At 70.5% G+C, this 113,959-nt stretch carries 102 protein-coding genes and 8 pseudogenes (1 of these 110 only partly in view); 48 read left to right on the top strand and 62 right to left on the bottom strand.

Annotation, left to right across the window (positions count from 1 at the left end):
* From EG812_RS18840 to EG812_RS18830, 3 genes are all read right to left on the bottom strand, one after another.
* A protein-coding gene (locus EG812_RS18840; RefSeq protein WP_126712316.1) for a hypothetical protein crosses the window boundary here: on the bottom strand, positions 1 to 5 show its beginning. 745 nt of this gene lie to the left of the window's left edge; the window shows 5 of its 750 coding nt (coding positions 1–5); its start codon is at positions 3 to 5; its stop codon lies beyond the left edge, outside the window.
* A 160-nt stretch (positions 6 to 165) separates the two neighbouring features.
* Positions 166 to 534: a hypothetical protein gene (locus EG812_RS18835; protein ID WP_013732541.1), complete on the bottom strand. Its 369-nt coding sequence runs from the start codon at positions 532 to 534 to the stop codon at positions 166 to 168.
* A 157-nt stretch (positions 535 to 691) separates the two neighbouring features.
* Positions 692 to 1,816, bottom strand: a complete 1,125-nt coding sequence (locus EG812_RS18830) for an acyltransferase family protein (protein WP_126712314.1) — start codon at positions 1,814 to 1,816, stop codon at positions 692 to 694.
* A gap of 233 nt (positions 1,817 to 2,049) precedes the next feature.
* Between EG812_RS18830 and EG812_RS18825 the strand changes: the two genes are divergently transcribed.
* Positions 2,050 to 3,183, top strand: coding sequence for a glycosyltransferase family 2 protein (locus EG812_RS18825; RefSeq protein ID WP_126712313.1), 1,134 nt, complete (start codon positions 2,050 to 2,052; stop codon positions 3,181 to 3,183).
* Positions 3,180 to 4,229: a pseudaminic acid synthase gene (gene pseI / locus EG812_RS18820; RefSeq protein ID WP_126712312.1), complete on the top strand. Its 1,050-nt coding sequence runs from the start codon at positions 3,180 to 3,182 to the stop codon at positions 4,227 to 4,229. Before EG812_RS18825 ends, pseI begins: the two co-directional genes overlap by 4 nt.
* A gap of 301 nt (positions 4,230 to 4,530) precedes the next feature.
* Here pseI and EG812_RS18815 read toward each other — a convergent pair whose 3' ends face one another.
* The 4 genes from EG812_RS18815 to EG812_RS18800 all read right to left on the bottom strand — a co-directional run bounded on the left by EG812_RS18815 (position 4,531) and on the right by EG812_RS18800 (position 7,330).
* On the bottom strand, positions 4,531 to 4,953 hold the full coding sequence (locus EG812_RS18815; protein ID WP_233579545.1) for a hypothetical protein: 423 nt from the start codon (positions 4,951 to 4,953) through the stop codon (positions 4,531 to 4,533).
* A 133-nt stretch (positions 4,954 to 5,086) separates the two neighbouring features.
* Entirely contained in the window at positions 5,087 to 5,845 is a 759-nt protein-coding gene (locus EG812_RS18810; RefSeq protein WP_043720187.1) for an SDR family NAD(P)-dependent oxidoreductase, read from the bottom strand.
* Positions 5,838 to 7,082: an AMP-binding protein gene (locus EG812_RS18805; protein WP_126712311.1), complete on the bottom strand. Its 1,245-nt coding sequence runs from the start codon at positions 7,080 to 7,082 to the stop codon at positions 5,838 to 5,840. Before EG812_RS18805 ends, EG812_RS18810 begins: the two co-directional genes overlap by 8 nt.
* Positions 7,079 to 7,330 carry a phosphopantetheine-binding protein gene (locus EG812_RS18800; protein ID WP_043720184.1) on the bottom strand — a complete coding sequence of 84 codons (252 nt, stop codon included), beginning with the start codon at positions 7,328 to 7,330 and terminating at the stop codon, positions 7,079 to 7,081. The genes EG812_RS18805 and EG812_RS18800 overlap by 4 nt, the downstream gene beginning before the upstream one ends.
* 77 nt (positions 7,331 to 7,407) lie before the next feature.
* Here EG812_RS18800 and EG812_RS18795 point away from each other — a divergent pair, with 77 nt between their 5' ends.
* The 9 genes from EG812_RS18795 (at position 7,408) to EG812_RS18755 (ending at position 16,862) form a co-directional block, all read left to right on the top strand.
* Positions 7,408 to 7,917, top strand: a complete 510-nt coding sequence (locus EG812_RS18795; protein WP_013732533.1) for a GNAT family N-acetyltransferase — start codon at positions 7,408 to 7,410, stop codon at positions 7,915 to 7,917.
* Positions 7,918 to 8,094: 177 nt separating this feature from the next.
* Complete coding sequence (gene pseB / locus EG812_RS18790; RefSeq protein ID WP_126712310.1) at positions 8,095 to 9,105, top strand: UDP-N-acetylglucosamine 4,6-dehydratase (inverting); 1,011 nt, start codon at positions 8,095 to 8,097, stop codon at positions 9,103 to 9,105.
* A complete protein-coding gene (locus EG812_RS18785; RefSeq protein WP_126712309.1) occupies positions 9,102 to 10,259 on the top strand; it encodes a DegT/DnrJ/EryC1/StrS family aminotransferase in 1,158 nt (385 codons plus the stop codon). Before pseB ends, EG812_RS18785 begins: the two co-directional genes overlap by 4 nt.
* 9 nt (positions 10,260 to 10,268) lie before the next feature.
* Positions 10,269 to 11,108: a hypothetical protein gene (locus tag EG812_RS18780; RefSeq protein ID WP_126712308.1), complete on the top strand. Its 840-nt coding sequence runs from the start codon at positions 10,269 to 10,271 to the stop codon at positions 11,106 to 11,108.
* A complete protein-coding gene (locus EG812_RS18775; protein WP_013732529.1) occupies positions 11,105 to 12,928 on the top strand; it encodes a class I SAM-dependent methyltransferase in 1,824 nt (607 codons plus the stop codon). The genes EG812_RS18780 and EG812_RS18775 overlap by 4 nt, the downstream gene beginning before the upstream one ends.
* Positions 12,921 to 13,655: a cytidylyltransferase domain-containing protein gene (locus EG812_RS18770; RefSeq protein WP_013732528.1), complete on the top strand. Its 735-nt coding sequence runs from the start codon at positions 12,921 to 12,923 to the stop codon at positions 13,653 to 13,655. Before EG812_RS18775 ends, EG812_RS18770 begins: the two co-directional genes overlap by 8 nt.
* The gene (locus tag EG812_RS18765; protein WP_043720179.1) at positions 13,652 to 14,701 is read left to right on the top strand and encodes a PseG/SpsG family protein; all 1,050 of its coding nucleotides are present in this window, start codon (positions 13,652 to 13,654) and stop codon (positions 14,699 to 14,701) included. Before EG812_RS18770 ends, EG812_RS18765 begins: the two co-directional genes overlap by 4 nt.
* A gap of 20 nt (positions 14,702 to 14,721) precedes the next feature.
* On the top strand, positions 14,722 to 15,357 hold the full coding sequence (locus tag EG812_RS18760; RefSeq protein ID WP_013732526.1) for an alpha-ketoglutarate-dependent dioxygenase AlkB: 636 nt from the start codon (positions 14,722 to 14,724) through the stop codon (positions 15,355 to 15,357).
* A 161-nt stretch (positions 15,358 to 15,518) separates the two neighbouring features.
* Complete coding sequence (locus EG812_RS18755) at positions 15,519 to 16,862, top strand: uracil-xanthine permease family protein (RefSeq protein ID WP_126712307.1); 1,344 nt, start codon at positions 15,519 to 15,521, stop codon at positions 16,860 to 16,862.
* Between the two features lie 88 nt (positions 16,863 to 16,950).
* Here EG812_RS18755 and EG812_RS18750 read toward each other — a convergent pair.
* The 7 pseudogenes from EG812_RS18750 to EG812_RS30295 form a co-directional block, all read right to left on the bottom strand.
* Positions 16,951 to 18,324 (bottom strand): annotated as a pseudogene (locus tag EG812_RS18750) (RICIN domain-containing protein); the annotation flags it as partial.
* A 209-nt stretch (positions 18,325 to 18,533) separates the two neighbouring features.
* Positions 18,534 to 20,615: pseudogene (locus EG812_RS30115) on the bottom strand (DNA gyrase subunit A); the annotation flags it as partial.
* Positions 20,616 to 21,008: 393 nt separating this feature from the next.
* Positions 21,009 to 21,617: pseudogene (locus tag EG812_RS30110) on the bottom strand (LAGLIDADG family homing endonuclease); the annotation flags it as partial.
* Between the two features lie 66 nt (positions 21,618 to 21,683).
* Positions 21,684 to 22,304, bottom strand: a pseudogene (locus tag EG812_RS30310) (DNA gyrase subunit A); the annotation flags it as partial.
* Between the two features lie 31 nt (positions 22,305 to 22,335).
* Positions 22,336 to 22,974: pseudogene (locus tag EG812_RS30305) on the bottom strand (toprim domain-containing protein); the annotation flags it as partial.
* A 6-nt stretch (positions 22,975 to 22,980) separates the two neighbouring features.
* A pseudogene (locus tag EG812_RS30300) lies at positions 22,981 to 24,453 on the bottom strand (Hint domain-containing protein); the annotation flags it as partial.
* A pseudogene (locus tag EG812_RS30295) lies at positions 24,427 to 25,946 on the bottom strand (ATP-binding protein); the annotation flags it as partial. The pseudogenes EG812_RS30300 and EG812_RS30295, both read right to left, overlap by 27 nt.
* 235 nt (positions 25,947 to 26,181) lie before the next feature.
* On the opposite strand from EG812_RS30295, the gene EG812_RS18735 reads away from it, so the two are divergent.
* Entirely contained in the window at positions 26,182 to 27,441 is a 1,260-nt protein-coding gene (locus EG812_RS18735; RefSeq protein ID WP_013732521.1) for an SGNH/GDSL hydrolase family protein, read from the top strand.
* A gap of 51 nt (positions 27,442 to 27,492) precedes the next feature.
* Here EG812_RS18735 and EG812_RS18730 read toward each other — a convergent pair whose 3' ends face one another.
* Complete coding sequence (locus tag EG812_RS18730) at positions 27,493 to 27,927, bottom strand: RrF2 family transcriptional regulator (protein WP_126712305.1); 435 nt, start codon at positions 27,925 to 27,927, stop codon at positions 27,493 to 27,495.
* Positions 27,928 to 28,073: 146 nt separating this feature from the next.
* On the opposite strand from EG812_RS18730, the gene EG812_RS18725 reads away from it, so the two are divergent.
* The 4 genes from EG812_RS18725 (at position 28,074) to EG812_RS18710 (ending at position 31,428) form a co-directional block, all read left to right on the top strand.
* Positions 28,074 to 29,285 carry a globin domain-containing protein gene (locus EG812_RS18725; protein WP_126712304.1) on the top strand — a complete coding sequence of 404 codons (1,212 nt, stop codon included), beginning with the start codon at positions 28,074 to 28,076 and terminating at the stop codon, positions 29,283 to 29,285.
* 89 nt (positions 29,286 to 29,374) lie between these two features.
* The gene (locus EG812_RS18720; protein WP_013732518.1) at positions 29,375 to 30,226 is read left to right on the top strand and encodes an alpha/beta hydrolase family protein; all 852 of its coding nucleotides are present in this window, start codon (positions 29,375 to 29,377) and stop codon (positions 30,224 to 30,226) included.
* An 82-nt stretch (positions 30,227 to 30,308) separates the two neighbouring features.
* Positions 30,309 to 30,938, top strand: coding sequence for a hypothetical protein (locus EG812_RS18715; protein WP_013732517.1), 630 nt, complete (start codon positions 30,309 to 30,311; stop codon positions 30,936 to 30,938).
* Positions 30,939 to 31,047: 109 nt separating this feature from the next.
* On the top strand, positions 31,048 to 31,428 hold the full coding sequence (locus EG812_RS18710; RefSeq protein WP_126712303.1) for a hypothetical protein: 381 nt from the start codon (positions 31,048 to 31,050) through the stop codon (positions 31,426 to 31,428).
* Between the two features lie 77 nt (positions 31,429 to 31,505).
* Here EG812_RS18710 and EG812_RS18705 read toward each other — a convergent pair whose 3' ends face one another.
* Positions 31,506 to 32,408, bottom strand: coding sequence for a DUF72 domain-containing protein (locus EG812_RS18705; protein WP_013732515.1), 903 nt, complete (start codon positions 32,406 to 32,408; stop codon positions 31,506 to 31,508).
* A gap of 130 nt (positions 32,409 to 32,538) precedes the next feature.
* On the opposite strand from EG812_RS18705, the gene EG812_RS18700 reads away from it, so the two are divergent.
* Positions 32,539 to 33,585: an NAD(P)-dependent alcohol dehydrogenase gene (locus EG812_RS18700; RefSeq protein WP_013732514.1), complete on the top strand. Its 1,047-nt coding sequence runs from the start codon at positions 32,539 to 32,541 to the stop codon at positions 33,583 to 33,585.
* A 32-nt stretch (positions 33,586 to 33,617) separates the two neighbouring features.
* Complete coding sequence (locus EG812_RS18695; RefSeq protein ID WP_013732513.1) at positions 33,618 to 34,133, top strand: 2'-5' RNA ligase family protein; 516 nt, start codon at positions 33,618 to 33,620, stop codon at positions 34,131 to 34,133.
* Between the two features lie 140 nt (positions 34,134 to 34,273).
* Here EG812_RS18695 and EG812_RS18690 read toward each other — a convergent pair whose 3' ends face one another.
* From EG812_RS18690 to EG812_RS18675, 4 genes are read right to left on the bottom strand one after another with little or no spacing between them, the layout of a single operon-like run.
* The gene (locus EG812_RS18690; protein ID WP_126712359.1) at positions 34,274 to 35,239 is read right to left on the bottom strand and encodes a siderophore-interacting protein; all 966 of its coding nucleotides are present in this window, start codon (positions 35,237 to 35,239) and stop codon (positions 34,274 to 34,276) included.
* 33 nt (positions 35,240 to 35,272) lie between these two features.
* Entirely contained in the window at positions 35,273 to 37,381 is a 2,109-nt protein-coding gene (locus EG812_RS18685) for an iron ABC transporter permease (protein ID WP_233579544.1), read from the bottom strand.
* Positions 37,378 to 38,364 (bottom strand): ABC transporter substrate-binding protein, encoded by a 987-nt coding sequence (locus tag EG812_RS18680; protein ID WP_013732510.1) that lies wholly within the window; start codon positions 38,362 to 38,364, stop codon positions 37,378 to 37,380. The genes EG812_RS18685 and EG812_RS18680 overlap by 4 nt, the downstream gene beginning before the upstream one ends.
* A gap of 33 nt (positions 38,365 to 38,397) precedes the next feature.
* Complete coding sequence (locus tag EG812_RS18675; RefSeq protein ID WP_126712302.1) at positions 38,398 to 39,231, bottom strand: ABC transporter ATP-binding protein; 834 nt, start codon at positions 39,229 to 39,231, stop codon at positions 38,398 to 38,400.
* A gap of 292 nt (positions 39,232 to 39,523) precedes the next feature.
* Here EG812_RS18675 and EG812_RS18670 point away from each other — a divergent pair, with 292 nt between their 5' ends.
* The 4 genes from EG812_RS18670 to EG812_RS18655 all read left to right on the top strand — a co-directional run bounded on the left by EG812_RS18670 (position 39,524) and on the right by EG812_RS18655 (position 45,292).
* On the top strand, positions 39,524 to 41,209 hold the full coding sequence (locus tag EG812_RS18670; RefSeq protein WP_126712301.1) for a hypothetical protein: 1,686 nt from the start codon (positions 39,524 to 39,526) through the stop codon (positions 41,207 to 41,209).
* A 134-nt stretch (positions 41,210 to 41,343) separates the two neighbouring features.
* Complete coding sequence (locus tag EG812_RS18665; RefSeq protein ID WP_126712300.1) at positions 41,344 to 44,112, top strand: AAA family ATPase; 2,769 nt, start codon at positions 41,344 to 41,346, stop codon at positions 44,110 to 44,112.
* Between the two features lie 112 nt (positions 44,113 to 44,224).
* Positions 44,225 to 44,737, top strand: a complete 513-nt coding sequence (locus EG812_RS18660; protein WP_126712299.1) for a hypothetical protein — start codon at positions 44,225 to 44,227, stop codon at positions 44,735 to 44,737.
* A 21-nt stretch (positions 44,738 to 44,758) separates the two neighbouring features.
* Positions 44,759 to 45,292 (top strand): DUF3558 family protein, encoded by a 534-nt coding sequence (locus tag EG812_RS18655; RefSeq protein ID WP_013732505.1) that lies wholly within the window; start codon positions 44,759 to 44,761, stop codon positions 45,290 to 45,292.
* A gap of 15 nt (positions 45,293 to 45,307) precedes the next feature.
* Here the strand turns inward: EG812_RS18655 and EG812_RS18650 are convergent, their stop codons facing one another.
* A complete protein-coding gene (locus EG812_RS18650) occupies positions 45,308 to 46,504 on the bottom strand; it encodes an FUSC family protein (protein WP_126712298.1) in 1,197 nt (398 codons plus the stop codon).
* A gap of 245 nt (positions 46,505 to 46,749) precedes the next feature.
* On the opposite strand from EG812_RS18650, the gene EG812_RS18645 reads away from it, so the two are divergent.
* The 4 genes from EG812_RS18645 (at position 46,750) to EG812_RS18630 (ending at position 51,353) form a co-directional block, all read left to right on the top strand.
* Complete coding sequence (locus tag EG812_RS18645; RefSeq protein WP_126712297.1) at positions 46,750 to 48,849, top strand: cellulase family glycosylhydrolase; 2,100 nt, start codon at positions 46,750 to 46,752, stop codon at positions 48,847 to 48,849.
* A 94-nt stretch (positions 48,850 to 48,943) separates the two neighbouring features.
* A complete protein-coding gene (locus EG812_RS18640; protein ID WP_013732502.1) occupies positions 48,944 to 49,324 on the top strand; it encodes a YccF domain-containing protein in 381 nt (126 codons plus the stop codon).
* A gap of 95 nt (positions 49,325 to 49,419) precedes the next feature.
* Positions 49,420 to 50,157, top strand: a complete 738-nt coding sequence (locus tag EG812_RS18635) for a polysaccharide deacetylase family protein (RefSeq protein WP_126712357.1) — start codon at positions 49,420 to 49,422, stop codon at positions 50,155 to 50,157.
* A 68-nt stretch (positions 50,158 to 50,225) separates the two neighbouring features.
* On the top strand, positions 50,226 to 51,353 hold the full coding sequence (locus tag EG812_RS18630) for a UDP-N-acetylglucosamine--LPS N-acetylglucosamine transferase (RefSeq protein ID WP_013732500.1): 1,128 nt from the start codon (positions 50,226 to 50,228) through the stop codon (positions 51,351 to 51,353).
* Positions 51,354 to 51,496: 143 nt separating this feature from the next.
* Here EG812_RS18630 and EG812_RS18625 read toward each other — a convergent pair whose 3' ends face one another.
* Positions 51,497 to 53,842: a flippase-like domain-containing protein gene (locus EG812_RS18625; RefSeq protein ID WP_013732498.1), complete on the bottom strand. Its 2,346-nt coding sequence runs from the start codon at positions 53,840 to 53,842 to the stop codon at positions 51,497 to 51,499.
* A 126-nt stretch (positions 53,843 to 53,968) separates the two neighbouring features.
* Here EG812_RS18625 and EG812_RS18620 point away from each other — a divergent pair, with 126 nt between their 5' ends.
* On the top strand, positions 53,969 to 54,574 hold the full coding sequence (locus EG812_RS18620) for a DedA family protein (protein ID WP_126712296.1): 606 nt from the start codon (positions 53,969 to 53,971) through the stop codon (positions 54,572 to 54,574).
* Positions 54,575 to 54,599: 25 nt separating this feature from the next.
* On the opposite strand, the gene EG812_RS18615 is transcribed toward EG812_RS18620, so the two are convergent.
* From EG812_RS18615 to EG812_RS18570, 10 genes are all read right to left on the bottom strand, one after another.
* A complete protein-coding gene (locus EG812_RS18615) occupies positions 54,600 to 55,220 on the bottom strand; it encodes a vitamin K epoxide reductase family protein (RefSeq protein WP_126712295.1) in 621 nt (206 codons plus the stop codon).
* Positions 55,217 to 55,873, bottom strand: coding sequence for a DsbA family protein (locus EG812_RS18610; RefSeq protein ID WP_043720167.1), 657 nt, complete (start codon positions 55,871 to 55,873; stop codon positions 55,217 to 55,219). Before EG812_RS18610 ends, EG812_RS18615 begins: the two co-directional genes overlap by 4 nt.
* A 114-nt stretch (positions 55,874 to 55,987) precedes the next feature.
* Positions 55,988 to 56,902 carry a cation diffusion facilitator family transporter gene (locus EG812_RS18605; RefSeq protein WP_013732494.1) on the bottom strand — a complete coding sequence of 305 codons (915 nt, stop codon included), beginning with the start codon at positions 56,900 to 56,902 and terminating at the stop codon, positions 55,988 to 55,990.
* Positions 56,903 to 57,052: 150 nt separating this feature from the next.
* Entirely contained in the window at positions 57,053 to 57,376 is a 324-nt protein-coding gene (locus EG812_RS18600; RefSeq protein ID WP_269764244.1) for a DMT family transporter, read from the bottom strand.
* 78 nt (positions 57,377 to 57,454) lie between these two features.
* On the bottom strand, positions 57,455 to 58,828 hold the full coding sequence (locus EG812_RS18595; RefSeq protein WP_126712294.1) for an FAD-dependent monooxygenase family protein: 1,374 nt from the start codon (positions 58,826 to 58,828) through the stop codon (positions 57,455 to 57,457).
* 174 nt (positions 58,829 to 59,002) lie between these two features.
* Positions 59,003 to 59,899 carry a bile acid:sodium symporter family protein gene (locus EG812_RS18590; protein ID WP_126712293.1) on the bottom strand — a complete coding sequence of 299 codons (897 nt, stop codon included), beginning with the start codon at positions 59,897 to 59,899 and terminating at the stop codon, positions 59,003 to 59,005.
* Between the two features lie 68 nt (positions 59,900 to 59,967).
* Positions 59,968 to 60,708, bottom strand: coding sequence for a cellulose binding domain-containing protein (locus EG812_RS18585; RefSeq protein ID WP_233579542.1), 741 nt, complete (start codon positions 60,706 to 60,708; stop codon positions 59,968 to 59,970).
* Between the two features lie 247 nt (positions 60,709 to 60,955).
* Entirely contained in the window at positions 60,956 to 61,558 is a 603-nt protein-coding gene (locus tag EG812_RS18580; protein ID WP_043723555.1) for a LutC/YkgG family protein, read from the bottom strand.
* On the bottom strand, positions 61,555 to 62,964 hold the full coding sequence (locus EG812_RS18575) for a lactate utilization protein B (protein WP_043723550.1): 1,410 nt from the start codon (positions 62,962 to 62,964) through the stop codon (positions 61,555 to 61,557). The genes EG812_RS18580 and EG812_RS18575 overlap by 4 nt, the downstream gene beginning before the upstream one ends.
* 17 nt (positions 62,965 to 62,981) lie before the next feature.
* The gene (locus EG812_RS18570; RefSeq protein ID WP_013732487.1) at positions 62,982 to 63,749 is read right to left on the bottom strand and encodes a (Fe-S)-binding protein; all 768 of its coding nucleotides are present in this window, start codon (positions 63,747 to 63,749) and stop codon (positions 62,982 to 62,984) included.
* A gap of 184 nt (positions 63,750 to 63,933) precedes the next feature.
* Between EG812_RS18570 and EG812_RS18565 the strand changes: the two genes are divergently transcribed.
* Complete coding sequence (locus tag EG812_RS18565; protein WP_043720163.1) at positions 63,934 to 64,500, top strand: nucleosidase; 567 nt, start codon at positions 63,934 to 63,936, stop codon at positions 64,498 to 64,500.
* Positions 64,501 to 64,537: 37 nt separating this feature from the next.
* On the opposite strand, the gene EG812_RS18560 is transcribed toward EG812_RS18565, so the two are convergent.
* From EG812_RS18560 to EG812_RS18540, 5 genes are all read right to left on the bottom strand, one after another.
* Positions 64,538 to 66,121 (bottom strand): GGDEF domain-containing protein, encoded by a 1,584-nt coding sequence (locus EG812_RS18560; RefSeq protein ID WP_013732485.1) that lies wholly within the window; start codon positions 66,119 to 66,121, stop codon positions 64,538 to 64,540.
* Positions 66,122 to 66,230: 109 nt separating this feature from the next.
* Entirely contained in the window at positions 66,231 to 66,758 is a 528-nt protein-coding gene (locus EG812_RS18555) for a hypothetical protein (RefSeq protein WP_013732484.1), read from the bottom strand.
* 116 nt (positions 66,759 to 66,874) lie between these two features.
* Complete coding sequence (locus EG812_RS18550) at positions 66,875 to 67,285, bottom strand: VOC family protein (protein ID WP_013732483.1); 411 nt, start codon at positions 67,283 to 67,285, stop codon at positions 66,875 to 66,877.
* 58 nt (positions 67,286 to 67,343) lie between these two features.
* Complete coding sequence (locus tag EG812_RS18545) at positions 67,344 to 69,728, bottom strand: ATP-binding cassette domain-containing protein (RefSeq protein WP_013732482.1); 2,385 nt, start codon at positions 69,726 to 69,728, stop codon at positions 67,344 to 67,346.
* Positions 69,729 to 69,765: 37 nt separating this feature from the next.
* The gene (locus tag EG812_RS18540) at positions 69,766 to 70,212 is read right to left on the bottom strand and encodes a helix-turn-helix transcriptional regulator (protein WP_126712292.1); all 447 of its coding nucleotides are present in this window, start codon (positions 70,210 to 70,212) and stop codon (positions 69,766 to 69,768) included.
* Positions 70,213 to 70,488: 276 nt separating this feature from the next.
* On the opposite strand from EG812_RS18540, the gene EG812_RS18535 reads away from it, so the two are divergent.
* Positions 70,489 to 75,951 (top strand): ATP-binding protein, encoded by a 5,463-nt coding sequence (locus EG812_RS18535; protein WP_126712291.1) that lies wholly within the window; start codon positions 70,489 to 70,491, stop codon positions 75,949 to 75,951.
* Positions 75,952 to 76,047: 96 nt separating this feature from the next.
* Entirely contained in the window at positions 76,048 to 76,611 is a 564-nt protein-coding gene (locus tag EG812_RS18530; protein WP_013732479.1) for a GNAT family N-acetyltransferase, read from the top strand.
* 58 nt (positions 76,612 to 76,669) lie between these two features.
* On the opposite strand, the gene EG812_RS18525 is transcribed toward EG812_RS18530, so the two are convergent.
* Entirely contained in the window at positions 76,670 to 76,936 is a 267-nt protein-coding gene (locus EG812_RS18525; RefSeq protein WP_013732478.1) for a metal-sensitive transcriptional regulator, read from the bottom strand.
* 167 nt (positions 76,937 to 77,103) lie between these two features.
* On the opposite strand from EG812_RS18525, the gene EG812_RS18520 reads away from it, so the two are divergent.
* The 4 genes from EG812_RS18520 (at position 77,104) to EG812_RS18505 (ending at position 81,381) form a co-directional block, all read left to right on the top strand.
* Positions 77,104 to 77,694 carry a rhodanese-like domain-containing protein gene (locus EG812_RS18520; protein WP_126712290.1) on the top strand — a complete coding sequence of 197 codons (591 nt, stop codon included), beginning with the start codon at positions 77,104 to 77,106 and terminating at the stop codon, positions 77,692 to 77,694.
* A complete protein-coding gene (locus EG812_RS18515; RefSeq protein ID WP_126712289.1) occupies positions 77,691 to 79,454 on the top strand; it encodes a SulP family inorganic anion transporter in 1,764 nt (587 codons plus the stop codon). The genes EG812_RS18520 and EG812_RS18515 overlap by 4 nt, the downstream gene beginning before the upstream one ends.
* A complete protein-coding gene (locus EG812_RS29685) occupies positions 79,451 to 79,876 on the top strand; it encodes a carbonic anhydrase (RefSeq protein ID WP_233579541.1) in 426 nt (141 codons plus the stop codon). The genes EG812_RS18515 and EG812_RS29685 overlap by 4 nt, the downstream gene beginning before the upstream one ends.
* 122 nt (positions 79,877 to 79,998) lie before the next feature.
* The gene (locus tag EG812_RS18505; protein WP_126712288.1) at positions 79,999 to 81,381 is read left to right on the top strand and encodes a rhodanese-like domain-containing protein; all 1,383 of its coding nucleotides are present in this window, start codon (positions 79,999 to 80,001) and stop codon (positions 81,379 to 81,381) included.
* Between the two features lie 27 nt (positions 81,382 to 81,408).
* Here EG812_RS18505 and EG812_RS18500 read toward each other — a convergent pair whose 3' ends face one another.
* Entirely contained in the window at positions 81,409 to 81,930 is a 522-nt protein-coding gene (locus EG812_RS18500) for a hypothetical protein (RefSeq protein WP_043720160.1), read from the bottom strand.
* Between the two features lie 75 nt (positions 81,931 to 82,005).
* Positions 82,006 to 82,128 carry a 50S ribosomal protein L36 gene (locus tag EG812_RS18495; RefSeq protein ID WP_013732472.1) on the bottom strand — a complete coding sequence of 41 codons (123 nt, stop codon included), beginning with the start codon at positions 82,126 to 82,128 and terminating at the stop codon, positions 82,006 to 82,008.
* 132 nt (positions 82,129 to 82,260) lie between these two features.
* On the opposite strand from EG812_RS18495, the gene EG812_RS18490 reads away from it, so the two are divergent.
* Positions 82,261 to 82,677: a cold shock domain-containing protein gene (locus EG812_RS18490; protein ID WP_233579540.1), complete on the top strand. Its 417-nt coding sequence runs from the start codon at positions 82,261 to 82,263 to the stop codon at positions 82,675 to 82,677.
* Positions 82,678 to 82,681: 4 nt separating this feature from the next.
* On the opposite strand, the gene EG812_RS18485 is transcribed toward EG812_RS18490, so the two are convergent.
* The 12 genes from EG812_RS18485 to map all read right to left on the bottom strand — a co-directional run bounded on the left by EG812_RS18485 (position 82,682) and on the right by map (position 93,918).
* Positions 82,682 to 83,227, bottom strand: coding sequence for a GrpB family protein (locus EG812_RS18485; RefSeq protein WP_126712286.1), 546 nt, complete (start codon positions 83,225 to 83,227; stop codon positions 82,682 to 82,684).
* A gap of 57 nt (positions 83,228 to 83,284) precedes the next feature.
* Positions 83,285 to 84,931, bottom strand: a complete 1,647-nt coding sequence (locus tag EG812_RS18480) for an ammonium transporter (RefSeq protein WP_233579539.1) — start codon at positions 84,929 to 84,931, stop codon at positions 83,285 to 83,287.
* Positions 84,932 to 84,958: 27 nt separating this feature from the next.
* Positions 84,959 to 85,984: an urea transporter gene (gene yut, locus EG812_RS18475; protein ID WP_043723534.1), complete on the bottom strand. Its 1,026-nt coding sequence runs from the start codon at positions 85,982 to 85,984 to the stop codon at positions 84,959 to 84,961.
* 17 nt (positions 85,985 to 86,001) lie between these two features.
* Entirely contained in the window at positions 86,002 to 86,922 is a 921-nt protein-coding gene (locus tag EG812_RS18470; RefSeq protein ID WP_013732467.1) for an urease accessory protein UreD, read from the bottom strand.
* Positions 86,919 to 87,548 (bottom strand): urease accessory protein UreG, encoded by a 630-nt coding sequence (gene ureG / locus EG812_RS18465; RefSeq protein WP_043720154.1) that lies wholly within the window; start codon positions 87,546 to 87,548, stop codon positions 86,919 to 86,921. The genes EG812_RS18470 and ureG overlap by 4 nt, the downstream gene beginning before the upstream one ends.
* Positions 87,549 to 87,581: 33 nt before the next feature.
* On the bottom strand, positions 87,582 to 88,259 hold the full coding sequence (locus EG812_RS18460; RefSeq protein WP_232510760.1) for an urease accessory protein UreF: 678 nt from the start codon (positions 88,257 to 88,259) through the stop codon (positions 87,582 to 87,584).
* 20 nt (positions 88,260 to 88,279) lie between these two features.
* Positions 88,280 to 88,843: an urease accessory protein UreE gene (locus EG812_RS18455; protein ID WP_013732464.1), complete on the bottom strand. Its 564-nt coding sequence runs from the start codon at positions 88,841 to 88,843 to the stop codon at positions 88,280 to 88,282.
* Between the two features lie 47 nt (positions 88,844 to 88,890).
* The gene (locus EG812_RS18450) at positions 88,891 to 90,609 is read right to left on the bottom strand and encodes an urease subunit alpha (protein ID WP_013732463.1); all 1,719 of its coding nucleotides are present in this window, start codon (positions 90,607 to 90,609) and stop codon (positions 88,891 to 88,893) included.
* Positions 90,610 to 90,647: 38 nt separating this feature from the next.
* Entirely contained in the window at positions 90,648 to 91,106 is a 459-nt protein-coding gene (locus EG812_RS18445; RefSeq protein WP_013732462.1) for an urease subunit beta, read from the bottom strand.
* A 32-nt stretch (positions 91,107 to 91,138) separates the two neighbouring features.
* Complete coding sequence (locus EG812_RS18440) at positions 91,139 to 91,441, bottom strand: urease subunit gamma (RefSeq protein ID WP_013732461.1); 303 nt, start codon at positions 91,439 to 91,441, stop codon at positions 91,139 to 91,141.
* A gap of 187 nt (positions 91,442 to 91,628) precedes the next feature.
* Positions 91,629 to 93,086 (bottom strand): sugar porter family MFS transporter, encoded by a 1,458-nt coding sequence (locus tag EG812_RS18435; RefSeq protein ID WP_126712285.1) that lies wholly within the window; start codon positions 93,084 to 93,086, stop codon positions 91,629 to 91,631.
* A 52-nt stretch (positions 93,087 to 93,138) separates the two neighbouring features.
* A complete protein-coding gene (gene map / locus EG812_RS18430; RefSeq protein ID WP_013732459.1) occupies positions 93,139 to 93,918 on the bottom strand; it encodes a type I methionyl aminopeptidase in 780 nt (259 codons plus the stop codon).
* Between the two features lie 72 nt (positions 93,919 to 93,990).
* Here map and EG812_RS18425 point away from each other — a divergent pair, with 72 nt between their 5' ends.
* Both EG812_RS18425 and EG812_RS18420 read left to right on the top strand, forming a co-directional pair.
* The gene (locus tag EG812_RS18425; RefSeq protein WP_013732458.1) at positions 93,991 to 94,257 is read left to right on the top strand and encodes a helix-turn-helix domain-containing protein; all 267 of its coding nucleotides are present in this window, start codon (positions 93,991 to 93,993) and stop codon (positions 94,255 to 94,257) included.
* A 69-nt stretch (positions 94,258 to 94,326) separates the two neighbouring features.
* Positions 94,327 to 94,926: a hypothetical protein gene (locus EG812_RS18420; RefSeq protein ID WP_126712284.1), complete on the top strand. Its 600-nt coding sequence runs from the start codon at positions 94,327 to 94,329 to the stop codon at positions 94,924 to 94,926.
* A gap of 81 nt (positions 94,927 to 95,007) precedes the next feature.
* Here the strand turns inward: EG812_RS18420 and EG812_RS18415 are convergent, their stop codons facing one another.
* The 4 genes from EG812_RS18415 to EG812_RS18400 all read right to left on the bottom strand — a co-directional run bounded on the left by EG812_RS18415 (position 95,008) and on the right by EG812_RS18400 (position 98,220).
* Positions 95,008 to 95,205, bottom strand: a complete 198-nt coding sequence (locus tag EG812_RS18415) for a helix-hairpin-helix domain-containing protein (RefSeq protein WP_013732456.1) — start codon at positions 95,203 to 95,205, stop codon at positions 95,008 to 95,010.
* A gap of 36 nt (positions 95,206 to 95,241) precedes the next feature.
* Positions 95,242 to 96,144: an LLM class flavin-dependent oxidoreductase gene (locus tag EG812_RS18410; RefSeq protein ID WP_126712283.1), complete on the bottom strand. Its 903-nt coding sequence runs from the start codon at positions 96,142 to 96,144 to the stop codon at positions 95,242 to 95,244.
* On the bottom strand, positions 96,141 to 97,049 hold the full coding sequence (locus EG812_RS18405) for an NADP-dependent oxidoreductase (protein ID WP_126712282.1): 909 nt from the start codon (positions 97,047 to 97,049) through the stop codon (positions 96,141 to 96,143). The genes EG812_RS18410 and EG812_RS18405 overlap by 4 nt, the downstream gene beginning before the upstream one ends.
* A 106-nt stretch (positions 97,050 to 97,155) precedes the next feature.
* Positions 97,156 to 98,220 (bottom strand): bifunctional NAD(P)H-dependent oxidoreductase/GNAT family N-acetyltransferase, encoded by a 1,065-nt coding sequence (locus tag EG812_RS18400; protein WP_043720149.1) that lies wholly within the window; start codon positions 98,218 to 98,220, stop codon positions 97,156 to 97,158.
* A gap of 31 nt (positions 98,221 to 98,251) precedes the next feature.
* Here EG812_RS18400 and EG812_RS18395 point away from each other — a divergent pair, with 31 nt between their 5' ends.
* Positions 98,252 to 98,722, top strand: coding sequence for a MarR family winged helix-turn-helix transcriptional regulator (locus tag EG812_RS18395; protein WP_126712281.1), 471 nt, complete (start codon positions 98,252 to 98,254; stop codon positions 98,720 to 98,722).
* Between the two features lie 494 nt (positions 98,723 to 99,216).
* Here the strand turns inward: EG812_RS18395 and EG812_RS29975 are convergent, their stop codons facing one another.
* Positions 99,217 to 99,339: a hypothetical protein gene (locus EG812_RS29975; protein ID WP_286047785.1), complete on the bottom strand. Its 123-nt coding sequence runs from the start codon at positions 99,337 to 99,339 to the stop codon at positions 99,217 to 99,219.
* A gap of 228 nt (positions 99,340 to 99,567) precedes the next feature.
* Here EG812_RS29975 and EG812_RS18390 point away from each other — a divergent pair, with 228 nt between their 5' ends.
* A complete protein-coding gene (locus EG812_RS18390) occupies positions 99,568 to 100,392 on the top strand; it encodes an HAD family hydrolase (RefSeq protein WP_126712280.1) in 825 nt (274 codons plus the stop codon).
* Positions 100,393 to 100,464: 72 nt separating this feature from the next.
* On the opposite strand, the gene EG812_RS18385 is transcribed toward EG812_RS18390, so the two are convergent.
* Positions 100,465 to 101,553: a hypothetical protein gene (locus EG812_RS18385; RefSeq protein WP_013732450.1), complete on the bottom strand. Its 1,089-nt coding sequence runs from the start codon at positions 101,551 to 101,553 to the stop codon at positions 100,465 to 100,467.
* Positions 101,554 to 101,690: 137 nt separating this feature from the next.
* Between EG812_RS18385 and EG812_RS18380 the strand changes: the two genes are divergently transcribed.
* The 6 genes from EG812_RS18380 to EG812_RS18355 all read left to right on the top strand — a co-directional run bounded on the left by EG812_RS18380 (position 101,691) and on the right by EG812_RS18355 (position 107,074).
* The gene (locus tag EG812_RS18380) at positions 101,691 to 102,221 is read left to right on the top strand and encodes an SMI1/KNR4 family protein (RefSeq protein ID WP_126712279.1); all 531 of its coding nucleotides are present in this window, start codon (positions 101,691 to 101,693) and stop codon (positions 102,219 to 102,221) included.
* Between the two features lie 316 nt (positions 102,222 to 102,537).
* Positions 102,538 to 104,658, top strand: a complete 2,121-nt coding sequence (locus tag EG812_RS18375) for a hypothetical protein (RefSeq protein WP_126712278.1) — start codon at positions 102,538 to 102,540, stop codon at positions 104,656 to 104,658.
* A gap of 55 nt (positions 104,659 to 104,713) precedes the next feature.
* The gene (locus EG812_RS18370; protein ID WP_126712277.1) at positions 104,714 to 105,004 is read left to right on the top strand and encodes a hypothetical protein; all 291 of its coding nucleotides are present in this window, start codon (positions 104,714 to 104,716) and stop codon (positions 105,002 to 105,004) included.
* Positions 105,005 to 105,108: 104 nt separating this feature from the next.
* Positions 105,109 to 105,480: a hypothetical protein gene (locus tag EG812_RS18365; protein ID WP_199743899.1), complete on the top strand. Its 372-nt coding sequence runs from the start codon at positions 105,109 to 105,111 to the stop codon at positions 105,478 to 105,480.
* A gap of 60 nt (positions 105,481 to 105,540) precedes the next feature.
* Positions 105,541 to 106,323, top strand: coding sequence for a class I SAM-dependent methyltransferase (locus tag EG812_RS18360; RefSeq protein WP_126712275.1), 783 nt, complete (start codon positions 105,541 to 105,543; stop codon positions 106,321 to 106,323).
* A 55-nt stretch (positions 106,324 to 106,378) separates the two neighbouring features.
* Positions 106,379 to 107,074 (top strand): Ntn hydrolase family protein, encoded by a 696-nt coding sequence (locus EG812_RS18355; protein WP_013732447.1) that lies wholly within the window; start codon positions 106,379 to 106,381, stop codon positions 107,072 to 107,074.
* A 321-nt stretch (positions 107,075 to 107,395) separates the two neighbouring features.
* Here the strand turns inward: EG812_RS18355 and EG812_RS18350 are convergent, their stop codons facing one another.
* Entirely contained in the window at positions 107,396 to 108,601 is a 1,206-nt protein-coding gene (locus tag EG812_RS18350; RefSeq protein WP_233579537.1) for a M14 family zinc carboxypeptidase, read from the bottom strand.
* Between the two features lie 576 nt (positions 108,602 to 109,177).
* On the opposite strand from EG812_RS18350, the gene EG812_RS29680 reads away from it, so the two are divergent.
* On the top strand, positions 109,178 to 110,341 hold the full coding sequence (locus EG812_RS29680) for a polysaccharide deacetylase family protein (protein ID WP_126712274.1): 1,164 nt from the start codon (positions 109,178 to 109,180) through the stop codon (positions 110,339 to 110,341).
* 215 nt (positions 110,342 to 110,556) lie between these two features.
* Here the strand turns inward: EG812_RS29680 and EG812_RS18340 are convergent, their stop codons facing one another.
* Positions 110,557 to 110,853, bottom strand: a complete 297-nt coding sequence (locus EG812_RS18340) for a hypothetical protein (RefSeq protein ID WP_126712273.1) — start codon at positions 110,851 to 110,853, stop codon at positions 110,557 to 110,559.
* 581 nt (positions 110,854 to 111,434) lie between these two features.
* Between EG812_RS18340 and EG812_RS18330 the strand changes: the two genes are divergently transcribed.
* Together EG812_RS18330 and EG812_RS18325 are read left to right on the top strand one after the other, a co-directional pair.
* The gene (locus tag EG812_RS18330) at positions 111,435 to 112,562 is read left to right on the top strand and encodes a helix-turn-helix domain-containing protein (protein ID WP_126712271.1); all 1,128 of its coding nucleotides are present in this window, start codon (positions 111,435 to 111,437) and stop codon (positions 112,560 to 112,562) included.
* A complete protein-coding gene (locus EG812_RS18325; RefSeq protein ID WP_126712270.1) occupies positions 112,559 to 113,140 on the top strand; it encodes an HD domain-containing protein in 582 nt (193 codons plus the stop codon). Before EG812_RS18330 ends, EG812_RS18325 begins: the two co-directional genes overlap by 4 nt.
* 104 nt (positions 113,141 to 113,244) lie before the next feature.
* Here EG812_RS18325 and EG812_RS18320 read toward each other — a convergent pair whose 3' ends face one another.
* Both EG812_RS18320 and EG812_RS30100 read right to left on the bottom strand, forming a co-directional pair.
* Positions 113,245 to 113,541 carry a hypothetical protein gene (locus tag EG812_RS18320; protein WP_126712269.1) on the bottom strand — a complete coding sequence of 99 codons (297 nt, stop codon included), beginning with the start codon at positions 113,539 to 113,541 and terminating at the stop codon, positions 113,245 to 113,247.
* Positions 113,538 to 113,909 (bottom strand): annotated as a pseudogene (locus EG812_RS30100) (hypothetical protein). Before EG812_RS30100 ends, EG812_RS18320 begins: the two are co-directional and overlap by 4 nt.
* Positions 113,910 to 113,959 lie beyond the last annotated feature (50 nt).

Below are 113,959 nucleotides of genomic sequence, written 5' to 3'. Positions count from 1 at the left end.
TCCATGTCGATACCTCACGGAAGCGGATGTGGCGGCCCGGGGTGCCGCCGGTGGCGGGTCGCCGGGTAGCGGCGGATCGTCAGGGTGGTGGAGCGCGGCAGGACACCCACGGTGGGGGCCCGATCGCAGAGGGCCGTCCGGGTCAACCGACGGTATGGGCGGGAATCAGGCGCCGGGCGGGGCGCGGCCGCACCGCAGACCCGAGGTGTCCACCGCAGGAGGCTGATCGTCGGCAGCCGCGCCAGCCAGGTCGACGCCCTGGTCGGTCCGCGCCGACGGCACCGGTGCCGTCGCGGCGCCAGCGCCGGGGCGGTCGTCGTCGCCACTCGCCAGTCCATCGGCTGTCGGCGGGATCGCGGCGCACCGGTCGGATGCCAACGCCTCGGTCGGCGGGGCGAAGCTGACCATGCTGGGCTGCCCGGCAGGGCCCGCCGCTGGGCCGAGATCACCGGGATGGGCGGCGGGTGCGGGCATTGTCCAGGCGCCGACGGCGAACGCGGCGGCGACAGCGAATCCGGTCAGCAGCCGTGCCACCCGACGCGCCAACCACCACAGAGGAGGACGAGTGGGGACGATCGGAAGCACGCTGCCACGCTACCGTCAGGTCCCGCGGGCCGCACTGCCGCCGGGCGTGTCGCAGCGAAGAACCTGATTCGGGTCACCCGGAGCGCCGCGCGTCAGCGGAGTGAGCTCACCGTCCAGGATGGACAGCGGGAGGGGACCGGCGCGGGGCCAGGCGACGCATCATCGGTTGTTCGACGAAGCGGTGCACCAGTGCGGCGAGCCCCAGCGTGAGCGCCAGGAAGCCGATCACGGCGGCCGGGCCCCACCAGCCGGGCAGGCCGGTCCCCCAGTCCCCGGTGATCCGGAGAATCGTCATGATCACGAACACGTGCACCAGGTAGAAGGCGAACGAGACCTCGCCGAGCCAGACCATCGGGCGCGACCGCAGCGGGGAGCGCCGCCCCCGCACGTCGGCGTCCGCCGCCGCGGCGATGACCAGGACGTACGCCGCCGCCAGCAGCGCCGCCCAGAACTCGGCCCGGATCCACTCGGCGGCGGCCACCCAGGTGCCCACGAAGATCAGGCTCGCCAGGGGCAGGCCGGGACCCCGCCACCGCCCGCGCAGCATGAGTTCGGCGGCGGCCACGCCCATCCAGAACTCCAGCGAGCGGACCAGGGGGAACACCTGGGTGAACCACCATCGGCTCTGCTCCGGCACCAGGGTCTGGGCGGGCCACAACGCCAGAATCAGCAGCGGTACGGCGATCACCACGGCCCACAGCTGCCAGGGCCGGGCCCGGCGTACCAGTGGCAGGACCAGCGGCAGGCACAGGTAGAAGAACAGCTCGCAGGAGAGCGACCAGCTCACGTTGTTGACGCTGTAGAAGTACCCGGGACGGGGATCCCAGGCCTGGATCAGGAACAGGTTCTCCAGCGCCGCGACGGGGTTGATCGGATCGGCGAACCAGACGGCGGCCCCCATGGCCAACGCCCAGAGCAGGACGTGGTTCGGATAGATCTTGGCGAACCGGCGCCGCCAGAACCGCCGCCGGGAGTCGCCGGGTCGGGCCGACCAGACCAGCACGAAGCCGCTGAGAATGAAGAAGAACTGCACTCCGGACAGGCCCAGAGTGAAGACCTTGCCGACGACCGCCTGGTAATCCGGCTCGGCGATGATCCGCATGGTGCCGGCGTGAAAGCCGAAGACCAGCAGCGCGGCTATCCACCGCAGCCCGGTCAACGACGGTAGCCGGCTGGCCAGGGCCCGGTCGGTCGCGGAGCCCGGCGGTGCCGCCACCGGTGCGCTGGTCATGCGGGCACCTCCGGCGTCGGCGGCACGCGTCTCTCCTCCCCAGGGCCGGTTGGCCCGTTCCGATCGGCTGCCGGGGCCATCCGGCGTCGCCCGTCGGGCACCCTACCCGCTGACTGATCGATCCACTCGTCGGGTGATCGGTGACCGTACGCTGTCACGCTGTTCAATCGCTTCACCGCTGCCGGCCATGTCTGGTTCCCGTCCTGTCCATCCGGGCGGTCGAGGGTGTCGGCGTGGTCAATCAGCCGACGCAAGCGCCGCTGCTGAGCATCGTCGTGCCGGTCTACGGCGTCGAGGCGTACCTGCGTCAGTGCCTCGACTCGATTCGCGAGGACGTGCCCGCGAACGAGACGGCGGCGGTGGAGCTGATCGCGGTCGACGACGCCTCGCCGGACGGGTGTGGACAACTGCTGCGCGAGTACGCCGCCGACCACCCCGGCTTGCGGGTGCTGCACCTGGAGAGGAACGGCGGTCTCGGGCCGGCGCGCAACGCGGGCCTGGACGTGGCCACCGGCGAGTACGTCTGGTTCGTCGACAGTGACGACTGGCTGCCGCCGGGCACCATCGCGGCCATGCTCGACCGGCTGCGTACGGACCGGCCCGACGTGATGATGATCGACCATCTCCGGGTGCACGAGTGCGGACGTCGCGACATCGACGCCAGCAGTCACCTGCTGCGCGGGACACCCGGCGTGGTGCGGCTGGTCGACCGGCCGCAACTGCTGCGGGTGCAACACACCGCCTGGAACAAGGTGGTACGCCGGGCGTTCATGGCTGAGCTGGGGCTGCGCTTCCACCCCGGCTGGTACGAGGACATTCCGTTCAGCCATCCACTGCTGATCGGCGCGGATCGGATCTCGGTGCTGGACCGGATCTGTTACCTGTACCGGCAGGGCCGCCAGGGTGCGATCACCTCGACCCGCAGCGGCCGGCACTTCGACGCCTTCGACCAGTACGACCGGCTCTTCGCCTGGCTGCGGCAGCACCACCCCGACGGGCGTTGGCATGCGGAACTGTTCGACCTCATGGTCAACCACTTCCTGGTGGTGGTCGGCAACGACGACCGGCTGCACCCGCACCTGCGACGACGCTTCTTCCGCCGGGTCGCCGCGCACTACCGCCGGCACCTACCCGGCGGCGGCTACCCCCGGCCCGGCGGGGTGGCCGGGCTCAAGCACCGGCTGGTCGACCGGAACAACTACCTGGCCTACGTGGCACTGCGCCGCGCCCACCGGCTGGCCGGCAGGCTACGCAGCCCGTCGGCCCCACCGCCCGCGACGACCAGCCCCGACGCCGAACACGACGCGGGGTCCGACCCCACCCGACCTCGCACACTGGTGCGGACACATGGAAACGGAACGCGATGACCACGCTCAAGATCGGGCCGCATCTGGTCGGCACCGGCGAACGTCCCTTCGTGGTGGCGGAGATGTCCGGCAACCACAACGGTGACCTGGACCGGGCACTGGCCATCGTGGACGCCGTCGCCGCCAGCGGTGCGCACGCGTTGAAGCTCCAGACGTACCGGCCGGACACCATCACCATCGACGTCGACGCCCCGGCCTTCCGCATTTCCGGCGGCCACGAGTTGTGGGGCGGGCAGAACCTGTACCGGCTCTACGAGCGGGCCCACACCCCGTACGAGTGGCACGGTCCGATCTTCGAGCGGGCCCGCGAGCGGGGCCTGACGGTATTCTCCTCCCCCTTCGACGCCACGGCTGTCGAGTTGCTGGAGAGGTTGGACGCGCCCGCGTACAAGATCGCCTCCTCGGAGTTGGTCGACCTGCCGTTGATCCGGCTCGTCGCCGCCACCGGCAAACCCGTGATCATCTCCACCGGAATGGCCACCCTGGCCGAGATCGACGCGGCGGTCCGTACGGCCCGGTCCGCCGGTGCGAGCGGGATCGTGCTGCTGGCCTGCACCGCCGCCTACCCGGCACCACCCGCCGACAGCAACCTGCGCCGCATCCCGGTGCTCGCCGAGGCGTTCGGCGTACCGGTCGGCCTCTCCGACCACACCCCCGGCATCGGCGTGCCCGTCGCGTCGGTGGCCCTCGGCGCCTGCTTCATCGAGAAGCACATCACGCTGGACCGGGCCGACGGTGGCGTGGACTCCGACTTCTCCCTGAACCCCGCGGAACTGTCGGCCCTGGTGGTCGAGGCGGAACGGGCCCACGCGGCACTCGGCGGCACCGCCATCGGCCCGACCCCGGCCGAACGGGAAGGGCTACGCTTCCGCCGCTCGCTCTACGTGGTCGCGGACGTCCGCGCCGGCGACGAGGTCACCCCCGCCAACGTCCGCTCGATCCGACCGGCCGGCGGACTGTCCCCAGTGGAGATCGACCGCGTCCTGGGCCGCCACTTCACCGCCGACGTCACACGCGGCACCCCGCTCAGCTGGGACCTGATCTGACGATCAGGCGAGCCACCGGGCCGCCGACCTCAAGCTGGCCAACGGGGTCCTGACCGTCACTGACACGACTCGGTGAACAGCCACCGAGACGACACGCAACCTCACCGCCATAACTTCCCTGCTCGCGAGCTATTGCGTCGGTTGAAGCAGAGCAAAGGGCGGGTAGGGGACATGGGTGGGTGGTGGATCGTTGTCGCGGACGGTGATCGCGGCGGAGGAAATCGATTGTTACTTGCGGTAGTGGGCTGCGGCTGCTGCGTGGTCCGCGTCGCCACGCGGGCGTCGCGACCCGGGGTCGCCGTCAGGTAGGGGTACCGTCCGCGGTGTCGCGGGGCCGGTCGGTGGCGACGAAGGCGACGGTGACGACCAGGTCGGCGAGGGTCAGCGTGCGCCACAGCCAGTCGATGCGGGGCGGCACCTCGAGTCCGTGCCGCTGCCACCAGATGGCCATCGGGACGTCGGTGAGCTTGGCCAGGCATTCGGCGCGGGTCCAGCGGGCCCAGAATTCGCCGGTGCCGAAGCGCCGCGCGAGCGCCGTCGGCACCGGTGCGCCGACTCGCTCGGCGTCGATCGCCACCCGCCATCGCGGCACCGGCGGGGCGTACCAGCCGAGGCAGCGGCCGTCGTCCAGATAACTGCGGGTGGTCGCGTCGGCCGACTCGGCCGGGGTGGCGAGGCGCAGGTGTCGGTGGGCGACCGCGAGCAGCGATACCACCGACGGCACCGCAGAGACCGGAGACATCCCGGCCCGCGTGCCCACCGACGGCGTGACAGCCGCGGGCGCGGATGAGCCTGCGTCGGCGGTGGGCGGGGCGGAAGGCAGGAGACCGCCGGTGTGGCCGTGGCGGTGGGCGGGGTCAGATCGAGGCAGCACCGTCGACCACGAGGACCTGGCCGTTGATGTTGGTCTGCTCGCGCAGCAGCATCCGTACCACCGGGAGCACCTCGTCCGGCTCGGTCAGGTGGCCGGTCGGGGTGCGGCGGACGATCTGGTCCAGTTGGGTCCGGCCCAGCACCGCCGACATCTCCGAGGCGAAGAAGCCGGGCGCGACGGCGTTGACCAGGACCCGTCCGCCCAACTCCCGGGCCAGGGAGCGGGTGGCCGCGTCCATGCCGCCCTTGGTGGCCGAGTACGCGACCAGGCCGGGGAAGCCGCGCTGCCCGCAGATCGAGGTGATGTTGACGATCCGGCCGCGTCGGCCCTGCGCCAGCATTCGGCGTACGACCAGGCGGGTCAGTTGCAGCGGCGCGGTCAGGTTCGTCTCGACGATCCCCGCCAGGTCGGCGGTGGCGGTGTGTACGTGCAGCGAGTCCTGCCCGACGGCGGCATTGTTGACCAGGCCGTCGATCGGGCCGAGGTGTTGCTCGGCGGCCCGGACGAACGCCTGCACGGCGGCGAGGTCGGTGACGTCGACCGAGCCGACGTGCGTCCGACCCGGATGGGTGTCGGCGAGCTTCGCCAACTCCGGAGTGACGGTACGGGCGAAGGCGGCCACCCGCAGACCGGCGTCGAGCAGGTCGGTGACGATGGCGAGGCCGAGCCCGCGCGAACCACCGGAGACGAGCACCACGGTGGACGGCGGGACCGCCGGGGCGGACATGGTGGGGTCAGACATCGCTTTTCAGGGTCTCCTTGACAGGGATCTCGGGCAGCAGACGGATCCGGCGGGGCACGGCGTACTCCGGTAGCCGGTCGGCGCACCAGCGCACCAGCGCCGCCTCGTCGGGCGGCCCGACAGTGGCGGTGGGTACCACCTCGGCGACGACGAGGTGGCCGAGCAGTGGCGCGCGCCGGGCACCGACCCGGGCCCAGGCCACCTGCGGATGGGCGGTCAGCACGTCCCGTACCGCGCCGGCGGAGACCTTGCTGCCGCCCACGTTGATCTCGTCGGAGTCGAGTCGACCGGTGATCAGGACCCGGCCGTCGACGACCTGCACCCGATCGCCGGTACGGATCGGGCCGGCCAGGCCGACGCCGTGATACGGCGAGGTGACCACCAGTTCCCCGTCGCGGACGCCGAGGGTGGGGCGTCCCGGCGCCGGCCGGTCCAGCCACTCGACCGGGAACCCGGCCCGACCGTCGTGCACCACGATCGCCGCGCCGACCTCGGAGGAGGCGTAGATCCAGGAGATCCGGGTGGTGGGGAAGACTTCGCGGAGCCGGTCCAGGATCGCCTGGTCGACCGGTTCACCACCGAGGGTGAGCTGGCGCAGCGGCACCCGGGCGAGGGCGGCGGGGTCGCGGTGCAGGGCCCGACGCCAGAAGGTCGGGGTGCCGGAGGCCGCGTCCACCCCGTGCGTCGCGGCCAGCGCCGGCCAGTCGTCGAACTGCTCCGGCTCCACCACCACCAGGTGCTGCCCCGGCTGGGTCAGTGACAGCGTCACCACCTGCCACCAGGCGTAGCTGCCCGGCGCGTACGGGCACAGCCAGGTGCGGTCGGGTTGGCGGCCACGGACGGTGGTCAGTGACTCCAGGGTGTGCCCGACCCGCTTGGGGCGGCCGGTGGTGCCGGAGGTCAGCAGCCACAGTCGGCCGGCTTCGCCGGCACGCGGGCGCGACGGCGTGAGGTCCGCGCCGCCGGTGTCGGTGACGGTGAACCCGGCCTCGGACAGTTCGGTGCGCAGCACGCTGTCGGCCCGGCTGGCCGTGGTGATCAGCAGTTCGGTGCCGTGCACCGCGTGGTGGCGGGCGGCGGCGAGGGCGTACCGGGCACGGTGCGCGAGCAGCGCCACCGGGGCGGGCAGGCGCAGCTCCGGCAGGTCCCGCCAGGACAACGCGGTGCCGTCGACCACGACCCGGTTGTCCAGACCGGCCGGGGGCGGTGCGGCCGGGCGCGCGGTGTCGACGCTCACGGCCGCGCCAGGTCGGCGAGGAAGTCCAGGACGTCGCCGACGGTGGCGATCCGGCGCAGTCCCGCCGCGTCGAAGTTCAACTCCTCGTCGGTCTCGTCCTCCACCCGCAAGGCCAACTCGGAGAAGTCCAACGACCGGAAGCCGATCTCCCGCAGATCCGCGCCGTCGTCATCGGGCAGCACCTTGCCCTGATTGGCCAGCACCTGTCCCATGAGGTCGCGAATTCGCGCACGACTCAATTCCGTCATGCGGCGGAGTGTACAGCCAGATCGTTGGTGACTAGGGTTCCCGGGGGCCCGGAAATGGATCAGAAAGCGAGCGGGACATGCTGCGTGACGCCACCGAGGAAGACGTTAACCTGATGTTGTCCTGGCGTAATCAGGAAATCAACCGACTGGCCAGCAAGACGCACCATGTCATCAGCGCCGACGAGCACGCCCGCTGGTGGGCCGCCGCCCGGACCGACCCCACCCGACGGGTGCTGATCTACCTGCGCGACGGGCTTCCCTGCGGGGTGGTGAACTTCTTCGACCTGCGGTTCGACCCTCCGCGTACCGGCTCCTGGGGCTTCTACCTGGATGCTGACGCGCTGGCCGAGCGGGGTGAGACGCTGCCCGCCTGGATCGACGTCATGCGCGCGGCGGTGGACCACGCCTTCGATGTGCTGAATCTGGACCGGCTCGACGGCGAGGTGCTCGCGCACAACACCGCCGTACGACAGATGAACCGACGGTTTCGATTCGTCGAAGGCACCGGACGGATCGAGATTCACGACGGTCGGGAAATCACCGTCATTCCCATTTCTCTCGATCGCGCCGCTCGCCGCAGGCGCTGATTTACCGTACCGTCCATCAACTGTTCACGAACCGTTTTCCCTCGGGGGGCCATTCACCGGTTGAGTGGGTCCGGTTAACCGCAGGGCGCACCCGCGTTAACCGAACGCCCCTAGCGTCCCACCCGGCCGACGGGGCTCGCCGCCCCACGGATCATCGACGAACACGGGAGCACCACATTGAGCGAGCTGAGTGGATCGTCCATCCTCGTCACCGGGGGTACGGGTTCCTTCGGCAGGACCTTCCTACGGCATCTCCTCGCCGAGGCCGACCCGGCGCGGGTGGTGGTCTTCTCCCGCGACGAGCTCAAGCAGTACGAGCTGCGCCAGCAGCTCGGTGACGACCCCCGACTGCGCTGGTTCATCGGCGACATCCGGGACCGGCACCGGCTGACCCGGGCGATGCACGGCGTCGACCATGTGGTGCACGCCGCCGCCCTCAAGCAGGTCGACACGGCCGAGTACAACCCGTCGGAGTTCATCGCCACAAACATCACCGGTTCCCAGCACGTCGTGGACGCGGCGATCGAGGCCGGGGTACGCAAGGTCATCGCGCTCTCCACCGACAAGGCGTCCAGCCCGATCAACCTGTACGGCGCGACCAAGCTGGTCGGCGACAAGCTGTTCATCTCCGCCAACCACTACGCCGCGCACCACCCGACCCGGTTCGCCGTGGTGCGTTACGGCAACGTGGTGGGCAGCCGGGGTTCGGTGGTGCCGCTGTTCCGCCGGCTCGCCGCCGAGGGCAGGAGCCTGCCGATCACGGACAAGCGGATGACCCGCTTCTGGATCACGCTGGACCAGGCCGTGCAGTTCGTCATGGACTCGTTCGACCAGATGCAGGGCGGCGAGCTGTTCGTGCCGCGCATCCCGAGCATGCGCATCCTCGACCTGGTCGAGGCGGTCGCCCCGGACGCCACCACCCACGAGATCGGCATCCGGCCCGGCGAGAAGCTGCACGAGGAGATGATCGCGCCGGACGACAGCCGCCGGACGCTGATCGCCAAGGACCGGTTCATCGTCCAGCCGACCATCGCCACCTGGGGCTACCAGCCGCCGGTCGAGTGTGAGCCGGTGCCGGACGGTTTCGCGTACCAGTCGGACACCAACGACGAGTGGCTCAGCGTGCCGCAGCTGCGCGACATGCTCGGCATCACGGCGGCGAGCCTGCCGCCCGGTGGCGAAGCATGACCTCACTCCTGCCGTACGGCCGGCAGTCGGTGACCGACGACGACGTCGCGGCAGTGGTCGCGGCGCTGCGCAGCGACTGGCTCACCACCGGCCCCGAGGTCACCGCCTTCGAGGCGGAGCTGTCCCGGTGGGCCGGCGGGGCCGGGGTGGCCGTGGTCGCCAACGGCACGGCGGCGCTGCACGTGGCGTACGCGGCGGCCGGGGTCGGCCCCGGCGACGAGGTGATCGTGCCGCCGATGACGTTCGTCGCCACCGCGAGCAGCGCGGTCGCGTTGGGCGCGCGGGTGGTCTTCGCCGACGTCGAGGAGGAGACGTTCACCCTCGACCCGGCGGCGGTGGCGGCGGCGACCACCGGGCGGACGGCTGTCGTCGCCGCGGTGGACTACGCCGGTCACCCGGCCGACTACGACGCCCTGCGGGCCGGTCTCGCCGGCAGCGACGCGCTGCTGCTCGCCGACGCCGCGCACTCCATCGGCGCCACCTACCGGGGCCGTCCGGTCGGCTCGCTAGCCGACCTGACCACGTTCTCCTTCTTCCCCACCAAGAACCTGACCACCGCCGAGGGCGGCGCGGTCGCCACCGGCGACCCCGAGCTGCTCACCCGGGCCCGCCGCTTCCGCACCGTCGGACTGGTCCGGGAACGCGACGAGCTGCGGTGGCCCGACGAGGGCGGCTGGCACCAGGAGGTGCACGCCTTCGGGCTGAACTACCGGCTGCCGGACGTGCTCTGCGCGCTGGGCCGCAGCCAACTGCGCCGCCTGGATGCCTTCCTGCGCCGCCGCGCCGAACTGGTGGCCCGCTACGACGAGGCCCTCGCCGACCTGCCGGGCGTGTTGACGCCCGGGCGACGGGAGTGGGCGAGCCCGGCCTGGCACCTGTACCCGATCCGGGTGCTCGACGGTCGACGCCGCGAGGTGTACGACGCGATGCGCGCCGCCGGCATCGGGGTGCAGGTCAACTACCTTCCCGTGCACTGGCATCCGGCGTTCGCCGACCTCGGCTACCGGCGGGGCAGCTGCCCGGTGGCCGAGGGGTTCTACGCGCAGCAGTTGTCGCTGCCGCTGTTTCCGGGGCTGAGCGACAACGACCAGGAGCGTGTCGTCGACGCGCTCGCCGCGGCCCTGCGCGGCGTCCCGGTCCGCCCCGTCGCCTGAGGGACGCCGATGCACCACGCGAACCACTTCTACGGCCACGCCCACGTGCTGGCCCGTTACGCGGGACTCGGTGACGGGCATCCACCGCGGATCAACGGGTACGTCCAGCACGGCTGGAACATCGGTGACGGCCTGGCCCCCGGACACCCGTACGCCGAGGGCACGCCGAGCCTGCTGTGGTCGGAGCAGACCCGGCGGCGGGCCTGGTCGGTCGGGCGGCGCAACGTCACCGTGATCGGGGCACCGTTCGGCTACCTGCTGGCGATGCGCCCCGAACCGCAGTCGTCGCCGCAGCGGGCCGGCACCATCTGGTACCCGTTCCACGGCTGGGAGGGCCAGCACGTCGAGGGCGACCACGACCGGCTGATCGCCCAGATCCGCCAGACCGAACCCGGACCGGTCACGGTCTGCCTCTACTGGCACGAGCACCGGATGCGCCGGGTACGCCGCCGGTACGAGAACGCGGGTTTCCGGGTCATCTGCCACGGCTATCGCGGGCACTGGTGGTCCGGCACCGACCCGGATTTCCTGGACCGCCAGCTCACCGAGCTGCGCCGGCACGCCCGGGTCGCCTCCAACCGGCTGACCAGCGCCGTCTTCTACGGCATCGCGGCCGGTTGCGAGCCGGCGGTGTACGGCAACCCGATGGTGCTGGCCGGCGAGGATCCGACCTTCGGCGGCACCGCCCGGATCCGCCGGCAGTGGCCCGAGCTGCACGGCGAACAGGTGCACCTGCCGACCGCCGTGGAGATCGCCCGCGCCGAACTGGGCGTCGACCACCGCTACCCACCGGCCGCGCTACGCGAACTGCTCGGCTGGACGGCTGCTGTGCAGGAGGAGAGCGCGTGACGACCGAGACGGCGGTGACGCTGCCCGGCGGCGAGATGTTGACCTGGTCCGACCAGCGTGCCGACGCCGGCAACCCACCGTTGGCCGCGCTGGTGGCCCGGCTGGTGCCGCCCGGCGCCGACGTGCTGCTGGCCGGGCCGGTCGATCCGGCGGTGCTCGACGCGCTGGGTGGGGCCCGGGTCACCGGTCTGCTGCGCGGCTACCCGGACGCGGCGGTGCTGGCCGGCCGGGTCGACCGGGTGGTGGCCGCCGGTGCAACCGGCCTGCCGGCCGATGAGGTGTACGACGTGGTGATCGCCGCCGCCGGGCTGGACGCCGTCGAGTCGGTCGAGGGGCCCCGACTCGGCTGGGACGGGGTGCTGGGCCGGTTGGCTGCGGCGGTACGCCCCGGCGGTGTCCTGCTGCTGCGGCTGGACAACCCGCTCGGCGTCCACCGGCTGGTGGCGACCTCCGGCTGGTACGTCGGCCGTGACGACGCCGAGTGGACGGTCGGCGGGGTACTCGACACGGGTCGCCCGGCGAACCTGGACCAGTTGCGGCTGCGCCTCGACGCGGTGGGGCTGCGGGTGGCGGGAAGCTACGCCGGCTATCCCCGCCCGGCGTCGACCACCGCGTTGCTGGCGACCGACGAGTTGGCTCGGCGGACCACGTCCGGGCTGTTCGAGGCGGTCCTGCAGGAGAGCTGCACCCACGGTTACGCCGGCCGGTTGGTGCTCGCCGATCCGGCCCGGCTGGCGGTCGACGCGCTGTACGCCGGCCGGGCGGGTGATCTGGCCCCCTCCTGGTTGGCCGTCGCCCACCGTCCACCCGCCTTCGACGACGAATGCGACCGGCTCACCGCCACCCGTACCCCGCTGCCGGCGGCGGTGCTGTCGACGGGCGACCGCGCTGCGCGGATCGTCGAGGTCGTCGACGGTCCGCACGGCTGGCACTGGCATCGACCGGGGCCGGTGGCGGTTGCGGCGACGCCTGCGCCGTACGCCAGTCGGGAGATCGCCCGCCTCGACCCGGCAGCGCCGGACGGGCCGGTGCCCGACGGGCGGCTGCTGCACAGCCTGCTGCTGGACGGCTGCCTGCGTCGCGACACAGCTCTGCTGCGCCGGCTGTTACGCGGCTACGCCGACTGGCTCACCAACCAGGCCGGGACCGACCGGCTCACCGGTGCGGTGGCGTTGGCCGGGGTGGACAACCTGGTCGTCGCCGGTGACCGGTTCGCGGTGCTCGACCCGAGCTGGCGGGCCGACGAGCCGTTACCTGTCGACGTGGTGCTGGCCCGCGCCCTGTGGCGCTTCGCCACCGAACTGCTCACCGGCGGCTACGCCCACCCGTGGACCTCCACACTGGACGCGGTCGGCCTGACCGTGGTCCTCGGTGGCGTGGCCGGACGGGACTTCGACCGGGCCGTGGTCGACGCCGCGCTGGACGTCGAAGCCGCCGTCCGACGCATCCGAGAGGCAGAACACCGGGACAGCCGGGACGCGGAGCGAGGCGGTGGCCCCGAGGCCGGACTGCGGACGGTCACGTCCACCGACCCGCCGCCCGGACGGCACAGCTACCAGCAGCTGCGCGACGCCTGGCTGCGTCAGCGGGACGAGAACACCCGGCTCGCCGCAGCGCTCAAGTGGACCGAGGACCTGCTCGCCTCGCGGGAGAAGGCGCTGCGCCGGGCCGAGGCGAAGCTCGACCTGCTCAGCGGGACGGTCAGTTACCAGCTCGCCCGGCTGGCCATCACCCCGGCCCGCATCGCCCGCCGAGGGGCGCGGGCCGCGAAACGACGGGCCCGTGCGGCCATCACCCGGAAGGACGGCAACCGTGAGTGACCGGATCGTGGGCATCGTCCAGGCCCGGATGGGTTCGTCCCGGCTACCGGGCAAGGTGCTGCGCCCGCTGGCCGGACGCAGTGTGCTCGGCCGGGTGGTGCGGGCCGCCCAGGACAGCGGGGTGCTCGCCGACCTGGTGGTGGCGACCAGCATCGACTGCTCCGACGACGCGGTGGTCGCCGAGTGTGACCGGCTCGGGGTGGCCTGGCACCGCGGACCCGTCGACGACGTGTTGACCCGGTTCGTCGGGGCGCTCGACGCGCATCCCGCCGACGCCGTCATGCGGTTCACCGCCGACTGCCCGCTGCTCGACCCGGAGATCGTCGCCCTGGTCGCCGGGGTGTACCGGGGCGCGCCGGGGCTGGACTACGTCAGCACGTCGATCGCTCGTACGCTGCCCCGCGGGCTGGACGTCGAGATCATCCGGGCCGACGCGTTGCGGACCGTGGACCGGCTCGCCACCGCACACCACCGGGTGCACGTCACCTCGTACGCGTACCGTCATCCGGAGTTGTTCCGGGTGCTCGGCGTGACGCTGACCCCGGATCGTTCCGCGCTGCGGCTCACCCTGGACACCGAGCCGGACTGGCAGCTGGTGCGGGCGGTGGTGGAGCAGTTCGGCGACGTCAGCGTGCCGTTGGCCAAGCTCGCCGACTGGCTCGACGGGCAGCCGCAGTTGCGGGCCCTCAACGCCGACGTCCGGCAGAAGCGGTTGGAGGAGAGCTGAACACGCCACGGGTCGGTCTGCGGTGCGACGCCGGACCGCAGCGCGGGGTCGGGCACCTGGTCCGCTGCCTCGCCCTCGGCGAGGAGTTCCGGAGCCGGGGTGCTCGGGTCCAGATGTTCGGCACGGTGGCCGGCGTCGGCTGGGCGGCCGACCAACTCGCCGCCCGAGGCATCCCACTGCGTCCCGGCCCGGAAACCCCCGAGGAACTGGTCGAGACGGTACGCCGACACGAGGTGGACGTGCTGGTGCTCGACTCGTACGAGTTGGATCCGGCAGCGGCCGGCGCGGTGCGTGCGGCGGGGGTGGTGACCCTGGCGATCGTCGACGGCGACACCCGGGGACAGGACGCCGACCTCTACCTCGACCAGAACTTCGACACCGACCTGGTGGTGCCGGCGGGACGGCTGCTGGCCGGCAGCGCGTACGCCCTGCTGCGGGGTGAGGTGCTGGCCGCCCGGCCGACGGCGGCCCGCCCGGCGGTGCCGGTGGACCGCCCGACGGTGCTTGCCTTCTTCGGCGGCACCGACGCGGCCGGCGCGGCACCGCTGCTGACCGAGATGCTGCTGTCCACCGGCCGGCCGATGGCGCTCACCGTCGTCGCCGGCCGTCCCGAGCTGGCCGACCGGCTGGCCCGGCTCGCCCCGGCGCCGGGGCAGACGCTGACGGTGCTGCCGCCGACCGGCCGGTTGCCGGCCCTGATCGCCGCAGCCGACCTGGTGGTCAGCGCGGCCGGCACGTCAACCTGGGAGCTGTGCTGCCTGGGTGCGCCGTCGGCGCTGGTCTGCGTGGTGGACAACCAGCGCGAGTCGTACCACCGGGTGGTTTCCGCCGGGCTGGCCGCCGGGCTCGGCGACCTGCCGACCCTGGTCGTCGACCCGTCCGCCCGGGCCGCCGCCGCGCGGACCCTGGATTCGCTGCTGGGCAGTGCGGAACGCCGGGCGGCGCTGTCGCAGCGGGCCTGGTCGGCGGTTGACGGGCGGGGGCGGGCCCGGGTGGTCGACGCCGTACTCGACACGCTCGACAGTTCAGTCGAACGCCTGTGCTAATCGCCTGCTAGGGTGCCCCTATGTCGCAGGCCTCCTACCAGCCGTCGATGCTGGACGTCACCGACGCGGAGCCGACGCTCGGGTCGCTGCCGGGACGACTGCGCCGGCATCCGTTGAGTCGGGGCGCCTGGGTGGACCACCTGCCGGGCTGGGTGCACGGCTCCGACCAGGTGCTCGACGTCCTGCTGCGGGAGGTGCCGTGGCGGGCCGAGCGACGCACCATGTACGACGCCGAGGTCGACGTCCCCCGCCTGCTCTGCTGGTACGGCGCGGGCCGGCCGCTGCCGCACCCGGTGCTCTCGGCCGCCCGCACCACGCTGACCCGGCACTACGCCGACGAGCTGGGCGAGGCGTTCGTCACCGCCGGCATGTGCCTCTACCGCGACGGCCGCGACAGCGTGGCCTGGCACGGCGACACCCAGGGCCGCTCCGCACACACCGACACCCTGGTCGCCATCGTCTCGTTCGGCTCCCCCCGCCACCTGCTGCTGCGCCCGCGCGGCGGCGGCGCCAGCCTGCGCTTCCCCCTCGGCCACGGCGACCTGGTCGTGATGGGCGGCTCCTGCCAACGCACCTGGGAGCACGCCGTGCCCAAGACCACCCGCCCGGTCGGCCCCCGCGTCAGCGTCCAGTTCCGCCCCGCCGGCGTCGCCTGACGGTAAGGAAGGGCACCTTATTAACGCCTCGGGTAGAGAAAGGGCCCCTTCTTAACGCCGCAGCCCGCCGCAGCCACCCGCAGCCACCGGCGACCGGCCGTGCTAGAAATTACCTCCAGGGTCGATCGCCCCCGTCAGCACTGCGACGCGAAGGGCCATCCATGACCCAGTCCCCCACCGAACCGCGTTCCCGCTGGTCGCCCTGGTCCCTGCACGGCGACGGCCGCACCGTACGCCCCGGCGACGTGGTGCAGCCCGACGAGCGGCTCTCCTGGCCCCGCACCCTGGGCATCGGCGTGCAGCACGTGGTGGCGATGTTCGGCGCCACCTTCACGGTGCCGCTGATCACCGGCTTCCCGCCGGCCACCACGCTCTTCTTCTCCGGGCTGGGCACCCTGCTGTTCCTGCTCATCACCGGCAACCGGCTGCCGTCGTACCTCGGCTCGTCGTTCGCCTTCATCGCCCCGGTGCTGGCGGCCAAGGCCGGCGGTGACATCGGCCCGGCCCTCGGCGGCATCGTGGTGGCCGGCGTCGCGGTGGCCCTGGTCGGCCTGGTGGTGCAGGTCGCCGGCGCTGGCTGGATCACCCGGCTGATGCCGCCCCTGGTCACCGGCGCCATCGTGATGCTGATCGGGTTGAACCTCGCCCCGGTGGCCTGGGACGGTGGCGGCGACGGCGGGGTCAAGGCCCAACCCCTGATCGCGGTCATCACGCTCGTGTCGATCCTGCTGTTCACGGTGCTGTTCCGGGGCTTCCTGGCCCGGCTGTCGATCCTGCTCGGCGTGCTCGTCGGTTGGCTACTCGCCGCGTTCACCGGCGGGCTGGACCCGGCGACGGTCACCGGACTACGGGAGGCTGCCTGGATCGGGCTGCCCGAGTTCCACACCCCCAGCTTCAGCCTGCGCGCGGTGGTGCTGATCATCCCGGTGGTGCTGGTGCTGATCGCGGAGAACGCCGGCCACGTGAAAGCGGTCGCCGCCACCACCGGCCGGAACATGGACCGGGACATGGGCAGGGCGTTCATGGGTGACGGCCTGGCCACCGTGCTCGCCGGCTCCGGCGGCGGCTCCGGCACCACCACGTACGCCGAGAACATCGGCGTGATGGCGGCGACCCGGGTCTACTCGACCGCCGCGTACTGGGTGGCCGGGCTGGCCGCGGTGCTGCTCGGGCTCAGCCCGAAGGTCGGCGCGCTGATCCTCACCGTGCCGGCCGGGGTGCTCGGCGGTGCCACCACCGCCCTGTACGGGCTGATCGCCATCCTCGGCGCCCGCATCTGGCTGGACAACCGGGTCGACTTCCAGGACCCGGTGAACCTGCTCACCGCCGCCGTCGCGGTGATCATCGGTGCCGCGAACTACACCCTCACCGCCGGCGACCTCTCCTTCAACGGCATCGCCCTGGGCACCGCCGCCGCCCTGATCGCCTACCACGGCATGCGCCTGATCGCCCGCCTGCGCAACACCACCCCGACCTCCGGCCAGGGCCCCGAGCCGGAACTCTGAGCAGATCCACCACCCGCCAGCGGCGTCAGGGCTGGACCGGGTGTCGAAGTCCCCGGCCGGTGCCGGGGACTTCGACACATCCGGATCAGAACTGCGAGAAGAACCGCCAGACCTCGCCCTTGGTCCAGGTCCTGGCGCCGCTGTCGCCGCCACCGTCCACGTGACCGGGGGTGTGACCGCCGTCGAAGGCGCCCCACTGCACCGGATACCCGGCACGGCAGCCCGAGTAGACGGTGGTGATGTGCGTCCGGCTACCCGGCGCCGGCTCCGGCGCATTCTGCTGGTTGCAGCCGTTGTTGCGGACGAACCTGTCGCGCAGTGCCCGTCCGCTGGCGATGTTGTCGGAGATGCCGTGGATGCCGAAGTACGCGACCGGCTGGGTGCCACCACTGCACCCGCTCAGCTCACGTGGCGCGCCGTACACCGCGACGGCCCGGAACACGTTCGGTCGGGCGCAGGCGAGCGCGTAGCTCATGGCACCGCCGTAGCTGAAACCGAGGGCGAAGCGCTGCGTCGTGTTCACGCAGAGGTCGCTCTCGATCCGCCGGATCATGTCGTCGACGAAGGTGACGTCCTCGCCGCCGGAATTGGCCCAGCCGTTGCCGATGCCCTGGGGCGCGACCAGGATCGCGCTGTTGTTCGACTGCTCCTGCTGCCCGTAGTAGGCCCAGGCGGCCCCGTCTGCGCCACCGTAGGCGACATCACCGGAGGTGCCACCCAACCAGTGGAACGCGAACATCAACCGGTAGCGGGTGTTGTTGTTGTAGTTGGCGGGAATCCGCAGGATGAAGCTGCGGCTCTTGCCACCGCTCTGGATCGTGTGCGAGCCACTGCTCAGCGTCGGCGCCCTGCCGCACCCGGCCCCCGGTTCGCCCGTGGGCGGCGGTGTGGGTCCGCCACCGACCGCCACCAACTGCCACTGCTGGTTGGCGCCGTTGTGGTCGGCATATTGGACGATGTTCGCCCCGTCGGCGGTCGAGGCGCCCTGCACCTCCACCGCCTTGCTGCTGTGCCGGGTGATCAGCCGGACGTGGCCGGAGTCGGAGTCGGCCAGCCGGAACTGCTGGTTCGCCCCGTTGTGGTCCGCCCACTGCACGATGGCGCCACCGTCGGCGGTCGACGCCCCTGACACGTCCAGGACCTTGCCGGAGTGGCGCGACTTCAGCCGGTAGTAGCCCCCACCGGAGTCCACGAACTGCCACTGCTGGTTGGCCCCGTCGTTGCGCGACCACTGGCTGATCCGCGCGCCGTCGTTGGTGGCCAGCCCGTACACGTCCAGTGCCTTGCCGCTGTTGCGGTTGACGAGCACGTACCAGGCATTGGTGTCCGGCGTCGCGGCAGCGGCGGGGGTCGCGTCGACCGCGACGAGTGTGCTGGCCACCAGGAGCGCCGCACCGGCCGCAGCCACTGCGGGCCACCGTCGGCGTCTTTTAGGAGAGGCGGGACGAACCTCACCGGTCATTGACTGACTCCTTCGACTGGGACCACGCGCGCTCAGGACAGGCGCACGTCGCCGCAGGCGCCGACGTCCGGGTGGTGGTGCAAACACGTCAAGGCTGCCCCTGCGGACAGCCTCAACGTAGCGTCGTCATACGTCTTACGTCAATGACGAACATCGATATGACTCCGACCTGCCCGATCCACCCGTCCAGGCCAGACCGGGACCTCCAGCTACTGGCGATCGATCTGATGACCGATCACGGTGGGGCCGAGCATCACGGCGAAACCGGAACCGTCCCGACGCGGATCGGCGGTCGGCAGCTCGACCGGTTCACCATTTGCCGTCGAGCCCACCGGCCGAGGACCGATCCAGGCGACGACCACGTCGGTCTCACCCTTGAGGAACCGCTGCGCGCGCACCCCGCCGGTCGCCCGCCCCTTCGCCGGGTACGCCGCAAACGGCGTCACCTTGACGGTGGCGCCGGTGGAGGTGACCACCATCGGCTCACCGTGCTGCGGATCGTCGGTGCGCACCGCACCGAAGTACACCACCTGCGCCCCATCCGGCAGGGCGACACCGGCCATGCCGCCACCCTTGAGCCCCTGCGGGCGAACCGTGCCAGCGGGAAAACGCAACAGCGACGCCGCGCTGGTCAAAAACGCGAGGGACTCGGCACCGTCGGTCAACCAGGTCGCCCCGACCACCTCGTCGCCGTCACGCAGCCCGATCACCTCGAACTCGTCGGAGCGGACCGGCCAGTCCGGGGCACACACCTTGACCACCCCCTGACGGGTGCCCAACGCCAGGCCGGGTGAACCCTCGGCCGTCGGACCGAGCGGTGCCAGACCGACCACGCTCTCCCCCGGCTCCAACGGCACCAACTCGGCCGCGGACATCCCACCCCGCAGCGACACCGTGCCCGCCTGCTCCGGCAACACCGGCAACGGCAACACGTCCACCTTGAACGCGCGACCGGCGCTGGTCACCAGCAGCACCCGACCCCGGGCGGTGGAGTGCACCACCGCGCGTACCGCGTCATGCTTGACCCGGCCGTGCCGGCGCCGCCCCTCGGCGGCCTCCTCCGACTCGGCCGCGGTCCGCGCCACCAGGCCGGTGGCGGACAGGATCACCTGACACGGGTCGTCGGCCACCTCCAGCGGCCCGGCCGGCGCGGAGGCGGCGAGCACCTCCTTGAGGTCACCGTCGACAAGCGTGGTACGACGCGGGGCGGCGAACTGCTTGACCACCGCGGCCAACTCGTCGGAGACGAGCTTCTTCAGCACGTTCTCGTCGTCCAGAATGGTGGACAACTCGGCGATCTCGGCACGCAGCTTCTCCTGCTCGGCCTCCAACTCCAGCCGGTCGTACTTGGTCAGCCGCCGCAGCGGGGTGTCCAGGATGTAGCTGGCCTGGATCTCGGAGAGCTTGAACTTCTGCATCAGACCGTCCTTCGCGGCCTGGGCGTCCTCGCTGGCCCGAATCAGCTTGACCACCTTGTCGATGTCCAGCAGTGCGATCAGCAGACCGTCGACCAGGTGCAACCGCTCCTGACGCTTACGCCTGCGGTACGCGCTGCGCCGGGTCACCACCTCGTAGCGGTGCGCCAGGAACACCTCCAGCAGCGCCTTCAGCCCCAGGGTGCGCGGCTGCCCGTCGACAAGCACCAGGTTGTTCACACCGAAGGACTGCTCCAGCGGAGTGAGGCGGTACAGGTCGGCCAACAGCGCCTGCGGGTTAACCCCGACCTTGCACTCGATGACCAGGCGGGTGCCGTTCTCCCGGTCGGTCAGGTCCTTGACGTCGGCGATCCCGGTCAGCCGCTTGGTCTTGGTGACCTCGTTGGTGATGGCCGCGATGACCTTCTCCGCGCCCACCCCGTACGGCAACTCGACCACGGTGATCGCCTGCCGACCCCGACTGCCCTCCAGCGGGCCGATCTCCACCTTGCCGCGCATCCGCACCACACCCCGGCCGGTCTCGTAGGCCCGGCGCACCTCGTCGAGGCCGAGCAGCAGCCCACCGGTGGGCAGGTCAGGGCCGGGCACGAACTCCATCAGCTTGTCGAGGGTGGCGTTCGGGTGCCGGATCAGCCAGCGCGCCGCCGACACGACCTCGCCCAGGTTGTGCGGGATCATGTTGGTCGCCATCCCGACCGCGATCCCGGAAGTGCCGTTGACCAGCAGGTTCGGGAAGGCGGCCGGCAGCACGGTGGGCTGGGTCAGCGAGCCGTCGTAGTTGGGCTCGACGTCGACGGTCTCCTCACCCAGCTCGCCGACGAGCAGCATCGCCTCCCGCGACATTCGAGCCTCAGTGTTGTGGTTGACGAAACCGCCAGCGAGGAATGAGTGGTCTTCTGTGTCGACCCTGATTGAGTAGACCTCGGCCGGCTCGCACGGGGTCACCTCGGTGATCCGCTCGAATCGGTAGCCCGAGTCCATCACAGGCAGGATCGTCGCCAAGATCTCGGGATCCTTGATCCGATCGACGATGCGAAGCCGTTCAGTCTCCCAACGCTCTACCCGGTCGAAGTTGTGCCGAGTCAGCCACTTGCGGCCCGAACCACGCCTGTCGAAGGCGAGCGCCCCACGAACGTACTCGGCCACGAAGGGCGCGTGGTCTTTACTGAGTCGATGCGGGCGCAGCGGTGAACGCTTGAGCACCCTGTGCAGCACAGCCTGCTTGGTACGGAGGAACCCGACTCGATTGGCGAACGCCGCGATGTTCCGCATCCCTGAAATGACCAGTCGATGCTCCACCGAGCCACTCGGACGCGTATATTGCCGCCAACACGCGATGACGCCGAACTCCGCCAACAACTCTTGGACGTCCCGAGTAAGGCGTTCACTGAAGCTCGTGTACTGAATGGTGAAGCTGTCCTTCGCTACCCGTACGCCGCCGTCTCCTTCAAACAACGCCGTCAGGAACGCACGCTTCACACCCCACCCTCCGGTCCAGACGAACTGCGGAACGAACTTGTCCCGCGCCTGATGTCCGATGAGTTCGGCTAGCGGGCTGGCACGGAACGCGGCCATCCCCCCGGCATACTCCTGTACATCCAGCTCCTGGATGCGTTTGCGGTCGCGGCGGGTATGCCGCTCGCTGACGTAGCGCTGCCCGCCTACGACTTGGTCGTATGCATGCAGAACCTCGCCGAAGAAGTGCTCATCCGTATTGTTGAAGCCCGCTCGCGACTCACTCGCGAACCCTTCGGATACCCAGGCACCCCCGAGTACTCCCAGCATGTACTCCCGAGCCGTAGGGGTTACCTGGTACCAGGCGTTTCGCGCGATGCAGACGACCGTGTCGGGGGCCACCTCGTCGAGACGTCGCCATTGGAACACTGGCACGCCGAGCGGTGCTTCCAGGCACAAGACCAGGTGATTCTCGCTGCCCCGGAGTGAGAACCCGGCTTCGGTACGGATCTGGATGGTGGGATGGACTCCCGAGTTGAAAACCTTGCTTGCCCGGACGGCCTTGCCGTCCTTGTCGAGCACCTCGAAATCGACGTCAGCCTCACTATCGGGAGCGAGATCCACCAGCTCGCCGATTCGAGGACTCGAACCGTCCGCCAGGCGAATTCGAGTATCGCCCGTCACGCAGTAACGCGCCGCAGCCGGTCCATCGTCTGGACTCCCAAAATTTCCATGCCCGTCGATGAGTGGGACGTTGAGGGAGAAGTCCTGCGCCATCCGAACCATGGCGTCGTAGATCGCGGTGTCGCCGTGCGGGTGGTAGCGGCCCATCACGTCACCGACCACGCGGGCCGACTTGACGTGCGCCCGGTCGGGCCGGAAGCCCGACTCGTACATGGCGTAGAGGATGCGCCGGTGCACCGGCTTGAGGCCGTCGCGGGCGTCCGGCAGGGCGCGGGAGTGGATGACCGAGAAGGCGTACTCCAGGTAGGAGTCGGAGACCTCGGTGACCAGCGGGTTGTCGAAGACCCGCGCGCCGGCCCGGTCGAACGCGGAGTGGTCGACCTTCGTTTCCTTGCGGCGTGCCATGGTTCAGCTTTCCTTCCGAAGAACCCGTTGGTCAGGCGTCGATGGCGTCGCGGTCGACGCGGTCGGCGGAGTCGATCAGCCAGTTGCGGCGCGGCTCGACCTTCTCCCCCATCAGCAGTTCGAGGATGCGCTCGGCGGCGTCGACGTCGTCCAGGGTGATCCGACGCACCGAGCGGGTGGCCGGGTTCATCGTGGTCTCCCACAACTCGTCGGCGTCCATCTCGCCCAGACCCTTGAACCGGGGGATCGGGGTGACGATCTGCTTGCCGGCCTGCTCCAGCTTGCGGACCGTCGCCTCCATCTCCGCCTGGGTGTAGGTGAAGATGGTCTCCGGGTTACGCCCCTTGGTGGTGATCTTGTGCAGGGGCGGCATCGCGGCGTAGAGCCGACCCGCCTCGATCAGCGGCCGCATGTACCGGGCGAACAGGGTGATCAGCAGGGTCCGGATATGCGCGCCGTCGACGTCCGCGTCGGCCATGATGAGCACCCGGCCGTACCGCATGGCGGACAGGTCGAAGGTGCGCCCGGAGCCCGCGCCGAGCACCTGCACGATCGCCGCGCACTCGGCATTGTCCAGCACCTGCTGAAGGTTGGCCTTCTGCACGTTGAGGATCTTGCCGCGAATCGGAAGAAGCGCCTGATATTCCGCGGTACGGGCGACCCGAGCGCTGTTGTGCACGAAGACGCCCGCCTCCAACGCGAAGTTGTGGTAACCCTCGACTGTCAGGTCATACACGTCCGCCGTCTCATCGAGCGGTTCGACGGACACCACCTGGTGATTGACCAGGGCAGCAGCCTCACGAAGGCGGGCGTAGTCATCGTCGTACAGCTTGAGGAGCCGATCGAAGCGCAGCCCGGTACGGGCCGAACGCAGGCGCTCAGCCTCGTACGCCGCCGCGAGGTCACCGTCTTCCAAGGCGAGCATCGGCGCGAGTCGGCGTAGCGCGGCAAGCCGACGCCCGTCCTGCTGGCGACCCACCCGCTCGCCACGCGGCACGGTCGCTACGTACCGGGCACGTCCGGCCTGCACCTTGGCGAGATGGTCGTTGTTCGGATCGGTCAGCCGCTGCTGCATCCGGCGCGAGTGATGCTCGCCGAACTCCGGATTGTCCGCGTGCCAAGCCAAAACCGCGTTGCGCTGCCGGGTCCTTTCCGCAGGGTCCGAGAACTGCTCGATCGTCTTCTGCGACCGCCAGGCACGCAGCTCGGAGTCCTGCCACTGCCGCACGGACCGCTCCCGCCACTGCTCACGCCGGGCCGGGTCGGCGAAGTACCGCCTGACCCGCTCCGCAGCCGCCGCCCGGTGCTCCGGATTCGACCAGTAACCAGCCTGCCGCTGGCGCATCCGGTCTGCGTAGGCACGCCGTTGGTCGTCACTGAGCGCGGCGTACCAATCCTGGAATCCCTGCTCGAACTTTGCCCGGAAGGCGGGTGACTCGTTGAGCGCGAAGAGCCGAGCCAGGCATGCTTCACGGAAATCAGGGTCCCGCCACTGAGCCGTCAGCATCGCCGACTTGAACTCACGACCACCGTTCGCGAACCACTCACGCCACCCGGCATGGACATGTTCGCCCATCATCGAGGCGTGCAAGGCCGAGTGGTCGGCCCAGGTCATGCGCTGAATGTTGCGCGGGTCGTTGTTGCGCTTGTCGATGTCGATGTGGTGCCGCACGTTGCCGTTGGCAGCGCTGTCCCGGCCGTGCCTGAGATTCCACGCGTCGGCGAGGTAGTGGGTGTAGACCCACTCGTCCTTGTCATTCATCCAGACCCGCTCGTATCCCTGTAGCTTCTGCCCAGCAGCCTTGCTGGACAGGCTGCGGTAGAGCGGCATGAGGGAATCGCCGGGCGTGAGGGCGTCGGCGCGCCGGTAGGAGCCGTCGCGTAGGCGGAAGAGGTGATCCGGGGTGCATCTGACCGACTCGCCGTTGTCGAGGGTCACCCGCACCAGCGGCGCGGCCCGCTTGGTCAGGCGCGGCTCGACCAGTGGCGCGACGACCACCCGACCCGCCTTGTTGGTGGTGTAGCCGAAGTGGGTGACGCCCCGCTGCCAGTCCTCGGCAAGATCCGCGAACGAGCGGCTGATGCCCGAGGCCAGGGCAACCATGGTGTCACCGGTAAAGCACCCGAGCGCGCTGTCTCCCTCGACGATGAACAGCTCGCTACGGTCCACACCGGTCGCGCGGCAGTCGACCAGTTTGGCCGGCATGGCGGCGCCTTCGAGGGCGGTCTTGCGGCGGGCGGCGTCCTTCTGCTGCTTCTGGGTCAGGCGTACCCGCGCGGCGTCGACGATCTTCTGCAGGACCGTACGCGCCTCGGTCTTGGTCTTGCGATCGTCCAGCCAGGACTTGAGGTGCTGCTCGACCAGGCCCTGCACCACCTTGGTGACGCCGGCGGTGGAGAGCTCGTCCTTGGTCTGGGAGGTGAACTGCGGCTCGGGCACCCGTACGTGCACCACCGCGGTCATGCCCTCCAGCACGTCGTCCAGGGTGGGCGCGTCCTCCTTGGCCTTGAGCAGGCCACGGGTGTTGCGTACGGCGTCGGCGAGGGTACGCGCCAGGGCCCGCTCGAAGCCCTTGCGGTGGGTGCCGCCGTGCGCGTTGCGGATGGTGTTGGTGAAGCACTCGACGGTGCGCTCGTAGCCGGTGCCCCAGCGGAACGCCACCTCGATCTCGGCGCGCCGCTGCACGTTGGACTGCATGACGCCGTTGGCGTCGGCGGCGTTCTCCCGGTAGGTGCCCTCGCCGGTGACCAGCAGGGTGCCGGAGACCGGCCGGTCGCCGGCCGGGGCGAGGAACTCCACCATGTCGGTGAGCCCGTTGGGGTAGTGGAACTGCTCCTTGGTCGGTTCCTCGGCGGTGAGGTCGCGCAGGGTGTAGCTGACCCCGGGCACCAGGAAGGCGGTGTGGCGCAGCTTGGCGCGCACGGCGTCGTGGTCGAGGGTGGCGCCGGTCTCGAAGTAGCGGGGGTCGTACCAGTAGCGGATCGAGGTGCCGGTGCGCTGGCCACGCTTCATCGCGCCGACGACCTGCAGGCCGGGGCCGGGGGTGAACGGCGCGTCCGGGCCGTCGCCGTCGAAGATGCCCGGTACGCCGTGGCGGAACGACATGGTGTGCACCTTGCCGCTGCGGCGCACGGTGACGTCGAAGCGGCGGGACAGCGCGTTGACCGCCGAGGCGCCGACGCCGTGCAGGCCGCCGGAGGTCTTGTATCCGGAGCCGCCGAACTTGCCGCCGGCGTGCAGCCGGGTGAGCACCAGTTCGACGCCGGAGATGCCGGAGCGGGCGTGCACGTCGGTGGGGATGCCCCGACCGTCGTCGTCGACCTGCACCGAGCCGTCGGCGTGCAGGGTGACCTCGATGGTGGTGGCGTGGCCGGCGACGCCCTCGTCGGTGGAGTTGTCGAGGATCTCGTTGACGAGGTGACCCACGCCACGGCTGTCGGTGGAGCCGATGTACATGCCGGGCCGTTTGCGGACGGCGTCCAGCCCCTCAAGGTGCGTGAGGTCGTCGGCCCCGTACAGGGTCTCTGGCTCTGCGGTCAACTCCGTCGTACTCCCCGGTCTCGGCGATGCGCTGCCCCGCACCGTCGGTGGTTGGCCCAGCGTGGGACGGCCGCAGCGAGCGTAGCCGTACGCCCCGACAGGTGATGCGGACACCCGCGCGGCGCGCCGCAGGAGGCCGCCGCTGGTGGTACCTGCCGCGGTCAACGCCCCGGCGTCGCGCCTTATGCCCGGCGCCGCCTCCGGTGTGGGCTGGGATTTAACTCCCGCCTGACCCAGATGTCACATCTGTTTCCCGTTGTTGACGTACGTCACACCTGCGTGATTCCATCACGCACAAGAGGATCTTTCATATTTCGATGAATGGATGGGGATGCCATGTCCGGGTTGCGTCGTACCGCCGCCGCGATGGCTCTGGCCGTCGCTGCGGCGACCCTTTCCACAGCCGTGACCACCGCCGCTCCCGCGGCCGCGGCGCTGCCCACCGCCGCGGTCGCCCTCGGCGACAGCTTCATCAGCGGTGAGGGTGCCGGGGCGTACCAGCCGGTGGTCGACTCCACCGGGGTCGCGCGCAGCTTCCCGGGCTGGACCGCGGCGAACAGCAACGCCTTCTTCTGCCACCGGTCGGCCAACGCCTCGTTGCACAAGGCGTCGCTGCCCGGCATCCAGGACCGGTTCAACCTGGCCTGCTCCGGCGGCCAGCCGCACGACATCGCCGCCGCTTCCTCGGCGCGCACCAGCGGCCGTCAGGTGGCCGCCCAACTCGACCAGCTCCGGGCCGTCGCCCGCACCCATGACATCGACCTGGTGCTGATCGGGCTGGGCTCCAACAACAGCTCGTTCACCTTCGGCGGGGTCGCCGAGAAGTGCGCCAACCGGTTCATCGCCGACGCCTGGACCGGCTGGTGGGAGTTCTGGGCGTACCTCAACGGCCCGGTGGAGCAGAAGCCCTGCACCGACGCGGACCTGGCCACCGCCGCCCAGATCAGCGCCGCGACCGCCGAGACCACCGCCGCGGTACGCCAGATCCTGACCACCCTGCGCGAGGTGGACGCCGACGGTCAGCACCGGGTGGTGCTCCAGGACTACACGAACCCGCTGCCGCTGGACCTGGCCTCGCCGTACCACTCCGAGGACAGCCGGGACGACACCCGGGACAAGTTCCGCGCCCTCGGTGCCGAGCGGTACGCCGCCGGCTGCCCGATCCACCGGGCCAGCCTCGCCCCCGGTCACCGCTTCTCCCAGGGGCTCGGCACCATCGTGCGCTCCACCCGGGACACCCTGGCCGCCGAGTACCCCGGTGCCGACCTGGTCTACCTCAACGTCCAGCGGGCCTTCGACGGCGCCCGGCTCTGCGAGACCTCGAACAGCCCGACCGGCACGCTGGCCACCCCGATCCGGTTGATGGACAACCCGCCCAACGGCACCTTCGTCACCAGCCTCTCCGGCAAGGACAAGATCGCCATCCAGCGGATCGCGAACACCTGCGTGACCTACTTCCAGACCTGCCAGGAGTCGTGGCACCCGAACGCCGCCGGGCACCAGGTGCTCGGCCAGTGCCTGGCCGGAGCGGCCACCACCACGGCCCGCTCAGTGGCCTGCGTACGGGCCTCGAACGGCACGATCAGCGTCTCCTGACCATCCGGGACCGGCCCGCATCCCGAGGTGCGGGCCGGTCGCCGTCACCGCTCAGGGCGCAGGCGGGGCACCGAGTGCGAGCAGCACCGGGCCGGTCGGTGAGTCGACGAGATCCGCCAGGCTGACCCGGTCGAGCACGGCGAGGAACGCCTCCTGCGCCCGGCGCAGCTCGATCCGCAACCGGCAGGCCGCCCGCAGCGGGCAGGCCGGTGCCTCGCAGTCGACCACCTCACCGTCGCCCTCGAACGCCCGGACCACCTGCCCGACGGTGTAGGTCGCGCCGTCCGCGGCGAACGCCACCCCGCCGGAACGGCCGCGGATGGTCACCAGCACGCCGAGGTGCTGCAACCGCTGCACCACCTTGGCCACGTGGTTGCGGGGCAGCGCCAGTCGCTGCGCCAACTCGTCCACAGTGGTCCTGCGGCCGGAGGTGGCGGTCAGCATGGCGATCCGCATCGCCATGTCGGTAGACCGGTTGAGCTTCACCTTTCGACCTTACGGTGGCCCCGGGCCGCACCGGCCGCCGGTGTGATCCGCGCGACCGGTGATCCGGGACCTTCGACCCTAAAGAGGTACCTGCAATACCTGTTTTTGTGGGCGCGTCCGTAAGGTTCGTCCCGAAGGAGAACATCGTGCTCACCCAGTCCTCAGCAGAGGTGGTTACGGCGACCCTGCCCGCCGTACGGGCGCACGGCGAAGCCATCACACGCCGGTTCTACCAGCGGATGTTCGCCGCGCATCCCGAGCTGCTCGACCTGTTCAACCGGGGCAACCAGGCCAGCGGCAGCCAACAGGCGGCCCTGGCCGCCGCCGTGGTCGCGTACGCCGAGCACCTCATCGGCGCGGGCGCCACGCCGTGGGGTCCGGTGCTGGACCGCATCGCACACAAGCACGCCTCCCTGGGGATCACTCCGGCCCAGTACACCGTCGTGGGCCGGCACCTGCTCGCCGCCGTCGGCGAGGTGCTCGGCGAGGCGGTCACCCCGTCCGTCGCCCTCGCCTGGGACGAGGTCTACTGGCTGCTCGCCGTCGAACTGGTCGCCCGGGAGGCCCGGCTCTACGCCGCCGCCGGGCTGACCGAGGGCGAGCCGGTGTGGCGCCCGTGGCGGGTGACGGCGCGCCGGCAGGAGACCCCCGACGTGGTCTCGTTCACCGTGACGCCCGACGACTCCGGCGAGGTGCCCACCTTCGTGCCGGGCCAGTACACCTCGGTCGCGGTCGACCTCGGCGGCGGCCGCGGCCGGCAGATCCGCCAGTACAGCCTCGCCGGACGCCCGGGTGCCGCGCACTGGCGGATCGCCGTCAAGCGGCTGCGCGGGATCGACGGCGCACCGGACGGCCAGGTCTCGACCTTCCTGCACGAACACGTGACGGTCGGTACGACGCTGCGGCTCAGCCCACCCTTCGGCGAGGTCAACGCCGTCGCGGGCGACGGCCCGCTGCTGCTGGTCAGCGCCGGTATCGGGCTGACCCCGGCGATGGCCGCGCTGGAACATCTGGCGGTCACCGCGCCGCAGCGCCCGGTGGTGCTGGTGCACGCCGACCGGGCCGGCGCCGCCCACGCGCTGCGCGGCGATCTGCCGCGCCTGCACGCCGCGCTGCCGAACCTGCGCACCAGGCTGTGGTACGAGGACACCAGCGACGTCGCACTGCCCGGGGTAGCCGTCGAGGTGACCGGCGGCCGGGTGGACCCCGAGTCGATCCCGCTCTCCCCCGACGCCCACGTGCACCTCTGCGGGCCACTGCCGTTCATGAACATCGTCCGGGGTGGACTGTTGCGCCGGGGCGTACCGGTGGAGCGGATCGCCTACGAGGTGTTCGGTCCGGGCATGCTCCGCGGCTAGTGCGCCGCCCCCGGCGGGTCGAGCGACCCCGCCGGGGGCCGCCCCCACCGCACCCTACTCGCGGGTAACCTGTACGGGTGAGCGCGACTGTGGAATACGTGCAGGATTTCGTCCAGGTCGACGGCGCCCGCCTCGGCATCCAGGTCTACCCGGAGCCGGTCGGCCCGGCAGGAGCACCGGTGGTGCTGGTCGCGCCGGCCATGGGGGTGCGGGCGCGGTACTACCGGCCGTTCGCCACCGCCCTGCGCGCCGCCGGGCTGGCCGTGGTCGTGGCCGACCTGCGCGGCACCGGCGAGAGCACCCCCCGACCGAGCCGGGCCTGCCGGTACGGCTACACCGAACTGGCCGCCGACATCGGTGCGGTACGCACAGCGCTCAAGGCCCGCTTCGACGGTCGGCCCACCCTGCTGCTCGGGCACTCCCTCGGTGGGCAGGCCGCCGTGCTGCACCTGGCCCTGCACGGCGAGCAGGAGGTCGACGGGTTGGTGCTGGTGGCCGTCGGCATCCCGTACTGGCGGGACTTCACCGGCCCACGGCGGTACGGCGTGTTGCCGTACACCCAGGGCATCGCCGCCACGACCCGGCTGCTCGGGGTCTGGCCCGGCTGGGGATTCGGTGGCCGGCAGGCGCGCGGGGTGATCCGCGACTGGGCGCACACCGCGCGGACCGGCCGCTTCCCGCACCTGGACGGCGTCGACACCGAGGCGGCGGTGCGGCAGATCCGCACCCCGGTGCTGGCGGTCAGCGTCGACGACGACCAGTACACCCCCCATCCGACGCTGGACCGGCTCTGCGCCAAGCTCGCCGCGGCTCCCGTCGTACGCGAGCGGCACGGTGGCCCGGACGGCGTCGCGCTGGACCACTTCACCTGGGTACGGCACGCCGCCGAGCCGCTGGCCGCGCGGGTCGCCGCGTTCGCCGCCACCCTCCCCGCACGCTGACCCAAGCCGTCCCCGACCCCACGATTAGTGCCCCGCATCGGGGGTAAGCCGCAGCGCTCGAAACGGCTGAGGGGGACACATCATGTCGGACACGCACACCACCCTGCGATCCATGCACGACCTGGGCCTGGCGGCCTGGTTCGGCGGCTCCCTGATGGGGGCGTTCGGCGTCAACGGCGCCGCGGCCCGGGTCGGCGACTCGACCCAACGAATTCCGGTGGCTTCGGCCGGCTGGTCCAAGTGGACGCCGGTCAACGCCGCCGCCATCGGCGCCCACCTCGCGGGCGCGGTCGGTGAACTGGTCACCGAGAGCCCGCGGATGGCCGCCCAGCGCGGCGTCGGTCGGGCGAGCACGCTGAAGACGGCCCTGACCGTCGGCGCCCTCGCGGCGACCGGGTACAGCCGGATGCTCGGCAATCGGCTGTCCAGGGCCGGCGGCACCAGCGTGGCCGGCGTCACCGAGCCGAACCAGCAGACGCCGCAGAACGTGGCCGCCTGTCAGCGGCAGCTCAAGCTGCTCCAGTGGGCGATCCCGGCGCTCACCGGCGCGCTGATCGTGGTCACCGCGTACATGGGTGAGCAGCAGAAGCCCGGGCAGGTGCTGCGCGGCATGCTCGGCCGGGCCAACGGGCTGATGCACACGCCGAAGACGATGGCCAAGGGCGGCGGCCTGATGCAGATGTCGAAGGCGATGAGCCGCAACGGTCACTGAACGGCGGCGACGCGGGCGGTCCGGCGGCGCAGGGCTATGTCGGCCGCTGAGGCCGACAGCAGCATCCGACCGCCGGCCGGCAAAACCGGCCCCGATCAGCGAGGTGGCCATGACGGACAGGAACAGGCAGGACCGGGGCCCCGAGGGCGTCGAGCCCTGGGGGACCACGGACGGCTTCGACGCCGACCCGCCGTGGGGTGTCGGCGAGGACTCACCGATGGACGAGGGCAGTGAGCCGACCGCCGTGGCGGAGGGTCGGCGTGGTGAGCGGCGGGCGGGTGAGACCCCTCGGGAGCATCCGCCCGCCGGCCGGCACGGATTCGGGTCGGTGGAGCCGACCCGGACGCCGGCGGCCGGTCCGGGCGCGCCGCCGGATCCGGCGCCGCCGCGCCGCTCGTTCCCGGAGGAGGTGGCCGGGGAGGATCTGCCGGACAACGCGCTGGAGGAGGCGACCGGCATGCGGCCGGAAGGGATCTCCCGGCGCAGCTGAGCGCGGCCTCGGGGACGGGCTGAGCGCGGCCTCGGGACGAGCCCGCGGGGCTGAAGACGGCCTCGGGGGCGGCCCGCTCAGCGGCGCGCCGACCGTCCGGCGGGTACCCGCCGGGCGGCGAGCAGCTCGGTGAGCCGTTCGGCGTCGCGCTGGGCCTGCCCGGCACAGCAGTTGTTGAACAGCACGTGCAGCTCGTCGGCCTGCTCGGCGAGCTCGGTCAGCAGGTCCGACCAGATGCGCAGTTCCCGGTCGCCGTAGGCGTACCGGAAGCGCTCTTCCTTGTCTCCGCTGTCCCAGGCGGTGCTGTGCCCGTGCATCCGCACCATCGCCAGCTCGGCGGTGGCGTGCAGGATCGGTGGCACCGACTCGCGGTGGCCCTGCGGCATGTCCACGCAGCAGAACGTGAGCCCGCGGTCGCGGAGGAAGGCCAGCGTCTCCAGCGCCGCCCGACCGTCGAACCAGGACCCGTGCCGTAGCTCGACGGCGACCCGCCACGGCCGGCAACGGTCGGCCAGTTCCGCGATCCGCCGCCGGGCCGCGTCGCCGCGGGCCAGCCACGGCGGGAACTGCAACAGCACCGCGCCGAGCCGGTCGGCCGCCGCGATCGGGTCCAGCGCCGCACGGAACCGCCGCCACAACTCGTCGTACGCCGTCGGCGGCAGGTCACGCCGACGGATCTGAGCCGGCCCGCCGACCGGGCGCAGGTCGGCGGGGAGGGTGGCTACCGGGGTCGGGTGGCCGGTGAAGAGGCGGTACGCCTTGACATTGAAGGTGAAGTCGTCTCCGGTGGCGTCCACCCAGCCCTGGGTCGTCTCCGGTGCGGGCACGGCGTAGTACGACGTGTCCACCTCGACCAGAGCGAACCGGCCCGCGTAGTAGCTCAGCCGGCCGGCCGGGGTGTTCGCCTCGCGCGGATACCAGCCGGAACGCAACAGCGTCCGGTCGGCCCACGAGGACGTGCCCACCTTGATGACAGTCATGTAATTAAGTGCACCGCCACCCACCGGGATCGGCAACCGCTGGCGGCGTCGGCCTCTGACACCGGGAGGTTTGGGCCGGCGTCCACCGGGGAGCCCACTGGTTGGCGACAGCGGACGACAGGAGGCAAGGATGCGTGCGCTACGGCTGCCTGCATGGAAGAGCGACCCGGAACTGGTCGAGGTCGACGAGCCGACACCCGGCCCGGGTGAGGTGGTGGTGAAGATCGGCGGCGCCGGCGCATGCCACTCCGACCTGCACCTGATGCACGACTTCGAAGCCGGTTCCCTGCCCTGGAATCCGCCGTTCACGCTCGGTCACGAAAACGCCGGCTGGGTGCACGCCCTCGGCGCCGGTGTGACCGGACTGGAGATCGGCCAACCGGTCGCCGTCTACGGCCCCTGGGGCTGCGGCGTCTGCGCCCGTTGCCGGGTCGGCGCCGAGAACTACTGCGAGAACCCGGCCGCCGCACCCATCCCCGGTGGCGGCGGCGGTCTCGGCCTGGACGGCGGGATGGCCGAGTACGAGCTGGTGCCGGCCGCCCGGCTGGTGGTGCCGCTGCCCGAGGGGCTGGACCCGGTGCTCGCGGCGCCGCTGACCGACGCGGGTCTGACCCCGTACCACGCGATCCGCCGCTCCTGGGCGAAGCTGCCGCCCGGCAGCACGGCCGTGGTGATCGGTGTGGGTGGGCTCGGTCATATCGGGGTGCAGATCCTCAAGGCCACCACCGCTACCCGGATCATCGCCGTGGACACCCGCGACGAGGCGTTGCAACTGGCCGAGGAGTGCGGCGCCGACCAGACGCTGCGCTCGGGTGAGCGGACCGTCGAGGAGATCCGCTCGGCCACCGGCGGGCGGGGCGCGGACGTCGTGCTGGACTTCGTCGGCGCGGACGCCACCATGAAGATGGGCGCTGCCGCCGCGCGTACCGTGGGTGACCTGACCATCGTCGGCATCGGCGGCGGGTCGCTGCCGGTGAGCTTCTTCTCCGTGCCGTACGAGGTCAGCATCCAGACCACCTACTGGGGCAGCCGACCGGAGCTGATCGAGGTGCTGGACCTGGGCGCACGTGGGCTGCTTCGGCCGAAGACCACCACGTTCTCCCTGGACGACGCGATGAGCGCGTACCGGAAGATGCAGGACGGCACCCTCGAAGGCCGCGCCGTGATCGTGCCCTGACCGCCGGTTCCCGCGCCCTCTAGGATGATCATGTGGTCGCCGCGCTGGAGCTCTACCTGGACCCGGTCGCCACCCGCCGGATCCGGGTGCTCTGGGACGCCCTGGAGGCCGAGGGGGTGCAGAGCCTGCGGTCGCTGTTGGAGCAACGGCACCGCCCGCACGTCTCGCTCGCGGTCGCGCCCCGGTTCGACCCCGAGCAGGTGGCGGCGGCGTTGGCCGGTTTCACGGTGGCCGCACCGCTGCGACTGTCGTTCCAGCACGCCGGGCAGTTCGTCGGCCGGGTGCTCTGGCTGGGCCCGGCCCCCACGGCGGAACTGCTGGCACACCACCGACGGGTCTACGACCGACTCGCCGCCGCCGGCATCACCCTGCACGAGCACTACCACCCGGGCCGCTGGATCCCGCACTGCACCCTGTCGATGCGCGTGCCGAACACCCTGATGGCCGCCGCCATCCGCCGCTGCCTGGAAGTCCTCCCCCTGGAGGCCACCATCACCTCAGCCGCCCTGACCGACCACGCCCACAACATCTCCCACCCCCTCCCCTAACCCCACCCACACCCCTCTTTCCTCCCCGTCGATCTTGCACTTCTGGTCGCGCATCTGCCCTACTTAGGACCGATTCGCGGGGACACAAAGTGCAAGATCGACGGGGGAGGAAGGGGCGCGTGGGGAGGGAGGGGTGGGAGTTAGGAGGTGGGGTCGGGGCGGCCTTGGCGCCAGTAGCCCATGAAGGCGACGGCGCGGCGGTCGAGGGCGCAGTCGGAGACCAGGTGGCGGCGCAGGGTCCGGATGACGGCCGCCTCCCCGGCCAGCCAGGCGTAGAGCGGGGCCGACGGCGGTACGTCGGGGACCTCCCAGAGGATCGTGGTGTCCACGTCCACGTCGTCGACCGGCGCACCGTCGGCCATCCCGTCACCGGTCACGGGCACGTGCGGCTGTGGGGTGGGCTGCTGGTGTTGGCCACCGCCTGACGCGGCGAGCAGGTCCCGGGCCGCGTCGGCGACGGCGCCGATCAGGCGGTCACCGTACTGACCGCCGTTGCGGGGCAGCCAGGTGACCTCGACACCGGGGGGCGCGACCAGCGGCAGCACGTCCGCCGGATCGGGAACCTCCAGCAGCACCCGGCCGCAGGCGTCCAGCGGCAGCCGCTCGCAGATGCCGCTGATCGCCGGGACCGCCGTCTCGTCCCCGGCCAGCAGCAGGCACCCGGTCGACGGCGGCCGGAACTCCCGTCCACCGTGGTCGCCCTCGTAGCCGGCGTCCGGGCCGGCGATGGCGATCTCGTCGCCGGGGCGGACCTGCTGGGCCCACCGGCTCGCCGGGCCACCGTCGCCGTGCAGCACCAGGTCGACGTCGAGTTCGTGCAGGTGCGGCCGGACCGCTCGGGCGGTGTAGGTGCGGATCGGGTTGCGCCGGTGCTCCGGCAGCGCCCGCCACTGCGCGTACCAGTCGGGGCCCTGCGGCAGGTAGACCGCCCGCTGCCCGGGCAGCGGCAGGGCCAGCTTGATCCGCTGGTCGTAGCCGTTGTCGGCGAAGCGGTCCAGGTCCGGGCCGGTGAAGGTGACCCGGACGAAGGAGGGGCTGAGCCGGCGTACCGCGCGGATCTCGACGGAGAACAACCGCCACGGTGCGACGGGCAGGGTGTTGGTCATGCTGCCTTCCAGGGTGCGGGCCACGCGGACCGGTTACCGGGACTGAGGGGCTGAGGCACGCGAGCGCCACAGCAGCCAGACGAAGTACGGGGTGCCGATCAGGGCGGTGACCAGACCGGCGGGGATCTGCGCCGGGGCGATCACGGTGCGCCCGAGGGTGTCGGCGACGCTGACCAGGGCCGCGCCCAGCAGTGCGGCGACCGGAAGCACCCGGGCGTGCCGGCCGCCGACCAGCGCGCGGGCGGCGTGCGGGGCGACCAGACCGACGAACCCGATCACGCCGACGGCGGAGACCGCGGTGGAGGTGAGCAGCGCTGCCGCGCCGAGCGCGACCAGTCGGGTGCGTTCCAGCCGGACTCCGAGCACCCGGGGGGTGTCGTCGTCCAACGCCATCAGGTCCAGCTCGCGGCGGGCGGCGAGCACGGCCGGGGTGAGGACCAGCAGCGCGATCGCCACCGGCAGCACCTGGGTGGCGGTGCGTCCGTAGGTGGAGCCGGACATCCAGGTCAACGCCTTGCCGGTGTTCCACGGGTCGTGGGCGACGATCAGGAAGGTGATCAGTGCCATGCCGCCCTGCCACGCCCCGAACCCGATCAGCACCAGCCGGTCGGAGCTGAGCCCGCCTCGCCAGGCCACGCCGTAGACCAGGGCGAAGGCGAGCATCGCGCCGAGCCCGGCCACCCCGGAGACGGCCCAGACGCTGGCCAGCGGCACGAAGGTGATCAGCGACACCGCGCCCAGTCCGGCACCGGCGGTGATGCCGAGGATGCCGGGTTCGGCAAGGGGGTTGCGGCAGACCGCCTGCACGGTGGTGCCGGCCACCGCGAGCGCCGCGCCGGCCAGCAGCGCGGCGGCGACGCGTGGCCACCGCTGGTCCAGCACGAAGGTGTACGCCGGACCGGTGTTGCCGTTGACCCAGTTGACCAGGTCACCGAGGAGCACCCAGGTGTCCCCGGCCAGCATGCCGACCACCACCGCGACGCCGGCGACCGTGGCCACCACGATGACGACGGTGCGGTGGAAGCCGGCCGAGCGGACGGCGGCGTGACCGCCCGGCGGTCGGCGGGTGGGGCCGGCGTCGCGGTGCCGTCGGGCCAGCCAGATCAGGATGGCCGCGCCGAGCAGGGTGGTTACCACGCCGGTGGGAATGTCGACACCGGCCTGGGCACCCATCGCGGCCCGAAGCAGCACGTCGGAGCCGAGCACGATGATCATTCCGGCGATGCCGGAGAGCGGCAGCAGCACCCGATGGCGGTGTACGCCGGGCACCAGTGGCCCGAGCAGCCGGACGATCACCGGCGCGCAGAGGCCGACGAATCCGACCGGCCCGGTGAGGGTGACCGCCGCGGCGGAGAGCAGAACGGCCAGCACCGTGACGATCAGCCGGGTACGCCGCACGTCGAGACCGAGCACGGTGGCGGTGTCGTCGCCGAGGGCGAGGATGTCGAGGCGGTGGCCGAGCAGCATCAGTGCCACGATGGCCAGGCCGATGACCGGGGCGAGCTGGGTGAGCGCGTTCAGGTCGCTCTGCACCAGCGAGCCGTTGCCCCAGGCGAACAGGCCGATGGTGGCCTGTTCGAAGAGCAGGAGCAGCAGCATGGTCACCGAGCTGAGCGCCAGTGCGGTGGCCGAGCCGGCGAGGATCAGCCGGGTGGTGCCGGCCTGCCCGCCGGAGGACATCGCCATCACCAGTCCCGCCGCCGCGAGACCGCCACAGAAGGCGAGCCCGCCGGCGGGCAACGCGGGCAACGCGATGCCGAACGCGGCGAACGAGACGATGGCCAGGTGGGCACCGGCGTTGACGGCGAGGGTGTCCGGCGAGGCGAGCGGGTTGCGGGCGATGGACTGCAGGGCCGCACCGGCGAAGCCGAGCGCGACGCCGATGGCCAGCCCGGCGAGCAACCGGGGCATCCGAGAGGCGACGAGCACCCGTACGGTTTCGTCGTCGCCGCCGGTGAGCAGCCGCAGCAGGTCGAGCGCGCCCACGGCGGAGGTGCCCTGGGTGAGGTGCACGACGGCGACCACGAGCGCCAGCGCGGTGGCTGCGATGAAGGCCCCGACGACGCGGGTACCGGACAGGCGTCCGGCCGGAGCCGGCCCGAGGGCCGGCTCCGAACGCGGAGGCGCGGACAGCTCGGTCACACCGCGTAGGTGTTGACGAACTGGTCGATGTACTGCTTGGCGGAGAGCGGCCCGCCGAAGGTCCAGATGCCGTCCGGCATCCGGTGCAGGTTGCCCTGCTTGACGAAGGGCAGCGACTTCCAGATCGCGTTGTCGGCGAGACCGTCGGCGAAGACGTCGGTGCCGTCCGAGGCGTTGTAGAAGAAGTGCAGGTCCGGGCTCTTGAGTGCGGTCAGGCCCTCGACGTCGGTCTGCCCCAGGCCCCACACCTCGTCGACCTTGCCGTTCCAGGCGTTGGTGAGGCCGAGCTGGATGCCGAGCTGGGAGACGAACGCGCCCTGGCCGAACATCCGGATGCTGACGGTGCTGCCTTCCTTCCAGCCGTCGGCGATGGCGAACGGCTTGCCGGCGGCACCGGCGTCGGCGATCTTCTTCTTGCCGTCGGCCAGGGCGGCGTCGAAGTCGGCGAGCAGCTTCTCCGCCTCGGCGGTCTTGCCGACCGCTTTGGCGATCATGTTGAGGTCGGCGCGCATCCGGCCCACGTTGTCGGTGGCGTCACTGCTCTTGGTCACCAGCACCGGTACGTACTTCTCGAGCTGGTCCAGCAGGGTGGCGCCGCGACCGTCGGAGACGACCACCAGGTCGGGGGCGAGCGCGACGATCGAGTCGACGCTGGGTTCGCCGCGGGTGCCGACGTCCTTGACGGCGGGGTCGAGCTTGGCGGCGGTGACCCAGGTGGCGTAGCCCTTGGGGTCGGCGACACCGACCGGCATGACGCCGAGGCTGACCAGCATCTCGACCTCACCCCACTCCAGGCCGACGACCTTGGTGGCGGGGCTGTCGAGCTTGATCTCCTTGCCACGGCTGTCGGTCACGGTGACCGGTCCACCGGCGGCGGAGGCGGAGGGTGCGGGCTCGGCGGTGTTCTCGGTGGTGCCGCAGGCGGCCAGCAGCAGGGCGGTGGCGGCAGCAGCGACCAGGGCGGTGACACGGGTACGGAACATGGTGTTCTTTCTCGTTGCAGGACCGGTCCGGGTTCAGACCGGGATTCGGGTCAGGTGACGTCCCACGGGGCGGGTGGTCACCAGACCGGTGAGGGGATCGGTGGCGACCTCGATGCGGATGCCGTACGTCTCGGTCAGGTCGGTCTCGGTGAAGACCTGCGCCGGGGTGCCGGTGGCACGGATCCGGCCGTTGTGCAGCAGGACCACCTCGTCGGCCACCGCGGCGGCCTGGTTGAGGTCGTGCAGCACCACGCCGACCGCGACGCCGTGCTCGTCGGCCAGGTCGCGCATCAGGTCGAGGATCTCGACCTGGTAGCGCAGGTCGAGGAAGGTGGTGGGTTCGTCGAGCAGCAGCACCGCGGTGTCCTGGGCAAGGCAGGTGGCCAGCCAGACCCGCTGGAGTTCGCCGCCGGAGAGTTCGTCGACGGGCCGGTCGGCCATCGCGGCCACCCCGGTGACCGCCATCGCGCGGGCGATCGCGGTCGGGCCCTCGGCGTCGTCGGTGCGCCAGCGGCCCCGGTAGGGGTGGCGGCCGTAGCCGACCACGTCGCGGACGGTGACGCCGTTGGGCACCGGTCGACTCTGGGCGAGCAGGGTGACCCGGCGGGCGAACTCCTTGGCCGGCAGGCTGGCCGCGGCGATGCCGTCGGCGCAGAGCACCGTGCCGGTGTCGATCGGGTGCAGCCGGGCCAGCGCGCGCAGCAGGGTGGACTTGCCGCTACCGTTCGGGCCGACGAGGGCGGTCACCTTACCGGCACGGAGCCCTATCGAGGCACCGTGAACCACTGCCGTACCGTGGTATCCCAGGCAGAGGTCGACGCCGCGTAGGCGCTGGTCAGCGTCGCTCGACGCCAGTCCGCTCGACATGCGATTAGGTTAGCCTAACCTAATCGGGTGTCAAGACGCGGGCCTCCTTCACGTTCCGCGGTACCCCGCCCTGGTCGGTATCCCTCGATGCCACCGACCGACTCCGACCGCCTTCGGTCGCCGGCCGGACACACTCGGCAACCTTCGCTGGGCACACCTGCGAAACCGGCACCCGGGGAACGCGAAAACGTACCGGGGTGGGACGACAGATCGACACGAGCGGCGGTAGCGTTGCGCGTCATCGCCGCCGGGTCGCCGGTGCGCCGACCCGCGATCGTACGGAGGATGAGGCATGTCCATCGGCGAGGAGCCGTACGCCATCCGCGACGACCTGGCCTCGCGGCCGACCTTCGAGGTGACCCTGCGCGGTTACGAGAGAAAGCAGGTCGACCGCTATGTGGAGCAGTTGGACGGTCAACTCAGCACGGTCTCGGCCGAGCGGGACCGTGCCCTCGGGCGGGCTCGGGAGCTGACCGCCAAACTTCAGGCGGCCCAGGCCGAGGTCGCCGACCTGCGACAGCGTCCGGCGCAATTGGACAAGGCGACCTTCCAGGATGTGGGCCCGATGGTCGGCCAGATCCTGGACCTCGCGGAGAAGCAGGCCGCGGCGATCATCGACACGCACACCCAGCGGGCCAACAAGCTCCAGGCGGAGGCGGAGAAGACCCTCGCCAACGCCCGGGAACGCACCGTCAAGGCGCTGGCCGATCTCGAAGAGGAACTCGCCGCCCGCCGCGCCGAGCACGACAAGAAGTACGAGGAACTCCGCGCGGCAGCCGACGCCGAGCTGGCGGAGAGCCGGGAGCGGGCCGACAAGCTGCGCGCCGACGGTGAAGCCGCACACGAGCGGGCCCAGCAGGAGGCCCACCGCATCGGGGAACAGTGCCGCCAGCAGGTGGAGCAGGCCCGCGCGGCGGCGGAGGCGTTGACCACCTCCGCGCGTACCCAGATCCACCAGGAGATCCAGGCGGCCCGGTCGAAGAGCCAGCAGGAGCTGGCCCAGCGGCGGACGGCCGTCGAGGAGGAGCTGGCCGAGCGGCGCGCCGCGGCCGAGGAGGATCTGGCCGAGCAGCGCGCGGCCGTCGAGCGCGAGCTGGCCGCCCAACGCAGCGCCGCCGAGCAGCGGGTCAGCTCGATGATCGCGGACGCCCAGCAGTACTCCGCGGAGATCCGCAAGCGCGCCGACGAGCAGGCCGCCGAGGTCCGCAGGCACAGCGACGAGCAGGCCGCAGCCGCCGAGGAGCAACTGCACGCCGTGCAGCTGGAGATCGGCGAGCAGCAGGACGCGTTGGCCGGGGTACGGGAGGAACTGGACACCGCCCGCCGGCAGCTCGACGAGACGCAGCAGGGCAGGGAGACCACCGAGGCCGAGCTGACCCGGCTGCGGCAACAGCTGGAGGAGACCGTCCGGGACCTCGCCGCGGAAAGCCAGCGACTGGACGAGGTACGCCGGGCAGTCGAGGCCGCCGAACGGCACGCCAAGGAGACCCGGGCACGGGTGCAGCGGGAGGCCAAGCGGGTCGCCGACCTCGCCGCCGCAGCAGTGATGGCCGCCGCGGCCGGCGGTGGCGAGACCGCCGAGTATCCGGTGGTCGGTGCCCGCGCCGGGCAACGCCCGCCGACGCCGGCAGCGGAGGCCGAGCCGATCGTGCGCGACGCCACGCCCGAGCGCGGTGCCCACGAGGCGAACGCGGGTGACGGTGGTGCCGGAGCCGACGGCCAGCCGACGACGAGCCCGACTGCCGACGCCCGCCCGACGCCACCGAGCCTGGAAGCACCCGGCGGCGAACCGACCGTCGAGGGCGAACCGGCGGGACAGACGCACCTCGGACCGACCGTCGCGATGCCGAACGCCGCGCTGGCGCGGGCCGAGGCGGCGCTCGCCGGCGGTCCGGCGGGCATCAACTGGTTCGCCGGGCAGCCCGAGGGGCAGGAGGACGACGCGGCCGATCGCGCGCCGCAGCCGTCGACACACTGATCACGAGCCCGGCCCCGTGCGCCACTGTGGAGCGTGGGGCCGGGCATCTCTCGCGTCTGACACCGCTGAACGTGCTCGGCGCGTCAGGCGTCCGCACGATGGTCACCGGCGGTGCACGGTGCCAGAATCGCCCCATGCGGCGTGCGCTCGTCGGCCGGGACGAGATATTCGACCAGGCCTGGCGCTCGCTGGGCGAGCCTGGGCAGGTGCTGCTGGAAGGGCCCGCCGGCATCGGCAAGACCGCGCTGTTGCGGGCGCTGACCGCCGAGGCGGCCCGGTCGGGCTGGCTCGTGCTCTCCTGCGCGCCGACCGAATGCGAAGCCGAACTCCCCTTCGCCGCCCTCGCCGACCTGCTCCGCCCGCTTGCCGACCTGGCGGCGGAGCTGCCGCGCCCGCAGCGCATCGCCGCCGAGACGGTCCTGGTCACCGGCGACAGCGACGAGACGATCGACGAACGCGTGATCGGGGCGGCCACCCGGTCGCTGCTGGAGGCGGCGCTCGCCTCGGGCCGGCCGGTGCTGCTGGCCGTGGACGACGCGCCCTGGCTCGACCGGCCGAGCGAACGCGCCCTGCGGTTCGCTCTGCGCCGGGTCGGCCCGGGACCGGCCGCCCTGGTCAGCAGTCGCAGCGCGAGCGGCCCGGCGGTGCCGGCGGCCCCGCTCGGGCTCGACGCGGGTTCCGGCCGGCTGACCCGGCTGGCAGTGACGCCGCTGGGCGTGAACGCGCTGCACCATGTCCTGCGCGAGCGGGTCGGTGCCGATCTCGACCGCCCGCTGCTGGCCCGCATCGCCCGGGAAGCCGGCGGCAATCCGCTTGTCGCCATCGAGGTGGCCCGCGCGGTGCAGCGGCTGCCGAAGCCACCGGAGCCGGCACAGGAGCTGCCCGTCGCCTCGTCCATGCATCAGCTGCTCGCCGACGTGCTCGCCGAACTGCCGGCCCGGTGTCGCGACGCTGTCCGGCTCGCGGCACTGCTCACCGTCCCCCTGCTGCGGGACCTCGCGGCGGCGGGCGTGGGGCCGCGCGCCTTCGACGGTGCCGAGGAGGCCGGACTGCTGGCGGTGACACCGGCCCGGGTGGAGTTCACCCATCCGGTGTACGCGGCGGCGGTGCGGGCCGGCATCCCGCCCGGTGTCCGCCGAGGGCTGCACCGCAGGCTGGCCGGGGTGGTCGCCGACCCCGACGAACGGGTACGCCAGCTGGCCGCCTGCACCACCACCGCCGATCCGGTGGTGGCCGATGCCCTCGCCGCCGCCGCCGCGAGGCAACACGCCCGAGGTGCGCCGGACGCGGCGGCGAACCTCTACGAGGCAGCCGCGCGGCTCACCCCGGCCGACGACCGCCCCACCCTCGGGCAGCGGCTGTTGGCGGCGGCCCGGTGCCGGTTCGACTGTGGCGACCATCCGGGTGCCCGGACGGCCGCCGAGGAGGTGGCCGCCAGCTTCACCGGTCACGTCCGCGCCGAGGCGCTGCTGCTGCGCGCCGTGGTCGCGTGGAGCGCCGACGAGCCGGGCGGCACCGCGCTGGCGGCCGCCGGTCGGGCGCTGGCCGCCACGCAGCCCGATTCCCTGCTCGCCGGTCGGATCCACGCCCACCTGGCCCTCTTCGTCGACCTGCCGGACCCGGCCCGTACCCACGCGGAGTCGGCCATCGCTCTGCTCAGCGGCCCGGGTGGGGACCGGGAACTGCTGGCCGCGGCGCTGCTGCACCTGTTCAACAGCGAGGTACGCGCCGGTGCGCCACCCCGCACCGAACTGCTCGACCGGGCACTGGCCATGGAAGGGCCGGAACCGTCCTGGCTGGCGGGCACCATTCCGGCGGTCTGGTGGAAGGGCATCGACGATCCCGACCGGGCCCGGGAGCGGCTGACCCGGCTGCTGGACCGGGCGGCGGCGCGCGGCGACGAACCCTCCCAGTACGAGCTGCTCAAGCATCTCGGTGAGACCGAACTGCTCGCCGGGCGTTGGTCGATGGCCGAGCGGCACATCGCGGCGGCCCGTGACCTCGGTGAGCTGCTGGGCACCGAGTTGACCGCGGAGACCTGGCTGACCGGGCTGCTCGACGCCCTGCGGGGGCGGCTCGACGCGGCGGCGCGGGTGGCGCAGGCGGGCGTACGCCTGGGCGAGGAACTCGACGACGACTGGTGCCGCCGGATCCACCTGCAACTCGGCGCGTTCGTCGCGCTCTGCGCCGGCCGGGCCGCCGACGCGGCGGCCGGTTACGGTCGGCTGGCCGCCTTGGTGGACCGGATGGGGCTGACCGAGCCGTTGGCGCAGCGCTTCGAGCCGGACTGGATCGAAGCGTGCGTGGCCGCCGGTGATCTCGCCACCGCCCGCGTCGCCCTGCACCGGCTGACCGAACGGCACCGCCGCCTGCCACGGCCGTGGACGCTGCTGGGCCTGGCCCGCAGTCGGGCCCTGCTGGACAGCGCCGAGGGCCGGGACCCGTCGGCCGCCCTCGACGATCTCGCCGCCGCCCGCGCGGCGGTGGCGCCGCACGTGCTGCCCCTGGACCGGGCCCGCTGTCTGCTGGTCGCCGGAGTGGTGCACCGGCGGCTGCGCCGTAAACGGCCGGCCCGGGAGGCGCTCACGGCGGCAGCGGCCGAATTCGACGCCCTGGACGCGGCGGCGTTCGCCGCGCGGGCCCGGGCGGAGGCGGCCCGGCTGGGCGGCCGGCCTCCGGCACCGTCGGCGTTGACCGCCACCGAGGAGCGGGTGGCGCGGCTCGCCGCGCTCGGACGGACCAGCCGCGCCATCGCCGACGAACTGTTCGTCAGCCCCAAGACGGTGGAGACGAACCTGTCCCGCGTGTACCGCAAGCTGGGCATCTCCCGACGGGCCGAACTCAACGCGGCACTGGCCCGGATCAGCGCCGACGTGGTGCCGACCGGCGGCCACAAAGGCTAGGGAAACACCGGATTCCTTCCCCGGGCGACGGCCGTACCGTCGAGTGCACCCCGACTGCCGCAGGCGCTGGTGCGCAGCGTCTGCGCCCGGGCGGAAGAGGGGGAACTGACCGGTGCGACGACTGATTCTGCCTGTGCTGCTCGCGACGGCCCTGGCACTGACCGGCTGCGGCGGCAGCGAACCGGCGGCACGGGGCGCCGGTCCGGACGCCGGGTCGGACGCCGATCTCGATCTGCCCGTCGACGGTGCCGACGCGGTCCGGCCGGCCTGCCCCTTCACCGCCGAGCAGGTCACCGGGATCGTCGGCCAGCAACTCGACGACAAGGGCAACTGCAGCTTCGGCGACGGCATCGCCCTGCTCACCGTGACCACCGCGTCGCGGGTCGCCGGTGAGATGACCTACGACTACCAGCGCCAGCAGGCCGACCAGACCTACCAGTCGGTGACCGACCTCGGCGTCGGCGACAAGGGCTACCTGGCGGTCAAGGACATCGAGGCGGAAGCGGTGGTGATCAACGGTGCGGGCAGCTTCACCGTGACGCTGAGCAGCTTCCAGCGTCTCGGCGCCCAACCCGACGGATATGCCCAGGCGATGCGCAAACTTGCCGACGCCCTGCCGAACTGAAGCCCCGACGAAGGAGACACCGTGCGGCACCTGACCTGCGTCGCCCGACTCGCCGTGGCGGCCACCGTTCTCACCGTCCTGGCCGGCTGCGGCGGTACGGAGCCCGCGGCGGCACCGCCGGCACCGGCGCAGCCGTCGGAAGCCGCGGCACCGACCGAGGCCACCGAGGCACCCGAGCCCTCTGCCGCGGCGCCGGTCGACGCCTGCGCGCTGGTCTCGAAGGAGGATGCCGAGAAGCTGGCCGGTACGCCGCTGGAAGACCCGCTGCCGAGCGGGGAGACCTGCTGGTTCACCGGGCCCGTCTCCGGGCCGGTGGCACAGGTCGAGGTGCACGTCGGCGACGGGGCGAAGAAGATCCTGGACATCGACCGCGACCTGAAGCACGAGTTCGAGACGCTGTCCGGCATCGGGGACGAGGCGTACCTGGAGGAGGGGATGGTCTTCGTCAACGTCTCCGGGGTCTGGGTGGCCATCCGACTGGTCCGCACCGACGACATGGCCAAGTACGACGAGCGGCTGACCGAGTTGGCGCGAACGGTCGCCGGCCGACTCTGATCCGCCCCGCTTCGGTCACGTCGGGTCGGGCTGCCCGGTGGTTTCGTACCGCGCGTCGAAGCGTTTCCGGATCACGTCGCTGGCCTCCTGTTCGTCGCAGCCGAGGCTGCGCAGCAGGTCGGTGGCGACGGTTCGGATCTGCGCCACCACCACGCTGCCGGAGAAGCCGACCCCCTCGGCGTACGCCTCGGCGGCCCGGTCCACCGCCTTGAGGATCAACTGTTCGGACCGGTCGGTGGGGCGCCCGCTCTCCGCCGCGACCTGGAGCAGCGCGAGGGCGTCACCGAAGTAGTGCACGGCGGCGGCCAGCCCGGATGGCACGGGCTCGTCGTCCCGGATCGCGGTGGCCGCCCGGCGCAGCATCTCCTGGCCGCCCCGGATGGCCAGGGCGAGATAGCGGGTGCCGCGTTCGTAGTGCTCGAACTCTTTACGCCGGTGCCACCGCGCCGGTGATATCGCCACCGCCTCCCCGGCCCCGGAGACCGCGTCCTTGAGCAGCTTCAGTTGGGGGTCCAGCCCGCTCAGCGCGTCCCGGGCCTGGGTCACAGCCGGGCAATCGCTGCGGGAGATGCCGTGCGCGGCGTCGTGCAGGTGCTCGATCAGGGCCGCGAAGAGCGGACGCGCCGCCCGCTGGATGATCCGTACCGGGTTGACCGGTAGGACGGCGACCACCACCACGGCGGTCACTCCGCCGATCACGGCGTCGACGATGCGGGGCACCTCCAGTCCGCGCTGCACCGGCGCCAGCGTGGCGATCAGCACGGCGGTGCCGCCGGCCTGGGTGACCACCTGTCCGCCCCGGCTCAGGCTCAACGCGAGCAGGATGGCCAGGGTGACCACGGTGCCGGTCTGCCAGGGGCCGGTGCCGATCACCGCGATCAGGGCGTCGCCGACCAGCAGCCCGGCCAGCACGCCGAGCAGCAGTTCGACGGTACGCCGGGTGCGTCGGCCGATGGCGGCGGCGATGGTGCCGACAGCGGCGGTGGGGGCGAAGACCGGTGACGGGTGGTGCAGCAGGTTGTGCGCCACCCACCAGGCGAGCGCGGCGGCCACCCCCGCCTGCACGGCGAGGATCGCGTACAACTCCAGGGTCCGTCGCCGCTCCCGCCAGTCGACCCGGACGCTGAGTGCGGCAACCGTGCCCGCGATCCGGTCCCTCGCCGAGCCGGCGGCGCCACGCGCCCAGCTCCCGTTCCGCTCGCCCGCCGCCACGCGGCCGACTACCCCGGCGGGCCACGCTCATTCACACCGACTGTTCCCGAACAGATCGCACGTTCAGGCGGCACGGACCGAATTGTGAAGTACGGTGCCACCTGCACAGAAGCCCCGTACATCGCGTTGCGTCGATTGACAAAGTTCATGATCCCAACTTATTGTGCGAGCCGGCCGGATGTTGCCGGCGATCCGGTGACACGCGGCCAGCCACCCGTCGACACCATCACCACACGAGGAGCGTCATGGCCGGGCTGCGCGGCACACTACGAAGGACACGATGGCGACTGGGCGTGGTCGGCGCCGGGGTCGCCGCCCTGCTGGCCGGGGTCGGACTGGTCAGCGCGGGCGCCGCCCACGCGGCGGCCGGCTGCCGGGTGGTCTACTCCGCGCCGAGCCAGTGGCCGGGCGGTTTCACCGCGAACGTCGATCTGACCAACCTCGGCGACCCGCTCAACGGTTGGCGGCTGACCTGGACCTTCCCCTCCGGTCAGCGGGTGACGCAGGCGTGGAACGCCACCGTCACCTCCGCCGGCAACGACGTCACCGCCACAAACGTCAGCTACAACGCGGCGCTCGGCACCAACCAGTCGGTGTCGTTCGGCTTCAACGGCTCCTGGTCGGGCAGCAACACGGCCCCCACCTCGTTCGCCCTCAACGGGGTCACCTGCACCGGCAACGTCGGCCCGACCACCCCTCCCCCGACCACGCCACCGCCGACCACCCCACCCCCGACGACCCCGCCGCCGACCGGTGACGCGATGGCCTACGTGGCCGCGATGCAGCCCGGCTGGAACCTCGGCAACACCTTCGACTCCGTCGGCGCCGACGAGACCGCGTGGGGCAACCCGCGGGTCACCGAGGCCCAGTTGGACGCCATCCGGGCGCAGGGGTTCAACAGCATCCGGATCCCGGTCACCTGGAGCAACCGCCACGGGCCCGCGCCGTCCTACACCATCGACGCGGCCTGGCTGAACCGGGTCAAGGAGGTCGTCGGATGGGCCCTGGACGACGGCTTCTACGTGATGATCAACCTGCATCACGACTCGTGGCAGTGGATCCACGAGATGCCGACCAACCGGACGACGGTGCTCAACCGCTACAACGCGCTCTGGACCCAGATCGCCGCGGCGTTCCGGGACGCCTCACCGAAGCTGCACTTCGAGAGCGTCAACGAGCCGCAGTTCGCCAACAGCTCCGGTGACGCCCAGAACGCGCAACTGCTGCACGAGCTGAACGTCAACTTCCACCGGATCGTGCGCGCCTCCGGCGGCAACAACGCCACCCGGATGCTGGTCCTGCCGACCCTGCACACCTCCTCCGAGCAGGCCCGGATCAACGAGCTGACCACGACGATCAACCAACTCAACGACCGCAACCTGATCGCCACCGTGCACTTCTACGGCTACTGGCCGTTCAGCGTGAACGTCGCCGGCGGCACCCGCTTCGACGCCACCACCCAGCAGGACCTCGTCGACGCCTTCGATCGGGTCCACAACGCCTTCGTCACCCGGGGCATCCCGGTGGTCATCGGCGAGTACGGCCTGCTCGGCTTCGACCGGCACACCGGCACCATCCAGCAGGGCGAGAAGCTGAAGTTCTTCGAGTACTTCGGCTACTACGCCCGGCACCGACAGCTGACCACCCAGCTCTGGGACAACGGCCAGCACTTCAACCGGACCACCTTCGTCTGGCGGGACGCGGAGCTGATCAACCAGATCAAGTCGAGCTGGACGACCCGCTCCGGCACCGCCTCGTCCGACCAGGTGTACGTGCCGCGTACCGGCGCGATCACCGCCAAGACGCTGACCCTCAACCTCAACGGCACCACCTTCTCCGGTCTGCGCCAGGGCAGCACCGAACTGGTCCGGGGCACCGACTACACCGTCTCCGGCAATCAGCTGACGCTGACCGCCAGCGCCGTGACCCGACTGGTCGGCAACCGGGCGTACGGCGTCAACGCCACCCTCCAGGCGCGCTTCTCGGCCGGCGTACCGTGGCGGATCGACGTGATCAGCTACGACCCGCCGGTGCTGTCCAACGCCACCGGCACGACCGCCTCCTTCGCCATTCCGACCCAGTTCCGCGGCGACCAGCTCGCCACGATGGAGGCGCGGTACGCCGACGGCAGCAACGCCGGACCGCACGACTGGACGTCGTTCAAGGAGTTCGACGTCACCTTCTCCCCCGACTACACCGGCAACCGGATCACCCTCACCGACACCTTCTTCGGCGAGGTACGCGACGGCAGCCCGGTCACCCTCACCTTCCACTTCTGGAGCGGTGCCCAGGTGACCTACCGCGTCACGAAGTCCGGCGGCAGCGTCACCGGCCAGACCGGCTGACCCGCCGCGCGCCACCGGCCTCCCCCGGCCGCCCCCTGCGGGGTGCCCGGCCCTCCCCCGGGGGCCGGTGGCGCGCACCGGTCATGATTGGTTCATGATCCGATTCGTACTGAACGTGCTCTGGCTCATCTTCGGCGGCGGGCTCGTGCTGGCGGTCGGCTACGGCATCGCCGCTCTGATCTGCTTCGTCCTCGTCGTCACCATCCCCTTCGGGGTGGCCTCGCTGCGGCTGGCGTCGTACTCGCTGTGGCCCTTCGGCCGCACCCTGGTCCCCAAGCCCGGTGTCGGTGTCGCCTCCGGCGTCGCCAACGTCATCTGGGTCGTGCTCGCCGGGTGGTGGCTCGCCCTGTCCCACATCGTCGCCGGCGTCAGCCTCTGCCTCACCGTCATCGGCATCCCGTTCGGCGTGGCCAACTTCAAGCTCGTCCCGGCCGCGATCTGGCCGCTGGGCCAGGAGGTCGTCCCCGCGCCGTAGGCCGGACCGACACAGCCGCCGCGCCGAGCCGGTGCCGCGATCGGCGGCCCGCACGGCCGACCGCTGGGTATAAAGAGGGTGTGCCGTCTCTCCGGATGCTCGCCGGCACGACGGCCGCCGGGTTCGCGCTGCACGCTGTACCGGCGCTGACGTCCGTGGCGCCGGTACGTCGTCGGCTGCTGCCCGAACTGAGTGGGATCGGCCGGCCCGGGCACGTGGCGCTGACCTTCGACGACGGGCCGGACCGTCGGTCCACGCCCCGCTTTCTGCACCGGCTCGACCGGGCGGGCGTACGCGCGACCTTCTTCCTGCTCGGCAGCCTGCTCGACCGCGATCCCGGACTCGGCCGGGAGATGACCGCGCAGGGCCACGAGGTGGCGGTGCACGGCTGGGAGCACCACAACCTGCTGTGCCGCACCCCGTCGGCGACGTACGCCGACATCGCCCGCGCCCGGGACCGCATCGCCGAACTGACCGGCCAGCCGCCACGCTGGTACCGCCCGCCCTACGGGGTGCTCACCACGGCGGCCCTGCTGGCCTGCGCCCGACTGGGTCTGCAACCACGGCTGTGGACGGCCTGGGGCCGGGACTGGCGGGCGGATGCCACCGCCGGCTCGATCTGCCACGACGTCCTGCGAACGCTGCGTCCCGGCGGCACCATCCTGCTGCACGACTCGGACCACGTCGCGGCTGCCGGATCGTGGCACGCAACGTTGACGGCGCTCCCCGCCCTGATCGACTGGGCCACGCAACGGAACCTGACGCTCGGCACACTCAGCGACCACCAGCCCGTCGGTGCTCGGCCGGTGACAGCGCCGCCCGGCCGGGCGTGACCTGCGCAACGACGGGTATCCGCGCCTGCGTGACGGAGTGCAGGCGCCAGACACAGCGGGCAGGTCCGGTGGTCGACGACTGGACGGAAGTGACGCTGGGTCGCACCGGCGGCGCTTCGAACGCGCCCGACGGCCGGATCGTGGTGGTCTCGGCGGACATCGGGGCCGGCCACGACGCCGCCGCCGCCGAACTGGAACGCCGGTTGACCGATCAGGGCCGGCAGGTTGACCGGCTGAACTTCCTGTCCCTGCTGCCCGGACCGCTCGACGTCACGGTGCGCGAAAGCTACCGGGGCATGTTGCGCTGGCTGCCCTGGTGCTACGACGCGCTGTTCAGCGCGACCGGCCGCTCGCCGGCATCGGTGCAGCTGTTGCGGGCCGCCTTGCGTCCGGTGTTCCGCCGCATGCTGGCCCGCCTGCCGCCGGACACCCGGGCCGTGGTGACGACCTTTCCCTTCGCCAACCAGATCCTCGGGCCGATGCGGGTCGCCGGGCTGGTCAACGCGCCGCTGGTGACCTACGTGACCGACTTCGCGGTGCACCCGACCTGGATCGCGCCGGGCGTGGACCTGTACTGCGTCGTGCACGAACTCTCCCGTCAGCAGGCCATCGCCGGCGGCAGCGCCCCGGTCCGGGTGGTCCGCCCGCTGGTCAACGCCCGGTTCGCCGCTTCTGCCCAGCTGAGCACCCAGGCCGCACGGCGACAGTTCGGGCTGCCCGAACAGGGTCGCCTCGCATTGATCGTCGCGGGCTCCTGGGGCATGGGTGACGTGGCCCGGACCGCGACGGAGGTGCTGGCCACCGGCTGCGTCGAGCCGGTCGTGGTGTGCGGACGTAACCAGCGGTTGTACCGCCGGCTGCGGCGGTTCCCCGGGCACGTGCTGGGCTGGGTCGACGACATGCCCACCCTGATGCGGGCGGCGGACGTCGTGGTGGAGAACGCCGGCGGGCTCACCTGCCAGGAGGCCCTCGCCTCGGGCCGCCCCACGATCACCTACCGGCCCATCGCCGGGCACGGCCGGGCCAACGCAGACCTGCTCAGCCGCTCGGCCCTGACCAGTTACATCGACTCCGCGCAGCGACTGCGACCGGCCCTGACCGAGCTGCTGGCCGCAGCCGAGGGCGGCGACCCAGGTGCCGACGCGCGCATCGACATGGCCGGCGTCGTGGCCGACGTACTGACGCCGATGAGGTGAGGATGGCCGGGCTGACGCGCAGCCGACGCCGGGACCTGCTGCGCGGCGGCGCTCTGGTCACGTTCGGGGCCGGACTCGGGGTGGTCGGCTTCGCCGAGGCGGCGGACGTGGCCGACCGGAGACTGCCGATCCGGGGCCGCGCCTCAGACCAGCCGTTGCCGGGCCAGGATCCGCAGCGCCACGTAGCCGAGCGGGGCGGGCAGCCAGAACGTCGCGAGCCGGTAGAGCAGCACGCCGGCGACGGCGGTGTCGACGGGTACCCCGTAGAGCAGCAGCCCGGAGACCAGGGCCGCCTCGGTGGCGCCCAGGCCGCCGGGCGTGGGTGCGGCCGAGGCCACCCCCTCCCCGACGACGCACACCAGGATCACCGGTGCCAGCAACGCGAGATCGATCGGCTCACCGACGGCGAGCAACCCGAAGTAGAGGCTGAACCCGTACGCGAGGGTGAGCGCCAGGGCCGCGCCGATCAGCCGGGTCAGCCGATGCCGGCGGGGCAGCGCGCGCAGGGCGGCGATGCTCTCCCGCAGCACCGCACGGCCACGACGGCGCAGCTGAGGTACCGCCAGCACCGCCGCGACGGCGAGCAGCACCAGCAGCACACCGAGCAGCACGGGCAGCGCCCTGGCCGTGACGGCCTGCTCGGCGGCGCGGGTGGGTCGGCGGGCGAAAGGCAACAGCACCGGCAACAGCAGCGCCACCGACACCACGCCGGCCACCCGTGAGACGACCACGGCGGTCGCCGACTCGGCGGCACGCAATCCCTTCTGGTGCAGATAGCGCAGGCTCAGCGCGGCGCCGCCGACGCTGCCGGGCGCGAGCCGGTTGGCGAACGACGCGGCCACCTGCACCGCGGTGGCCTCACCGAGCGGCACCCGGTTGTTCGACGCCAGCCGCAGTACGACGGCGCTGAGCAGGTAGGTCGCGGCCGAGCCGAGCAGGGTGGCGGCCAGGGCCAGCGGATGTGCGTGCAGCATCAGGCGCAGCGCGGCGCGTACCTCGCCGAGCTGCGGCAGCAGCAGGTGTACGAGCAGGCCGAGCGCGATCAGCAACAGGACGCCCCGGGGCGTGATCCGGACGACCCGGGCCAGCCGTTGTTCCCGCTGCGGGCAGCGGCGCATGATCTGGCCGCGTAGCTGCTCCAGCAGGTCAGGGGTATGTCGCAGCAGGTCACGGCTGGCCCGGGAGAGCACTGCCGGTTGCAGGTACGGCAGGCTTCCCGCGATGTCGTCGACACCGAGTTCGGCAATCGCCACGTCGACCGCCGTGCCCGGATCCACCCGGCCGGCGAGGGCGACCAGCAGCTCGACGATGTCCCGGGCCCGCTGGTCAGCGGCGGCGTCGTCGACGCCGAACCCGAAATCGACCAGGTACGCGCCGTCGCGGTCGACCAGGATGTTGGCCGCCCGCAGGTCACGATGGGCGATCCCGCCCCGGTGCAGCAGCGCCACCTGCCGGCACACGTCGGCGATCGACGCCGTCGGCAGCGGTCCGTACGTGGCGTCCAGCGGTGCCGCGTCGATGAACTCCTGCACCAGCACGGCCTCCCCACCGGGCAGGGTGGCGGTGGTGACGACCGACGGAACCCGTACGCCCGCCCGTTCGGCCAGCAGCGTCAGGCAGGTCTCGTGCTCGCTCTGCTGCTTCGCGCTGAGGTACGGCGGCTCGTCGGCGACGTGCCGGTAACGCAACCGCCGGTACAGCTTGTAGGCCCAGTCGGCGTCCCGCTGCTGCCCACCGGTGACCTTGACGAACAACCGCCGCCCGTCGCCGGTGACCACCAACCACGGCCACGAGCCGCGGGCGTCGCCGCTCAGCGGCGCGAGCCGGACCACGTCGAAGCCACGGTGTCGCAGTGCCTCGCGCAGCACGCCGGTGGACCGCTGCGGACCGACCTCCCCGACGACCAGCCGGGTCAGACAGACCGCGAGCCAGCCGACGAGCAGCCCGCCGATGGCGTCCACCGGCAGATGGGCGCCGACATGCACGCGCGCCACGGCGACCACCGCAACCGCCGGCCAGAGCAGGCGCCGCCAGCGGGTGCCGCCGGCCCGCGCCGCGACCAGTGCCAGGGCGGTGGCGACCGCGACATGCCCGGAGGGATAGCCCAGCGAGCCGGTGACCCGATCGTGCAGCACGGCGTCGGCCAGCAGCGCTCCGGGCCGCTGCCGGGCCACCGCGACCTTGTTGACCACCGCCAGCCAGTACGCCAGGTTCCCGGCCAGCAGCAGGTCACGGGCGACCGCGAAGCGCCGCAGCACGGCGGCGAGCGCAGCCGTGCCGAACACCGTGAGGTACGAGCCGAGCTGCATGACCACGATCAGCACCGGCGTCACCCCCGCCGGCAGACGGTTGAGCAGGGTGAACACGTCCCGTTCCCAGGCCGCCACCGGGTGCTGGCGGACCAGCAGGCCCAGCCCGACCAGCAGGACGGTCGAGACTGCCAGGCTGACCAGCAGAGCCGGCGACGGACGATGCGTCCGGGATAGCACAGTCCTCGTCCCTGGGGCGTTCGTTGACCTGCTCTCGATTCGTACGCTACGGGCTGACCCACCGCCGGTTGGCGGTTTCCCGGTTCGCCCGCCCGCCGGGCCGTCGTGAAGCGCCAGAATCAGCAGATGGAACGGGTACTGGCTGCGATCGCCGCACTGCCGCCGTTGGTCGTGCTGGCTCTGGTGTTCCTGCTGCCCGCGCTGGAGTCCTCGACGCTGCTGGGGCTGCTCATACCCGGTGAGACCGTCGTACTTGTCGGCGGCGTGGTGGCTCACCTCAGTGGGCTGCCGCTGTGGGCGGTGATCGTTGCCGCGGCCGTCGGGGCCTGCCTCGGCGACCAGGTCGGCTACCTGCTGGGTCGCCGGTACGGGCCCGGGGTGCTGGCCCGCGCGCCGGCCGTGCTCCGTCGTCGCCTCGACCTGGACCGGGCCCGACGCCTGGTCGCCGCGCGAGGAGCGATGGCGGTGGTGATCGGCCGGTGGGTGGCCGTGCTGCGGGTCCTGGTGCCGCTGGCGTCCGGTGCCAGCGGCATGCGGCGCAGCACGTTCGGCTGGGCCAACGTCACCGGCGGGCTGCTCTGGGCGGTGGCGGTGGCGACGCTCGGCTACCTCGGCTCGGCCTCCTACCGCTATCTGGAGCGGGAACTGGGCATCGGCACGTACACGCTGCTCGCCGTGATCGTGGTGCTCGCTCTGCTGGCGTTCTGGCGGCACCGCCGGCGGGCGCACTGACCGCCGACCGTCGGGGCGGGCGGGCTCACCAGAGGGTGGACCAGTAGTCCCAGAAGCGGACCAGGATGGCCAGCATGATCAGCACGTACCAGGCGACCAGGATGAGGCTGTGATAGCCGGTGAGACCGGAGAGCCGGGCCAGCGGCGACGTCGGCGCGACCGCGCCGAGGTTACGCAGGCTGGTGTAAAGGAAGATCGCGATGGTGACGACCCAGACCACCATGCAGTACGGACACAGCGCCGAGATCACGTAGAGGCTCTGGTAGATGAGCCAGTGCACGAAGACCACGCCGAAGGTGGCCCCCGCCTGCAGGCCCAACCAGCACCAGCCGGGCAGCCGCACCCGGGCCAGCAGCAGGACGCCGAGCGTGGTGACCACGGCGAAGCCGGCGATGCCGAGCAGCGGGTTGGGGATGCCGAAGGCGGCGGCCTGCGGCGTGGTCATCACCGAGCCGCAGGACAGGATCGGGTTGATGCTGCAGGTGGGCACGTAGTCGGCGTCGGCCAACAGGTTGATCTTCTCGACGGTCAGGGTGCCCGCGGCGAGCAGTCCGATGCCGCCGCCGACGGCCAGGACCCAGGCGGTGACCCGGGCGACGAATCCGGCCTGCGGCGTCTCGGGACGGCGGGCGACGGTGGCGGTCACTGGGCGAGCGCGGCGTCGATGGCGGCGACCATGTCCGACTGGGTACGGACCTCGGTCAACTGCCGGCCGTTGAGGAAGAACGTCGGGGTGCCCCGTACCCCGGCGGTCTCGCCGTCGGCCCGGTCAGCAGCCACCCGCTGGGCGGTGGCCGCGGCGTCGAGGTCGCGCCGGAAACGCTCCACGTCCAGGCCCAGGTCCCGGGCGTACCCGACGAACCTGTCGGTCTGTGGCGCGCTCTGGTGTCCCCACTGCGCCTGGTTCTCGAACAGCGTGGCGTACATCTCGGGGAACCGGCCCTGCTCGGCGGCGGCCTGCGCGGCGCGGGCGGCCAGGTCGGCGTTGGGGTGGCTGGCGATCGGGAAGTAGCGCACCACGAACGTGATCCGGTCCTGGTAGGTGTCCAGGATCTCGGTGATCGACGGGTAGACCGCGCCACATGCCTCGCACTCGAAGTCGAGGAACTCCACCAGGGTGACCCTGCCGTCGGTCGCCGTGCTGAGCCGGTGGCTGTCGTCGCGGACCAGCACGGCCGGGTCGACCGGCGCGCCGCTGGCGACGGGCCGGCTGGTGTTCCGGTTCACGGCGATCACAACGATCATGGCGAGAATGACCACCAGGATCATCGCCAGGGTCAGTCGCGTATTCCTCGTCATGCCGGAGCCAGCCTTTCGGTGCGGGTGCGCCCCATGCTGGCCGGGTTTCCTGTCAGCTTCCTGAAAGCACGCGCTGCCGGCCCCGCACCGGGCGGTCGTGGCCCCGCCCGGGTGTCACCAGTGCGCGCCGTGGCACACGTCCTCGGCGTCCTGCGGCTCCACCTGAAGGGTGGCGTGCTCGATGGCGAAGCGGTCGTGCAGGACCTGCCGGGCGGTGCTGAGCACCCGGCCCAGGTCCGCCCCAGCCGTCAGTTTCAGGTGCGCCGAGGCCACCTCCATGCCCGAGGTCAGGGTCCACACGTGCAGGTCGTGCACGTCGGCGACGCCGTCGAGGGCGCGCAGCCCGGCCCGTACCTCGGTGATGTCCACGTGCGGCGGCGCGGCCTGGACGAGCACCCGCAGGGCGGCCCGACCCAGCTTGTAGGTGCGGGGCAGGATGAACGCGCCCACCGCCACCGCGACGATCGGGTCGGCGTACCACCAGTCGGTCACCGCGATCACCACGGCGGCGACGATCACGCCGACCGAGGCGAGCAGGTCACCGAGGACCTCCAGGTACGCCCCGCGCACGTTGAGGCTCTCCTTGGAGCCGGAGCGCAGCAGCAGGAACGCCACGACGTTGGCGACCAGACCCGCCACGGCGACGATCAGCATCGGGCCGACCAGCACCTCCGGCGGTTCGTCGAACCGGCGTACCGCCTCGACCACCACGTAGACGGCGACCCCGAACAGCAGCACCGCGTTCGCCAGTGCCGCCAGCACCTCCATCCGGTACAGCCCGAAGGTGCGTTGGCCGTCGCGGGACGCCTTGCTCGCCGCGGTGATCGCGGCGAGGGCCATGCCGATGCCGAGCACGTCGGTGAACATGTGCCCGGCGTCCGACAGCAGGGCCAGCGAGCCGGTCACCCATGCTCCGACCGCCTCCACCACCATGAAGACGGCCAGCAGGGCGAAAGCCGCCCACAACCGCCCACGGTGCTTCTCTCCGGCGCGCAGCACCTGCCGCCCGTGGTCGTGCCCGGCACCCATCGTGCGTCCTCCCGCCCAGCAGTCGCCGATCAACATATGCGGGCATTGCAATAAGTGCAACTTTAGCGGTTGACGGGCGACCGGTACCGCGGTTCGCGCAAAATGCTGCGGGGCCGGTCCCGGCGTGACCAGCGGGATCACACCGGGACGTCAGTGCGCGCCGCGCAGGTTGAGCAGGACGACGCCGGCGATGATCAGACCGACCCCGACCACCTTGGTGACGGTCAGCGGTTCACCCAGCACGGTCGCGCCGATGGCCACGATCGCCGCGGTGCCCAACCCCGACCACAGGGCGTACGCGACACCGACCTCGATGCCCTTCACCGCCTGGGCGAGCAGCGCGAACGCCGTCAGGTAGGACACCGCCAGCCCGAGCGTCGGCCACAGGCGGGTGAATCCCTCGGTGGCCTTGAGCAGGCTGGTGCCGGTGACCTCGGCGGCGATAGCGAGCAGCAGGAAGACGTACGCCACCATGCACTCCGTTCCACTCCGGATGAGCCGACGGAGATCACTCTGCCGGTCGGGCGCGGCGATCACCAGAGGCGTGCCTCGTCACCGGGCCCGCAGGTTCGCGCGCAGCGCACCCAGGATGACCCCGGGCCTGGCCAGCGCGTTCGGGTGCTCGCACAGGGACACCACGTCGTTGAACCGGCGGGCGGTGGCGATGTCGGTGACAGTCGCGTCGACGATCTGCCGGCTGACCCAGCGGGAGAACCGGTAGCCACGCGGGTACGGGCCGTCGACGTGCGGCAGGGCCAGGTCGGCGGAGGTCGACATCGACCACGCGGCGTCGACCACGACCTGCTGCAGGGCCAGGAACTCGCGGGCCGGCTGCCGCAGATCCGGCCCGGCACGCAGGTACGTCGACAGGCAGGCGGCGTGCAGGGCCGCCGCCGTGATGCCCTGCCCGTACACCGGGTTGAAGGAGGCGACAGCGTCGCCGACCGGGACCAGCCCGGCGGGGAAGCAGCTCAGCTTGTGGAAGTCCCGCCGCCGGCTGTCGGCGTGCCGGTAGGTCTGCACGTCGCCGAGCAGTTCGCTGTCGGCGACCTCGTGGAACTCGGGTGGGAACTCGCGCAGCCGGCGAACGAAGTCCTCAGGTGTACGGCCCGGACGATTGTCCGCGTACCCGGCCATCATCGCCATCCACCGGCCGTCCTCGATGGCGAAGAACGCCGCCCCGGCCACCGCCGCCGACGTCCGCGGGCTGTTCAGCGCCAGCACGACGGTGTGCTGCGGCTTGTCCGCCCGACGCCGGAACAGCGCGGTGGCGTAGTTGAGGTGCACGCTCATCCGCCGCATCTCAGGGCGTTCCCAGCCCGCCTGCTCCAGCCAGTCGGAGAGCCGGCTCGACCGGCCCATGGCGTCCACCACGAGATCCGCGTTCTCGGTGCCGGCAGTGCCACCGACCTCGTAGCGGACCCCGGTGGTGACGGCGCCGTCGAAGACGAGACCGGTGGCGCGGGCGGTGATCGTCTTGACGTTGGGCAACCGCAGGACCTGCTGCCGGATCAGCCCTTCCAACAGCGGCCGGCTGCCGGCCAGGCTGTCGGCGTCGCCCGGCACGACGACCTTCAACCGCCCGTCGAGGTAGCTTCGGCGGGCCTCGGGTGGTGCCTCGACCGCTCCCTGGGCCACGGCCTGCCTGCCGAAGCCCGGGAAGAGCCGCTCGAGTTGCAGGAAGCCGCCCGGCAGCAGGGCGTGCAGTTGCGTCCCCTGCGGCACGCCGGGCCGGCGACCCGGGACGTGCAGGTCGTCCCGATCGATGACGACGACGCTCTGCGCGTGCTCCGCCAACGCCCGCGCGGCCAGCAGACCAGCGACACTGCCGCCGAGCACGACGGCCTTGTCGATGGACGGCGACGGCTGGTCGAGCGGTCGCACCGCGTTCAACGTGGCGAAGACCTGGGCCGGAGAGAGGGACATGGGCTCTCCAAAGAGGGGTACGAGACGGCGCCTGCCCGCGCGCGCCTGCCGTGGCGTCACGGCAGCGACAGAGCGGCGAAACGGGGGATGGCATGAACGTTCAACGATCGTTGTACCCGCACGGCGCATCACCCGTTGCCCCACGGGCTGTCAGCGTCACGACAGTCGCATACCTCACACGGTGGTGGCACCGCTCGGAGAGGTGCTGGTCCGGGTGCCGACGCGGTTCACCAGGTAGCCGAAGGCGGCGGCGGTGAAGAACATGACAACGCCGTACACGGCTGCCGGGATCGCCATCTGGCTGCTGTTGAGCAACGCCGGGCTGAGCGCGATCGTGATGGCCAGCGTGCTGTTGTGGATGCCGATCTCGAAGCCGGCCGCCTTGGCGGCACCCCGGTCGATGCCGGCCAGCCGGGGCACGCCGTAGCCGATCCCGAGGCTCACCAGGTTGAACGCGAGCACGGCGAGACCGACCGAGACGAAGTAGTCGGCCAGGTTGTCCCGCTCGCCGACCACGGCACCGGCGATCACCGCGACCAGCACGACCACGGACAGGATGCGTACCGGGCGGTTCAGGCTCTCGGCGACCCGGGGGACCCAGGCACGGACCAGCATGCCGATGGCGACCGGGACGAGCACGATGGCGAAGACCTGGAGCACCTTGTCGAACTGGAGACCGATGCTGCGCGCGTCGCCGAGGAAGTACGCCGCCGCGAGGTTGACCACGATCGGCAGGGTGAACACGGCGAGCACCGAGTTGATGGCGGTCAAGGTGATGTTGAGCGCGACGTGCCCGCCGAAGAGGTGACTGTAGAGGTTGGCCGTGGTGCCGCCGGGCGATGCTGCGAGCAGCATCATCCCGACGGCCAGTTCCGGCGGCAGACCGAAGGCGAGCACCAGACCGAAGCAGAGCGCCGGTAGCAGCAGCACCTGGCACGCCAGCGCGATCACGGCCGCCTTCGGATGGTGGGCCACCCGGCGAAAGTCGGCGACGGTCAGGCCGAGACCCAGACCGAGCATGATGACGCCGAGGGCGATGGGTAGTCCGATCAGGGTCAGGGCGGAGTCCATGACACAACATCGTTACCACCCGGTAACGCATTTACCATCATCCGTGTGGCCGGATGCTGTGGCAGTTGTCAGGACCACCGCTCGCAGGTGAGCGTGAACCCCGCCGGCACGCTGCTGGTCGCGGCCAGCAGACCGAAGGTCGTCGACGCACCCGGTGCGAGGACCCGGTTGTACTCGGCGTGCCGCGCCGTCACCTCGGTCGACGTCGTCTCCACCACCGCGTTCCAGATCGATTGGACGCTGCCGCCGCCGGGCCAGCTCCACCGCACGCGCCATCCGTTGAGCTGGTCCGCACCGGTGTTACGGACGGTGACCGTGGCGACGAAACCGCTTCCCCATCCACTGTCGACGGTGGCGGTCGCGATGCACGGTGCCGGCAGCCCGGTCCGCGCCGGCCCGCCGATGACGTACCGGTCCCGCACCCCGTGCGCGTCGCTGAGCCGGAACCAGTACTCGGTGCCCGGGGTCAACCCGTCGATGGTGACCGTGCCGGAGCGCTCCGGTCCCGAGGTGCCCTGGGCGATCGGGTCCTGCCAGTCGATGGCGTCGTCGTGGCTGCCGAACAGGTGGAACGTGATCGGCGGGTCGTAGCCGCAGGGCGGGACGACGAACGCGCTGTAGGTGATGGTCACGCTGTTCGCGGTCGTCCCGGTCACCATGGCGTTGATCGGCAGCACCGGTGGGCAGACCGGGGTCGGCGACGGCGTCGGGGTCGCCACGGGTGCGGTCTGCGCGACGGCGGGTGTGGCGAGCCCGGCGGCCAGGGTCAGGGTCGCGGTGGCCAGCACCACGCCGAACATGCGTTTCATCCGTACCTCCCGGGTCGGCCACCGCTCGCGGCGGCCGGTCGTTCCAACTGGAGGAGGACGGCCCGGCACGGGGTTCTTCCCGTGCGTCCTCTTGCCCTGCAACGAATCGCGCGACTCCCCACGCGATCCACACCGAGTCTTTCAGTCGACGATCGTCGATACAACGGTTGTCGTGACGAAGATCCGGGGCCCGACCGGAGCCGGCCGTCGACCGAACGGGCCTTGCGTCGGCAGCGTGGTCGTCGGATCAGGGCAACAGGACGACGTGCAGGGTGCGCGGCCCGTGCACGCCCTCCACCCGGTCGAGTTCGATGTCGCTGGTGGCCGACGGACCGCTGATCCAGGTCAGCGGACGCCGCGGGGTGAGCCGGGCGAGCGCCTCGGGCACGGTCGCCACCACCTGGGCCGACCGCAGCACGCAGACGTGCCGGTCCGGCAGCAGGCTGAGCACCCGTCGACCCTGGTCGGGTGAGCCGTCGAGGACGACCGTGCCGGTCTCGGCGACCGCCACCGCCGCGGCGGTGACCACGGCGTCCGCCGCCGCGATCCGCCCGTTGTCGAGGTCGCGGTCGGGCCGCACGGTCACCGTCGACGGCAACCAGGCCGACGGCAACCCCGGCGGTACGACGACCGTCGCTCCCGCCGGCAGGATCGCGGCGATCGTGTCGGCGACGGCGTCCTCGCTCACCCGGTGCACCCGGGCCCGGTAGTCGATCAGCCGCGCGACGAACCGGTCCAGGTCGAGCGGGCCGGTGTGCCGGTAGTCCCGGGGCACCTCGACGGAAGCGACCGGGCCACCGGCGGCGAGGGCGGCGCGCAGCCGACCGAGCACCAGGTCCCGGGAGCTCATCGCCCGGCCCACCACTGGCGGAACGTCTGCGACGGCGGGTCGGGCAGATCACGACTTGCGGCCCAGCCGTCCAGCGGCGGCGGCAGCGCGCGCCCACGCCGTCCGGCGAGCCGGCTCAGCCGTACCGCCCGCTGCGCCGCCTCGTACAACCGCGGATGGTCCATCGTGTACGCGGCCGCCGCCATCGCCGCCGCCTCGGCGCGCGGGTGCGGTGCCTGGTCGCGCAACTGCACAAGCAACTCCGGAATGTTGATCATCACCGGGCACGCGTCGTAGCAGGCGCCACAGAGCGACGAGGCGTACGGCAGCGAGGCGTTGTCGGCCACCCCGGTCAGTTGCGGGGACAGCACCGCCCCGATCGGCCCCGGGTAGACCGACCCGTAGGCGTGTCCGCCGGTGCGCTCGTACACCGGGCAGACGTTCAGGCAGGCCGAGCAGCGGATGCAGTGCAACGCCCGCCGGCCGGTCGGGTCGGCCAGTACGGCGCTGCGGCCGTTGTCCAGCAGCACCAGGTGGAACGCCTGCGGCCCGTCCCCCGGCGTCACACCGGTCCACATCGAGGTGTACGGGTTCATCCGCTCCCCCGTCGAGGCGCGGGGCAGCAGTTGCAGGAACACCTCCAGGTCCTGCCAGGTCGGCACCACCTTCTCGATGCCCATCACGGTGATCAGCGTCTCCGGCAGGGTGAGGCACATCCGTCCGTTGCCCTCGGACTCCACCACCGCGAGTGTGCCGGTCTGCGCCACGGCGAAGTTGGCCCCGGAGACGGCCACCTTCGTGGTGAGGAACGTCTGCCGCAGGTAACCACGGGCGGCGGCGGCCAGGGCGGCCGGCTCGTCGCTCAACCCGGGATCCACACCGGGCATGGCCCGCAGGAAGATCTCCCGGATCTCGGCCCGGTTACGGTGGATGGCCGGCACCAGGATGTGGCTCGGGCGGTCGTCACCGAGTTGGACGATCAGCTCGGCCAGGTCGGTCTCCACCGGCGCGATCCCGGCGGCGACCAGCGCCTCGTTGAGCCCGATCTCCTGGGTGACCATCGACTTGACCTTGATCACCCGCTCGCTGCCGGTGGCCCGCACCAGGTCGGTGACGAGCCGGTTGGCCTCGGTGGCGTCGGCAGCCCAGTGCACCACTGCACCGGCCTCGGTCACCCGCTCCTCAAGCTGCTCCAACAGCTCGGGCAGGCGCGCCAGGACATCTGTCTTGATCGCCCGGCCGGCCTCGCGTAACTGCTGCCAGTCCGGCACCTCGGCGATCATCCCGGCCGATCTGGCCCGGATGGTCGCGGTGGCGTGCCCGAGGTTGCGCCGCAGTTGCGGGTCGGCGAGGCTGCGCCGGGCCGCGCTCGGGAACGGCTCCGTGCCGCGCAGGTGTCCCACGCCGGGCGGCGCGGTCGACGGCATGCCGAGGAAGGTGTGGGTCACGGCTGCACCGCCACACGCTCACCGGCGGTCGCGCTGCGCTCGGTCGAGGCCAGGATCTCGGCGAGGTGCACCGTCCGGACCCCGGTACGCAGCCGGGACAGGCCGCCGCCGAGGTGCATCAGGCACGAGGAGTCGCTCGCGGTGCAGACGTCCGCCCCGGTGGACAGCACGTGACGCATCTTGTCGGCAAGCATCGCCGTCGAGGTGTCGGCGTTCTTCATCGCGAAGGTCCCACCGAATCCGCAGCACTGCTCGGCGTCCGGCAGCTCGACCAGGTCCAGACCGCGTACCGCGCGCAGCAGTCGCAGCGGCCGGTCCCCGACCCGCAGCATCCGCAACGAGTGGCAGGTCGGGTGGTAGGTGACCCGGTGCGGGTAGTAGGCGCCCACATCGGTCACCCCGAGCACGTCGACGAGCAGTTCCGACAGCTCGTACGTCCGCGCCGCCACGTCCTCGGCCCGGCCGGCCAACCGGTCGTCGCCCGCTCGTCGGGCGACCAGCGGGTGCTGGTGGCGCACCGACCCGACACACGACCCCGACGGCGCCACGATCACGTCGTACGGGTCGAAGGTCCGTACGTGTCGACGGATCAACGGCAGCGCCTCGCGTTGGTAGCCGGTGTTGACGTGCATCTGCCCGCAGCAGGTCTGCTCGGTCGGGAAGACCACCTCGTGACCGAGCCGCTCCAGCAGCCGTACCGTGGCCTTCGCCGCCTCGGGGAAGACGGTGTCGGCCAGGCAGGTCACGAACAACGCGATGCGCACGTCCCACCTCCCGCCGGGTGACCGGCAGTACGGCGGCCCGGCCGGCCGCGCGATCACCTGAGTCTGCCGCACCGACCGTCGCCGGGCGAGCGAGGCGGCTCCGCGCGACAAGCTCGACACCTCGGGTGCGGTCGGGGCCGGCCGGCACCGCTGACCGGCCCCGGTCTCCGGCTACCATCGCCCGATGGATCTTCGAGGAACGATCAGCCCTGATCGCCCGCTGCTCGTGCTGGCCCTCGCGGAGGAGGCCGCCCACCTCGATGCGCGCCTGCCGGTGCTGCTCACCGGCATGGGCAAGATCAACGCGGCGTCCGCCGTCGCGGCGACCCTGGCCCGCACACCGCTACCCGCGGCGGTGATCAACCTCGGTACCGCCGGCGCGCTGCACCCCGGCTGGGCCGGCACCCACGAGGTGGGCAGCGTCCTGCAACACGACCTGGACACCGACTTCCTCCGCCGGCTGACCGGTCAGTCCGTCGGCGCGCCGCTGGCCCTCGGCGACGGCCCGGTGCTCGCCACCGGCGACCAGTTCATCGCCGACGACGACGCCCGCGCCGCCCTGGCCACCCGCGCCCACCTGGTCGACATGGAGGGCTACGCGGTCGCCTCGACCGCCCAGCGGTTCGGCGTACCGGTCCGTCTGATCAAGCAGGTCAGCGACGAAGCCGGCGACGGGGCGGCGCGTACCTGGCAGGAGTCGGTGGACCAGTGCGCCCGACTGCTCGCCGACTGGGTCCGCGACCACCTCTGAGCCACATCAGCCCTCAACCCGGCAGGGATCGGGCCGGTCAGACCGCCAGGCAGCTGGCCCGGTTGCCGCCCGCGCGCTTGGCCGCGTACATCGCGCTGTCGGCGTGGCTGAGCGCCTGCTCCAGGCAGTACGCCGGACCGTAGGCGACCCCGACGCTGACCTGCGCCGGCCAGGCGGTCAGGCCGGCGACGGCCTCCACGGTCCGCTGCGCCACCAGCCGGGCGAGCGTGGCGTCCGCGCCCGGCAGGATGGCGACGAACTCGTCCCCGCCCAACCGCGCCACGAAGTCGCCCTGCCGCACGCTCGTCGTGAGCAGCTGCGCCACCGCCCGCAGCACGTCGTCGCCGGTGGAATGGCCAAGCGAATCGTTTATGTGCTTGAACCGGTCGATGTCCACGGCGAGCACCGCCACCGGGTGGTCGGCGGCGTCGGGATGGGCCAGAGCACGCAGGAACCTGTCGAGACCACGGCGGTTCGCCACACCCGTCAGCGGATCGGTCTGCGCCGCCCGCTCGGCCTGCTCGTGCTGCCACCGCAGCGCGTCGTACGCCTGCATCGTCATCGCGGTGTGCAGCCAGTGGTGCCGTTGCCGCCACAACAACTCGGCGAGGGTGTCGCCGTAGGTGAGCCCGGGTCGCGCACCGGCCGAGCCGGTCGCCGCCAGCAGCACCGCGTGGGTACGGTGCACCGCCGCCGAGATCAGGCAGTCGGTCTCGGGTGACAGCAGGGCGACGGCCTCCTCGATGACCCGCAGCGCCTCCTCGGGTCGCCCCGACCGGCGCAGCGCGACGGCGTGGAAGGGCCGGCACAGCAGGATCTCCTGATGCTGTTCGGGCAGGCCGTGAACGCGCAGCAGGTTGGTGTAGCGGGGAATGTCGACCGCCGCAGCGGCCGGGTCCTGCCGGTCGGCGCGGGAGCACGCCGCGTACAGCAGGGCCGAGAGCCGCCACACCTCCGCCTTGGGGCCGGACGCCTCGGCGACCGCCCGCATCGCGTACTCCTCCGCAGCGGTGGTGTGCCGTTCCGCCTCGGCGATCCGACCGACCTGGTACAGCTCCAACGCCCAGATCAGGTTGAGCTCGGCGAGGTTGCACAGCCACATCGCCCGGTTGCCGTTGTCCGGATAGGACGCGTGCCGGGTCGCCTGGTAGGCCGCCTCGAACTGGGGTGCGGCCAACTCGTAGAGGCGAAGCTGGGCGTAGCCGATCGCGATCCCGGTGTGCGCGTTGCCCGTGATCACCGGGTTAGGTTCGTCGGCCAGCAGGGCGGTTTCCGCGCTGACGAGATCGCGGAGCACCGCTTCGATGTCGTACTCGGCGAGGTCCTGACCGCCGAGGCGGAGCCGCCGGGTCGCCCGCAGCGACAGCGCGCAGGACCGCCAGCCGGCGCTGCCCTCACGGTCGGCGGCGGCCAGCATCAGATCGGCGGCGTCGATCGCGGCCCGCAGGTCACCCAGGCGGGTCAGGGCCACCACGCGGGCGAAGTGCATCGCCGCCGGGCCGTCGCCGATCTGCCCGGTGGGTTCGCGAAGTGCCGACTCCGCGGCGGTCAACACCTGCGCCGCGCCACCGGCCTGCGCCTCCTCAAGGAGGCGGAGCGCCCCGAGGGTCACCTCGTCCATGCGGCCTCCGCACCGGCCAGGTAGGAAATCAGCCCGATGGTACGGCAACGGCCTCACTTCGGGGAGTCACCGACATCGCCCCTCGAGGACCGTCCAGGCGCGACAGTGGTTATTCCGGTGGTGGGGCCGGTGGCAACGGCAGTTCGACGGCGGCGGGCTCACCGAGCCGTACCGCGGAGTGGGCCGGCGGCTGCATCCGGGCCCGAGGCAGCCGGCTGTGCACCCGGCCTCGTCCGGCCGGATCCGGCCGGGCGGTCACCTCGCAGGTCACCATCTGGATCGGTGGCGGCGGTGGGGCGAAGCGGCCGGTGCCCCAGCGCAGCCAGAGCGGGATCCGTCCGGCTTCCGCCTCGGCGAGCAGCTTCTCCCAGGTGCGGCGGCGGGTGCCGTGGTCGATCTCGACCACGACCGGCGGCCCGTCCGGGCGGGCACAGGCCACGTCGAGCACCGACTGCTGGGCGGACATCGGCGGCGGCAGCGGCAGCACGCTCGGCGCCCGCCGGTAGACCCGCCAGCCGCGCCCCTGCGCCCAGTCGACCACGGTGTCGACCAACAGTGCGGTGACCTGGTCAGTGCTCAGATCGGTGAAGACGAGCCGGTCGACCCGCTCCGCCAGCCACCGTCCCTCCTCGCCCACCCCCGCAGCCTAACCACTCCCTCATTCCCACCCCGCCCACCTGGTGGTGGCATTGGAGCTGGTCGGCACCCGGGGTGCGGACCAGCTCCACTGCCACAACGACGGCTGCGATGGGTTCAGGGCACCTGTTGGATGCGGACGAGGTTGCCGGCGGGGTCACGTACGGCGCAGTCGCGTCGCCCGTACGGCTGGTCGGTCGGCTCCTGGACCACCTCGACGTCGGCGGCCTGGAGCCGGTCGAAGGTCTTGTCCAGCTCCGGGGTGGCCAACAGGATGCCGGCGTAGGTGCCCTTGGCCATCATCTCGGCGATGGTGGCGCGTTCGTCGGCGGTGATGCCGGGGTCGACCGCCGGCGGCGTGAGGACGATGGAGGTGTCGGGCTGCCCGGGCGGACCGACGGTGATCCAGCGCATCCCACCGTGCCCCACGTCGAGGCGGACCTCGAAGCCGAGGATGTCGCGGTAGAAGGTCAGTGCCGCCTCCGGGTCGGTGTGCGGCAGAAAACTCGCGTTGATGGTGATGTTCATGCTGGTCACGCTAATCGCGCCCGGACCGGTGCGGCTTCTCGATTCCTGACCACCTGCCTCACCGGCCGACATAGCCGGCCAGGTGCTCACCGGTCACGGTGGAACGGGTGGCGACGAGATCGGCGGGGGTGCCCTCGAAGACGACCCGGCCACCGTCGTGGCCGGCGCCGGGGCCGAGGTCGATGATCCAGTCGGCGTGCGCCATGACCGCCTGGTGGTGCTCGATGACGATCACCGACTTGCCGGCGTCGACGAGCCGGTCGAGCAGCCCGAGCAGGTGCTCGACGTCGGCCAGGTGCAGGCCGCTGGTCGGCTCGTCGAGCACGTAGACGCCACCCTTCTCGGCCATGTGGGTGGCCAGCTTGAGCCGCTGCCGTTCGCCACCGGAGAGGGTGGTGAGGGGCTGGCCGAGGCTGAGGTAGCCGAGCCCGACGTCGACCAGCCGGGCCAGGATGGCGTGCGCGGCCGGAACACGGGCCTCGCCGGTGCCGAAGAACGCCTCGGCCTCGGTGACGGACATGGCCAGCACCTCGCTGATGTTCCGCCCGCCGAGGTGGTATTCCAGCACCGCGGGCTGGAACCGCTTGCCCTCGCAGTCCTCACAGGTGGTGGCGACCCCGGCCATCATGGCCAGGTCGGTGTAGATGACGCCGGCGCCGTTGCAGGTCGGGCAGGCACCCTCGGAGTTGGCGCTGAACAACGCCGGTTTCACCCCGTTGGCCTTGGCGAACGCCTTGCGGATCGGTTCGAGCAGTCCGGTGTACGTGGCCGGGTTGCTGCGCCGCGAGCCGCGGATCGGAGTCTGGTCGACCGCCACCACGCCGTCGCGCCCGGACACCGACCCGTGGATCAGGGAACTCTTGCCCGAGCCGGCCACCCCGGTGACGACGACCAGCACGCCGAGCGGGATGTCCACGTCGACGTCGCGCAGGTTGTGCGTCGCCGCGCCACGGACCTCCAACGCGCCGGTGGCGGTCCGTACGCTCTCCTTGAGGCTGGCCCGGTCGTCGAGGTGCCGACCGGTGAGGGTGCCGCTGCCCCGCAGACCCTCGACGGTGCCCTCGAAGCAGACCGAGCCACCGGCCGTACCCGCGCCGGGGCCGAGGTCGACGACGTGGTCGGCGATCGCGATGGTCTCCGGCTTGTGCTCGACCACGAGCACCGTGTTGCCCTTGTCCCGCAGCCGCAGCAGCAGGTCGTTCATCCGGGCGATGTCGTGCGGGTGCAGCCCGACGGTCGGCTCGTCGAAGACGTAGGTGACATCGGTAAGCGACGACCCGAGATGCCGGATCATCTTGGTGCGTTGCGCCTCGCCACCGGAGAGGGTGCCCGACGGCCGGTCGAGGGAGAGGTAACCGAGACCGATCTCCACGAACGAGTCGAGGGTGTGCCCGAGCGAGGTCAGCAGCGGCGCCACCGACGGCGCGTCCAGCGACCGGACCCATTCGGCCAGGTCGCTGATCTGCATCGCGCAGAGGTCGGCGATGTTGCGCCCGTCGATCTTCGAGGACCGGGCCAGCTCGCTGAGCCGGGTGCCACCGCAGTCGGGGCAGGTGCCGAAGGTGATCGCCCGGTCGACGAAGGCACGGATGTGCGGCTGCATCGCCTCGCGGTCCTTGGACAGGAAGGACTTCTGGATCCGCGGGATCAGGCCCTCGTACGTCACGTTGATGTTGTCGACCTTGATCTTGGTCGGTTCCTTGTAGAGCAGGTCGTTCAGCTCGCGCTTGGTGAACTTGCGGATCGGCTTGTCCGGGTCGAGGAAGCCGCTGCCGCTGAAGATGCGGCCGTACCAGCCGTCGACGCTGTAGCCCGGGATGGTCAGGGCGCCCTCGTTGAGCGACTTGCTGTCGTCGTAGAGCGCGGACAGGTCGAAGTCGCTGATCCGGCCCATCCCCTCGCAGCGGGGACACATGCCGCCGGTGACGGTGAAGCTGCGGCGCTCCTTCGTCGTGGCGCCGCCGCGCTCGATGGTGACCGCGCCCGCGCCGCTGATCGACGCCACGTTGAAGGAGAACGCCTGCGGCGAGCCGATGTGCGGCTGACCGAGCCGGCTGAACAGGATCCGCAGCATGGCGTTGGCGTCGGTGACCGTGCCGACCGTCGAGCGGACGTTCGCGCCCAGCCGTTCCTGGTCGACGATGATCGCGGTGGTCAGCCCGTCGAGCACGTCGACCTCGGGACGCGCCAGGGTCGGCATGAAGCCCTGGACGAAGGCGCTGTACGTCTCGTTGATCAGCCGCTGCGACTCGGCGGCGATCGTGCCGAACACCAGCGAACTCTTGCCCGAGCCGGAGACCCCGGTGAACACCGTCAGCCGGCGCTTGGGAATCTCGATGCTGACGTCCTTGAGGTTGTTCTCCCGTGCGCCGTGCACCCGGATCAGGTCGTGGCTGTCGGCGACGTGCGACGACGGGGCGCCCGCGCTCGTGGTCCTGCTCATCGATCTCTCCATCCCCGTGAACGTTCGTGTGCGCCGGTCACGCTAGCTGCGGCCGGCCCACCGACGCTTCTCGAATCCTGATCGGCCGGGTCACCTGCTTCGACACGCACGCGGGCAGCTCTGCGGCGCCGGTGAGCGCCTGACGCCGGTAGGTGCTCGGCGGCAGGCCGACCAATTCGGTGAACCTGGTGCTGAACGTGCCCAACGAGCCACAACCGACCGCGAAACAGACGTCGGTGACGCTCAGGTCGCCACGACGCAGCAGCGCCATCGCCCGCTCGATGCGCCGGGTCATCAGATAGGCGTACGGCGACTCGCCGTAGGCGAGCCGGAACTGGCGGCTGAGGTGACCGGCCGACATGTTCACCCCACGGGCGAGCGCCTCGACGTCCAGCGGCTGAGCGTACTCACGGTCGATCCGGTCCCGGACCCGACGCAGCCGCGCCAGGTCCCGCAGTTGCTCGGCCGAGGCTCTGCTGGTCACCCGCGAAATCGTGCCATGACGCACCGACAGTTGCCCACTTCCGGCGACGACCCCGCCGTGTCGTCTTCGTGCCGACCGGGGGCGACGGGTCAAGGACCGGATCGCGCAGTTAAGGCGAAGACACCAAAAGGTTTTGTGTGGTTCCTACAACCCGGCCGCGCAGGCTTCGGCGGTTACGGCATGGCGCTACCCGTCTCCAGGCAGAACAGTGTTCACTGCCGGGGCTGCCGTCCTCGGCGCACCGTACGTCACAGGTCTACCGGAGGGGTCGGTCGGGTGTTCAGCCGTATCGCCATCGTCAACCGGGGTGAGGCCGCCATGCGGCTCATTCACGCGGCCCGAGAACTGGCTGCGCAGACCGGGACACGGATCGAGACCGTCGCCCTCTATACCGACGTGGACCGCACCGCCACCTTCGTACGCGAGGCGGACCTGGCCTACGAGCTCGGCCCCGCCTCCGCGCGGCCGTACCTCAACCTGGCGACCCTGGAGCGCGCCCTGGTGGCGACCGGGGCCGACGCGGCGTGGGTCGGTTGGGGCTTCGTCGCCGAGGATCCGGCCTTCGCGGAGCTGTGCGAGAAGATCGGTGTCACATTCATCGGGCCGAGCCCGGAGGCGATGCGCCAACTCGGCGACAAGATCGGTGCGAAGCTGCTCGCCGAGCAGGTAGGTGTGCCGGTCGCGCCGTGGAGCCGGGGCGCGGTCGAGAACCTCAACGCCGCGCGGGCGGCGGCTGCCGAGATCGGCTACCCGCTGATGCTCAAGGCGACCGCCGGCGGTGGTGGGCGCGGCATCCGGGTGATCACGAGCGAGGCCGAGCTGGCCGACGCGTACGAGCGCACCAGCCAGGAGGCGGCGCGGGCGTTCGGCAGCGGGGTGGTCTTCCTGGAGCGCCTGGTCACCGGCGCCCGGCACGTCGAGGTCCAGGTGATCGCCGACGGTCAGGGCACCGCCTGGGCGCTGGGCGTACGCGACTGCTCGGTGCAGCGGCGCAACCAGAAGATCATCGAGGAGTCGGCCTCGCCGGTCCTCAGCGCGGAGCAGGCCGCCGAGCTCAAGGCGTCGGCCGAGCGGTTGGCGCTGGCCGTCGGCTACCGCGGAGCGGCGACCGTCGAGTTCCTCTACCACCCCGGTGACCGGCTGTTCGCCTTCCTGGAGGTCAACACCCGGCTGCAGGTCGAGCACCCGATCACCGAGTCCACCACCGGGTTCGACCTGGTGAAGGCGCAGCTGTGGGTGGCGGCGGGTCGACGGTTGGAAGGCGAGGCGCCGGTCGAGCGGGGGCACGCCATCGAGGCCCGGCTCAACGCCGAGGATCCCGACCGCGATTTCGCCCCCTCCCCCGGCCGGGTGGCCCGGCTGGACCTGCCCGCCGGGCCGGGCATCCGGGTGGACACCGGGATCAGCGAGGGTGACACCATCCCGGCCGACTTCGACTCGATGATCGCGAAGATCATCGCCTACGGTCGGGACCGCGACGAGGCGCTCGGTCGACTCCGTCGGGCGATGGCCGAGACCACGGTGATCATCGAGGGTGGCGCGACCAACAAGAGCTTCGTTCTCGACCTGCTCGACCAGCCCGAGGTGATCGACGCCAGCGCGGACACCGGCTGGATCGACCGGGTCCGTGGCGCCGGCGGGCTCGTCGGGCACCGGCACTCCGCCGTCGCGCTGGCCGCCGCCGCCATCGAGGCGTACGAGGAAGAGGAGCGCGGCGAGCGGCACCGGCTGCTGGCCACGGCGGCCGGTGGACGCCCACAGGTGCAGCACGTCGGCGGCCGACCGTTGGACCTCAAGCTGCGCGGCGTCGGCTACCGCATGCGGGTGGCGCGTACCGGCGCGCACCGGTTCCGGGTCGGGATCGAGGCCGGCGGCGAGGTTCGTACCGCGGACGTCGAACTCGACCGTTTCGACAGGCACACCGGGCAGATCGTCGTCAACGGCGCTCAGCACCGCCTGCTCACCGCCACGCACGGGCCGATCCACCTGGTCGAGGTGGACGGGGTGACGCACCGGGTCAGCCGGGACGAGGGCGGCGTGCTCCGGGCACCCATGCCCGCGCTTGTCGTCGCCACGCCGTTGGCGGTGGGCGCGGAGGTCGAGGCGGGCGCGCCGGTGCTGGTGCTGGAAGCCATGAAGATGGAGACGGTGCTGCGGGCGCCGTTCCGGGCGCGGCTCAAGGAGTGCGCGGTCTCGGTGGGCAGTCAGGTGGAGGCGGGCGCGCCGCTGCTGCGGCTGGACCCGATCGCCGACGACGACGCCGAGCCCGGCGCCGACCCGGCCGGTCCCACCGTCGAACTGGATCTGCCGACCGCCCCCGGGCAGGTCCCGGCGCTGGCGCGCGCCCGGCGCGGCCAGGAGGATCTGCGCGGTCTGCTGCTCGGCTTCGACGTCGACCCGCACAACGACCGGCGGGTGCTCGACGACTACCTGGTCGCCCGGCAGGAGGCCACCGAGGACGGTCACCGGCCGCTGGCCGAGGAACTGGACCTGCTCAACGTCTTCGCCGACCTCGCCGAGCTGAGCCGCAACCGGCCCACCGGCGAGGACGGCGGCAGCGCCCACGTGCACAGCGACCGGGAGTTCTTCCACACCTACCTGCAGAGCCTCGACGTCGAGCGGGCCGGCCTGCCGGCCACCTTCCAGGCCAAGCTGGCCCGGGCCCTCGGGCACTACGGCGTGACCGAACTGGACCGCTGCGGCGACCTCGAAGCCGCCGTCTTCCGGATCTTCCTCGCCCAGCAGCGGGCCTCCGCCGACGCCGCCGTCGTCACGGCGTTGCTGCGGGCGTGGCTTCAGGAGCCGCCGCCGGAGGAGTCGCTGCGCGAGCCGATCGGTCTGGCCCTGGAGCGGCTGCTGGCCGCCACGCAGGTCCGCTTCCCGGTGATCGCCGACCTCGCCCGGGGAGTGGTATTCGCCTGGTTCGCCCAACCGCTGCTGCGTCGCAACCGGGCCCGCGTCTACGCGGAGGTCCGCAAGCACCTGCGGCACCTGGACGCCCACCCGGACGCGCCGGACCGGGCCGACCGGATCGCCGCGATGGTACGCAGCACCGAGCCGCTGGTCCGGCTGCTCGGCCAGCGACTGCTGCGTGACCACCTCGACAACACGGTGATGCTGGAGGTGCTGACCCGCCGGTACTACGGCAACAAGCAGCTCATCGGCGTACGCGCCCACGAGGTGGGTGGCTGCACCTTCGTGGTCGCCGAGCGGGCCGACTCGTCGCTGGTCTCCGCCGCGGTCGGCTTCGACGCGCTCGGCGACGCGCTGCGCGGGCTCGCCGAGTTGGCCGCCGACGAGGAGGCCGTCAACGCCGACATCTACCTGGCCTGGGAGAACCAGCCGGAGGACTTCGACGCGATGGCGGCGGCGCTGCTCGCGGTGATCAACGCGCAGCCGTTGCCACCGCAGGTACGCCGGCTCACCGCCACCGTCGCGGGCAGCGGCGGGGCGGTCATGCACCACCACTTCACGTTCCGTCCGGCGAGCACCGGGATGGCCGAGGAGCGGTTGATCCGCGGGCTGCACCCGTACATCGCGCAGCGGATGCAGTTGGAGCGGCTGCGCAAGTTCGACCTGACCCGGCTGCCGTCGGCGGACGAGGAGGTCTACCTGTTCCAGTGCGTGGCCCGGGAGAACCCGTCCGACGACCGGCTCGTCGCGTTCGCGCAGGTACGCGACCTGACCGAGCTGCGCGACCACGACGGTCGACTGGTCGCGCTGCCGACCACCGAGGACGCGGTGGCGGCCTGTCTCGACTCGATCCGCCGGGCCCGGGCCCTGCAACCGTCGAAGACCCGCTTCAACACCAACCGCATCGTGATCTACGTGTGGCCGCCGAGCGGCCTGACCCGCGCCGAGATGGAGATGATCGCCGGTCGGGTACGCCCGACGACGGCGGGCGCCGGGCTGGAGGAGATCCTGTTCATCGCGCGGCAGCGCGACCGCGCCACCGGCCAGTTGACCAAGGTCGGGATCCGGATCACCTTCGACGCCACCGGCGGTGCCGAGCTGACCGTCGGTGAGCCGCCGATCGAGCCGATCGAGCCGCTGGACGACTACCGGCTGAAGGTGCTGCGGGCCAGCAGCCGCAACACCGTCTACCCGTACGAGCTGACCCGGCTGCTCGGCGACTTCGTCGAGTACGACCTCGACGACACCCACACGCTCGTGCCGGTGGACCGGCCGAAGGGCCGCAACAGCGCGGCGATCGTCGCGGGTGTGGTCAGCACGAAGACCGCCCGACACCCGCAGGGCATCAGCCGGGTGATCCTGCTCGGCGACCCGACGAAGGCGCTCGGCGCGTTGTCGGAGCCGGAGTGCCGCCGGGTGATCGCCGCGCTGGATCTGGCCGAGCGGATGCAGGTGCCGCTGGAGTGGTACGCGCTGTCCGCCGGTGCCCGGATCTCGATGACCTCGGGCACCGAGAACATGGACTGGGTGGCGGCGGCGCTCAAGCGGATCGTCGAGTTCACCCAGGACGGCGGCGAGATCAACATCGTGGTGGCCGGCATCAACGTCGGCGCGCAGCCGTACTGGAACGCCGAGGCCACGATGCTCATGCACACCAAGGGTGTGCTGGTGATGACGCCGGATTCGGCGATGGTGCTCACCGGCAAGCAGTCGCTGGACTTCTCCGGTGGCGTCTCCGCGGAGGACAACTTCGGCATCGGCGGCTACGACCGGGTGATGGGCCCGAACGGGCAGGCGCAGTACTGGGCGCCGAACCTGCCCGCCGCGCGGGACGTGCTGATGGCGCACTACGACCACACGTACGTCGTGCCGGGCGAGTCGGCCCCTCGGCGTACGGACACCACCGACCCGGTGGACCGGGACATCTCCGGCTACCCGCACTCGGTGGCCGGCAGCGACTTCAGCACGGTCGGCGAGATCTTCTCCGCCGAGGCCAACCCGGACCGCAAGAAGCCGTTCGACATCCGTACGGTGATGCGGGCCCTGTCCGACCAGGACCACCCGGTCCTGGAGCGGTGGGCGGGGATGGCCGACGCGGAGACCGCAGTGGTGCAGGACGTCCACCTCGGCGGCATCCCGGTGTGTCTGCTCGGCATCGAGTCGCGGTCGGTGCCCCGGCACGGCTTCCCGCCCACCGACGGCCCGGACACCTACACGGCGGGCACCCTGTTCCCCCGGTCGTCGAAGAAGGCCGCGCGGGCGATCAACGCGGCCAGCGGCAACCGGCCGCTGGTGGTGCTGGCCAACCTGTCCGGCTTCGACGGCTCACCGGAGTCGATGCGCAAGCTGCAACTGGAGTACGGCGCGGAGATCGGCCGGGCGATCGTCAACTTCCGTGGCCCCATCGTGTTCTGCGTGATCTCGCGGTACCACGGTGGCGCGTTCGTGGTCTTCTCCAAGGCGTTGAACCCGAACATGACGGTGCTGGCACTGGAGGGCTCCTTCGCCTCGGTGCTGGGCGGCGCCCCGGCTGCCGCCGTGGTGTTCTCCCGCGACGTCGACGCCCGTACCGCCGCCGATGCCCGGGTACGGGACATGCAGGCCCGGGTCGCCGCCGCCGCCGGCACCGACCGTGCCACGTTGACCGCGGAACTCGACGAGCTGCGTTCGTCGGTGCGGGCGGAGAAGCTCGGTGAGGTGGCCGCCGAGTTCGACCGGGTGCACAACATTCACCGTGCGGTCGAGGTCGGTTCCGTCGACGCCGTCATCCGCGCGGCCGAGTTGCGCCCCCGCATCATCGAGGCCATCGAGGCGCACCTGCGGTAGGTCGCTCGTGGCAGGGACGGTTCTCGCGCCGGCCCTGCCAGGGTGGACGACAGCCGCCCCCACCGATGTCGGTGGGGGCGGCTACAGTGCGACCCTGTGTCGTCGACCGAGGTCCTGACCGCCACTGCGGCGGATCGTCCGCAGGTGGTAAGCGCTCTCGTCGCCGCCTTCGCGGACGACCCGGTGCTGCGTCATCTCTTCCCCGACCCGCAGGACTACCCGCGGTTGGCCGCCGTGTTCTTCGGCCATCTCTTCGACAAGCGGGTCGGGCTGGGCACGGTCTGGACGATCGGGCCGGGTGCCTCGACCGCGGTCTGGCAGCCGCCCTCCGGCGGTGATCCGACCTCGACCGACCTGCTCGAAACCCACCTGCCCGCCGACGCGCTGGCCCGCACCCGCGCCTACGACCACGCGGTGCACGCCGCCCTGCCGGCCGAGCCGTTCTGGTACCTCGGTGTGCTGGGGACCCGCCCGGACAGCGCCGGGCGCGGGCTGGGGCGGGCGGTCATGGCGGCCGGACTGCGTCGGGCCGCCGCGGACGGCCTGCCCGCGATCCTGGAGACCAGCAATCCGGCCAACGTCGAGTTCTATCGCCGGGCCGGGTGGCAGGTCGTTGGCCGGGTCGACGAGCCCCTGCCGATCTGGGTGATGCGGCAGTGATCAGCCCCACTAGCGGCTGGGCCGGCGATCGGATCGGCTGGGTCGGCGACGGGATCGGTCAGGCCAGCGACAGGAAGAGCTTCTCCATCTGGTCGAGGTTGGCCTTGCGCTCCTCGCCCGGTGCGGCGGTGACGCACTGCTGGAGACCACTGGCGATGATTTTGAATCCGGCGCGGTCCAGGGCGCGCGACACGGCGGCGAGCTGAGTCACCACCTCGGCGCAGTCCCGCCCGTCTTCGAGCATGCCGATGACGCCTCGGATCTGCCCCTCGGCGCGGCGCAGCCGCTTGATCACGTCATCGACCGCATTCTCGTCGACCTGCATGTTCCCCCCTCTCGATCGGCCCGAATCAACGATACACCCCGGGGTATAAGCCCGACCTGTGCCCATCGGTGACCTTCGTCGGTTTGCCGTCGCCGGCCGGCTCGGCCATACTCGATTCAGATACCCCCGGGGGTATCAATGCCCACGGATCACCAAGGAGCAGCCACATGAGTGCCAAGAATGCGTCACCCGCTGTCGACGTCGCCACCGCCCGTGCCCTGATCGCCAACAACCCCGACACGTTGATCGTGGACGTGCGCACACCCGGGGAATACGACAGCGCCCACGTGCCCGGCTCGATCAACCTGCCGCTGGACCAGGTCGACGCGCACCTGGGGCGGATCGTCGACGACGCCGGCGGTCGGATGCTGCTGATCTGCCAGTCCGGCGCCCGGGCCACTCAGGCGTGCACCAAGCTGGTCAACGCCGGGCTGCCCGCGGCCACCGTGGTCACCGGCGGAATGAACGCCTGGATCACCGCAGGCGGCCCGGTCGAGCGGGGCCGTGAGCGGTGGAGCCTGGAGCGCCAGGTGCGCCTGGTGGCCGGTGCCATCGTCCTGCTGTCGATCGTGATCAGCATCTGGGTGCCGGCGGCGCGGTTCGTGGCCGGGTTCATCGGGGCCGGCCTGACCTTCGCCGCGCTGACCAACACCTGCGCCATGGGCATGATGCTGACCAAGCTGCCGTACAACAGGGGTGCCGCCTGCGACGTCGACGCCTCCCTCGCCCGGCTGCGCGCACCGGGGCTGCGGGCATGAGCTCGACCTATCCGACCCAGGACCGCTCGGGCCTGGCCCGAGTGGTGCCGTTGGTGGGGTGGTTGCGCCACTATGACCGGAAGATCCTCCGGCACGACCTGGTAGCCGGTCTGACCGTGACCGTCATGTTGGTGCCGCAGAGCATGGCGTACGCCACCCTGGCCGGAATGCCACCGGTGACCGGCCTGTACGCCTCGATCGTGCCGCTGGTGGTCTACGCCCTGCTCGGCACCTCCGGCTCCCTCGCCGTCGGCCCGGTGGCCATCACCGCACTGATGACAAGCGCGGCACTGGCCGGTCGGGCCGACGGTGACCCGGCCCGGTACGCCGCGCTTGCCGCCCTGCTCGCCCTGCTGGTCGGCGGCATCCAGGTGCTGCTCGGGGTGTTGCGGCTCGGGGTGCTTGTCAACTTCATGTCGCATCCGGTGCTGTCCGGGTTCACCTCGGCGGCCGCGATCGTCATCGCCGCCAGCCAGGTCAAGGACCTGTTCGGGCTGAACATGGGCCGCGCCGAGACCTTCCCCGAGATCGTCGCGGCGCTGTGGGGCGCGGTCACCACCGCACACGGCCTGACCATCATCGTGTCGCTGGTCAGCGTCGCCGCGCTGGTGCTGCTGCGCCGGTACGCACCACGGCTGCCCGGCGCGCTGCTCGTGGTCGCCGGCGTCACCGCGGTCAGCGCCGCGTTCTCGTTCGGCGACCGAGGCGTCAAGATCCTCTCGAACGTGCCGGCGGGCCTGCCGGTACCCGCGCTGCCGACCCTGTCCGGCCAGGACGTCCAGGCGCTCCTGCCGGCGGCGATCGCCATCGCGCTGGTGGCGTACCTGGAGGGCATCGCGGTGGCCAAGACGCTCGCCGCGAAGTCCCGCCAGCAGGTCGGCCCGGACCGAGAACTGGTGGCGGTGGGCGCGGCCAACCTGTCGGCCGGGCTGTTCCAGGCGTTCCCGGTGGCCGGCGGGCTGTCCCGCAGCGCGGTCAACTTCTCCGCCGGCGCTCGTACGCCGGTGGCGACGCTGGTGACCGCGGCGATGGTGGCGGTCACCGCGCTGCTGCTGACACCTGCCTTCCACCACCTGCCCCGGGCGGTGCTCGCCGCGATCGTGGTGGTCGCCGTGCTCGGCCTGGTGGACCGCAAGGGTGCGGCCACCACCTGGCGGGTACGCCGTACCGACGGCCTGGCACTGGCCCTGACCTTCCTGGTCACCCTGCTCGTCGGGGTCGAGCCAGGGCTCGCCGCAGGCGTGGCGTTCAGCCTCGGGGTCTTCGTGTGGCGCTCCGCCCGGCCGCACACCGCCGAACTCGGCCGGGTGCCGGACACCGACCGGTACCGCAACGTGCAGCGGTTCCCCGGCCTGCTCACCGACCCACGGTTCGCGGTGGTCCGGGTCGACGGCCCGCTCTACTTCGCCAACGCCCAACGGCTGTCCGACCAGTTGCTCACCATGGCCGGACAACGGACCGGACTGGCGGCCATCGTGTTGGACGCCAGTGCGATCACCGACATCGACACCGACGGCGCGACCGCCCTGGCGGAGCTGCGCGAACGACTCGCCGGGCACGACGTGGTGCTGCACCTGGCCACCGTCCGGGGACCGGTCCGCGATCTGCTCGATCGCGCCGGCGTGTGGCGGTACGTCCGCGACGCGGGCCACGTGCACCCCGACATCCCCACCGCCCTGGCGGCGGCCGAAGGCACTCCCGTTGGGGACAGAACGACCCTCGCGGTGGTCGGTGGCGGCGCGGACCGGGAGGTGCGGTGACAGAGTCGCAGCGCTTCGCCACGATGGTCACCTGCATCGACGGGCGCATCCAGCGTCCGCTCGACGAGTGGGTACGACAACACCTCGACGTCGACTACCTCGACACGATCACGGAGCCGGGACCTGAGGCGGTGTTGGCCGCGACCGGCGAGCAGCGGCTGATCGCCGTACTGGAGAAGGTGGCGGTGTCGCAGCAGGCTCATGGCAGCGGCACGCTTGTCATCGCCGGGCACGCCGACTGCGCGGGCAATCCGGTGTCCGCCGAGGAGCATCGCGACCAGCTCCGTCGGAGCGTGGCCCGACTCGCGCGACGGTTGCCCGACACCCGGATCCTCGCGGTGCACGCCGGCCAGTGCGGGGAGCGCTGCTGGGATCCCGAACTCGTCGCGGAGGTCTCGCCCGCGCCCCGGCCACCGGTGTAGCGCGAGACACCGTACGGGTGGCGCGAAAGTTGCGTTGGTCACGACTGTCGTCCAGATACCCCCGGGGGTATACATTAGGAGGCGGTACATCCGCCGCCGTCACTGTTGAGGAGTTGGCAGAAATGCTGTTCACCCAGTACTACCTGGACTGCCTGTCCCAGGCGTCGTACCTGATCGCCGACGAGAGCACCAAGCGTGCCGTGCTTGTCGACCCGCGCCGGGACATCGAGGAATACCTCGCCGACGCCCGGGCCCGCGGCCTGACCATCGACGGGGTGATCAACACCCACTTCCACGCCGACTTCCTCGCCGGCCACCTGGAGGTGGCGGCGGCCACCGGAGCCTGGATCGGCTACGGCCACCGGGCCGAGACCGAGTACCCGATCCGCAAGCTGCGCGACGGGGAGCGGATCAGCCTCGGCGAGGTGACCCTGGAGATCATGGAAACCCCGGGCCACACCCCGGAGTCGATCAGCATCCTGGTCCACGAGCGCGCCGACGACCCGGTGCCGTACGGGGTGCTGACCGGCGACGCACTGTTCATCGGTGACGTCGGCCGCCCCGACCTGCTCGCCTCGCTCGGCGTGACCGCCGACGAGCTGGGCCGGATGCTCTACGACAGCGTCCAGCGCAAGCTGATGGGCCTGCCCGACGAGGTGCGCGTCTTCCCGGCCCACGGCGCCGGTTCCGCCTGCGGCAAGAACCTGTCCACCGAACGGCAGTCCACCATCGGTGAGCAGCGCCGCACCAACTACGCCTGCGCCCCGATGAGCGAGGAGCAGTTCGTCGCCCTGGTCACCGGCGGGCAGCCGGCCGCGCCCGGCTACTTCGCCTTCGACGCCGTGCTCAACCGCAAGGCCCGCGAGCTGTTCGACCCGCACCGGGCCGCCCGACCGCTCACCGCGGCGGAGTTCGCCCAGGCCCACGCCGAGGGCGCGGTGGTCGTCGACACCCGTGACCCGCAGGAGTTCGCCACCGGCCACCTGCGGGGTGCGATCAACATCCCGGCCGACGGACGGTTCGCCGAGACCGCCGGCAGCGTCCTCTCCCCGGAGCACCGGGTGCTGGTGGTGGCGCCGCAGGACCGCGAGGAGGAGATCGTCGTACGCCTCGCCCGGATCGGATTCGACCAGGTGCTCGGCTACCTCCGCGAGCCGGAGGCCGCCTTCCTGGAGATGATCGCCGAGATGACCCGGGCCAGCCGGGTCACCGCCACCGAGCTGCGCGAGGCGCAGGAACGCCCCGAGCCGCCCGTGGTGCTCGACGTACGCAACGCGGGCGAACGGGAGCAGGGTGCGGTCGAGGGCTCGCTGCACATCCCCCTGGCCGAGTTGACCCGCCGCCTCGACGAGGTGCCGACCGAGCGGCCGATCGTCGTGCACTGCGCCGGCGGCTACCGCTCCTCGGTCGCGGCCAGCCTGCTGCGCAGCGCCGGCCGGGTCGACGTCTCCGATCTGCTCGGCGGGTACGCCGCCTGGCAGTCGCTGCACGCCGCCGCGCGCTGAGGATGTGGTCGGTTCGGGGCCGGGTCGCTACGCCGCCCGGCCCCGACCGGCCGCCCTGCTCAGCAGCCGCGCCACGATCAGCGGCACCAGATGCAGCACGCCGACGAGCAGCAGCGCCAACGTGAGGATCTGGCCGACAGCAAGCCCGTGCAGCACCAGCACCAGGGCGGTGCAGGCGCCGGTGGACAGCAGGTGCCATCCGAGGCGTCGCACGATCGACCAGGTGGTGGGCGGTTCCGGCTGGTCGGCAGGGGTACGCAACGCACCGACCGCCGCGCCGATCGCGATCAGCACGGCCACCTGCCCGGCCCAGAGGGCGACCCGGCCGACGCCGGCGTCGTCGGTCACCGACGGTGCGACGAGGGTCGTGGCCGTGAAGACGACAAAAGCGGGCAGCGCGACGAAGATGAACGCCGTCGTCGCTGCCCGCGCGGCCCGTCCCGGCAGGCTCTGCTGCGGCTGGACCTGTTGCTCGATGCCGGCGCGCACGTCGTCGGGGGCCCAGACGAGATTGGTCGCCGGCTGCGGTTCGCGCCCCGAAGCTGACATGTCGCGAGACTAGTTCCGGCTGTCAATGTCCGGCCGTCCGATTTGCCGGGCATCGCCGAGAGCCGCCGGGCGCGATCAGCCCTGGCGACTCTTCCACTGCGGGTTGGCGCGGTTCAGCACGACCACCCGGCCCCGGCGGCGTACCACCACCGAACCCGGCTTCTGCTTCAGCGAGCGCAGGGAGCTGCGTACCTTCATGGTGTCCCTCCTCGGTTCGAATGCCTGGGGGAACGCCTCCTCGACCTGCGGGATTCCCCCGCCGCCCCCGGACCGGATAGCCTGCCGAGAGCGGGACCTGGTGAGTGTGCGTTGAGTATGGGGTGGGTAGTTGTGGCTGCAGTGGGCAAGATAATCCGGTTTGACGAGGTTCGCGGCTACGGGTTCATCGCGCCGTCCGCCGGCGGGGAGGACGTCTTCGTCCACGCCAACGACTTCGGCGAGCACCGCCACCTGGTGCGGGTCGGCCTACCTGTCGAGTTCGAGGCCGTGGACAGCGATCGTGGCCTGAAGGCCGCGTCGGTGCGGATCGTCGAGTCGGAGCCGATGGCCGTCGGCGGCGAACGGCGGCTGCGCCCGCGCGTCGAGGGCGACGAAGAGCTGTGCGACGTCCTGTCCCCCACCGAGTTCACCACCGCGGTGACGGAGGTGCTGCTGCGCTGCTCACCGTCGTTGACCGGCGCCCAGATCATCGCGGTACGGGAACGGTTCGCCGAGTTCAGCCGCGCCCACGGCTGGGTCGACGGCTGACCGGTCAGGCGTCGCTCGGTCCGGGCGTCCAACCGATCCGCTGCGCCCACCCGTCGGCACGCCGAACGATCTGCCAGACGAACGGATCCTTGGCCTGGACATACGCCTGCCGATCGTGCCGGAACTGTTGGGCGTATCGGCGCTTCACCGTGGCGTATTCGGCGGCCGCAGCTGGGTGGGCTCGCAGATAGTCGCGAAACAGCAGTGGCAGCTGCTGCGAGAAACTACCGAGCTGCCGTACGTGCACATGCGTGCGGCGACGACCCGGCGGTTCCCGGAAGTAGCGTTTCGTGCGCTCCGGATTGTCGGCTCGGTAGACGTAACCCAGCCGCTCCAGCGGCAGTCGGAAACCGTCGACCGGCTCCAACGTGAGTACGGAGATCTGGATGTCGATGACTGGCTTCGCCGCCAGGCCCGGTACGGCGGTGGAACCGATGTGGTCGATCCGCTGCGCAGCGTCGCCGAGGGCGATGCGCAGCGCACGGCCCAACTCGGTGAAGTCCACGCCCCAGGCGGGCTGGTAGTCGACGATCTCCACCGCCCCGGACATCGCTTCATGATGCCAGCGATGCACCGTCGCCGGGGCGACCAGGGCCGTCCGTGGCGGCTACCTGACCACCACCGGTGCCACGTCGGACGCCCAGACCAGGCGCGGCTCGTAGCGGGAGAGCAGGTCGACGACGGCCTGCTCGGCTTCCGCGGGCACCAGCACGTCGAGCCGTAGGCGCGCCAGCAGTGGCTGCTCCTGCCAGTAGCCGCGCGGCAGCACCTGGCGCACCGTCCCCTCGGTCGCCGCCGTGGTGTCGGAGACGGTAAGCGAGATCGCACCGGCACCGAGCAGTTCCTCGCGCAGCATCCCGCTGTCGGACACCCGGGACGGGTCGAGCAACGCGCTGACCAGCTTGACCGGATGCCCGGCCGGCACCGGGGCCGCACCGGCACCGCCCGGCCTGGGCCGTCGCTGTGGTCCGCCCGGCGCGGCCAGGCTCGTCACGCCACCCAGGTGGTAGGCGTCGGTGCCCTGCTGCGCCTGGTCGAGCCGGTCCTGGTCCTTGTCGGGCACCCGCAGGCCGATCACCGCCTGGATCCCGGCGGCGATCAACCAGGTCAGCACGAACGAGAAGGCCACCACGCTGACCACCCCGACGAGTTGGTCCCACAGCAGGCCCCCGCCACCGCCGAGGAAGAGACCGTCGCGGCCGAGCGGGTTGATGCCGTTGTCGCCGAACAGGCCGAGCAGCAGCGAGCCGAGCATGCCGCCGACGAAGTGCACCGCGAGCACGTCCAGCGCGTCGTCGAGCCGCAGCAGGTACTTCAGTCGCAGCGCGAAATGGCAGACCAGGCCGGCGATCGCACCGATCGCGACGGCGGAGAGCGTGTTGACGTACCCGGCGGTCGGGGTGACCGTCGCGAGCCCCGCGACCGCCCCCGACACCCCGCCGACCACCGTGCTGTGGCCGTCGGAGAACCTTTCCACCAGCAGCCAGACGAGCATCCCGGCGGCGGCGGCGAGGTGGGTGTTGAGCACCGCCTGGGCGGCAACCCCGTTGGCCTGGAGCCCGTCGCCGCCGTTGAAGCCGAACCAGCCGAACCAGAGGATCCCGGCGCCGAGGATGGTCAGCGGGATCGAGTTGGGCGGTGCCGCCGCGTGCGGCCAGTTCCTGCGTCGACCGACGACCAGCAGTACGGCGACGACCGCCGCGCCGGCACTGGCGTGCACGACCATCCCGCCGGCCCAGTCCTGGGTACCGAGCTTCGCCAACCAGCCACCGGGATGCCAGAGCCAGTGCGCGATCGGCGCGTAGACCACGATGGACCAGATCGCCAGGAACAGCACCCAGCCGGCGAACTTCAACCGGCCCGCGGTGGCCCCGGTGACCAGCGCGGGCGTGATCACCGCGAACATCATCTGGTACGCGACGAAGGCCAGCGCCGGAATGGTGATCCGGGCGTCGACCACGTGCAGGTGGGGTGCGGGTGGCACCTTCAGGTCGGTCAGTCCGAACAGTTCGAGGTTGCCGAACAGGCCGCTGCCGGCGTCGTCGCCGAAAGCGATGGTGTAGCCGACGAACACCCAGGTCAGGCTGACCACGCCGAGGGCGATCATGTTCTGCTGGAGCATGGCCAGGACGTTGCGGCTGCGCACCATTCCGCCGTAGAAGACGGCCAGGCCGGGCGTCATGAACAACACCAGCCCGGTGCAGACCAGCACCCAGGCGGTGTCGCCCGGATTCACGGCGACATCAGCGGACACGACCTGCCCCTTTCTGCGTACGGTCGGTCAGACCGAACGCCGGACGGACGACACGACGGTCTCTTTGACCCGCTCGTGATTGGGCACCGGCGCGAAATGCCGGTCGGGCAGCAACAGCAGCCAGGTGGCGACGTTGAACGGGCCGGTCAGCACCGGGATGCCCAGCGGGGTCAGCACGGAGGCCATCGCCATCTGGATGAACAGCGTCAACGCGATCCCGAACAGGGTGTATCCGGTCACCAACAGGCCCGGCCGATGCAGCACCGCACCCACCGCGATCGCGGTCAGCACGGCGTTGAAGCCGAACAGTCCCTTGTCGAGGCTCGTGCCGTCGGCGCCGAACCAGAGCGCGAGCAGTGTCGCGCCGACCGCGCCGACGATGGCGAAGACCGCCGACCAACGGGAGTTGATCAGCAGCGCGATGATGATCAGCAGGCCGCTGACCCAACTGTTGATCAGGAAGACCTGGGAGATTCCGCGCAGGAAGATCGGCACCAGGTCCCAGTTGAAGTGCCCGCCGGTCAGCGTCCCCTCGCCGGGGAACTTCGGCGTCAGCTGGGTCAGCACGGTGAATCTCTCGAACTGGTACGCGGCCAGCAGCAGCACCCAGGTGGTGAGCACGAACGGAAAGGTGAACGCGGTCAGACCCCACCGTTTGAACACGGCGTTGAGGGCGAGCGTCACCACCGTGGTTCCCGCGGCACCGAGCACCAGGTAGAGCCACATCAGGGGCCGTTGGTCCAGGAACGTCGGTACGGCGATGCCGGTCAGGAAGGGGCTGAAGCCGAACAGCCCCTTGCGCCAGGAGGCCCGGTCGACCTGGAGTGCCAGCGCGGTCGCGGTGCCGACGACCAGCCCGAGCACGCCACCACCGAAGATCCGGGGGTGCCCGCTGTCGAACGCCCCCCAGGCGACCGCGAGGAGGATGACCACGCCGGTCAGTGGGTTGTTCTGGAACACCACCTGCGCCGGTCCGCGAAGGCAGGCGTCGATGAACTGGACGAGCGGGTTGTGGTCGGCCAACCCGTCCCAGCGCCGCGCGATCGCCGTCACGTCGGTCTCCTGTCCGATCAGCGCCAACTGAAGGCGGGTGGGAAGGTGCAGCCGACCACCTCTTCGCGGGCGGCGGCGCAGAACGCCCGGACCGCCGCCCGGACGGGCTCGGTTTCCTGGCCGAGGACCTTGAAGACGAGACCTGCGTCGTTGGGCAGTCGGCTGACCGCGCTGGCCAGCGGGGTCTGCTCGTCCCAGACGGGGGCGGCGGTCCGTTCGTAGACGCGTGCGGCCCGGTCGGTGTCGGTCAGCAGCATGACGTTGCCGAAGACGTGGAAGCGGTCCATCATCGCGATCCGGTCGACCGGGAACTGGCCGGGCGAGATGACGAACTTCTCCACGAACAGCCCTCGCCCGTCGGGCCGCTCCGCCCGCAGCTGGGAGGAGAACAGGTCGTAGGCGAAGATTTCCCCGTCGCGGTAGTACTTGCGGCCGGGTTGGAGCACCTCGGCGTAGAGCAGGGTGGCGCTGGCCGGCAGCCGTACCCGGGTGTGCGAGACGAACCGGCTGCGCCGGAACGGGATCACCGGCTCCGGCAGGAACTCCAGGTAGGCGTCGTCGGCGAGGGTGATGTTCTGCTGCTGGGTGCCGTAGTTGGCGTCCATCTCCTGGATCTTGGTGGCGGACTGGGTGACCAGGTGCGCCTGCGCCTCGGGGCCCAGGTCGACGTCCATGGACAGCCGGTCACCCTGGAGCACCCCGCCGGAGGTGGTCAGGATCATCACGCACGGCAGCCCCGGCATCTCCTCGTCCCAGTACAGTGCCCGCTGCACCAGCAGCGGCGACTGTCGGTAGAGGTCGCGCAGGATGGTCCGGTCGCCGCGCCGTTCGAAGCCGAGCCGCAGCATCCCGACCTTGCCGTTTGCGGCGGCGGGCAGCTGAGCCGGCTGATCCTGGTACGGCGCGAGTTCCCGGACCAGATCCAGGGATGTCGTCATGCCAGCACTTCGGCGTCGAACAGCACGTTGCGACGCACCAGATCGACCAGTTCGTCAATGCCCGCACCGGTCTTGCAGTTGGTGAAGACGAACGGCTTGCCGTTGCGCATCAGCTCCGCGTCGCGGGCCATCACGTCCAGGTCGGCGTCGACGTACGGCGCCAGGTCGGTCTTGTTGATCACGAGGATGTCGGACTTGGAGATCCCCGGACCGTTCTTGCGCGGGATCTTGTCGCCGGCCGCGACGTCGATCACGTAGATGAAGTAGTCGACGAGCGCGGGGCTGAAGGTCAGGGTGAGGTTGTCGCCGCCGCTCTCGATCAGCACCACGTCGCTGTCGGGGAACTTCGCCTCCATGTCCTCCACCGCCGCCAGGTTCATGCTCGGGTCCTCGCGGACGGCGGTGTGCGGGCAGGCACCGGTCTCCACGCCGACGATGCGCTCCTCGACCAGCACCCCGGTCAACGCGCGCCGGACGTGCTTGGCGTCCTCCGTGGTGACCACGTCGTTGGTGATGACCAGGACGCGTAGTCCCTGCTCCACCAGGCGGGGCACGACGGTCTCGATGATGGCGGTCTTGCCGCTGCCCACCGGGCCACCCACGCCGATACGGCTTGCTGACTTCATCTCTGCTCGACCCTTCTCGAAGTAAGTCGCGGTTCAGCTCATGAACATGCGGACGTGCGCGTGTTGGTGTGCGGCGGCGAGGATGTCCAGATGCGGGGCGAAGCCCTGCATGTCGTCGAGGGTGGCGCCGCGGATGTCCTGGTAGTCGTCGTCGACCCGCTCGTTGACCGCGAACAGGATCGACTGCGCGTCGAGGTGGTCCACCCGCAGCAGCCGGATCGCCGCGCTCAACACCATCGACGCCGCACCGTACTGGTGGGCGGCGAAGGCGCCCTGCTCGTCGACGCCGAGTTCGGCGAAGAGCACGCCGAGTGCCACCGGATAGGTCACCGGGACGAGGCTGTCGCTCTCGCCGGCCCGCTTCTTGAGCAGGGACTCACCGATGACCCGGTTGGCCGCCTCGGCGAGCTTGCGACCCATGCGTACCGACATGGTGCGCATCTCTTCGTTGATCTTGCGAAGATGGACGGCCTCGTCCGCCCGCCGGATCTGGTCGAGGTCGCCGAGGGCCGCGCCACGGTGCCCGACGAGTACGCCGACCCCGTCGCCCGTCGCGGCGAGCCGGGTGATCGTCCGGACGTACTCCTGCAGGCTGCTCCGGTCGTGCACGGTCCCGTGCTGGACGGCCATCTCCAGACCGTTGGAGAAGGAGAAGGCGCCGACGGGAAACACCGAGTCGCCGAACTGGAGCAGCCGCAGCGCCTCGGCCATGCTGGGCACAAGAGGCTCCTTCAGTTGAGCTCGGCGGGCAGGTGCGAGTGCGGGGTGGAGTCCGCTCCGCCGAACAACCGCCGCGACTCGTGCGGGGCGAGGTAGGCGATGACCTCCGTACCGGCGATGAACTCGTGCGAGATGCCGGTGAACGAGTGGGTCCGCATCACCGAGTCCATGACCTTGCGGTCCACGGTCAGCGGCACGTACATCTTGGTGCCCTTCACCACGGCCGGCCAGTGCTGGTTGCCGATGGCGTGGCCGAGTTCCACTGCCGAGCGGATCACCATGTCCAGGGATTCGCCGTGCAGCTTGTCCAGGTGCACGACCATCACCTCGCCGAGCGCGATGCGGGCCACCACCGCCGTCGCGGTGAGTTCGTCCCAGGCGAGGATGTCGCCGTCGCGCAGGCGTACGCCCCGGGACAGGGTCAGCGCGAGTTCGGTGCCGAGGCTTGTCGCCTTGCGCAGCCGGCTCTTCTGGGCCTCCCACTGGTCGAGGACCAGGTCGTCGACCTTGGCGTTGCTCAGCCGCTCGGTCCAGTCCGGCTCGGCCACGTTGCCGAGTACCGCTTCCACGATCATGTGTCGTCCTTTCACGCGATCCGCGCCCGGGCGGTGCCGCGTACGCGTCAGCTGAAGAAGTAGAGCTGGCTCATCGGGAGGTTCTTGGCCGCCGGCACGGTCGCGTGGACGCCGTCCATCTTCACCGCGAAGGTCTCGGGGTCGACCTCGAGCTTCGGGGTCCGGTCGTTGCGCACCATGTCCCGCTTGGTCAGGTTGCGGCACTGGTAGACCGGCATGACCTGCCGTTGCAGGCCCAGCTGTTCGCCGATGCCGTTCTCGTGGGCGGCCTTGGAGACGAAGGTGACGCAGTTCTTGGCGACCTGGGTGCCGGTCGCGCCGAACGAGGGCCGGTAGTAGACCGGCTGTGGTGTGGGCAGCGAGGCGTTCGGGTCGCCCATGATCGACCAGGCGATCATGCCGCCCTTGAGCACCATCTTGGGCTTCACGCCGAAGAAGGCGGGTTCCCAGAGCACCAGGTCGGCCAGCTTGCCCGGGGTCACCGATCCGATGACGTGCGAGACGCCCTGGGTGATGGCCGGGTTGATGGTCATCTTGGCGACGTAGCGCAGCACCCGGAAGTTGTCGTTGCTTGACGAGTCCTCGGCGAGCTTGCCGCGGACGTTCTTCATCTGGCCGGCGAGCTGGATGGTGCGCAGCCAGGTCTCCCCCACCCGGCCCATGGCCTGCGAGTCGCTCTGCATCATCGAGATGACGCCCTCGTCGAGCAGCACGTCCTCGGCCGCGATGGTCTCGGTACGGATGCGGCTCTCCACGAAGGCCACGTCGGAGGGGACCTTCGGGTTGAAGTTGTGGCAGACCATGATCATGTCGTACAGCTCGGACTGGCTGTTGATGCCGTACGGCACGGTGGGCGTGGTCGAGCCGGGCAGCACGTTCATCTGACCGGCCACCTTGATGATGTCCGGCGCGTGGCCGCCACCGGCGCCCTCGGTGTGGAAGGTGTGGATGGTCCGGCCCTCGAAGGCGGCGATCGAGTCCTCGATGTAGCCGCTCTCGTTGAGGGTGTCGGTGTGGATGCTGACCTGCACGTCGTACTCGTCGGCGACCGCCAGGCACGAGCGGATCACCGCAGGCGGCGCACCCCAATCCTCGTGGATCTTGAAGCTCGGCACCCCGGCCATGATCTGCTCCACCAGCGGCGCGCGCCCACTGCTGTTGCCCTTGCCCAGCAGGCCGATGTTGATCGGCAGGGTCTCGAAGGCACGCATCATGTTGTGGATGTTCCACGGGCCCGGCGTGATGGTGACGCCGTTTGTGCTGTCGGTGGGGCCGGTGCCGCCACCCCAGAGGGTGGTCACCCCGTTGCTGAGCGCCGTCTGCACCTGGAACGGCGTGACCAGGTGGACGTGGGCGTCGATGCCGCCCGCGGTCAGGATCAGGTGTTCACCGGAGATCGCGTCGGTTCCCGGTCCGGTCACCAGAGCGGGAGTGACCCCGTCCATGATGTTCGGGTTGCCGGCCTTGCCGATCCCGGCGATCCTGCCGTCCTTGATGCCGACATCGGCTTTGATCACGCCGAGCAGCGCGTCGAGGACGGTGACATTGGTGATCACCAGGTCCAGCACCCCTTCGGCGCTGGTGGCCTGACTGCTGCTGCCCATGCCGTCGCGCAGGGTCTTGCCGCCGCCGTACATGACCTCGTCGCCCAGGACCCGCAGGTCCTTCTCGATCTCGATGTAGAGGTCGGTGTCGGCCAACCGGATCTGGTCGCCCGTGGTGGGGCCGTACATCCCGGCATATTCTTGCCGCGAAATCTGACTCATTCTCTTCCGCTCCAGGTTCCGTACGCGCTCGTCGGCGCCTACTGCTTCTTGTTGTCGCCCTGGTCCTGCGCGCTGAACTTGAAGCCGCGTGTCCTGGCGTTGTGCAGCGACTCGGCGCGATCCGGTCGGTAGTCCGGCGGCGTCGGGTCGTCGCCGGTCCAGCCCTGGACCAGGCCGTTGAACCCGTACACGCGTTGCAGACCTCCGAACGGGATCAGTTGCACGGTCTTGCGGTCACCCGGTTCGAACCGGATCGACGTGGTCGCCGGGATGTTGAGTCGTTTGCCGAAGGCGGCCGGTCGATCGAATTCGAGGTACCGGTTCGCCTCGAAGAAGTGGAAGTGGGAGCCCACCTGGATGGGCCGGTCACCGGTGTTGTGCACGACGACTTCGATCACCGGGCGGCCGGCGTTGAGCTCCAACGGCTGGTCGCTGAGCTTGTATCCACCGATCGGACGGAGATGTTTGGAGTTCGGTCCCGGATGTTGTTTCGCCATTTCTGCCTCGCTCTGTCACGAAAGGGAGCGCCTCATTGAATGGGCGAGTGGATGGTGATCAGCCGGGATCCGTCGGTGAACACCGCCTCGACCTGGAGCATCGGGATCATGTCCCCCACGCCGGGCATCACGTCGTCGGCCTTGAGCACGGTGCGCGCGTCGTTCATGACCTCTTCGACGGTCTTTCCCTCGCGGGCGCCTTCCAGGGCCGCGGCGCAGATCACCGCCACCGACTCGGGATGGTTGAGCTTCAGACCCTTCGCCCGTCGGGCATTGGCCACCATTGCCAACGAGAGGATGGTGAGCTTGTCGAACTCTCTCGGAGTGAGATGCATTTCCTGATCCTTCTCAGCAGTCGCCGGATGGCGTCGCCGGCCGGTTGGGCGGACCTGTCGGTACGGGTTCGCGCCGAGCCACCCTGCTGCCGCGTCTGGCGTTCCCGCTCATCGACCTACCGAATGCCAAGTCCGACTGTAGGACTAGTTAGACCGGTTTGCGGTAGTTTGATCCGAGAGGCAGGATTTAAGGCTTTCGGTGACCGTGCGTCCTGCCGCCGGCGGCCCACATGTCCTGGATCTGTTCCAGCGTCTTGCCCCTGGTCTCGGGCAGGTAGCGCCAGACGAACAAGAACCCGAGCGCGCACAGCCCGGCGAAGAGCGCGAACACGCCGGCCCGGCCGAGCGCGTCGAGCAGGCTCAGGAAGAACTGGGTGATCACGTACTCGGCACCCCAGTGGGTCGCCGAGGCGATGGCGACGCACCGCCCCCGGATCGGGCCGGGATAGATCTCGTTGATGATGGTCCAGGTCGCCGGGCCGATCGTCATGGCGTAGAAGGCGATGAACAGGATCACCCCGGAGAGCAGGAAGACACCTGCGTCGGGCAGCCCCGGTGTCTCGGTTCCCGACCGACCGGAGCCGAGCTTCAGGAAGCTCACACTCACCATGACCAGCGCGGCAGCCATACCCAGCAGCCCCACCAGCAGCAGCGGACGTCGGCCGACCCGGTCCAGCAGACCCACGGCCACCACGGCGAAGACGGTGTTGACGGCGCCGATCGCCCACGTCGTGGCGGACAGTTGCGCCTCGGCCGTCCGGAAGCCGGCCGCCGCGAAGATCGAGTCCGCGTAGTAGATGATGCCGTTGATGCCTGTCGTCTGCTGGAACAGCGCCAGCCCGATGCCCAGTGCCAACGGCCGCCGCCACTGCGCAGACAGCAGCTCCCGCCAGCTCGCCCGCCTGCCCCGCAGGCTCTTCTCCATGTCCTGGAGCCTGGACTGCACCTTCGCCCGAGGCACCGTACGCGCCAACGAACGCTGCGCCCGATCCCGGTCGCCCCGGCGCAGGTACCAGATCGCGGAGTCCGGTATCACGACGGTGATCAGGATCAGGGCCACGCCCAGCAGCACCGCGACGCCCAGCAGATAGCGCCACGACCCGGATCGGGTGAACAACTCGTCGGCGAGGTAGCCGATGAAGATCGCGGCGGTGATCGAGAGCTGGTAGACCGCCACCAGCCCGCCCCGGATCCGCTCGGGGGCGGCCTCGGCCGCGAACATCGGCCCGGCGACCGACGCCACCCCGATACCCACGCCGAGCACCAGCCGCGCACCGGACAGTACGGCGATGCTCGGCGCGGCAGCCTGGACGATCGTGCCGACGATGTACGTGGCGGCGGCGACCCACAGGGCGCCCCGCCGACCTACCCGGTCCGCGAGATGACCACCGACCAGCGCACCGACCAACGCGCCGATCGTCACCCAGCTCGCCGCTGCCTCGACGGCGAAGGTGTCCGCGTGGAAGGCCTGACGGATGTCGCTCAGGGTTCCGCTGATGACGCCCTGGTTGTAGCCGAAGAAGGCGCCGGAGAGCACGACGATCGCGATGATCGCCACGAGATTGCGTCTGGGGGGCTTGGTTCGACCGGCCGCGCTGTCACCCGCTGTCACGGTCACCTCTTCCGCCCGGAACCACCACCTCATCCCTTTTGTAGCAAGAATGAGAGGTTTACGGATCTGGACGGAAAAGTCCCTGTCAGTGGCCGGGCGCGGGCCGCCGGGTCAGCACCTGCGGGCCGGCCGCGGTGATGGCGACCGTGTGTTCGGAGTGGGCGGTGCGGGAGCCGTCGGCGGAGCGGATCGTCCAGCCGTCGCTGTCGTACCTGATCTTGTCGGTGGAGCGGCAGAACCAGGGCTCGATGGCCAGGGTCAGGCCGGGGTCGAGCTTCAGCCCGCGGCGGGGACGGCCGTCGTTGGCCACGTGCGGGGCCTCGTGCATGGTGCGGCCGATGCCATGTCCGCCGAACTCGGCGTTGACCCCGTAGCCGTACGCCTCGGCGACCTCGCCGATGGCGGCGGAGATGTCACCGAGGCGACCGCCGGGCTGGGCGGCGGCGATGGCGGCCTCCAGTGCGACCTCGGTGGCCTCGATCAGCCTCAGGTCGGCCGGGTCGGGGGTGCCGACGACGAAGGAGAGCGCCGAGTCGGCGACCCAACCGTCGATGCCGACCGCCATGTCGATGCTGAGCAGGTCGCCGTCGCGCAGCACGTAGTCGTGGGGCAGGCCGTGCAGCACCGCGTCGTTGACCGACAGGCACAGCACGTTGCGGAACGGCCCCCGACCGAACGAGGGAGCGTAGTCCCAGTAGCAGGATTCGGCGCCGCGTTCGGCGATGCGGCGACGGGCGTGGTGTTCGAGGTCCATCAGGTTGACACCGACTGCGGCGACAGTGCGCAACTCGGCGAGCAGTTCGCCGACGAACTGGCCGGTCACCGCCATCCGGCCGATCTCCTCGACGGACTTCAACTCGATCACGACTACCCCCCTCGATGAAGCGGTATTTTTATACCACGGCCCGTCGGGGTGCCGGCGGACTATCCTGCTGGCATGGTTCGCCAACCACTCACCGCCGAACAGATCGCGGCGGGCCAGCGCCTCGGAACGGCGCTGCGGGCCGCACGCGCCGGCCGCAGCCTCGTCGAGGTGGCCCTGGCAGCCGGCATCTCCCCCGAGACCCTGCGCAAGATCGAGGCCGGTCGCCTGCCCGCACCGGCGTTCGGCACGGTGGTCTGCCTCAGCCAGGCCCTCGACGTCCCCCTCAACGAGCTGGCGGACGTCTGGCTGGCCGACATGCCGACCCGTCAGGCGTCCTGAAACCCCGTTGAACCGGTGAGCCCGCCGGCACGTCATGCCAGAAGCTTCCCGACCCACGAAGGGACTTCGATGACCTATCCAGACCCCGGCGGCGCCAACAACGACTTCTACACCGACCCGCCACCTCCACGGACTGCTCGTGAACTGGTCGACCAGTTGGGCATCGAGGAGGCCCGGGAGTTCCTGCCCGAAGCGCAGCAACAAGCCTTTGACAACGCGAACCCGTGGACCGACATCGAAAGAGCAAACAATCGCCTCGAACAGCGTCAGGAAGAACTGGCGGCATTCGATGGTGATGTTCAGCGGCACATCACCGAACAGGGATACACCGCCGAACAGGCCCGGATCGTATACGCCCAGACGGCGGACGTACGACAGCCGCTCCAGGACGCGGTGAACCGCGCCGGGCAGAGGGCGCGTAACGCCTACAACACCTACGAGGCGAATCTCGTCAATTTCATCGAGAGTCGCCGGCTGACGCAGATAGTCGCGTACCAGTCGGGTCGGTACAGCATGCAGGATCCCCGAGTTGCGGCGGCGGCCTCACTGTCGTCGTCGGGCAACAACCGACACGACCGACGCGACCGGCGCGACCGGGACGGACGCGGCGGCGGCCGCGCTCCCCTGGGGCAGATCAGCGGTAACCAACGACACACCCCCGCCAGGTGACCGGGAGCAGGCGGTGGGACCGGGTCCCACCGCCTGCTCCGCAGGCTCGTCCGCACGTACCCGCGCACGCCTGCCCGCGCGTCACCTACCGAGAGTCAGGTTGTGCTCCTCCAGTGCGCTCTGGATGATCCCGAGTGCCTTCGGTCCCATGCCGTGCAGCTCGGCCAACTCGGCACGCGACACCCCGACGAGATCGCGCAGCGTCGCGTAGCCGGCGTTGTGCAGCGCCCGTGTCGCCGGCGCACTGATCTTCGGCAAAGTGTCGAGATCGGAATTCATGCTCTTGATCCTAAGCTGGCGGACAAAATCCGCGAATCACTCGTCACCCGGTCCTGGTAACCGGCGGCGAACCTCGGCGAGGAGATCGACCTGTGCCCGCCAGTCCGGGCCGGACAATCCGATGACCACATGGTTCGCGCCGTGGGCGGCGTACTCCGCGAGGCGTTCGGCGGCCTCGTCCGGCCCGCCGGTGATGGGAAGTTCCTCGGCGTCGCGGGCGGTGTGCCGGTACGCGCCGGCCAGCCCTGCCGCCAACTCCGCGCGGGAGGGCGTGCCCGGGGCATCGCCCAGCGCACCGGTGGCACCGATGGTCACCGTCGGCACCGGTCGGCCGGCGGCGACAGCCACCCCATCGAGCCGGGCCCGACCCTGGGCCAGTGCCGTGGGAGTGATCAGTGACGGGAACCAGCCGTCACCCAGCCGGGCCGCCCGGTCGATCGCCACGGTCGAGGCATTGCCCACCCACAGTGGCGGAACCTCGACGCCGGGCGAGAGCGTGACCACGCTTCCGTCCGGCGTGGTCACCGACTCGCCCGCCAACAGTCCGGGTAGCAGCCGCAGCGCGGTGTCGGTACGCGGGCCGCGCTCGCGGAAGGCGACACCCGCCGCCGCCCACTGGGCGGTGCCACCACCGGAGCCGACACCGAGCAGGAGGCGGTTGCCGGAGACCAGTTGCAGGCTCGCCACCTGCTTCGCGGCCCACACCAGCGGGCGGATCGCGGGAATGAAGACACTCGCGCCGATCCGGATGCGGGCGGTGGCGGTAGCGGCGACGGCCAGGGCGATCGTGCAGTCCACGGTGGGCATCCCGACGGCGAGATGATCGCCGTGCCACACGCTGTCCAGACCAGCGTCCTCCGCGTGGCGGGCGGCGGCAGCAAGGTCGAGGGAGTCTCGCCGTTGGATCGTCAGCGAGGGCAGGATCACGCCGACCTTCATCGGACCAGGACCACCTTGCCCCGGCCGTGGCCGGTCTCCACCTCCCGATGGGCGTCGGCGGCCTTCGCCATCGGATAGGTCCGACGGACAAGGAAGCGCAGGTCACCTGTGGCATAGAGGGCAGCAAGAGCGGCGAGGCGGGCAGCGGAACGCAGGTTCGGGGTGGTCCGGATGCCGAGGTCGGCAGCGCGGGCATGCTCGGTCAGGGTGAGGATCCGGGAACGGTCGGGGCACAGGGCCAGGGACGCGGTGAGCGCCTCGCCCCCGGCACCGTCGAGCACCAGATCGGCGCCGCCCGGCAACAGGCCGCGGAGACGGTCGACCAGGTCAGGGCCGTAGACCACCGGCATCGCGCCGAGGGTACGCAGATAGTCCTGGTTGGCGGTGCTGGCCGTGCCCACCACACGGGCTCCGGCCCGCAGCGCGAGTTGCACCGCCACCGCGCCGACGGCACCGGCCGCGCCGTGCACGAGCAGGGTTTCGCCGTACGCGGGCCGGATCTGTTCGAGGGCGATGTGCGCGGTCTGGGCCGCGCCGCTGAACCCTCCGGCGACCTCCCAGGGCATGGCGGCCGGCTTGGCGGTCACCTGGTCGGCGGGTACCACGATGAACTCGGCCGCGGCGTTCATGAAGCCGAAGCCCAGCACCTCGTCACCGACGGCCACGCCGTCGACCCCGTCACCAACCTGATCGACCACTCCGGTGAACTCGTTGCCCGGCACCGCGGGCAGTGGGGCCCGCGCCCAGTCGGGCGTACGTCCGGCGCGTACCGCGCAGTCGATGGGCTGCACGCCGGCCGCCCGCACGCTCACCCGGACCTGGCCGGGGCCCGCCTCCGGCGTCTCGACCTCAGCCCATTCCAGCACCTCTGGCCCGCCGACCTGCCTGAACACCACTGCCTGCATGCGTAGCCTCCCCGTGATCCGTCGCCGCCGGGGCCAGTCTCAAACCTCAACCACACGTGAGGTCAAGGATCGATCGCCGACTGGTTGCGCGCGCCGCGGCGATTCATCAGGCTGCCGGCTTGGTCAGGCAGGTGGTGCCGTCCGGGCTGGCGAGCGACACCGGCCGGTACCCCTCGCTGTGGTAGAGGTCGATGTTGCGCTGGCTCCTGGCCCCGGTGAACAGCACGATGCGGCGGCAGTCGGGATCGGCGGCGGCTTCGGCGGTCCGCAGCAGCCACCGGCCCAGCCCCTGGCCGCGCAGGTCAGGAGCGACAGCGAGCCGGCCCACGTGCCAGTCGGTGTCGACGCGGCGGGATCGCACCATGCCCAGTAGCCGGCCGTCCCGCCAGAGGCCGGTGGCGTGCCAGCTGGTCAGCCACTCGCGCACCTGCTCCGGCGACTCGTGCAGGGCCGGTATGTCCATGGTGTCGTTGGCGAGGGCCTCGTCCACCCAGCAGCACCGCTGGAGCACCGTCACCTGGCCCACGTCGTCGGCCGTCAGTCGCCTCGCGTAGGAGCCAGGCAGCGGACCGGCGCAGGATCCGACGTGCGCGCGTTCCCGCATCGGCCGCAGCGCGTGGGCGACCCGGACCAGTTCCTCCAGCAGGCCGACACCCGCCGCATGGTGGGCGGCGTCGGGCCGCAGCCGGCCGTCCTGCATGGCCGCACCGATGCGGATCGCGACGGTGGCACCCAGCGGGACCAGACGCAACGTGGTGACCACCTGCTTGGCGTGCTGGACCGCCCGGGTGCCGGCCGAGGTGTGGCCGTAGCTGACGAACCCGATCGGCTTCCAGGCCCACTCGCGACTGAGGTAGTCCAGCGCGTTCTTCAGGGTCGCCGGCATCCCGTAGTTGTACTCCGGGGTGATCGCGATGAAGGCGTCCGCCGCGTCGACGGTCTCGCTCCAGCGGCGGGTGTGCTCGTGCCGGTAGTCGCCCGACGACGGATGCCCCTCCTCGTCCAGGAACGGCAGGTTCAGGTCGCCGATGGCGACCGGTACGAGCTCGACGCCGAGCTCCGCAGCCCGTGGGGTGAGCGTTTCGATCAGCCACTGCCCGACAACCGGGCCGAGGGCACCGGGGCGGGTGCTGCACACCAGGGCAAGAACACGAATCGGTCTCGTTGACATGGAAACGAATCGTAGGTGCTAGATTGATTACATGTCAACGAAACCGGCAGCGAGGCCCCGCTGGCTGAAGCCGGACGAGGAGCGGGCGTGGCGGGCGTACCGGCGGGTGATGGTCGCCGTCTCGACCGGCACGAGCCGCGATCTCGCGGCGATCGGGCTCTCCGAACCCGACTACGAGGTGCTGAGCACCCTCTCGGAGCGCCCCGACCACACCAGTGGCCTGGGTGAGCAGGCCGACAAGATGGGCTGGTCGCGCAGCCGACTCTCCCGGCACGCCACCCGGATGGAAGCTCGCGGTCTGCTGCGGCGTACCCCCGACCCGAACGACGGTCGCGGCTGCCTCCTCACCCTCACCGCGCAGGGTCTGACCGCACTCGAAGACGCCGCACCGACCCACGTCGAGTCGGTACGACGTCATTTCATCGACCGACTCGACCCGGAAGACCTCAGTGCCATCGAACGGATCGCCCGAAAGCTGGAAGAACGCACAGCCGACAGCTGATCGGGCGCGGCGAGAATGACATTCCCGTGGCAGGGAATGATGAACGCCGGAACCAGTCATCTTTTCGGATTAAATGCCACTTGCCGATAAGCCTCACGGCCATTCGGCAGACCGCGGAGATCGAATTCCACGAGCCCTGCAAGCAGATCGAGGCGCCTAGCCGGCAGCGAGTATCAGCAGCTCCAGAGCATGATGCTGCCGGCTAGGACTGCTCGGTGCGTCAGCAACAAGAGCAATTCCTTGTCGCTGACACCGGTTCACTGACCGTCAGACCGCGTTGGCCACTCCACGAACGTCACCCTTCACCGTGATCACCTCCTAGAATTAGGGACCGCGTGATAGTGAATCAGCGTACGCGCATGCCTTCACGATCGACACACGCAGCACGAGTTCTTTTCTCAGTCCGTCAAGGGCACATCAGTTCCCCTTGCCAACAACCGAGCACAGAACAGCAGGTAACGCGCTGAATGGTCGCGCTCGTCAATATCGGCGCGTTACAGTCCGAACTGGACACTGCTGCGGACGTGTTCTCCGGAGTCGGCGACCGGTTGCGCGTACGCCCGCCGGGCGGTCACCCGCTCCCCCGGTCGCATGTTGCTCTCAACACCTGCTGCCACCCGAGCACTCTCCCGCCATGAGCGACTCAAGGTCGCAGCAACCTCCGCGCCACCGCGCCGCTCCGATTCGACGACTGCCAGTTCACCCTCTGCGCAACGACGATCGCCTGGCCACACCAGCCCGCCGTCGTCGATTACCACGCCACCGAGGGCCGCGATCAGCTCATCGCCTGGGACCCGTCCCTGTAACAACGATGTCAATTGTCCTGCGTACGCCAGGATGGTGGCATGCTGCGATCGCCTCGTGCGCTTCTGCTGGACTTCGGTGGCGTCCTGGCCGACGCTCCGCGACAGTCACCGGCTCCATCGGACCTGGTCCGGCGGCTGTCCGACCTGGTCGGCGACACCGTGTCGGTCGAGCAGATCACCACCGACCTGACCGAGGGCGGCAGGGCGTACGCCCGGTGGCGCGACGACAGCGGCCACCTCGACGATCCGATCGAGCTGCCCCACGCCCGGGTGTGGGCGGACTTCGTCACCCACTCCTGGCCCGCGCCGGCCCGCACGGCGGTCGAGGACGCGGCGACCCCGCTGGCGTACGCCTGGGCCTGGCGACCGGATTGGCAGGTCCGACCCGGGATCCCGGAGGCGCTGCACGCCGCGGCGGCTGCGGGTCTGCCGATGGCCGTGGTCAGCAACGCGCTCTGCGGGGCCGCACATCGCGATTTCCTCGCGACCGCCGGATTGTCCGACCTGTTCGCCGCCGAGTTCTACAGCGACGAAGCCGGACTCCGTAAACCCAACCCGCGGCTGGCCTGGTCGGCCGCCGACGCCATCGGCGTACCGATCGGAGAGTGCTGGTTCATCGGCGACACTGTGCACCGCGACGTTGCCTGCGCCCGACGAGCCGGTGCCGGTGCCGCGATCCTCATGCGCTCACCTCGCACCGACCACGAACCACCGCACCCCCAGTTGCGACCCGACGCCCGCATCGACGACGGCCACGGCCTGGTCACCCTGCTTCACCAGAACCGGGGCACGGTAGAGGGTCGGCCCGAACGTGACGATGGTCTGCTCGGCCGCGCCTCCGCGCAGACACCTCGGCGAGGTTAACCACTGTGCGGAATCGGCCGCCGCAGCGTCGACGGTGGCCTGCCCCAGGGCCACCGTCGACGCTTCCCGGCGTCAGACCCGGGAGGTGAAGGTGGCCAGGAAACGGTGCGGGGTGATCACGCCGGCGTTGTCGAAGCAGATCACGTCGACCTCGGCGTCAGTGGTGTACGACCAGGGTTGGGTGAGGTGGCAGTAGTTGCTGCCCGGCCCCTGCGCCACGACCTGCGCGTGCGTCTCCCTGACGCCGAGCTGCGGGAAGGTCGCCAGGAAGCGGCCGGTGGGCGCCACCGGCACCACCGTGTTGGCACCGACACCGACCATCGAGTTGTCGTTGGTCGGTCCGCCGACGGCGGTACCCAGGTATCCGATGTAGTTCGGCGGGCCGAAGGAGCCGATCACCGACCGCCGGCGGTGGTACGAGAGGACGAAGTCGGTGTTGGTGAACGCGCCGGCCTGGTCGTAGCAGAAGACCTCCACCTGCACGTAGGTGCTGACCGGGCCCCAGGAGTTGACCTTGCATCGGCGGGGAAGGGCGTTCGGTTGCACGGCGGTGACCTGGACGTTGCCGGCGAGCAGGTCGGGCAGCCCCACCCCGGGCAGCCGCACCGCGTACTGCCCGACGCCGAACGCCCCGGCCGCGTTCGCCATGCCCGTGGAGTTGTACGACTGCGTCAACGCGCCGCCGGCCCACTGCACGTACGCGTAGGAGTTGCCGGCTGGCAACACGCCCGAGCTGGTGGTCCAGAGCACGGTGAACGGGGTGTCCTCGCGTGCGCCGCCGGGCCGGTGGCACTGCACCTCAACGATCTGGTCGGCACCGGACTGGCCCCAGCGAACCACCTCGCAGTAATGCCCGCTCCGGTTCACCGGGGTCACGTGCGGCACGCCCCGCGGACCGGCACCTACCTGCGGAAAGCGGACCTGGAACAGGCCAGGTGCAAGCTTGGCGCCCTGGGCCCAGGCGGTCGGGAATGCCGTCTTCCAGCTGCCCCACTGCCGGGTGGTGTCGAGCACGGTCCAGGCCGGCACGGTGGGGTCCTTGACGTAGGCGAACCCCCAACGGTCAGCGGTGGCCGCTGCGGCAGGTGCCATCGGCATGAGTGCGCCGGCGGCGGCCAGGACCGCAGCCAGCGCTGTGCTGACAAATGATCGGAGACGCATGTGTTCCTCCGTTCGACCGGAACATGACGCACAGGAGTGTGCGAGCGGTAACGACGGGATCACAATCAGCGGCGTCAATGTTTCGGTGTCGTGAAACAACCGCCTCCGACATGTATCAAACTCGGCTATCGCGACTCATGCATAGACGCGCTGTCTCCACCGGCTACCGTCGACCGGTGCTCGATCCCGCAGCCGTCTTCGACGGAACCAGCCCGCTGGAAGACCCGCTCACCGACGAGGTCCTGCGGTCGGTCCAGGCGCAGCTTGGGCGTCGACTGCCCACCGCGTACGTCGATCTGGCCCGTCGGCACAACGGCGGCTCGTTCGCCCGTACCGCCCACCCTGCGCCCAGCCGGACCTCATGGGCGGAAGACCACGTCGGCGTGGACATGCTCGCCGCGATCGGTCGAACTGCTCGTTTCAGCTTGTGCGGCGAGTTCGGCAGCGCGTTCTGGGTCGCGGAATGGGGCTACCCCGACATCGGCGTCTACATCGCCGACTGCCCGTCGGCGGGCCACGACATGATCGCCCTCGACTACCGTTCGGTCGGCGAGCCGGCCGTCGTACACGTCGACCAGGAGTGGAACTACCGGATCACGGTCCTCGCCCCCGACTTCGAAACCTTCGTGGCCGGCCTCGTCGACGAAGCCTGCTTCGCCGGTGACTGACGCCCGACATCTGGCCGACTCCGATGAGCTTCGAGCGAAGCCGAACATCAGCTGCTCCGAGAGACCCAGAAGGATCAGCGGGAACCTGCGCTAGCCGGTCACACGTAGGCGCACCTCGTAGGCGCGTCCGCGCCAATTGATCAATGACCGAGGAACGGTCGTGCCACCATCTTCTGTCCATTCAGCCGAGTGGCTCCAGCCCACAAGCCATCGGTCCGATTCAGCCGGTCGATGGACGGCCAGCCCGCCTGATCATCCACTGCGGGCGGTCCGTTGCTGCACGCAACGTTGACCGCCCGACCGACGCTACTGTCGCGTGGCTGACACAAACCTTCTTCCCCTTATAGCCAACCGAGATGCTCCGAAGCCAAACATGAGTCCCATTGAATCCAACCGGCCATCGGGGGTGGATGTGGTTTCGTCGCTCGATCAGAAATCAGCCACACAGAAGGCTGCGCCTCCGGACGAAACCTCCTCTACCCGAGCAAGCGGCCAGCAACGTGTTGTACCGCCGCCGTCGGCATTCTCAGTGTTTGTCACCAGCGCCGGAATGTCACTCCTGTTCACTTTCGTCATCGTCGGCACCCCGGACCGGTGGGGGGTTGACCTGAAATGGACGCTACGAGCATTGGGAGTTGTGATACTCGGTCTCCTGCTGGTCGTACATACCCGACGCCGTTACACCTTGCCGCAGCGGACATCACACCGATCCACAGTCGTCTGGGGGCTGCCCGAATACCAGGTCAGTGTCTTGCAGCGCAGCGCTGGCCAAGCCCAGATCAGCAACACTGCGGACAACGCAGGCCCCGCGCAGGCACGCATCTTTGGCTCTGCCATCATCTATCCCGCCCATTTTCGTCAGCGGCTTACGGAACGGTATGACCCGGGTCAACGAACCCTGAACCAACATGTCACGATCGATGCCCAGTTGCCGTCACGGGACGTCCAAAGGCTGCTGGAATCCGCGGATAGCGCGATGGTCCACATTTCAGAGATCCCCAACCAACGAAAGAACACGGCCGACGAACTCTCCGCAAGCAACCCCTTACAAGCAGAGTGCGCCGACACCTCCAGGCAGCATCCAGCCGTTATATTGTTCCCCGTGCTCGTACCTCGCAAGGGCGAGATGGTGGACAACCTGCGCGTCCTAGCCGCCGACGGCAGCGCGGTACCGGTGCTCTCCTACCGGCAATACCTCCAACTCGTGGCCAAAGTGCTCCGAACCCTACTCGACATTGCCTATGGCGAGGACATCTCCAACGGTAGACATGCGGACGCTCTCGAAGCGGAACGGACCGCCCTGCAGGCGGTAATGCGCCGGGCAACAGCTGAAAAAGAAAAAGCTGGGGACGATCACGAGGGCAGCAACGCACTGTACCGCGCAGCTGCAGGCGGCCGGCCAAAGCTCGTGAACCCAGCCGCGTTGCGGCTAGCGGCACAGCTCGTCAAAAAGCTCTCATCCCACTACGCGGTGGTCGCGGCAGTGCCTTGTCCCGTCGACGGCCGATTTGTGGTTTCGTACGAGCGAATGATGACGCCCACCCTGGCTCTAGCCCCTTGGTCCGAAGGAATCCTCAGCTGGTTGAAGGCGCGCGCACGCCTGCTACTCGGCTCCCGTCCGGTCGACTTTTCCATCTCGCTGGACAACGCTTGGACCACGCAGAGCTATCACCTAATGATCGACTGCCAGGAAGGGGTTTTCGTCGGCGTCCAGGAAGCGCAGGATCTGGTGGGATACCTGGACGCCCACTGGAATGATCGGCAATCGAGGCTAGAGCAGAGCTTCGCTCTGGAAAAGACAGCGCTTCCCCTAGATCATCTGACCACACCGCCTCCCTACTACCGTTTCCGCCGGCGCGCCGGCCAACGCTACGCCCATTTCTACACACGCTTCTTTCCAGAACCAAGGGAGAAACTGCCCGACGGTGATCGAATCCCGGAAGTGCGTTTCCGTTTTTATGAGGTACCGCCAGGTTCGGTCTTCCGCGCGCTCATCGCCGCTACCGCAGCAGCGCTCCTCATATGGCTGATCGGCTTCGTTGCGTCCCGCGAGCCCGACCCGGGAACCGATGTCCCAGCATTCCTCCTGGTGTTTCCCGCTGTTGCCGCAGCCTGGCTCGGCTTCGACGGCCAACCGAAACGGCTACTGGAGGGGACACTCGCCGCACGAATCTCCCTGCTGGGCACTGTGCTGTGTTCGATCGCCGCCAGCGGTCTGTTCATGGTCTACAAGGCAGGTCTTCCCTTCCTGCAGTGGAAGGTCCCGGCCGACATGCAGATCTTAGGTATCACGTCGGCAGCTTGGAGCGTGCTGATGCTGTTAGCGGTGTTGAACGCGACCACGACCGGCTACGCCTATCTTGCGAGGACTTGGGAATTCATGCACCTATCGGGTAGAACCGACGGCTTCGGCGGCCCGAAGGAGCACCTTCACTGAGGAGAAGTCTTGTTACACTCGGCTCTATCCAGAAATGATGTTGTTGGAACCTGGGATGAACGATGACAACCCGCTGCACGTATTCAATGTTGCGAGCCTCGCACGTAGACAGAGCGGAGCAGTTCAACTAATGTCCATGGACTCCGAGTATCACGTCTCATCACACGACTGGCCAGCCGGCACCGGTGCCGATGACCTCACCCTTGACCAGGCCAACGAGGTATTCGACCTTTTCGACACGTACTACTCCATAGCGGTCCAAGGCCTGTCAACGGTTCCCATCACCCTGCCCACAGCGTCACAGTTCAGCAGTGGCACGACGATGCGGCCGACTGACGGCAGCTGACCTCATAACGCGAGCCATCGCTGACCTCCGTCGGTTACAGATGATCTACTTCGCCGCCCGGTCGGCCCAAGCTGGAGGTCCGGGAAGATCCACACTATGACCTAGTGGATGAGGAAGCTCGACGGCGGTGGCACCAGCACCATCGAACGTCCTGGCTTCAACTCGCCGCCAACCTGCGTGCCGAGGGCTGGGCAGCGCAGGTGACCTGCTCAGCAGCTCCCGTACAGGCGGAAGGCTTCCTGCCGAACGGCGAGCGGTTCTACTTCCGCGCCCGACACAGTGACGTGTCGTTGGGCATCGGAGGCGACGACCCAGCCGACATCCCCGAGTGGGAAGACAGCGAGTCACATCAGGAAGCCAGCTACCTGCCCGCCGCCGACGGCGAGGCCATCATCAGACGGCTTGCTCGCCGCTACCTGGAGGAGCGCCAAGCAGCCACAATCCGCGCCGCCAGTGACGGGGATCACCACGAGTGAATGACGATGCCCTCAGCAGAATCGCTCGCTTCCCGACCTGTGTCGCCGCAGGCTGTCGACATGAAGGCAAGCTTCAGCGGTGAGGTGGCGACGTACTACGCCCGGCACCGACGCGGTTACCCGCCCGAGGTGCTCGACGCCCTCGTCGAGGCGTTCGACCTCGGTCCCGACGACACAGCTGTCGACCTGGGCTGCGGCACCGGCCAGTTGAGCCTCCCGCTCGCCGCCCGGGTCGGGACCGTCATCGGCGTCGACCCGGAGCCGGACATGCTGGCCCTGGCCCGCCATGCTGCCCTCAACGCCGCACGACCCAACGCGATGTGGCTGCTCGGCGATGACAGCGACCTACCCACACTGGGCCGGCTGCTCGGCGACCGGACGATCGGTGCGCTGACCGTGGCCGTCGCCATCCACTTCATGGACCGCGACGCGCTGTTCAGGACCGTCCGACCGCTGCTGCGTCCCGGCGGCGGCATCGCCGTGATCACCAACGGTGCACCGCTGTGGATGCAGGACACCGAATGGTCCGGGGCACTGCGCGAATGCCTGCAACGGCTGCTCGGGCACCCCGTCACCGCAACGTGCCAGACCGACGAGGCCGGCCGCCTGCACCACCAGAACGCCCTCGTCCGCGCCGGCTACCGATACGCGGAATCGTTGGTGCAGTACGACGCAGTGCTCACCATCGACGACATGGTCGGCGGCGTCTTCACCGCCATGTCGGCAGAACGGCTGCCCTCCGCACAGGGCCGAGTCAGGTTCACCGACGAGCTCCGCGACGCCCTCGGCGGGCGCGACAGGGTCACCGAGCGCGTCCGCGTCTGGGTGCAGTTCGGGGTGTAGGCAGACGGACGGCCGGGTACCTCGCGACCAACCCTCACCCCTGCCAGGAGGACCCATGACCGTCGTACTCGCCGTTGTCTGCAGCGACGGGGTGGTGATCGGCGCGGACTCCCAGATCACCGAGAGCGACCGCGGTCTGAGCTTCCCCGCCCAGAAGCTGCACCCGCTGGGCACCTGCGCCGCCTGGGGCGGCAGCGGCGCGCGGGGAGTCCTCAACGACCTGCGCCCCCTCCTTGAGGAGTCGGCCACCGCCATCCTCGAAGCACCCGAGATCGGCGACGAGTTGCAGGAGCGTGTCCTGCCAGTCTTCAAGAAGCACTACCAGAACTACATCCCGGACGTGCCCGGCGAGGACAGCGGCGGCGGGGTGTCGGCGTACCTGCTCGCGGCCGGCTACAGCCAGGGCGGACCGTGGATCGTGGAGATCAACCCCAACGGGCTCATCGGCCGCTACGAGGACGTGGGCTTCCACGCCATCGGCTCCGGCGCACCCATGGCCCAGCAGGCCGGCGCGCTGCTGTCCCACTTCCGGATGACCACACGCACCGTCGAGTACGGCGTGGTGGGCGTGGCACGGGTGCTGGAGGCCCTGGAGCGGACCTCACCGTCGGTCGGCAGGCCGTTCAGCATCGCGTGCATCCGTGAGGAGGGCGCCCACCACCTCGACGAGAAGGAGATCGCCAAGGCGCTGAAGGACGCCCAACGCTGGCGCGACCTCGAACAGGAAGCACTCGACCGGCTGTTCGACTGACGCCGTCAGGTGATCGGAGGTCAAACCCCGTCACCAGTCGCTGGCTGCCCCACGGCTTTCGCAAAGGCGCCGGGATCAGTTCAGCTTGGGAATCGTGTTGATCTACACGCCGGGTGACCACGAAGCGTCGGTCCAGCACTCGGCGGGCACACACGGCTTCAGACCGCCGCCGCTGTTGACCCATCTTGCCCCCAACATCGGGTACGGACCGGGCGCGCTCAACGGCCACCGCCCATGCCGGGCGGTGGCCGTTGATTCATGTGGTGGCGCCAGGGTCTAGCTCATTGCCGTGGTTCTTGATTACTGCATCGACTCTGCGGCTCACCAGTACTTGGGCAGATCGTAGAAGTGGTTGCCGTTCAGATTGTCGACGGACCTGTCCGCCATCCGGTCCGCGATTCCGAAGAGGCCGGCCTGCACGACCTGGGTCAGCATGCCGTTCTGCTTCTGGCCCCACGCGTGCGACTGGCCACGTACCTCGAACAGCACCGAGGCGGTGCCGTTGAGGGCGAAGGCCGACCTGGCCTGGCCGGCGTAGTCCCGGTCGAAGCTGTAGCCATCGGCGACCTGGTAGTGGACGTAACGGCTCACCCCGCCGACGAAGGGCGAGTTGGTTCCCGATCCGTTACCCCCGTGGTCGATCATGCCGAGGGCGGCAGCCAGCGCGTGACGGCGAGAGGCATCCTGGTCGAGCAACGGCCAGTCGGCGTACCGCGGGTTGCCGTCGACCTCCGAGCCGAGCGGCGGGAAGTCCAGCGACACCGTCACGTACTGCTCGGTGTCGTTGTTCTGGTTGCACGGGCCCATGTGGTGCAGGTCGACGTAGGCGTGGACCTTGCCGAACTCGTCCCGGAGGTTGACGTACAGGTCACGCAGCGCCCGGGACTCGTTGGTCAGGTACATGCCGGGGAGGGTTTCGTTCGTCGGCCGGGTCCCGGGGGACGGCTCGGCGGTAAGGTCCGCGCTGAAGTCCCGGTTGATGTCGAAGCCCTGTGCGCCGTTGCTGTAGTAGTACGGCGGGTTCGTTCCGGCCAGCTGCGGGAACTTCTCGACCACCTCGCTCCACGGGAAGTCGTTCTGCCGACGGTTCAGCTCCGCACCGTCGGGGTTGAACTTCGGGACGGCGACGATGGTCAAGTTGTCGCGGATCGCCTTGGCCTGTGCACTGCCGCTGGATCCGAGGGTCTTGAGCATCTGCAGCACGGCCTCGGGGCCGGTCTTCTCGTTGCCGTGAATCTCGCTCGTGATCAGCAGGACACGGTCACCGGTGCCGACCCGCGCCGCGTAGATGTCCCGACCCCGATGCGACTTTCCGATGACGTCCACGCTGACGCGGCCGTGGCTGGTCGCCTCGATCTGGGCGAGTCGCTTGCCGAGTTCCTCGTAGTTGGTCCAGCCGGAGGTGGCCCGCTCGCCGGGAAGGTTCCTGCAGTCGGCGTTTCCGTTCTCAGCCGACGAGGACGGCGCGAAAAGCGTGACCGCACACAAAGATGCGACGGCTGTCGACACCAATAGGCGTCGTTTCATCATGACCTCCTACAGTTGTAGAAGTAATGAACTGGAATCGTTTTTCCGGCAGGAGCAGCCGCGCCAATCGGATGCGAAAAAGCTAAAGGCGTCAGTGAATTTAAATGCAGCCAAGCGCAGCATTTGAGGAAATCTTGAGCTTTCAGCGTCGATTCAGGGCCCCGGCAAATTCGTGACGGTGTCCGACTTGTGAGGCCTGGGGCAGAAGCGCCGTTGGTGGTGGCAGCAAGACCGGCATGAGCGACTCAGAAGATCATCAAGGTCGGGCAACGAGTCGGCAAGCGACGGCAGCTGCCGCAGGCAGGCGTCGGGATCCAGAGCAATGCCGTTGTGGGTCCGCTCCACGCTGACGCATCTCACTGCCGCTCTCCACTCCCGCTACCCACAGCCGGCACGAGCGCGCCAGCCTGGTCGGTCGCGACAGACCAGCCGACCATTCCGGAACTTCCGGAAAACTTCCGGAAGTCATTGACGTGTTCGAAACGCCGTTGCAATACTCCGAACGCGATGGCATCAAACCCTGTCGATTACAACCATGCGTCGTCAGGTGCCATCCGTCCCAAGGAGGACCTGCACATGTACGCCACTATCGGCGGCTCCCGCCGCCCGTCCACCCCCCGAAAATCGCGTCTCACCGTCCGGGTGGCCGCGCTCGCCTCCACCGTGGCGCTGAGTGCCGTCGGTCTCGCGGTCGCCGCCACTCCCTCCAGCGCCGCCGTCTGCAACGGGTACGTCGCCCTCACCTTCGATGACGGCCCGAACAGCAGTACCAGCGCACTGCTGTCCGTGCTTCGCGCGAACGGCGCACGGGCGACCATGTTCAACGTCGGGCAGAACGTGCAGAGCAACCCGTCCGCCGCGCGGGCCCAGGTCGACGCGGGCATGTGGGTGGCCAACCACAGTTGGAACCACGCGCACATGACCTCGATGAACCAGAGCCAGATGCAGTCGGACCTCTCCCAGACCAACTCGGCGATCCAGGCGGCGACCGGCGTCCGGCCGCAGTTGTTCCGCCCGCCCTACGGGGAGACCAACTCGACTCTCCAGTCGGTCGCCTCGTCGCTCGGCCTGCGCCAGGTGATCTGGGACGTCGACTCCCAGGACTGGAACGGCGCCAGCGTCAGCCAGATCGTCTCCAACGCCAGCCGTCTCCAGGCCGGCCAGGTGATCCTGATGCACGACGGCATTCAGAACACCCGCAACGCGATTCCGCAGATCATGGCAAACCTGAGCAGCCGTAACCTCTGTACGGGCATGATCTCACCGAGCACCGGCCGAGCGGTGGCGCCGGACGACACTCCGCCCCCCACCACTCCCCCGCCGACCAACCCGCCGCCGACCACGCCTCCGCCCTCCGGCTCCGCCAGCCAGATCGTCGGCACCCAGTCTGGTCGATGCATCGACGTACCCAACGCCTCCCAGAACAACGGCACCCGGGTACAGCTCTACGACTGCCACGGACAGACCAACCAAGCCTGGACCTACACCTCAGACAAACAACTTCGGGTGTACGGCAACATGTGCCTCGACGCAGCAGGCTCCGGCAACGGCGCCGCCGTCCAGATCTATGCCTGCCACGGCCAAAGCAACCAGCAATGGAACGTCAACTCCAACGGCACCATCAGCAACGTCCAGTCCGGACGCTGCCTGGACACCTGGAGCACCGCCAACGGAGCACAGATCCAGCTCTACGACTGCCACGGCGGCACCAACCAGCGATTCAGCCTCGTCGCACGATGACCATCGCTGATCCACTGTTCGCCGGCGACCAGGACGACAGCCTGGCGGGCTAGGCCAACACCGGAGAACCGGACCGAACCCGGGCGGGCTCGACCTCACGTCGGGCCCGCCCGCTCGGCACACCAGCAGCCATCCGCCACGAGAGGCGAAATGACAAGGCTCTGACCGCGTTCAGTCAGAGCCGGCAGGCCGGGCGGATCGGGTGTCGTACGAGGTCATCCGGCCTGGTGGCGCTCCTGCCGGTCGGGTTCGGCTGGCACGGTTGCTGTACTTCGCTGCTGTACTTCCGGTGGCTGCCTCGCCCAGCCGATGAAGCGCCGGTGCAGCGCACCGGCTGGCGCCCAGGGCATGTCCTCGGCGGCCTGGACGAGACAGACGCCGAGATAGAGAGCCAGCGACACCGGCGCGTCCGCGTACTCCGCGCGCAGTTCCCGCCGCCGCGTCGGACACGGCCAGGGCAGGTCGCAGCCACCGCAACTCCAGATCGGCATCACCGGGCCGTGGGTGGTCACCGCACACCGCCAAGAAACCGGGCCACGCTCGCGCGAGCCTGCCGACTGGTCGCCCACTCCACCTGCCAACACGGGTACGGCACCAGCCGCGACCACCACACCCGACAACCGACGCACAAGCCGTCGAGCCCTCGGACGTGCACCGCGAGGATGGCTTGCTCCGCGCCGCTGGTCATTGCTCCTCCTCCGTCGGCCAGTGCCCGCGGTTGATTGAGATGCGGTGTCGGTTCCGGCAGGGCAGGTCGGCCCCGCACCGGCACAGCCACCTCCACTTGCGCCACGACCATGCCGGTCGGTGTCGCCGCGCCAAAGTCATCGCTACGGCGATCAGGTACTGGTCGTAGGACACTCGTCGCTCCGGTGGCGTCCTGTCCCGCATTACTGGCCCCCTCCGCCGGGCAGCGCCCCATGGCCGACCCCCAGCCACGGGACCGGTTCTAGAACGTTCGGTAACTGCGACGCTACGATCACCACGACGGCGGTGGGACTCACCCGCAGTACGGAGTGAGCAGCCCACATGTCGGCCGCAGCGGTTGTTTCGGGGCGGAAACGTCGACCACCGGTCAACGTAGGGATGACGCATGGCAGGTCGCGGACGATCAGCACCACAGCGGGGCGAGGTGACCGGCTACCTGCTCAAGCTGATCCGGGAGTCCATTCCGCTGACGCAGGAGCAACTCGCCGCCGACCTGGGCGTCGACCGCGTGACCGTGCAGAGCTGGGAGTCCGGGCGTCGGCCCTTCACGGCGGTACCGCTCGGGCAGGCGTTCGCCGTCCGACGCAGGCTCGGTCGGCTCGGAGCGAACGTGACCCTGCTCGCCGCACTCGACGACGCCGCCGAGGCAGACTTCATCCTCGCCGCAGTCCTGGACGGCCAGGTGAATCGGTGCGACATCGCCGAACAGCCGCTCGGCTGGTGCGTACTCACCCACCGTCTGACCGACCTGATCCTCTGGGCTGTTCTCGGGCAGACACCGACCTTCGCCAGAGACATACCCGTCGCCCATGCCCGGCGAGGTCCGGTGGCGTCCGGGCCGGCCCTGCCCGCCGACGAGCAACGCGCGTTCTTCACCCGGCTGCACGTACTCGCCGAACGGGCAGCCGCCGGACGTGACCCGAGCGTTCTGCTGCATCGACAAGCCTGCTTCCTTGCGGGCATGGATCCCACCGGGACAGCCGCAGGATGGCTCTCCCAGACCACCACCCGCACCCGCAGGGCGGTCACGTTCCGAACCTGGTCACCGCTGTGGCCTGACGCCCGCTCCGTAGTCACATCCCTTGCGAACCAGGGCGACCCGGAACCCTTACGAGACTTCCTCGCCCGCGCGCATCCGGACGACGCCTGCGAGCGAGCAGCCCTCAACTACTCGGCCTACTGGGTCGGCGAGATCCCGTACCGCCAGCACGACGACTCATTCATGCCGGCCCCGCTCGCAGACTGGCACGGCTCGGTTCTCTTCCGGCACCTGGTCCAGCGCCTCGACCCCACGCACCCCTTCGTCGACCTCAACGTCCACAACATCTGGGCTCTGCTCGCCGTACGCCGCAGGCTCACCCTCGACAACCCCGCCGAGAGCCGCGCGCTCCTCAGACACAGTACCCGGATCCTGGACAGCGACCACATCTCTCCACAATCCCGGCAGGAACTAACCTCTATCGTCTACAGCCTGCGAGCAGACGGAGTCACCGGCACAGGGACGGGCACATGAACGACGACCACGACGCCGCCGGAGCCATGCGCTTCATCTTCGAGGCCGGCGTACTCAAACGCGCCGCCCGCACCGGCTGGTGGTTCGCCGGCATCAAGCACCCCGAATCCATCGCCGAACACTCGTTCCGCACCGCGCTCATCGGGATGATGCTCGCCGCCATGGAAGGTGCCGACCCGGCCCGGGTATCGATGCTGTGCGTTCTGCACGACACCCAGGAAACCCGGATCACCGACATCCCCCACATCGCCAAGCGCTACCTCACCGCCCCGCCCAACACCACCATCACCGCCGACCAGGTCGCCGCCTGCCCACCCGCCGTCGCTGACCTCATCAACGCCGCCGTCGCCGAGTACGAAGCAGGCGAGACACCAGAGGCCATCGTCGCCCGCGACGCCGACAAGCTGGAATGCCTCGTCCAAGCAGTCGAGTACCGCCACCAGGGCATAGACAACGTGCAACGCTGGATAGACAGCTCACGCGCGGCACTCAAGACCACCAGCGCCCACCGCCTCGCCGACGCCGCCCTCACCGGACAACCCCTCGCCTGGCTCACCCCTCCCCCACCACCGGCATAACCGCAAGCACCAGGCACAGACCTACCATCGAGCCGATCACCTGAAGCACGTTGACCCTCGCTTGTAACTCACGGCAGGCCGGTCGGATCGGGTGCCATACGAGGTCATCCGGCCTGGTGGCGCTCCTGCCGGTCGGGTTCGGCTGGCACGGTTGCTGTACTTCGCTGCTGTACTTCCGACGGCTGCCTCGCCCAGCCGATGAAGCGCCGGTGCAGCGCACCGGCCGGTGCGCAGGGCATGTCCTCGGCGGCCTGGACGAGACAGACACCGGGATAGAGAGCCAGCGACACCGGCGCGCCCGCGTACTCCGCGCGCAGTTCCCGCCGCCGCGTCGGACACGGCCAGGGCAGGTCACAGCCACCGCAACTCCAGATCGGCATGACCGGGCCGTGCATGGTCACCGCACACCACCCAGAAACCGGGCCACGCTCGCGCGAGCCTGCCGACTGGTCGCCCACTCCACCTGCCAACACGGGTACGGCACCAACCGCGCCCACCACACCCGACAACCGACGCACAAGCCGTCCAGCCCACGAACGTGTACGGCGAGGATCGTCCGTTCCGGCCCGCCGGTCACTGCTCACTCTCCTGCGGCCAGTGCCCACGATTGATCGGAATTCGGTGCCGGGCACGGCAGGGCAGATCGGACCCACATCGACAGGTCCACCGCCACCGCCGCCAACACCAAACCGGCCGATGCCGACGGGCAAAGGTCAACGCAGTAGCCGACAGGTACTCGTCGTAGGAGACGCGCCGGCCGCTCAGAGATGACCGCCCGGACGAGCTGGCCACGCGTCGGGTCACCGGAGTCCCTCCGAT

The organism is Verrucosispora sp. FIM060022 (assembly GCF_003977705.1).
GTDB lineage: Bacteria > Actinomycetota > Actinomycetes > Mycobacteriales > Micromonosporaceae > Micromonospora > Micromonospora gifhornensis.
This window is presented reverse-complemented; position numbering and strand designations above follow the sequence as displayed.

Excerpts from the sequence above, each read along its gene's own strand:
- EG812_RS18830 (WP_126712314.1), bottom strand. The coding sequence starts at position 1,816 with ATGACCAGCGCACCGGTGGCGGCACCGCCGGGCTCCGCGACCGACCGG.
- pseI (WP_126712312.1), top strand. The coding sequence starts at position 3,180 with ATGACCACGCTCAAGATCGGGCCGCATCTGGTCGGCACCGGCGAACGT.
- EG812_RS18810 (WP_043720187.1), bottom strand. The coding sequence starts at position 5,845 with ATGTCTGACCCCACCATGTCCGCCCCGGCGGTCCCGCCGTCCACCGTG.
- EG812_RS18800 (WP_043720184.1), bottom strand. The coding sequence starts at position 7,330 with ATGACGGAATTGAGTCGTGCGCGAATTCGCGACCTCATGGGACAGGTG.
- EG812_RS18795 (WP_013732533.1), top strand. The coding sequence starts at position 7,408 with ATGCTGCGTGACGCCACCGAGGAAGACGTTAACCTGATGTTGTCCTGG.
- EG812_RS18785 (WP_126712309.1), top strand. The coding sequence starts at position 9,102 with ATGACCTCACTCCTGCCGTACGGCCGGCAGTCGGTGACCGACGACGAC.
- EG812_RS18780 (WP_126712308.1), top strand. The coding sequence starts at position 10,269 with ATGCACCACGCGAACCACTTCTACGGCCACGCCCACGTGCTGGCCCGT.
- EG812_RS18760 (WP_013732526.1), top strand. The coding sequence starts at position 14,722 with ATGTCGCAGGCCTCCTACCAGCCGTCGATGCTGGACGTCACCGACGCG.
- EG812_RS18755 (WP_126712307.1), top strand. The coding sequence starts at position 15,519 with ATGACCCAGTCCCCCACCGAACCGCGTTCCCGCTGGTCGCCCTGGTCC.
- EG812_RS18735 (WP_013732521.1), top strand. The coding sequence starts at position 26,182 with ATGTCCGGGTTGCGTCGTACCGCCGCCGCGATGGCTCTGGCCGTCGCT.
- EG812_RS18715 (WP_013732517.1), top strand. The coding sequence starts at position 30,309 with ATGTCGGACACGCACACCACCCTGCGATCCATGCACGACCTGGGCCTG.
- EG812_RS18710 (WP_126712303.1), top strand. The coding sequence starts at position 31,048 with ATGACGGACAGGAACAGGCAGGACCGGGGCCCCGAGGGCGTCGAGCCC.
- EG812_RS18705 (WP_013732515.1), bottom strand. The coding sequence starts at position 32,408 with ATGACTGTCATCAAGGTGGGCACGTCCTCGTGGGCCGACCGGACGCTG.
- EG812_RS18700 (WP_013732514.1), top strand. The coding sequence starts at position 32,539 with ATGCGTGCGCTACGGCTGCCTGCATGGAAGAGCGACCCGGAACTGGTC.
- EG812_RS18690 (WP_126712359.1), bottom strand. The coding sequence starts at position 35,239 with ATGACCAACACCCTGCCCGTCGCACCGTGGCGGTTGTTCTCCGTCGAG.
- EG812_RS18680 (WP_013732510.1), bottom strand. The coding sequence starts at position 38,364 with ATGTTCCGTACCCGTGTCACCGCCCTGGTCGCTGCTGCCGCCACCGCC.
- EG812_RS18675 (WP_126712302.1), bottom strand. The coding sequence starts at position 39,231 with ATGTCGAGCGGACTGGCGTCGAGCGACGCTGACCAGCGCCTACGCGGC.
- EG812_RS18670 (WP_126712301.1), top strand. The coding sequence starts at position 39,524 with ATGTCCATCGGCGAGGAGCCGTACGCCATCCGCGACGACCTGGCCTCG.
- EG812_RS18665 (WP_126712300.1), top strand. The coding sequence starts at position 41,344 with ATGCGGCGTGCGCTCGTCGGCCGGGACGAGATATTCGACCAGGCCTGG.
- EG812_RS18645 (WP_126712297.1), top strand. The coding sequence starts at position 46,750 with ATGGCCGGGCTGCGCGGCACACTACGAAGGACACGATGGCGACTGGGC.
- EG812_RS18640 (WP_013732502.1), top strand. The coding sequence starts at position 48,944 with ATGATCCGATTCGTACTGAACGTGCTCTGGCTCATCTTCGGCGGCGGG.
- EG812_RS18635 (WP_126712357.1), top strand. The coding sequence starts at position 49,420 with ATGCTCGCCGGCACGACGGCCGCCGGGTTCGCGCTGCACGCTGTACCG.
- EG812_RS18620 (WP_126712296.1), top strand. The coding sequence starts at position 53,969 with ATGGAACGGGTACTGGCTGCGATCGCCGCACTGCCGCCGTTGGTCGTG.
- EG812_RS18610 (WP_043720167.1), bottom strand. The coding sequence starts at position 55,873 with ATGACGAGGAATACGCGACTGACCCTGGCGATGATCCTGGTGGTCATT.
- EG812_RS18605 (WP_013732494.1), bottom strand. The coding sequence starts at position 56,902 with ATGGGTGCCGGGCACGACCACGGGCGGCAGGTGCTGCGCGCCGGAGAG.
- EG812_RS18600 (WP_269764244.1), bottom strand. The coding sequence starts at position 57,376 with ATGGTGGCGTACGTCTTCCTGCTGCTCGCTATCGCCGCCGAGGTCACC.
- EG812_RS18595 (WP_126712294.1), bottom strand. The coding sequence starts at position 58,828 with ATGTCCCTCTCTCCGGCCCAGGTCTTCGCCACGTTGAACGCGGTGCGA.
- EG812_RS18590 (WP_126712293.1), bottom strand. The coding sequence starts at position 59,899 with ATGGACTCCGCCCTGACCCTGATCGGACTACCCATCGCCCTCGGCGTC.
- EG812_RS18585 (WP_233579542.1), bottom strand. The coding sequence starts at position 60,708 with ATGAAACGCATGTTCGGCGTGGTGCTGGCCACCGCGACCCTGACCCTG.
- EG812_RS18580 (WP_043723555.1), bottom strand. The coding sequence starts at position 61,558 with ATGAGCTCCCGGGACCTGGTGCTCGGTCGGCTGCGCGCCGCCCTCGCC.
- EG812_RS18575 (WP_043723550.1), bottom strand. The coding sequence starts at position 62,964 with ATGCCGTCGACCGCGCCGCCCGGCGTGGGACACCTGCGCGGCACGGAG.
- EG812_RS18565 (WP_043720163.1), top strand. The coding sequence starts at position 63,934 with ATGGATCTTCGAGGAACGATCAGCCCTGATCGCCCGCTGCTCGTGCTG.
- EG812_RS18560 (WP_013732485.1), bottom strand. The coding sequence starts at position 66,121 with ATGGACGAGGTGACCCTCGGGGCGCTCCGCCTCCTTGAGGAGGCGCAG.
- EG812_RS18550 (WP_013732483.1), bottom strand. The coding sequence starts at position 67,285 with ATGAACATCACCATCAACGCGAGTTTTCTGCCGCACACCGACCCGGAG.
- EG812_RS18545 (WP_013732482.1), bottom strand. The coding sequence starts at position 69,728 with ATGAGCAGGACCACGAGCGCGGGCGCCCCGTCGTCGCACGTCGCCGAC.
- EG812_RS18525 (WP_013732478.1), bottom strand. The coding sequence starts at position 76,936 with ATGCAGGTCGACGAGAATGCGGTCGATGACGTGATCAAGCGGCTGCGC.
- EG812_RS18520 (WP_126712290.1), top strand. The coding sequence starts at position 77,104 with ATGAGTGCCAAGAATGCGTCACCCGCTGTCGACGTCGCCACCGCCCGT.
- EG812_RS18515 (WP_126712289.1), top strand. The coding sequence starts at position 77,691 with ATGAGCTCGACCTATCCGACCCAGGACCGCTCGGGCCTGGCCCGAGTG.
- EG812_RS18505 (WP_126712288.1), top strand. The coding sequence starts at position 79,999 with ATGCTGTTCACCCAGTACTACCTGGACTGCCTGTCCCAGGCGTCGTAC.
- EG812_RS18500 (WP_043720160.1), bottom strand. The coding sequence starts at position 81,930 with ATGTCAGCTTCGGGGCGCGAACCGCAGCCGGCGACCAATCTCGTCTGG.
- EG812_RS18495 (WP_013732472.1), bottom strand. The coding sequence starts at position 82,128 with ATGAAGGTACGCAGCTCCCTGCGCTCGCTGAAGCAGAAGCCGGGTTCG.
- EG812_RS18485 (WP_126712286.1), bottom strand. The coding sequence starts at position 83,227 with ATGTCCGGGGCGGTGGAGATCGTCGACTACCAGCCCGCCTGGGGCGTG.
- EG812_RS18470 (WP_013732467.1), bottom strand. The coding sequence starts at position 86,922 with ATGACGACATCCCTGGATCTGGTCCGGGAACTCGCGCCGTACCAGGAT.
- ureG (WP_043720154.1), bottom strand. The coding sequence starts at position 87,548 with ATGAAGTCAGCAAGCCGTATCGGCGTGGGTGGCCCGGTGGGCAGCGGC.
- EG812_RS18460 (WP_232510760.1), bottom strand. The coding sequence starts at position 88,259 with ATGGCCGAGGCGCTGCGGCTGCTCCAGTTCGGCGACTCGGTGTTTCCC.
- EG812_RS18455 (WP_013732464.1), bottom strand. The coding sequence starts at position 88,843 with ATGATCGTGGAAGCGGTACTCGGCAACGTGGCCGAGCCGGACTGGACC.
- EG812_RS18450 (WP_013732463.1), bottom strand. The coding sequence starts at position 90,609 with ATGAGTCAGATTTCGCGGCAAGAATATGCCGGGATGTACGGCCCCACC.
- EG812_RS18445 (WP_013732462.1), bottom strand. The coding sequence starts at position 91,106 with ATGGCGAAACAACATCCGGGACCGAACTCCAAACATCTCCGTCCGATC.
- EG812_RS18440 (WP_013732461.1), bottom strand. The coding sequence starts at position 91,441 with ATGCATCTCACTCCGAGAGAGTTCGACAAGCTCACCATCCTCTCGTTG.
- EG812_RS18435 (WP_126712285.1), bottom strand. The coding sequence starts at position 93,086 with ATGAGGTGGTGGTTCCGGGCGGAAGAGGTGACCGTGACAGCGGGTGAC.
- EG812_RS18425 (WP_013732458.1), top strand. The coding sequence starts at position 93,991 with ATGGTTCGCCAACCACTCACCGCCGAACAGATCGCGGCGGGCCAGCGC.
- EG812_RS18420 (WP_126712284.1), top strand. The coding sequence starts at position 94,327 with ATGACCTATCCAGACCCCGGCGGCGCCAACAACGACTTCTACACCGAC.
- EG812_RS18415 (WP_013732456.1), bottom strand. The coding sequence starts at position 95,205 with ATGAATTCCGATCTCGACACTTTGCCGAAGATCAGTGCGCCGGCGACA.
- EG812_RS18410 (WP_126712283.1), bottom strand. The coding sequence starts at position 96,144 with ATGAAGGTCGGCGTGATCCTGCCCTCGCTGACGATCCAACGGCGAGAC.
- EG812_RS18405 (WP_126712282.1), bottom strand. The coding sequence starts at position 97,049 with ATGCAGGCAGTGGTGTTCAGGCAGGTCGGCGGGCCAGAGGTGCTGGAA.
- EG812_RS18400 (WP_043720149.1), bottom strand. The coding sequence starts at position 98,220 with ATGTCAACGAGACCGATTCGTGTTCTTGCCCTGGTGTGCAGCACCCGC.
- EG812_RS18395 (WP_126712281.1), top strand. The coding sequence starts at position 98,252 with ATGTCAACGAAACCGGCAGCGAGGCCCCGCTGGCTGAAGCCGGACGAG.
- EG812_RS18390 (WP_126712280.1), top strand. The coding sequence starts at position 99,568 with ATGCTGCGATCGCCTCGTGCGCTTCTGCTGGACTTCGGTGGCGTCCTG.
- EG812_RS18385 (WP_013732450.1), bottom strand. The coding sequence starts at position 101,553 with ATGCGTCTCCGATCATTTGTCAGCACAGCGCTGGCTGCGGTCCTGGCC.
- EG812_RS18380 (WP_126712279.1), top strand. The coding sequence starts at position 101,691 with ATGCATAGACGCGCTGTCTCCACCGGCTACCGTCGACCGGTGCTCGAT.
- EG812_RS18370 (WP_126712277.1), top strand. The coding sequence starts at position 104,714 with ATGAACGATGACAACCCGCTGCACGTATTCAATGTTGCGAGCCTCGCA.
- EG812_RS18360 (WP_126712275.1), top strand. The coding sequence starts at position 105,541 with ATGAAGGCAAGCTTCAGCGGTGAGGTGGCGACGTACTACGCCCGGCAC.
- EG812_RS18355 (WP_013732447.1), top strand. The coding sequence starts at position 106,379 with ATGACCGTCGTACTCGCCGTTGTCTGCAGCGACGGGGTGGTGATCGGC.
- EG812_RS18350 (WP_233579537.1), bottom strand. The coding sequence starts at position 108,601 with ATGAAACGACGCCTATTGGTGTCGACAGCCGTCGCATCTTTGTGTGCG.
- EG812_RS29680 (WP_126712274.1), top strand. The coding sequence starts at position 109,178 with ATGTACGCCACTATCGGCGGCTCCCGCCGCCCGTCCACCCCCCGAAAA.
- EG812_RS18330 (WP_126712271.1), top strand. The coding sequence starts at position 111,435 with ATGGCAGGTCGCGGACGATCAGCACCACAGCGGGGCGAGGTGACCGGC.
- EG812_RS18325 (WP_126712270.1), top strand. The coding sequence starts at position 112,559 with ATGAACGACGACCACGACGCCGCCGGAGCCATGCGCTTCATCTTCGAG.